Raw genomic sequence first — 98,148 nt, forward strand, 5'->3', positions numbered from 1 at the left:
GTTTCTCCGTTGCAGCCAATCTGGCGGTTAATTGGTCTCATTGGTGTGAGTGCCAACCGACAAAGCCAAATCACTTGCTGGTTAATTAGGTAACCGCAAATTATAGGGTTGTGAGCTTGTAAGGTCAAGTGAGAATTTGACTCACGGTTGAATAAACCGGGCTAACCACCTGTTGGGGTTCGTCGCCAATTCAGGGGGCGATTGTACTTGCCGATAGGCACATGCTGGTGGCTGTCAAAACCACATCAACAACACCATGAAACGTCAATTTACCCTGACCCAAAAAGCTTTGGGCATTTGTGCAGTTATCGCCTTGATTGTTGCCGCATCGATGGTTTGGGTCACTATTCAAATGAATCGCCTGACCGAACTGGAAACAGTGGGTGCCGCAAAAATCGTTCAAGAGAACGAGGTAAGCCGCTTGATTGCCCAGGCCAATCACCACACTACGAAAATGGCCTCTTCATTTAAAAATGTGCTGTTGCGGGGCGAGGGCGAAGGTGCCGCAGACAAGTACAAAAAAGAATTCTCCAAGTATGTTCAACAATTTGAGCAAACCACGGCCGATCTGTTAAAAAACCAGGCGGTTGCCTCCGATTCCGCCCGTATCAAAGCAATTCAGGCGTGGCAGGACGATTTCAAAGCAGCATCCGCTGCCTATGCTGCGGCCTTGGGTAAATATGATCCGGCGTTGCCGTTTCAATACCGTGAGTTGGATAAATCGGTGAATGGCATGGACCGCCCGGTGGTCAAGGCAGGTTCGTCGATTGAAGAGTTGGGCTTGCAAACTCAAACCGCTGCCATCAACAAACTGACACAGGAAATTCATGCCGAAACAGGGCGCCTGCTTTGGACTTTGTACGCAAGCATGGCCTTGACCCTGACTTTTTTATGCACAAGTCTCATGGTGTATGCACGTTCAGTTCGGCAGAGTTTGGGCGCTGAGCCTGGCTTTTTGGCCACGCAAGCCAGCAAAATTGCTTCAGGTGACTTGCAGTGCGCCGAGATGTCGAATCTTCAGTCAAAGCCCGGCAGCGTGACTGCCGTGTTCGAGACCATGCGATTGGCATTGCTTGATTTGGTGCGCGATATTCGGGAGAGAACAAGCGCTGCCGAGCGAAGCTTGGACAGTATTCGGCAACAGTTGAGCGTGGTTGACCAGTCCGCTGTCTCTCAATCCAATTCCAGTTCTGAAATGGCTGCGGGTATTGAAGAAATGTCTGCGAATATTTCGCAACTGTTTGACGTGGCAGAGCAAACCAAATTGGCGGCGGAAGACTCAAGTACTGAATCCGAGTCAGGTTTGATTTTGGTGGAGAGCACCTCCGAAGAGGTCGAAAAAACAGCGCATGGTGCCACTCAGCTAAGTCAAACCGTTCATGAATTGGGTAGCCAGTCCGACCAAATCAGTCAAATCATTTCAGTGATCGAGGAAATTGCAGGTCAAACCAATTTGCTCGCCTTGAATGCCGCCATTGAAGCTGCGCGTGCAGGTGAGCAGGGGCGGGGGTTTGCGGTGGTTGCAGATGAAGTGAGGCGCTTGGCCGAGCGAACTACCCAATCAACCTCTGAAATTGAGCAAATGGTGGGGGCCATTCAAAAAGGCACTCAAAACGTGGTGACTGAGATGACCGGTTGGGCCAGCAAAGTGACCTCAAGTTTGGGTCGCATGAATCAGACCAGGGATTTGATGGGCACGATAAGGAGTCGCGCAGGAGATGTGAAAGTGATGGCTTCCGAAGTGACCAGTTCCTTGTCTGAGCAACGTTCGGCTGCGACTTTGTTGTCGACCCAGATTGAGAAGTATGCGGCGATGTCGGAGGAAAACGCGAATTGCGTGGGTGAAATTAGAAAGTCTTTGGTGGAATTGACCGAGGCGTTTTCTCAGCTGAATGCGCAGTGCGGGAAGTTCAAGATAAGCTGATAAAAAAACCGCTGGCCCGGTTCACACCCAGCCAGCGGTTCTGTTTTCAAGCAAGCAATGCCTGGTAACAGGTAACAAAGGCAATTACATGCCCATGCCGCCCATACCACCCATTCCGCCCATACCACCCATGTCAGGTGCTGAAGGCTTGTCATCAGCCGCATCAGCAACCATGCAATCGGTGGTCAACATCAGCGATGCGATAGATGCAGCGTTTTGCAACGCCGTGCGAGTTACTTTGGTTGGATCCAAAACACCCATGTCTACCATATCGCCGTATTCGCCTGTGGCTGCGTTGTAACCGTAGTTGCCTTCACCGCCCATCACGTTGTTGGCCACCACTGATGATTCTTCACCTGCGTTGGTCACGATCATGCGCAGTGGCTCTTCCATGGCGCGCAGAACAATCTTGATACCTGCGTCCTGGTCTGGGTTCGCACCCTTCAAGCCTGCAATCTTGGCACGTGCACGCAGCAAGGCTACGCCGCCGCCTGGCACAATGCCTTCTTCCACTGCAGCGCGTGTCGCGTGCAGGGCGTCTTCTACGCGGGCTTTCTTTTCTTTCATTTCAACTTCAGTGGCAGCGCCAACCTTGATCACTGCAACACCGCCAGCCAACTTGGCCACGCGTTCTTGCAGCTTTTCACGGTCGTAGTCGGAAGAGGACTCTTCGATCTGGCCACGAATCTGCTTTACACGGGCTTCGATGTTTGCACCGTCGCCAGCACCGTCGATGATGGTGGTGTTTTCTTTGCCCACTTCAATGCGCTTGGCCTGACCCAGGTGTTCCAGGGTTACAGTTTCCAGACTCATGCCGGTTTCTTCAGCGATTACAACACCACCAGTCAAAATGGCGATGTCTTCCAGCATGGCTTTGCGGCGGTCGCCGAAGCCAGGGGCCTTCACTGCGCAAGTTTTCAAAATGCCGCGAATGTTGTTTACAACCAAAGTTGCCAGAGCTTCACCTTCGATGTCTTCAGCAATAATCAACAATGGGCGGCCAGCCTTGGCCACTTGTTCCAGTGTGGGCAGCAGGTCACGAATATTGCTGATTTTCTTGTCGTGCAACAGCACGAAGGGGTTGTCCAGAGCAACAACCTGCTTTTCCTGGTTGTTGATGAAGTAGGGGCTCAGGTAACCGCGGTCAAACTGCATGCCTTCAACAACATCCAGTTCGTTGTCCAGGCTCTTGCCGTCTTCAACAGTAATTACGCCTTCCTTGCCCACTTTTTCCATGGCTTCAGCAATGATGTTGCCGATGGATTCATCGCTGTTCGCGGAAATGGAGCCAACCTGAGCAATCGCCTTGGTAGTTGCGCAGGGCTTGCTCAATGCGCGCAGTTCAACGATTGCGGCGCTTACGGCCTTGTCAATGCCACGCTTCAGGTCCATTGGGTTCATGCCCGCGGTCACAAACTTCATGCCTTCTTTCACAATGGCTTGGGCCAGAACTGTGGCGGTTGTTGTGCCATCGCCTGCGTTGTCAGAAGTGCGAGAAGCAACTTCTTTCACCATTTGTGCGCCCATGTTTTCGAACTTGTCCTTCAGTTCGATTTCTTTGGCCACGGAAACGCCGTCCTTGGTGATGGTGGGGGAGCCGAATGAACGCTCCAGAACCACGTTGCGGCCACGTGGGCCCAAGGTCACTTTCACTGCGTTGGCTAGAATGTTCACGCCACGCACCATGCGGCTGCGTGCGTCGTCGCCGAAAAATACTTCTTTAGCTGCCATGATTAATCTTCCTCTTGAATTCTGTGTAATTAGGCTTAGTCATTACGCTTGGTAATTAAGCTTCAATAACGCCCATGATGTCTTCTTCGCGCATTACCAGCACTTCCTTGCCATCCACCTTGATGGCTTGGCCGGCGTACTTGCCGAACAACACGCGCTGGCCAACCTTCACATCCATGGCGATCAGCTTGCCGCTGTCATCGCGCTTGCCTGGGCCAACTGCAATCACTTCACCTTGATCGGGCTTCTCGGCGGCGGCTTCTGGAATCACGATGCCAGAGGCTGTTGTGCGCTCGCTGTCGAGACGCTTCACGATCACGCGATCATGCAACGGACGAATGTTCATGGATACCACTCCTAAATTTGTCTTTTAAAAAGAATTGCTTAGAGAAACTGACGGATGCATTGTTAGCACTCGCCGTCATCGAGTGCTAATAATAGGGGTGGGGGGGAGGTATTTCAAGGGGCGGGATGAAAAAAAGTTGCCCGCAAGCAGGGTGTCAGTCACTTTTGTTTACACTAGGGGTCGATTTGATACGGCACCCCACAGAATGAATAAAGCAAAGTCGGTTTTCATTGTCCTGTTTTTACTCTTGATTAACCTGAGTCTGTTGCACGTGGCTACCCTGAGTTGGCACAGCCCGCTTGGCCCAGGCTGGATAGGGGTGTTTGTGTTGGCCTTGCCCAATTTTTACCTGTTTGTGTGGATGTTCATGCGCAGGCGCGCCCGAACATCGCGCAATCTTCACTTGCTGATGGCTGCCAACCTTACCGGCATTGCCCTGGTGTTGACCGATCCGGGCATGGAGGCGAACCCTTGGCCTCTAATTTTTGGCAATCTGATCTTTTTTGGAAGCATTGCTTACATTTTCTGGTATTCCAATCTGGGTGAACGCAACAACGCGATGCTCAATGAGGGTGAAAAACTGCCCGTATTCGAACTCAATACCCTGGATGGTGAATCTTTTTCGAGCGAGCAGTTCAAAGGGGCTGCATGGTTGCTGATGTTTTACAGGGGCAATTGGTGCCCGTTGTGCATGACACAAATTGGCGAAGTGGCGGCACGTTACATTGACCTTGACCGCCTGGGTGTGAAAGTGGCGCTAATCAGCCCGCAGCCGGAGACCAAAACCAAAGAACTCGCTGAGCGATTCAAGGTGCCGATGAGGTTTTTTGTAGACACTGATTTCAAGGCCAGCAAGAAGTTAAAGCTGCTGCATGAAGACGGCGTGCCATTTGGCCTAAAGTGGATGGGGCATGGGGAAGACACTGTGTTACCCACGGTTTTGATCATCAACAAACATGGGCGAATTGTGTACTCAGACCAAACTTCAAATTACCGTGTTCGACCCGAACCTGAGCAGTTTCTGGAAGTGGCACGCCAAAAGCTGGGCGGGGCCGAGTCCTGATTATTTGGCCGCGGCAGCCTGATCAGCCGCCGCTTTGCGTATGCTGTTGATCAGTTCCTTGCTGATGCGGCTTTCCATGCGACGGTGTACCGGTTCAAGTGCTTTGCGCCACAGGTCAATTTCGGCGCTGCTTAATGTGGTTACTTTGGTGTTTTTCGATTCCTTGACCTTGTTTAAGGCTTGCGCGTTCAGTTTTTCGGCTTCGTCGTCGTTTTTGCGGGTTGCGTCGACAATGCTTTTTTCAAGCGTTACGCGAATGTCTGCTGGCAAGCTGTTCCAGAACTTGCGGTTAACGATTACCGCATAGCCCAGATAACCGTGATTGGTTACCGCCACATACTTCTGAACTTCGTGCATTTTTTTGGAGTACAGATTGGAGGGTGGATTTTCAGTGCCATCCACCAAACCGGTCTCCAGTGCGGTGTGTACATCGGAGAAAGCCAGCGGAATTGGCGTGGCTCCCAGCGCTTCCATTTGGGCCTCGAGCACCCGTGAAGGCTGAATTCGCATGCGTTTGCCTTTCAGGTCTTCGGGTAGTCGAAGCGGTGTGTTGGCGCTCATCACCTTGAAGCCATTGTCCCAGTAGGCCAGGCCCAATATTCCGCGGTCTTCAAGTTGGGCCAGCAGCTGCTTGCCGATTTCACCTTGAGTGACGGTTTTTAGCACCTGGCGATTCGGGAAAATGTAGGGAAGGTCGAACACCTCGAAATCGCGCATGCCCAGTTGGCCGAACTTGGCCAGCGAGGGAGCCAGCATTTGAACGGCTCCCAATTGCAGGGCTTCAAGTTCTTCCCGGTCTTTGTACAGCGATGAGTTCGGATAAACCTCTACTTTCACCCGCCCGCGGGTGCGTTCTTCCACCAGCTTTTTGAATTCCAGCGCAGCGATCCCCTTTGGGGTGTTTTCATCAACAACATGGCTGAACTTGATCAGGATGGGCGGTGCCGCACTGGCGGGTGCCAATGCAACGCCGTGAAGCCCAAGCAAAATTCCTAGTGCTGACAGATATTTCATATTGCGGCTAGTTGGTAAGTATTCATTGAAAATTCCAGAGTAGGACCTTCCTCACCATTGTGGGTTTCCACATGCTCTGAAATCTTTTCGTCATTTCGTGGCACTATCCAGCCATGCAAGTGTTCGCCCCTTATGAGCCCAATTTAAAGAAGATCAAGCGCCGCCAAGCCATGAGGTTTGGCATGCCTGTGCTTGTTTTTTCACTTTTGATGGCTTTGCTGGTGGCCGCAGTTTACTACGCCCAGCAAGATGAACGTGACCAAAACCAGGCAAAACTGATTGCGGATGCGTTGTGGGCTCGTCAGAACATTCAGTTTCAAGTGGGTGGCTTGATCAATTCCTTGCAAGCGTTAACAAACGATTCGCTCATCTATCCGTCGGCACGGCTGGCTGCAAGCCTGAATCAGTTGAGCCGTAGCTCTGGCGAATTGGTCGCGGTGTTTCGTGGTCCAGAGCTGGTTCCGATTGTTAACCTGGAAAATAATTTTGACGAATACGATTTAGAGGCGGTTCGCAATTTGATTTCAGCGCCAGTCAATCAACGCTACGAGTCTCGCCTCGACGGCCTGGTTGGGCCTTTTTTGTTTCAAGGGCGGCACTATGTGGCCAACGTCAGTGTGGCCCAGCGTGGAGATGCTGTGACTGCGGGTCTGATCGATCTTGACCTGATGCTTGAAAAAGAGTTGCCCTGGTGGTTTGCACAAGACAACCAGGTTGAACTGCTGGATGCAAGTGGTGCCATTTTGTCGCGCCTGGTCAAAGCCAGCCCGGGCGCTGGCGTGTACATGCACACCACCTCACTGGAACTCGGCGGGCTGCAATTTCAACTCAGGGTCAACAGCATTCAAGAAGGTCCTCGATTGTTCAACTATGGCATTACCGGCGCATTGGCATTTTTGCTCTTGTTGCTGTTGCTGAGTTTCATCATGTTGTGGCGAGACTCCCGCCGCCGTCTGGAAATTGAAGCTCGCCTGGAAGAGGAAAAGTTGTTTCGTCAGTCCATGCAAGACTCCATGGCCGTGGGTTTGCGTGTGTGGGACTTGCAGGGTTTTATTCGTTATGTGAACCCGGCATTTTGCAATATGGTGGGTTACAAACCCGAAGAACTCATCGGTATTCCACAACCCTTGCCTTATTGGCCCAGCAAAAGCACAGAGGAATACAAAAGGTTGGTGGCCGATGTCATTTCAGGCAATGCCCCACCGGAAGGGTTTGAAACCATTTATCAGCACAAGAATGGCAAGTTGATTGATGTGCTGATTGTGGAAGCGCCGCTGAAAGACGGCCGGGGCGTGCACACCGGGTGGATGAGCTCGGTCATCGACATCACCGATCGCAAACGTTCGGAATCCTTGATTGCCGAGCAGCGCGAAAAATTGCAAGCGGCCTCTCGATTTGCCTTGGTGGGTGAAGTGGCCTCCAATATTGCGCATGAATTGAATCAGCCACTCGCCACGATGGTCTCTTATGCGCAGGCCGGCATGAATTTAAGCCAGCGTGGTGCCAGTCTTGAAATGTATGGCCAGTTATTTGAAAAGTTGCGCGATCAGGCGCAGCGTGCTGGCCGTGTGGTGGGGTCTGTTCAAAACCTGGTGCGCAAACGCAAGCCCACGCGTGAAAATGTTCGTGTGGCCGATTTGATCGATTCCATTCAGTTCATGGTCAATTCCACTGCCATGCTTCACCAGGTCCGTTTGCATTTTGACATCGGTGTACCCGATTTCGTGTTGTACATCGACCGAATCATGGTGGAGCAGGCCTTGGTGAATCTGGTTAAAAATGCATCTGAGGCGTTCACTGCCTCGCAACGAATTCGCAATGTGTGGATACGCGCGCGTCAGCTGGAGAACTCCTTTGAATTTTCAGTACGCGATGATGGCCCCGGCTTGAGCTTGAACAACACTGAGAAAATGTTTGAGGCTCTCGTGTCGACCAAACCCGATGGGTTGGGGCTGGGGTTAAGCCTATGCCGCTCTGTGGCTGAATCTCATGGTGGTCGCTTGAAAGCCGAGGCTGTGCCTACTGGTGGCACCTGTTTTACAATGGACTTGCCGATGGCAGTCAAAGAATCCATGGAAGGAGAGCAGTCAGTTGGAGCCAACTAAAAAAGTACAGGTGTTGCTGCTCGATGATGATGACGATTTGCGCGAGGGCATGAAGTGGATGTTCGAGACCGTGGATCTTCCCATGCAGGGCTTTGCAAATTTCGAAAGCTTCAAGTCCAGGCTAGATGAATATGTCGGCAGTGATGCTGAACTTTGCCTGTTGCTCGACTTGCGCATGCCCGATATGTCGGGTCTTGAGGTGTTTGAGTGGTTGAAACGCAGTGGCTACAGCCTTGATCGTTTGCCCGTCATTTTTCTCACCGGGCATGGCGATATTTCCACTGCTGTTGAGGCTGTTAAAAATGGTGCATTCGATTTTTATGAGAAGCCCACCACTGATCAGCGTTTGATTGAACGGGTGAAACAGGCACTTCAAAAATCAGGCGAGTATCTGGTTAACCTGGAAGTACTGAAACAATGGTCCGAGCGAATTGACCGCCTGTCGCCTCGCGAAAGAGAGGTGATGTTTCTGGTGGCCAAGGGTAAGCTAAACAAGGTAATCGCCTCTGAATTGGACATTTCCATGCGCACAGTTGAAGTGCACCGTGCCAATGTGTTTGACAAACTCAAGGTGCGCTCAGCTGCGGAGTTGGCCACTCTGCTGAGCCGCCTCAGCGACCGCCTTGGCTTTGATCAGTTGGCGGGGCTGGAATAAATTTCCACCATATTGGGTAGGCGAACTGCATCACCAAACAGCGGGCTCGACGTGTCAGGGTGCAGTTCCAGCACCAAGGCTTTGCGGGCCAGGCGGTTGTCCCTGAAATAGTGTTGAACTGCATCCAGCCTTTGGCTGGCCACAGCGAGATCAAGTTCAGCACTGCCCCCGGTTTGTGTACTGGATCGAATCAGGATCGGGCCAGATCTTCCTGCCTTGGTGGCGTTATTCAAGGCCTCGAGCTTGGGCAGACAGTTCGGCGGAATTTCAGTTTGTCCCGGCTTGAAATGGATCAGCAATTCAAGTCGCCGGTCTTCTCTGCGAAGAGTCAGCGCAGCTGCGGTACTTTGAGACTCTGAAAGTGCGCTGACCACACCGTTGAACAGGTCAAGCGTGGGTTGGTAGCCACAGTGCATTTCTGGATTACTTAACCGTTGAATCACGCTGTCAATTGCATTTGCTGGTTTGATCGAACACAGCACGGCAAGCGCCGACAATCCAACAATTTTTCCCGCACCGCACTTGGTGGTTGAGCGTTTGCTCATTTCTTGTCGTCGAGGCCAGAGGTTTCAGCAGGCTTTGCTTCCGATGCTGATTCCGGTGTTGGCGCTGGTTCTGTCTGAGCAAAGCTCACTTTGATTTGATTGGCAAGCAGGTGATAAATGGACGCAGGCAAAATGCGTTTGCTAACCTGCGTGGAGATGGCCGATACGAAAATCAGCGGCATGACCAAATCATGGTTGTCGACCATTTCCAGCACAATCACAAAAGCGGTAATCGGGCAGTGCGTGACTGCGGACAAAACACCGACCATGGCCAGCAGCATCAGTGGGGCGGTCTCGCTGTTGGTTAGCCCCGCAAAAAAGTGACCGAAACCCGCGCCAATGGACAAGGTGGGTGAAAATACACCGCCCGGTATGCCGCTGGCAAACGACACCACCGTTGCCACCATTTTCGTAAGCCAGAACATGGGTGAAAGTTCTTCACTGTCCTGAAGTGCAGCTTTTGTTTCTTCATACCCCGCGCCGAATACCTCGGCACCAAACACCAGAGCCATCAAGGACAGCACGACCCCACATCCGGCTGCAAACCGGTAAGGAAAACGGCTGCGCAAACCACCCAGAAAGCTGGTGCTGGACACCAGAATCAACATGCTCCGCCCGTAAAGACCGCCTACTATTCCGGTGAGAATTGCCAGAGTAAAGATAATCAGCCATTCTTGCCCCCAATCAATGGTGGCGTTGGAATAGCCAAAATATGAGTAGTTACCTTGAAGAATCAGTGCGACCAAGCCGGCCAGCACAATCGCCATCAGCAGGGCCGATGTATGCCGCATTGTTTTGCGGCGCCCCAATTCCTCAAAAGCAAACATCAAGCCGCCCAAGGGGGTGTTGAAGGCTGCAGCAACCCCGGCCGCACCGCCTGCGATGATCAAGGAGCGCGTATCAAATAACTTGGCGATGTTGGGAAAACGACCGGCATAGGCCATGAGTGCTGCGCCAATTTGAACCGTAGGGCCCTCGCGCCCGGCGGCTGCGCCCGCTGCAATCACGAATGGGGTAATCAACAGTTTGCCCAGAAAAGCACGTGGGCCCAGAAGCCTCTCCATCAAACGTGGTTTGGGGTGTTTGGTTACCTTGATGGCCTGCGGAATGCCACTGCCGCCAGCGCCCCAGAAAATGGTGTTGACCAGCCACAGAGCAATTGGAAACACAATGGGAGGCAAGAGCAGCGCGACCCACATGTGCTCGGCAAACAGTTCTTTGTTCCACTCGCCTGCAAAGTCAGACATCCATGCGAAACCCACCGCAAGAAAACCCACCAGCAGGGAAAAGGCGTAGATGACGGAGACAATCATGCCTCGGTCTGCCATGAAACGTGAAAGTCGAGCGCTTTGCGCCAGCCACTTGCTTTTGGAATTTGGCCGCACGGTAGGAGGTTTCCTGCTTGGTTGGTCAACAAGCTTTAAATTGTCGCATAAAAACAAAAAACCCTCAGGCTTTCGGCTGAGGGTTTTTCTCGGGGTTTCCCCCGTGCTGCTTTTACGCTGCTTTTTTAGCCAGCGCGGCGGCGGCTGAAACCACCACGGTCACCCATATTGCGTGCCGCGTTTTCCTTGCGGGCACCAGAAGCATGTTCGCGCTTGGGGCCTGAGGGAGCAGTTGTACCTTCGGCGCGGAAGGCTGGGCGAGCACGCTCTTCAGAGCGTGGGAAGCTTGGGCGCTCTGCGTCACGGTTCCACTTTTTAGGCGCATCGGAGTTGCCTGAAAAGCCGGAAGGCTTGCGGTCACCAAAGGAGGGCTTGTCGCCAAACGACTTGCGCTCACCAAAGGGTTTGCGATCGCCGAATGAAGGCTTGTCACCAAACGATTTGCGTTCACCAAAAGGCTTGCGATCGCCGAAGCTGCGCTCTTCACCTTGAACAAACGGCTTGCGGTCGCCAAAGCTGCGCTCTTCGCGGGCTTCGTAAGGTTTGCGATCACCGAACGACTTGCGCTCACCAAATGCGGGCTTGTCGCCGAACGATTTACGCTCGCCGAATGCTGGCCTGTCGCCATACGATTTGCGCTCGCCGAAAGCAGGCTTGTCGCCATACGACTTACGTTCGCCGAAGCTGCGCTCTTCGCGCGCTTCGAAGGGCTTGCGATCACCGAAAGAAGGCTTGTCGCCGTATGTTTTGCGTTCGCCACCGCCAAAGCTGCGGCCTTCGGAACGACCACCGCCGTTGCCTGCATAACCGCCGCCACTGGAACGACCACGGCCACCGCCAGGCTTGCCGCCACCACGGGGCGCTTGTGTGAAGTTGCCGCGTGGCTCCAAGCCTTCCACTTGTTCTTCGGGAATACGTGAATTGATGAAACGCTCGATGCCGCGAACGCTGATGATGTCGCAGGCTTCAGCCAATGTAACCGCAACACCACTGCGGCCAGCACGGCCGGTACGGCCGATGCGGTGCACATAGTCTTCCGACTTCATGGGCATGCCGTAGTTGATTACATGAGAAATTGCAGGCACATCCAGGCCACGGGCAGCAACATCCGTTGCAACCAATACCTTGATGTCGCCTTTGCGAACGCTGGCCAAACGGCGGTTACGCACCACTTGTGGCATACCACCGTGCAGTGCGCAGGCGCGTACGCCTTCGTCGGCCAAATCGCGGGCCAGGTTTTCAGCATCAATTTGTGTGCTGGTAAATACAACAGCCTGAACCATGTCAGGGTGCTCCAGCCAGTGGTTCAGCAGCTTGCGCTTGTGGCCACGGTTGTCAGCCCACATCAGTTTTTGAGCGATGTCGGTGTTGGCTTCGTTCTGAGCCGCCATTTCAATGCGCTTGGGGTTGTTCATGATATTTTCGGCCAAACCAATAATGCGCTTGGCAAAGGTGGCGGAGAACATCAGGGTTTGAATGCGGTTGCCGCACAGCTGGTCGATCGCTTCCAGGTCTTCAGAGAAGCCCAAGTCAAGCATACGGTCTGCTTCGTCAACAATCAGGGTGGTGACCGTGCTCAGGTTCAATTTGCCCTGTTGGGCCAAATCGAGCAAGCGGCCGGGTGTACCCACAACAATGCGCGCACCCCGCAGGCTGGCCATTTGCTTGCCGTAAGGCATGCCACCAACCACGGTTGCTACACGAACACCCTTGGTGAATTTCACCAGGTTGATCGCGTCTTGGCTAACCTGTTGGGCCAATTCACGGGTGGGGCACAACACCAAGCATTCTGGGCCGGCCAGCATTTCCATGGGGCTTTGTTCGCCGGTCATCATGCGATGCATGACGGGCAGCAGGAAGCCGAAGGTTTTTCCGCTACCGGTTTGGCTGGAAACCATCAGGTCGCCGCCGTCTTTGCCCAGGGGCACGACTTCTTGTTGTACGAGTGTAGGGGCAGTAATGTTTAAAGCATTCAGGGCTTGCAGCAAAGGCGCGGCAAGACCCATGTCATCAAATGACATAGACATAATAAAAGTTCCAATTCGATGTGGACTTAAAAATTCATCGACGAACAGAAATAAGACGACGCGGCTAGGAACTAGATTGTTCCGGATGGTCGCAAGAGAACTGGCGGCGATGGGCAAAGCACAGCTTCAAGAGCTTGTGCCAACAAAGGCAACCCAACGCGGTCCAATGGTGAGAATCGTAAAACGACCCGTTGATTTGCAATCTGGAGCGAAGTCTACTGGTTTTGGGTGCAATGCACAAGAAAAGATTGTGGGTAAAACCACAATTAGAAGAAAAACACCAACATCCCCGCACTTGCCTATCAATTTTTCCGGGATCCGGACGTTATCACCTGTAGAGGTAGTCAATCAGGACTGGATTATGAGAAAACTGAAGATATTGATGGTGGCAGGTGCTGCAACCATGCTGAGTTCATGCGATCTGTCGCAGATCCCGGGCCTGACAGGCAAATTGTCGATGGAAGACAGCAAGGCGGTGGGTGCGGCGTGCAGACATTCTGGCCGCGCACTGGAAGATTGTTTTACCTTGAACCCAAATACACACCAGTCCGGTGTGTTTGAGGGGTGGCGCGATATGAACGATTACATGTTGGCCAACGAAATCGAGGTAGTGAAACCCGAGATTCGGAATTCGGCTTTCAAGCAGGAAAGGACTTCACTTGGTTCGCCTGATCTGCAGGCCACACCGGCTGATCCTGGTTCTGCGCCGGTGGGTAGGCCTGAAGAGGCAGTTCCGCTGGCGCAGGGACGGCAACGCTGGTTGCCCAAGGGTGTTGAAGATCCGGCTGCAACAGACTCTGCTGTGGCTCCGTCCGCCCCTGTGGGCAAGGCCGATGCCACCGTGGCTGCTCCTGCGGTAAGTGCGGAAGAGGCTCCCACTCAAGAGGCGCCTGCGGCAGATTCGCCGTCGAGGCCATGGGAGCGTAAAAAGGACCCGAAGAAACACACCTGAGGACAGTGGCTGCCCGCAACAAGGTGGCACGAGTGATATCCTGAAAGTTCACAATTGCACTTCAGGATTTCACGCGTGTCAGTTCGCAAACTAGGTGGTGTACTCGTCCTTTTTAGCTTGGCTTGGCCACAAGCCGCATGGTCTAACGCAGTTGATCCTCAGGTTCGGGCTTTTCCTTCCAGCGTGACTCAGGCCTTTGTCAAAAAAGGCATTGCATCAGACGATTTCACAGCATACGCATTGCCCATTTCACCTTTCGTCCACCGAAAGCCGCAAGCTTACGCGCATGGTTCCAGTCAACTGGTCAACCCGGCTTCAGTGGCCAAGGTATTTACCACTGCGCTGGCTTTGCAAAAGCTGGAATCCACTTATCGTTTCAAAACAGGGTTTCATGCGGATGCTGAACCGGTAGACGGTGTTTTAAATGGCCCTTTGTATATCAAAGGCAGCGGCGATCCTGCGTTTTTGAGTGCAGACCTGTGGGCTTCACTTCGGCAACTTCGGACCAAAGGTGTGGATGTAATCAACGGCCCGGTTGTCTTGGATGACTCAGCGTTTACTGAACAAATGCCCAGCCTTGGCCTTGCTGAGGAAGATGCGTTTGATGACGCGCCTCACCGTGCCTACCATGCCCAACCCGATGCCTTGTTGCTGAATTTTGGCGCCATGTCGATTGACCTGAAAATCAATGAAAACACGGTTGTGGTTGTGCCCGAGGAAGCACCCAAAGACTGGGCTTTCGTATCAGAAATCAATTTGATTGCTGGCGTTTGTGGTGCTTGGAAGAACGGCATGTCAGTAGACTTTTCAAAGGCCGGGCGCAATGTAGTGGTGACAGTGAAGGGGAATTACCCGCGTCGTTGCGGTCAGTCGCGCTTGCCCATTCGTGTGCCCGCGCAGGATTGGTTGTGGGAATCCTGGGTGAAGGAAATCTGGTTGCAGTCGGGTGGCAAGTTTGCCGGGCCACAAGGCGGTCAAGTGATCAAAGGGGTAACACCAGCCAGCACTATTGCTCTTTACACGCATTATGGAAAACCACTGAGCGACCTGATCAAGCAGATCAACAAATGGTCCAGCAATGTGATGGCTCGTCACCTTGAGTTGGCGGTGGCAGGCACGCCCGAGGCCTTCAATGCTCAACTCAAGGATTGGTTGAAGTTGCAGGGCATTTCATCAAATGACTGGTTTTTTGAGAATGGCTCGGGTTTGTCCCGCAACACACGGATTGATGCCAAAGGATTGGCCGAGTTCTTGAGAAATATGGCGGCTCGATCCGATTTTCCCGATTTTCTGGCCAGTTTTCCGCGCGCCGGTGCGGACGGCACACTGCATCGACGCGTGAACAATCTAAATGGATTCGCCTACCTGAAAACAGGAAGCCTCAACGGCGTACGTTCTTTGGGGGGGTACCTGCGAGACCGGGAAGGGCAGTTGTGGGCGGTTGGTATTTTGGTGAAAAGCCCGAGGGCTTATGACAGTTGGGGGCCCATGGAAAGCTTGCTTGAGTTTTTATACAGAGCAGAATAATTCAAGCCAAAATGATGCGCTTGCCTGCAAGCCTTTCCCAATCTGGGTTTTCCTTTGTTAGACTGGGTTATTACTTTCATTCACCAGCACGAGGCCAATATATGGACAACAGCAAAGACAAACTCTTTAGTGATATGAAAATTGTGTTGAGCGACGCCGAAGACCTGTTGAAAGCCGCAGCGTCATCCTCAGGCGAGCGCGCAGTCGAATTGCGTGAAAAAGCGCTGGTCAGTTTGCGTCGCGCAAAAGAGGTGATGCAAGACGCCCAATCGGCTGTAGTCGAAAAAGGCAAGGCCGCGGCCCGTGCCACGGATGACTATGTGCATGATCACCCCTGGAAAGCAGTGGGTATTGCGGCAGCGGTGGGGTTCGTATTGGGTTTGATTGTTAACCGTCGTTAAAGGCTGGCTGTGCTAAATCCAAATGCAAGGGCAGCACTGAAACGGGTTGTGGCCAGTTTACTGGGTATGACCCAAACACGCCTCGAGTTAGCCGGTGTCGAGTTGGCTCAGGTTCGTCAGACCACCGTCCGTACCGTGGTTTGGTCGTTGCTTACGGCTTTGGCAGCTGCATTTGCGTCTTTGTTTGTTTGCATTCTGGTGATTGCCCTGGCGTGGGACACACACCGCTTTCTCGCAATCGCCGGTTGCGCAGCTTTCTATGTCGTTCTGGGTGTGTATTTTTATGTCCAGTTAAAAGACACCCTGGCCTCACAGCCCCCATTGTTTGAGGCAACATTGGCTGAGCTGGGGCGCGACAAGCAAGCGGTGCTTGACAGTTTGGGCGGTGAGCCCCGGGAGCAGTCATGAGCAAAAAATTTGATGCCCTGGAAGCACGCAAAGAATTGTTGATGATGAAAGCCCAACTGGAACGCATGGAGTTTGGCGGGCAGGTAGATGCCTTGAAAAAGGAATTTGCCTGGGTCAATGTATTCAGGCAGTTTGGTGGCTGGCTGGGGCAGCGCAACATGCGTGCACTGGGGCCGGTGGCTAGCTTGGGTGGTCAATTTTGGCAAGAGGGCTTGAAAAAGTATCCCCTGCTCGGCATGCTGGCCTCAACGGCACTGCTGCGTTTTCGACAGCCCATTTCCAAAGTGGCTTTGCGCGCCGGTTTGGGCGCTGTAGCCCTTGCAGCAGGCATGTTCTGGTTTCAAACGAGAGGCCCTTGGGCTTCCCGTTCGTCTACGCAGCCTTCTACAGACCCAAGCGACTCATAAGTTCTCGCACACGTTCGTCCAGGTTGGGGTCTGGCTGAATGCTTCGGCCCCATTCACGCGTGGTTTCTCCGGGCCATTTGTTGGTGGCGTCCAGTCCCATTTTGCCACCCAGCCCACTCACTGGGCTTGCAAAGTCGAGGTAGTCAATCGGGGTGTTTTGTATCAACACGGTGTCCCGCACGGGGTCCATTCGGGTGGTGATCGCCCAAATAACCTCCTTCCAGTCGCGCGCGTTCACGTCGTCGTCCACGACCACAATAAACTTGGTGTACATGAATTGGCGCAAAAAGCTCCAGGCGCCCATCATCACTCGTTTGGCATGTCCGGCATACGCTTTTTTCATGGAAATTACCGCCATGCGGTAGCTGCAGCCCTCGGGAGGCAGGTAAAAGTCCACAATTTCCGGGAACTGCTTTTGCAGTATCGGCACGAACACCTCGTTTAGTGCCACACCCAATACGGCAGGCTCATCGGGTGGTTTGCCAGTATAAGTGCTGTGGTAAATGGCATCGTTGCGCAGTGTAATGCGGTCCACCGTGAATACGGGGAACCAGTCCTGTTCGTTGTAGTAACCGGTGTGGTCGCCATATGGGCCTTCCAGTGCGCAGTCCCAACCCTTCAGGTATTCGGGCACAGGTGGGGGTTCTCGAAGCACGGTGACACCGTCACGTATCTTGGGCACTTCGCCGTCGGTTCTGCCTTTGCGGGCGGCCACGGCAATTGGGTGCTCATAGGGGTAAATGTGACCTTCCAGCACCATTTCAGCCTCAGCCGGCACCTGTAGTTCATTGCCTTTGCAGGCTACAAGCTCGGTGCGGCTGCCGCGCAGTAAACCAGCAAACTGGTATTCCGAAAGGGTGTCGGGTACAGGCGTGACCGCACCCAGAATAGTGGCTGGGTCTGCGCCCAGGGCCACTGAAATTGGAAAAGGTTGGCCGGGATACTTCAGTGCATGGTCGCGAAAATCGAGCGCACCGCCCCGGTGGGCGAGCCAGCGCATAATCAGCCGGTTTTTGCCAATTTGTTGTTGACGGTAAATACCCAGGTTTTGGCGTTTACGATTTGGGCCTTTGGTGACAACCAAACCCCATGTGAGTAAGGGGGCTGCATCATCGGGCCAGCAAGTCCAAATGGGTATCCGGTTCAGGTCAACGTCGGGGCCCTCTACTACGTTTTCTTGGCACGGTGCTTTACTGACCACTTTAGGGGCCATTGACAGCACCTGTTTCACCAAAGGCAACTTGTCCAGTGCGTCTCGCATTCCCTTGGGTGGTTCAGGTTCTTTCAAATAGGCCAAAGTGCGGCCAATGTCCCGCAGCGCCTCGGTGTTGCTGGCGCCCATGCCCATGGCCACACGTTTTGGTGTGCCAAACAGGTTGCCCAATACGCGGTGTTTGTAGCCTTCGGGCGCGTCAAACAACAAAGCCGGGCCTTCGGCGCGCAGCACTTTGTCGCAAAGGTGGGTCATTTCCAGAATTGGACTGACCGATTCGGGTACTCGCTGAAGTTCACCTTCTTTGTAGAGTAAATCGATGAAGTCTCGAAGGTTCTTGTATCGCATTGTGAAAAAAACTGCCTGTTTGTGGTCCGAAAGGAACAGTTAACAAGAAATTACAACCCACACCTAGAGGGCTTTTTCAAGCCCCCCAAAAGCGCATAAGGCCTAGCGATGGGGGTAAGTTCTTGTTTTGAGTAGAAAGACTCTACCAGATTTTGGATTGACCCCTGCCCGGGTTGACCCTAGAATCCGGTCAGCTTTGTGACAGGTATCACCTAAGTCACACAAACGCAGTTGGAGGGCAAAATTTGGGGGAACTCAAGTCTGCCTAACTTCATCTTAAGAGTGCTTTAACCATGCAGTACTTGTTGTAGTTGGTTAAAGCAGAACGTTCTGCCTCACGGACAAAATGGAGGCAGATGCACCGCTGAGTCAAACAATGCAGGGTTAAGCCTGCGTTTGCGTAGCAGAGGAGGTTGCATGAAGCAGTACGAAACCGTTCTGAGCGTGAATGGCCGGCAGGTCCAGTCTCAGAATTTACTTCAATCTTTGAAACATGCCTTCACCGGTCTCGGTGTGGCAACGTCAGTTCTGGTGGCAGGTGCAGTGGCAATTCTTCTGTCCAACGCTGAACTTCGCAGTCAGGTGTTTTTCTCTGCCCCCGTGCAGGCAATTTTCGCCACTGAAATCGATTTGCTCAGCACTGGCCTTGCAGCCGGTGGTGCTGAGGTGGTCAACAACACAAGCAAGGCTTCGGCGACCCCGTCGGGTGCCAAAAACCTGATGCCTGTGAAGTTCAATTCGGTTGATTCGAGCAAACCGCTGACGGCAGGCCAACGTCAAATTACCTCGTATTTGGCCAAGCGCTACAGCGTATCGCCCGAGGCAGTGGAGTCTATTGTTCGTTTGGCCTATAAGGTTGGCAAGGAAGAAAAAGTAGAGCCCACCCTGATCCTCGCGATTGTGGGTATCGAGTCCTCTTACAATCCATTTGCGGCAAGTCCGGTGGGTGCGCGTGGTTTGATGCAGGTCATGCCCAAAATTCACAAAGACAAGTTTGAGGCTTTGTCGCCGGGCGACTGGTCACCCCTGAATCCTGAAATGAACATGCGTGTTGGTGCGAAAATCATTCGCGAATACACCCGCCGTACGGGGTCCGTGAGTGCTGGTTTGCGCTGGTATGTCGGCGCAGCCATTCACGGCAACGATGGTGGTTATCCTGGCAAAGTGTTGGCGCTGAAATCGCGAATTGATTCAGCCCATCAACAGGGCAGTTTGGTTGCCTCGCGTGAAAACAACCAAAAAGTATCGGCCGTGTCTGTGGCTGGTTCGGAAGGCTAAACGTTAGGGCAATTGGCCTTTGTTGAAAAGTCGTATCCGTTCGATTGCGGTTTCCAGATTGTCCATCGAATTGGCATACGAGAACCGCATCATTTCGCTTCCCCGGAATTCGGAAAAGTCCTTGCCGGGGACAGCACACACCAAAGCCTGTTCCAGCAATTCCCTGCAATAGCGCTCGCTGTCATAGGGCGACTTGGCGTACACATAAAATGCGGAGTCAGGTGTCGAGTGTAACTCGATGCCTGCTTTGGGAAGTGCGGTCACCACAAAGTCTCTTCTAGCCTTGAATACCCGTCGCCGATCTTCGCAAATGGCCAGCGTTTCCGGCGTAAAGCAGGCCAACGCCGCCCATTGCGCGGGCGTGTTGGGGCATATGCTCAGGTTCTGGGCAAACCGTTCAATGGCTGGTAGCAGGGTGTCGGGTACCACCATCCACCCAAGGCGTAAGCCTGTCATGCCAAAGTATTTTGAGAAGCTGTTGATGACCACGACAGGTATTTGTTCGCTGGGTGCCCCGGTTACTTGGAGCACACTTTGCGCGGGGTGGTCATAGCACAGCGACTGGTAAATTTCGTCGACGATTACAAAACCACCCTGAGTGTTTACGCCTTGAACAATTTCTTGCATGGCTTGAGAACCGAGTTGGGTGCCGGTCGGGTTGTTGGGCGAGGCCAAAAGTACACCTGCTGTGTGCGGCGTCCATTGTTTGCACAAATCAGCCCAACTGGGCTGAAAGTTATGTGCCTCTTGGGTTTGTACAAAATCAGGTATACCACCCGCCATTTGCACAAAAGTTTTGTTGCAGGGGTAACCGGGGTCGGTTAGCAGCACCTGGTCGGTGGGGTTGATCAGGGCCAAACAGGCATACATCAGTGCGGCAGATGCACCTGAGGTGATCACGATTTGGTGGGCTGGCACCTGAACCTGAAAATTCGTTTGATAATACAGGCTGATGGCTTCACGTAATTCTGGCAAGCCCAGAGCCGCCGTGTATCGGGTTTTGTGTTCTGAAATGGCCTGGGCCAGTGCCTGTTCAACTGGCTCGGGCATGGGAAAGTCGGGTTCACCAATTGAAAGATGAATCACCGGTTTTCCCTGATTTTGCAAGGTGTCTGCTGCTTTCACCAGTTCCATGACATGGAAGGGTTGAACGAGATTGCCAAGGCTGGACTGCTTCAATTCTTCACCATTGTTAGTGAGTGGCGCCAACAAGTTGCGCGATTTGTGGAAACCCCTAGGGACAGCTTCACTGGCTGAGCCTATAATTTTCGGTTCTGTTGTTCACCTCAAAGAGAAGATTATATGGCTCAACCAATGGATCAGCGCTTCAGGCAGGCCGCCCTTGAATATCATGAATTTCCAAAGCCTGGGAAATTGCAGATTTCGGCGACAAAAAGCCTGGTCAACCAGCGTGACTTGGCATTGGCCTATTCTCCCGGTGTTGCAGCAGCCTGCGAAGAAATCGAGGCAGACCCCCTCAATGCGGTGCGTTACACCGCCAAGGCAAACCTGGTGGGTGTGGTTACCAACGGTACAGCAGTGCTTGGTTTGGGCAACATCGGCCCCTTGGCCGCCAAACCTGTGATGGAAGGCAAGGCTGTGCTGTTCAAGAAGTTTGCCGGTATTGATGTGTTCGATATTGAAATCAACGAGAACGACCCCGACAAGCTGATCGAGATCATTGCATCGCTAGAACCCACATTCGGCGGCATCAACCTGGAAGACATCAAGGCACCTGACTGTTTCAAGGTTGAGCGTGCCTTGCGCGGGCGCATGAATATTCCTGTATTTCATGATGACCAGCACGGCACTGCGATTGTAGTGGGCGCAGCAATATTGAATGGCCTTGAGGTGATCGGTAAAAAACTGGATGAAGTGAAGTTTGTGGTGTCTGGCGCAGGTGCTGCGGCCCTGGCCTGCCTCGAGTTGCTCGTCGAGTTGGGCCTTCCGCGCAAGAATGTGTGGGTCACCGACATTGATGGTGTGGTTTACAAAGGCCGCACCACCAATATGGACCCTGACAAAGATTTGTTTGCACAGCAAACGGATGCGCGTGTGTTGGCTGACGTGATCAAAGACGCAGATGTGTTTTTGGGTTTGTCTGCGGGCGGCGTCTTGAAGCAAGACATGGTGCGTGCAATGGCGGCAAAACCCCTGATTTTGGCCTTGGCCAACCCCACACCGGAAATTTTGCCTGAGCAGGTGAAGGAAGTTCGTGACGATGCCATCATGTGTACGGGTCGCACCGACTACCCGAACCAAGTGAACAACGTGCTGTGCTTCCCCTTTATTTTCAGGGGGGCGCTCGATGTAGGCGCAACCACCATCACCAAAGAAATGGAAATCGCTGCAGTTCGAGCGGTCGCCGAACTGGCTCGCAAAGAACAATCGGATGTAGTTGCCTCCGCCTATCGCACCCAAAACCTGAGTTTTGGTCCTGAATACCTCATTCCGAAGCCTTTCGATCCCCGCTTGATTGTGCACATTGCACCCGCTGTGGCCAAAGCAGCTATGGAAAGCGGCGTGGCCACACGCCCAATCGCTGATCTGGAAGCTTACAAGGACCAGTTACAGCAGTTTGTGTATCACTCTGGCACGTTCATGAAGCCAATTTTTGCGGTGGCCAAGCGTTGTGTGGCCGAAACACCGCAAACCTCCCGCATTGTATTTGCTGAGGGCGAAGATGAGCGTGTGATGCGTGCAGTGCAGGTGGTGGTCGATGAAGCAATTGCCAAGCCCATCATGATTGGTCGCCCTGCGGTGATTGAGCGCCGCTTAGAACGTTTTGGCCTGCGAATTAAGCCTGGTGTTGATTTTGAGTTGATCAATCCTGAGTACGATGAGCGATACAAAGACTACTGGCGTATGTACCACGATTTGACCAAGCGCAAGGGTGTTACTGAGGCTTATGCGAAAATTGAAATGCGTCGCCGCCACACCCTGATTGGCTCCATGATGATTCACAAAGGCAATGCGGATGGCATGATCTGCGGAACCTTTGGTACCCACTCCTTGCATTTGCACTATGTGGACCAGGTATTGGGTCGCCGCGCAGGCTGCAACACATACGGTGCCATGAACGGCCTGATGTTGACCAACCGCCAGGTGTTTTTGGTAGACACCCATGTGAATTACGATCCCACAGCCGAGCAAATTGCTGAAATCACCTTGATGGCTGCCGAGGAAATGCTGCGCTTGGGTGTGCAGCCCAAAGCTGCATTGTTGTCGCACTCCAACTTCGGTTCCAGCAACCAGCCTTCCGCCGTGAAGATGCGTGAGGCGCTTCAAATTCTTCGCAACATTGCACCCTGGCTGGAAGTTGATGGCGAAATGCACGGTGATTGCGCCATTGATGAGCAGGTGCGTAATACCATTTTCTCGGGTTCCACCTTGACTGGTGAAGCCAATTTGCTCGTGTGTCCAAATATTGACGCAGCCAATATTTCATACAACCTGCTAAAGTCGGCGGCTGGCAACGGCATTGCCGTGGGGCCAATTTTGTTGGGCTCCGACAAACCGGTTCACATCTTGACTGCTTCCGCCACAGTGCGTCGTATTGTCAACATGACTGCGCTGGCTGTTCTTGATGCAAATTCAGAGCGGGTTAGTTCGCTTTAAAGTAGCGCTTTAAAACAACAAATGGGCGTGCAAGACACGCCTGTTTTTGTTTTAACTTATTCGAAATGTGTCGCACAATGGTTTCATGAGCGATCAAGACACATTTCACACTGAAGAGCACGACGACATCACCGGACTGGTGTTGTCAGGCGGTGGCGCACGGGCCGCTTATCAAGTGGGTGTGCTGCATCAGCTAGCCAAGTGGTTTGAGCAAGAAAACAAGCGCGAATTCGATTTTCCGTTCAAAATTTTGTGCGGCACTTCAGCCGGTGCAATCAATGCAGCGGCCCTGGCCTGCGCGGGGCGCAATTTTTATCAGTCCACCGATCGAATGCTCAAGGTTTGGGAGAACTTCAGTTCCGATCAAGTATTCCGCTCTGATTCTCTGGGTATTATTCGCACCGGTGCGCGTTGGTTGTCTGCGCTTTCAATTGGCTGGATGCTGCGCAGGCGCCCCAAATGCTTGCTCGACAATTCTCCACTTTCACACCTACTTCATCAGTTGCTGCATTTCCGAAGACTGGACGAGGCGCTTGAGAACGGCACAATTCACGCTTTGGCGGTGACTGCTTCCAGCTACAGTTCAGGCCGTAGCGTGACCTTCTTTCAAACCCAGAAAGTGATCGAGAGCTGGGCCAGAACGCAAAGGGTGGCATTGCCCGATCGTATTACTGTCGAGCACTTGTTGGCCTCTGCGGCAATTCCTTTTGTGTTTCCGGCGGTGAGATTGAACATTGAAGGGCAAATGGAGCACTTTGGCGATGGTTCTATTCGCCAACTGGCCCCAATTAGCCCAGCAATTCATTTGGGTGCAAACCGAGTGATGGTGATTGGTTCCAGTCAATCGGACAAAGACCACACCCAGCGTGTTGAAATTCAAAATGCATATCCCAGTTTGGCTCAAATTGCGGGCCATGCCATGGCTTCCATTTTTCTGGACAGTTTATCGATCGACATTGAGCGTTTGAGCCGGGTGAACAAAACCCTGGGCTTGTTGCCACCCGAGATGGCCACGAAAACCACATTGAAACCGATTGAGCTGTTGGTGATTTCACCCTCGGAACGGATTGACGAAATCGCGGCACGTCACACGCAAGATCTGCCCCGACCCGTGCGTACCTTGTTGTCCGCATTGGGGGCCACGGAGGCCAGTGGTTCGTCTTTGGCCAGTTATTTGCTGTTTGAGGCCAATTACACCCGCGAGTTGATTCGAATGGGTATCGCCGACACCATTGCCAAGAAAGATGCAGTGTACGAGTTCTTCCATCTGGGTCAGTCAGGCCGCTGAGTTCCGCGCCAAGCCGCGTTACAATTAGCGCTTCGAAGCAGTTCAGGCGTTTTCTCCCCATGCATTCACCTTTGGTTTCTGCTGCTTGGCATGCCAGGATGACCCAGGCCGAGGGTGATGACGGTCTTTGTGTCGCGTACGGCAAACCTGTTCAGGTGCTCAGTACCTTCGATGCAAACCAAGTGCGCGGCATGATTGAGCAGGCCCACGAGTGGTCCAAACAGGGTTTGTATGTGGTGGGTGGCCTAAGTTATGAGGCTGCTCCAGTTTTCGATGCGGCTTTGCCGGTTTGCACATCACACAATTTTCCATTGCTGGAGTTTCATGCTTTTGAACCGAACCAGGTGAGTGTGCTGGGCAAATCGCATTTGCAGCAATTGCCCTTGGCGTCCAAATTCATGCCCTGGCTGGATCAGCAAACGGATCTGCGTTATCAAGAAACCTACAATCAGGTGAGGCAGGCCATTGAGGCGGGCGAGTTCTATCAAATCAATTTGACCACACGGCTTAAGGCAGCCAATCCGCGACTGGATGCGTGGGCTGTTTTTCAGCATCTTTACGCCAGCCAACCTGCACCCCAGAGTGTGTTCCTGCGCGGCAGTGCGTTCAATGCGATCAGTTTGTCGCCCGAGTTGTTTTTTAAATGGGACGGCAACGAATTACAAACCGCACCCATGAAGGGGACCCGAAGGCCCGTGTTGGGTGGTCTGGATGTACTGAGTGACAGCGAAAAAGATCGTGCCGAGAATGTCATGATCGTTGACTTGTTGCGAAACGACATGGCCAAGGTTTGCCAGCCAAAGTCAGTGCAAGTACGTTCCCTGTTCGATGTCATGCATCTTCCCACCGTGGACCAAATGACCTCCAGTATTTCCGGGCGAACTTTGCCAGGTACTACTTTGGTGGATTTGTTTGAGGCTCTTTTTCCTTGTGGCAGTGTGACGGGTGCGCCCAAATCACAGGCCATGTTGCGTATCGCGCAATGGGAACAAGCTCCCCGAAAATTGTATTGTGGGGCGCTTGGTGTGCTGAGCCCGGGTGGTGGTGTTCAGTTCAATGTACCGATTCGTACTGTCATAGAGCAGGCAGACGAATTGGAGTATGGTGTGGGCAGCGGTATTACCTGGTATTCCACCGCAAGCGAAGAGAAAAAAGAGTGGTGGCAAAAAACTGCCTTTCTACGTGAGGCCACTTGCGACTTTCAGGTGCTTGAAACTTTGCGCCTGGAGAATGGCAAGTGGATTCATCTGGATGATCATCTGGAGAGAATGGGAGATGCCGCCAAGCAGTTTTCGTTTTTATTCGATGAACAACGGGTTCGATTGAACCTGGATGCAGCGGCGCAAAAACATACTCATGGCGTTTTCCGTGCACGTTGTTTGCTGGATGCTTGCGGAGAAACCCGAATTGAACTGCATGAACTGGAACAGGATTTGACTCCCGTGCTGCTTCGTTTGGCTGATTCAGCCATGCAAGGCAAGCCCGAGTTTGTACTTCACAAAACCACATACCGACCTGAGTATGAGTATTTTCAGAATCAGGCGAATGGTGCTTTTGATGTTCTTCTTTTTAATGCGCAAGGTTTGTTGACTGAAACCTGCCGCTGCAATGTGGTGTTGAAAATTGATGGCGAGTGGTTAACACCACAAATTTGCGAAAGCGCCGGTACTTATTTGTTGCCCGGGGTGTTGCGTGCCCGCCTTTTAAGGGAAAATACGATTCGGCAAACCAAGCTGAATGTGCAAGACTTGCAACGCGCTGAAGAAGTGTGGCTGATCAATAGTTTGCGAGGCTGGGTGCCTGTGGCGAAAGTGGTTGATGCACACGACAAGGTGTTTTTTTCTGCCAACTAAAAACAAACAATAAACAAAAAGGGAAGTGAGATGAACCCGACCACCATTGAACTGATTGGCGCGATTCTTTTTGCAATTGCTGTCATTCACACCTTTTCAACCAAATACTTTGAGCGCTTGGCGCACTCGCAACCCCAGCACTCGGGCTTGTGGCATTTGCTGGGGGAAGTGGAGGCCGTGTTCGGCTTTTGGGCCATGGTGCTGGTTGTGTTCATGTTTTTCATCATCGGTCAAACCAGCGCAATTGAATATGTAGACACGCGCAATTACACCGAACCTTTGTTCGTATTTGCGATTATGGTGATTGCTGCCAGCAAGCCAATCTTGGTGCTGGCTGGTCGCATTGTGCGCGTGGTGGCCTCTGTAATTCCCATTGACAGGCAAGTGGCTTACTTTTTCACCACGTTGTCCATCGTGCCTTTGCTGGGCTCGTTTATCACCGAGCCGGCAGCCATGACACTGGCGGCCTTTTTACTGCGCGACCGGTTTTACACGCAAGGTATCAGCAACAAATTGATGTACGGCACGCTCGGTGTGCTGTTTGTCAATATTTCAATCGGTGGCACCTTAACGCCCTTTGCTGCACCGCCTGTGTTGATGGTGGCCGCCAAGTGGGGTTTTGACATGCAATTCATGTTGAGTACCTTTGGCTGGAAAGCTGCAGTTGCCGTGTTTGTGAACGCGACGGTACTCACCTTCTTGTTCGCCAAAGAACTGACCGCCATGAAAAAGCCTGCTGAAAACGGTCCCAAAGAAGACATGCCTGTGTGGGTTATTGCTACTCACCTGTTGTTTCTGGTGGGTGTAGTGGTATTTGCACACCATGCGGCCATGTTCATGGGTTTGTTTCTCTTTTTTCTGGGCTATACCTCGGCTTACAGCCGTTATCAGGACAAGCTGATTTTGAAAGAAGGGTTGATGGTTGCCTTCTTCCTGGCAGGTTTGGTGGTATTGGGTGGTATGCAGGCCTGGTGGTTACAAGACACTCTAAAGGGTATGAGCCCCACAGCGTTGTATTACGGAGCCACCGCGTTGACGGCAATTACAGACAACGCAGCCTTGACTTACCTTGGCTCGCTGGTTGAAGGTGTGGATGATCAGTTCAAATATGCTTTGGTGGCTGGTGCTGTAACTGGGGGTGGTTTAACCGTCATTGCCAATGCGCCCAACCCAGCTGGTTTTGCCATTTTGCAAAAGTATTTCAACGACGGCTCAATCAATGCGGGCAAGCTGTTTTTGGCCGCACTCGGGCCTACGCTGGTGGCTGTGGTGGCTTTCCAGTTTTTGTAATTGATTTTCAGGGCGATTGGTTTGAGCGAACAAAACATCGATTACCACGATCAAGAGCCAGCCATTGAGCTGCCTCACGATCTCGATGATGCGCAACGGGCGTTGGCCGAAGTGCAGGCCTTGTTGCGCAAACAAAAAGTGATCGAGAGTGTTGTTCACAACCAGCAAACCACGGTCAATCCCGAGCGGCAAAGTTTGGTTGAGGAGCTGGTGCACCGCCAGCATCTGACCGAGCTGGGTAACAAGCTTTATTTGCTTCACCCGGCCGACGTGGCCTATGTGCTTGAAAGTCTGCCCCAAGAAGAGCGGATGCTGGTTTGGGGTTTGGTGCGTTCCGATCGCGACGGTGACATTCTTCTTGAGCTGAGCGACGCGGTTCGAGAAAGCCTGATTAAATCGATGGACAGCGAAGAATTGTTCGCTGCCACGGAATCGCTGGATGCCGATGAAATTGCGGAATTGGCTCCTGACTTGCCACGCGATGTGGTGGAAAAGCTGGCCAGCAGTTTGAGCCTAGAGGAGCGCGAGCAACTGCGCGCCGCCATGAGTTACCCCGAAGACACCGTGGGTGCGCGCATGGACTTCGACATGGTGACCATTCGAGACGATGTGACACTGGAAGTGGTGTTGCGTTACCTGCGCCGGTTCGACGAGCTGCCAGATCAAACTGATCAAGTGTTTGTGGTGGATCGTGTGGATCATTTCAAGGGCAGTTTGCCTTTGGACCGTTTGTTGGTCAATGAACCAGAAACCCTTGTGAGTGAGGTCATGAGCCGCGAAGTGCTGATGTTGTCGGCACTGGATGATGCCTATGAGGCTGCGCAGGCTTTTGAGCGTTATGATCTGGTGTCCGCTCCCGTGCTCGACCCATCTGGCAAGTTGATTGGTCGCCTCACCGTGAACGAAGTGGTGGATGTGATTCGCGAAGAAAGCGAAGCAGATTTGCTGTCCAGTGCGGGTTTGCGTGAAGAAGAAGACTTGTTCGCCTCGGTGTGGGAGTCTGCGAAAAACCGTTGGCTGTGGTTGGGTTTAAACCTGTGTACCGCTTTCTTTGCAAGCCGTGTCATCGACACTTTCGAGGGCACAATTGCCAAAGTGGTCGCCTTGGCCACACTCATGCCAATTGTGGCGGGCATTGCCGGTAATTCCGGCAATCAAACCATGACCTTGATGATCCGTTCCCTGGCCTTGGGCCAAGTCACTGCAGCCAACTTCAAACTGTTGTTGAAAAAAGAACTGGCGATTGCTGGGTTAAATGGTTTGGTGTGGGGCAGCGTGGCTGGCCTGGCAGCGTGGGGTTTGTATTTCGGATCGCCGAATGCGGTTATGCTAGGGTTATTGATGACCCTGGCGGTGATGCTTAATTTGCTTGTTGCTGCGTTAATTGGCGTGCTCGTGCCTTTAGGCCTTGAGAAAATGGGTCGGGATCCCGCCATGGGGTCTTCGGTGCTACTCACATTCACCACCGACAGCATGGGCTTTTTCATTTTCCTGGGGCTGGCCTCCCTGTTCTTTTAGAGCGGCGTCTGTTCATGCCCTCCATTTCTATTGTCATGCCGGTGTACAACGAGGTTCCGGCGCCTGGCGATGATTCCTTTTTGTTTCGAATTCAAGCGCTGCTTCAATTGCTTCGGCATGGTGACGAGTTGTTGATGGTAGACGGCGGCTCTACTGACCTGAGTTGGCCAGTTTTACAAACTTTGGCCGAACATCCGCAAGTGCTTGCCATTCAAGGCAACAAGGGGCGGGCGCAACAAATGAACGCGGGTGCAGAAAAAGCCCGTGGGGATGTACTGCTTTTTTTGCATGCAGACACAGTGTTGACCAAGGCGGCTTGGCAGGCATTGTTGTTCAAGTTGGATGCAAGCGTTTGGGGCCGTTTCAATGTGTGTATTGATGGCAAAAGTGCATGGTTGCCTGTGGTGGCCTGGTTCATGAATCATCGATCAAGGCTGACTAAAATTGGTACAGGCGATCAGGCTTTGTTTGTTGGTCGCAAGTTATTCGATCAGGTTGGAGGTTTTCCAGAACAGCCCCTGATGGAAGACGTTGAGCTGTGCAAGCGCTTAAAGCGAGTGGCACCACAAAAATTTGTGGCAGTTGCTTCCCCGGTATTTACGTCGGGGCGTCGATGGGACGTGAACGGCGCTTGGGCAACGATTGTGTTGATGTGGCGCTTCCGGTTTTTATATTGGCGCGGAGTGTCCGCAGATACGTTGGCAAGCCTTTATGCGGACACCCGGCAAAAGTTGCCTGTCACTGTGGCCGTGTTTGCCAAGTACCCACATGCTGGGCGGGTGAAAACAAGGTTGATCCCCATGTTGGGTGCTGAGCAATGCGCGGTGTTTGCCCGATATTTGTTGTTGACTACCTTGGACAAGTTACAGGGCGTGAATGTGGCGCTGTGGACCGATGGCGGTACTCCTGAAGAGTGGGCCACCTTGCTGAAGGGCAGGGCCATTCAATGTTACGTTCAACCAGAAGGGCACTTGGGCGTACGAATGCAAACTGCGGTTGAAACCCACCTGAACAGCAGTGAACTTGTGGTGCTTCTTGGGCCCGACGCAGTTGAATTTACGGTGCGGCATTTGCGTGAACTGATCGATACTGCCCGGCAACAGGGACTGGCTTTCGTGCCTGCACACGATGGTGGCTACGTGGCCTTGGCTTGCAACCGCGTTGTACCTGAAATTTTTTCTGAATTGATAGAGTGGGGCACTGCCCGTGTGGCGGAGCAAACCCGTGCCGCATTGAGGAGTAAAGGTTTGCAGGCTGTGTGGTTGTCTCCGCAACTGGACATTGATGAGCCCGCTGACTTGGGGCAGGCGATTGAATCGGGTTGTGTACCTGTTGATTGGCCTGTACGTTACTCAAGTATCGATTAAAAAGGTGTTGAAGGGTTTCGTATGCGCAGTTTTGTGTTGATGACGGGTGTTTTTAAAGCAGCTTTGTTATTCGGTGTAGCAGGTATATCAAGTGGTGCTCTGGCCCAGGGCGCCGGCGTGCTAAAGCCCTGGCCTGCAGACCCTGCTGCCGGAATTCCTGCGCCATGGAAAGCGCAGTACCACCCTGACATTGCGGCGCAAACCCAATTCAAGCTGTTGAAGCAGGGCAATCAAACTGTGTTGCAGGCCGAGGCTGACATGGCTTACGGCACGCTGGTGTATGCCTTTGCCAAACCCACGGTTTTGAACACTTTGACCTGGCAGTGGCAAATATTGACTCAACCCACCAAGGCGAATTTGCAAACCAAGGCTGGCGACGACGCGGGTGCGAAGGTGTGTGCCTTTATTCAAATTGATGAAGGAAAACTGGGTTTGGGCACCCGCCTTGCCTTGGCTGCGGCGCGCACTGTCTCGGGCGAGCGTTTGCCCGCGGCCACCCTTTGTTATGTGTGGGGCTCGCCAGGTGAAAAAGTGGGCCAAGTGTTTGACAACCCCTACACCGACCGTGTGAGAAATATTGTTGTGCGTGATGCGGCTAGCGCCGTGGAGTTGATTTCGGAACGAAGGGATTTGCAGGCCGATGCCCGCAAAGCCTTCGGCAAAGAACTGCCGGAAGGCCCTGTGATGTTCACGGGTATTGCGCTTGGGGCTGATTCTGACAATACCAAATCCAAGGCCGGGGCATTGTTTGGCAGTGTGCAGGCTCAGCCCTGATTCAAATTCATTGTTTTTACAATTCGCTCGCAGTACCTGGCGATCTGGTCAATCTCCAGATTGACCGGGTTGCCTGCTTTCAAATGTTTCAATGTGGTCATCTGCACCGTGTGTGGAATGAGGTTGATGTGAATGTCGCATTCGCCTGAATCATGATCATCTACCTTATTGACTGTCAGGCTGACTCCATTCACAGTAACCGAGCCCTTGTAGGCAAAGAAAGGCGACAGGGTTTTCGGTGCCCGAATTTGCAGGTGCCAGCTTTCACCCACTGGTTCGAATTCCGTAACGCTGCCCAAGCCGTCCACGTGGCCGCTCACCAAGTGGCCGCCAACTCGATCCGACAAGCGCATGGCCTTTTCAAGGTTTACTTCACCGGGCTGGCTTAGCCCCACGGTTTTTGACAGACTTTCCTGCGACACATCCACATGAAATGTGTGGTCAGCCATGGCCACAACTGTCATGCAGGCACCTTGGATGGCGATGCTGTCGCCAAGTTTTATATCTGAAAAATCCAGCGTTGGGGCATGCACCGCGAGGCGTACGCCAGCATAGGCAGAATTCTGAAGGGGGTCTACAGATTTGATTTGACCGATCGACTCAATGATTCCGGTGAACATGGGTGCAACTACTCCTGGTTATTTTGAACCCACGTAATTCGCAGGTCTTGTCCAATTTGCTCAAATGAATGAATAGCCCAGCTTGCATAGGCGGGCAGGATTTCTAGTTCGGGCAGGCGGAACAGGCCCTGGCCTGGTCCCAAAAAACGTGGGGCAATGTACTGCACAATTTCATCCACCACACCGGCTTGCAGAAACGAACCATTGAGCCCAAAACCAGCCTCAAGGTGCAATTCATTGATACCGCGCTGTGCCAGTTCTTGTAACAGGCGCAGCAAATCCGTTTTTACTTTGCCTGCATGCAAACCTGCCGCCACTGGGGCCACGTTCAACGCCTCAATATTTGCGGCGTTTGGGTGGGTAAGAAGCCAAGCTGGCGTTTGTGGTTCAGTGTGCGCAATCAGCACGCGCCCGGTATGTAACAAGCGGGCTTCCGGTGAAATTTCCAGCTTGCTGTCCACGATCACTTTCAGCGGTTGGCGTTCGGTGTCAATACCACGCACATTCAGTTGTGGGTTATCGGCTTTCACCGTGCCAATGCCGCTGAGCACAGCGCAGGCCTGCGCGCGCAAGTGGTGCCCGTGCAGCCGTGCTTCTTCGCCAGTAATCCACTGGCTAACGCCATTATTCAAGGCGCTAACGCCGTCCGCACTGCTGGCTACTTTCAAGCGCACCCAAGGGCGTTTGCGTTCCATACGGCTGAAAAACCCACGGTTAATCCAGCGCGCTTGTTCAACCAGCACACCGTGTGAAGTTTCAATGCCGGCCAATTGTAAAATGGCCATGCCTTTGCCTGCCACCAGCGGGTTGGGGTCAAGAACCGCAGCCACCACCCGTTGAACACCTGTGGCCACTAGCGCTTGTGCACAGGGGCCTGTGCGGCCGTGATGGGCGCAGGGTTCCAGTGTGACATAGGCTGTGCTGCCTTTTAAACAAACGCCACGCGCCTTGGCTTGCGCAATCGCCTGCACTTCAGCATGGCCTTCGCCTGCTTTGGCGTGAAAGCCCTCCGCAATTGCAACCCCATCGCGCACAAATACACAACCTACGCGCGGATTGGGCGTGGTGCTGTACTGGCCCTTCCAGGCCAGGTTCAGCGCATGCTGCATCCAGTGTTCGTCGGTGGGTGAAAGGGTGGCCATGGCCTCAGTTACTTCTCAGTTACTTTTAAGCGCCTTTTTTGGCGGTTGTGCGTGATTTTGGCTTGATGCTGCCCGTGATGTTTTCGGCGGGGGCCGTCAGGTGAGCAATCTCTTCAGAGAAACTTTGCAGGTCCTCAAAGCTTTTGTACACTGAGGCAAAGCGAATGTAGGCCACAGTATCGAGCTGCTTGAGTTGTTGCATCACCAACTCGCCCAAGAACTTGGTGTCCACCTCTCGGGCAGCACTCACCAACAGTTTTTCTTCAATACTTGAAATGGCTTCGTCAATGGCTTCCGCCCGGACAGGGCGTTTGCGCAAGGCGAGCATCAAGCTGCCGCGCAGTTTATCCCTGGAAAATTCGACGCGTGATCCGTCTTTCTTGACAATGGCAGGCAGAAACAGTTCTGCCCGTTCATAGGTGGTGAAGCGTTTGCCGCAACTGCTACATTGTCGGCGGCGCCGAATCGCGTCGCCTTCTTCAGACGTGCGCGAATCGACTACCTGGGTGTCGGCGTTGCCACAAAAGGGGCATTTCATAACGCCGTGGCCCCTTGCTTACTTGTAAACAGGGAACTGGCTGGTCAATTCCTTGACCTTGGCGCGAACGGTGGCCAATGTGGCCTCGTCTTCCGGGTTTTCAAGTACGTCGGCGATCAGGTGACCTACCGCGCGGGCCTGCTCTTCCTTGAAACCACGCGTGGTCATGGCTGGGCTGCCCAAGCGAATGCCGCTGGTGACAAACGGCTTTTCAGGGTCGTTTGGAATGGCATTCTTGTTCACGGTGATGTGCGCATTGCCCAAAGCAGCTTCAGCGGCCTTGCCTGTAATGCCCTTGGCACGCAGGTCAACCAGCATCACGTGGCTTTCTGTGCGGCCAGACACAATACGCAGGCCACGCTCAACCAGGGTTTCAGCCAAAGCCTTGGCATTCAACACCACTTGTTGCTGGTATTCCTTGAATGCGGGTTGCAGGGCTTCGTGGAAAGCCACGGCTTTGCCTGCAATGACGTGCATTAGAGGGCCACCCTGAATGCCAGGGAAAATTGCGCTGTTGATTTTCTTGGCCAACTCTTCTTTCATCAAAATGATGCCGCCACGTGGGCCGCGCAAGCTTTTGTGTGTGGTCGATGTACATACATCAGCGTGCGGCACAGGGTTGGGGTACACGCCAGCAGCAATCAGACCCGCGTAGTGGGCCATGTCCACCATGAAGTAGGCACCCACTTCCTTGGCAATTTTCGCAAAGCGCTCAAAGTCGATGCGCAGGGCGTAAGCCGATGCACCGGCGATGATGATTTTTGGCTTATGTTCACGGGCCAGGGCTTCGACCTGGTCGTAATCAATGGCTTCTTCCTTGTTCAGGCCGTAAGAAACCACGTTGAACCACTTGCCCGACATATTTAGTGGCATGCCATGGGTAAGGTGGCCGCCTTCAGCCAGCGACAAACCCATGATGGTATCGCCAGGTTGCAGCAAGGCAAAGAACACGGCTTGGTTGGCCTGTGAACCGGAATTGGGTTGTACGTTGGCGGCTTCAGCGCCAAACAGCTTTTTCAGGCGTTCGATGGCCAGGTCTTCAACCACGTCTACATGTTCGCAGCCACCGTAGTAGCGCTTGCCTGGATAGCCTTCCGCGTATTTGTTGGTCAGTTGTGAACCCTGGGCTTCCATCACGGCTGGGCTGGCGTAGTTTTCGGACGCGATCAACTCGATGTGGTCTTCCTGGCGAGTGGTTTCCTGCTGCATGGCAGTCCACAATTCTGGGTCGGTTTGGGCGATGCCCTTTTGGCGGTCAAACATAACGATTTCCGGAAAGGATTGGGTTCAAGACAAGCCCAACATTCTAAATGATTTCAAGCGATTCGACCATCGACTTCGTCCATGTTTTGGCCGGGTTTGTCGTTGTTCAGGTGCCCAAGCCAGGCCCACAAAACAACATGTTTGTTTCCCTGCGGGTCAATGTCGATCACATTGAGCGCGCAATTGTGCAGTTGCCACTCCCGCTGCTTTTGTAGTGGCTCGCCAGTGCAGTGCCTGTAAATACAATCGAGTACACCGCCATGGGCCACCAGCAAGATTGTTTTGCCCGCATGGGCGCTGCCAATGTGCTCGAACGTTCCCACCACGCGGCTGTAAAACTGAAAGAGGCTTTCCCCGCCTTGCAAGGGGGCATCAGGCACCCGGTTTCTAAGGCCCGCAAATTCTTCTGGGCTTTTGGCTTGCATTTCATCGCCTGTCAGGCCAGACAGGTGACCGTAATCGCGTTCCCGAAGACCCGCGTTCACCTGCATGGCTGGCGTTTTAGAGCCGTGAATGGTACTTGCTGTGGTGTGTGCCCGAATCAAGTCGCTGCTGAAGCACTCGTCGTAAAGCGGGGCTCCCTGCGTTTCCAGGGAGTCGAAGTATTTGCGAAGCAATTGAGCCTGCAAGAGGCCATGCGCATTCAGGGCAATGTCGGTATGACCCTGAAACCGCTTCTCCTTGTTCCAGTCAGTTTCTCCATGACGCACCAGTATGAAGCGCGACCCTGCCGGTTTTTTGCTGACAATTGCACCAAAATCAAGAGCTTGGCTGTTCAATTCAGGTGCACCTTGGCAAAGCGGCGTTTGCCCACCTGAATCACATAACTGCCTTTGCCCAGGCGGGTGGCCTTATCGGATACTTTTTCACCATCAATTTTTACGCCGCCTTGCTGAATGTTGCGGTTGGCGTCGCTGCTGCTTTCGCACAAGCTGGCGGCCTTCAGTACCCAAGCCAAACCAGCGTCTGAATCGCCTTCTGGCAAATTCAGGCTCACTTCAGGCATATCCTCGGGCAATGCGCCCTGCTTGAAACGTGCTTCGAATTCAGCCAGTGCGTCGACGGCGGCCTGAGTGCTGTGGAAGCGCGCAACCAACTCTTGGGCCAGTGCAACTTTGGCGTTGCGTGGGTTCTCGCCGTTGGCGCAGGCCTGTTTCAGGTTTTCAATATCAGCCAGGGATTTGAAGCTGAGCAGGGTATACCAGTTCCACATCAGTTCATCCGAAATTGACATCACCTTGCCGAACATATTGGAAGGTGTCTCGGTCACGCCGATGTAGTTGTTCTTGGACTTTGACATTTTGTCCACGCCATCAGTCCCTACCAACAGCGGCATGGTCAAGATGCACTGCGCGCTTTGGCCATTTTGCTTTTGCAGCTCCCGACCCATCAGCAAGTTGAATTTCTGGTCAGTGCCACCCAGCTCCAAATCGCTTTCCAGTGCAACTGAGTCGTAGCCTTGCAATAGCGGGTACAAAAACTCATGTACGGCGATCGGCGTGCCAGATTGATATCGTTTGGTGAAATCGTCGCGCTCGAGCATGCGGGCTACTGTATAGCTGCTGGCCAGGCGGATCATGCCGTCTGCACCCAAGGGCATTAGCCATTTACTGTTGAATTCAATTGCTGTGCGTTGGGGATCCAGAATTTTAACAGCCTGCTCATGATAGGTTTTTGCGTTTTCCTGAACCTGTTCCTTGGTTAACGGAGGGCGGGTGCTGTTGCGGCCGGACGGGTCGCCAATCATGGACGTGAAATCGCCAATCAAAAAGATGACTTGATGGCCCAGATCTTGCAACTGACGAAGCTTGTTGAGTACCACAGTGTGGCCCAAGTGAATGTCGGGTGCAGTGGGGTCCAATCCCAATTTGATGCGCAGGGGTTTGTTTGTTTTTTCGCTTTGAGCCAGTTTTTGAATCCATTCCGATTCAATTAACAGTTCTTCGCAGCCACGCTTGGTCACTTCAAGGGCGTGCCGGACGGAATCAGATAAATTCTCAGTAATTTCCGTATTTTTGGGGGACCTTCTATCAGGTGACTGGTTCATTTGGCAATCCTTTGTTACACTCTGGCAAACTTCAGTGTTGTATTTTTGAAAATAAAGCTGATTGTGGGCGATCGGCACGTGAATTTTCACACCTTTAAAACTAAAACATGATGCTTCAGAATTTATTAGAGCGAGCAATCGCCGCGTGGGGACAGGGCTTTTCTCTTACCAAGCGCTTTATTCAGTCGGGGTGGCAATATGCCGACTCCGCGCTTCCCCAATCTCACAATCACAGAAAGTGGGTCATTGTAGGGTTTTTTTCATTCCCTGTTCTTGGTGCAGTGGTGGCAATCGCAGGCTCTGTTCAAAATTCCCCGGTTGATTCCGCCCTCAGCAACCCTGATGTGGTTGTAGAGGCTGTCGAACTTAATCTGGCCGATCAGGGTGTCTATACCTTTGATCCATTGGTTGCCGAAGAACGAATTCGTCGCGGTGATACCCTTGTGGGTTTACTCGAGCGAATGGGCGTGAATACCGCAGGTTTGGCCACTTTCCTCGGGCAAGACAAGACAGCACGTAGTTTGGTGAATTTGCGCGCTGGTCGCGTGCTCACTGTTCAGCAAACTGCCGATGGCGACCTTCAATGGCTGCGCTACAAAAGCGGCATCGATGAGGACAGTCAAGAGTCCATCCTGATTCAAAAGCATAACGGTCAATTTGTCGCAAAGTTGGAATCTGTCAACTTTGAAAAGCAGATTGTGTTTCGCTCAGGGCGAATTGAGTCGTCTTTGTTTGCAGCTGCTGACAAGGCCGGATTGCCAGATTCAGTGGCCATTCAACTGACAGAAATTTTTGGCTCAGACATTGATTTTCACCGCGAACTGCAAAAAGGTGACGAGTTCAAGGTAGTTTATGAAGACCTGACACTGGAGGGGCGCTCTGCGCGCTCTGGCCGGGTGTTGGCAGTAGAGTTTGTGAATAACAACAAGCCTTACAAAGCGTATTGGTTCGCACCCAGTGGTAATCGCAACGCCGGTTATTACAACGAGGAAGGCCGCAGTCTGAAAAAGTCCTTCCTGCGTTCGCCGCTCGCGTTCTCCCGCATTTCCTCCGGTTTCACTCCGCGTCGTTTCCACCCCATTCAGCAACGCTGGAAAGCTCACAACGGAGTTGATTATGCGGCGCCCACCGGTACTCCTATCATGGCCACAGCCAGTGGCACCGTGAAGTTTTCGGGCTGGCAAAATGGATACGGCAATTTTGTAGAAATTCAGCATCACAGTGGTTACAGCACGGCATACGCTCACCTTTCACGTTTTGGCAAAGGCGTTAAGGTTGGTCAAAAAGTAGAGCAGGGCGATGTAATCGGGTATGTGGGTGCTACTGGCTGGGCAACCGGACCACACCTGCATTATGAATTCCGCGTCAACCGGGTTCCAAAAAACCCTTTGAGCATCACCGTGGCTCAGGCTGAACCACTGGATCGCAATGCATTCAGTGAATTCAAGCGGGTGCAGCTGGCGCTTGACCGCCGCATGGAGCTGGCCACTGCCCAACGTTTGGCCCGTGCCCAGTAAGCCATGATCGCATTGGGCGCCATGTCTGGCACCAGCACGGATGGTGTCGATGTAGCTGCGGTTCAAATTGATTCCAAAACTCAGGACATGCGGTTCCTCGGCGTGCTTAGCGCCGAGTTTCCGCCTACTTTGAGGGAAACACTCCTGCTGCTGCAAGAAATCCCGCCTCGTTTTCCTTCCAGTTCCGATCCAATCGAGATTTTTTTGCAAGCCCGTAAAGATCTCACCGAGCTGTATGCCGGCACGGTCAATGAACTGTTGTCCTTTCTGGGACTAGAGCCTGGTGACGTGCGCGTGTTGGGTGCACATGGTCAAACCCTTCGGCACAGGCCCGATCTTGGGTACACCTATCAAATGCTGGATGGGGCCTTGCTGGCCAGTAGAACCGGGATTGATGTGGTGAATGACTTGCGTTCCAAAGATGTTGCCCTAGGTGGCCAGGGAGCCCCGCTGGTTCCGGCTTTTCACCTTGCGTGGTTAAACGGCAAGGGCATTTATGACCAAACCGCCGTGTTAAACCTGGGTGGCTTTTCAAACCTGACTGTATTGAATGGCCAGGGGCAGGTGTTGACCGGTGGGGACTGCGGACCAGCCAACTGTTTAATGGATCTTTGGGCTCAGCGCGCCTTCAGTTCGCCGATGGACAGTGATGGTGAAATTGCCGCCATGGGCAGCCCGGACTACACCTTGCTGGAGCGTTTTTGGACGCATCCTTTCTTTCACCAACCTTGGCCCAAGAGCACCGGCCGCGATGATTTCAGCGCGCAATGGTTTGAGACCTGCCTTGCTGACTCGAGCGATCTTTCTTCTGAAGACATCATGGCAACCTTGCTGGCTTTGGCAGTAAGGGCAGTGAAGTCGTGTTTGCCTGTGTTGGTTGAGCAGGTGTACGTGTGCGGCGGCGGTGCAAAAAACAGCACCTTCATTCACCAGTTGCGCTTCGAATGCGCACCAGCTGATTTCTTGCCAATGGAAAACCTGGGTTTGCCCGCGCAGGCAGTTGAGGCCGCTGCCTTTGCCTGGCTTGGTGCGCAGTATGTACAGGCCACGCCAGGTAATTGCCCATCGGTGACTGGTGCAAGTCGGCCTACCATTCTGGGGGCCTTGCACTGCGCTCGGTAGCCCCACTCGTTTTCTCGGTTTAGTGGGTCAGCAACGATTTGTTGCCCAAGATTTTACCTTCGTTTTGAGAACCTTCGGTCGGCACATTGAATACGGTCGAGGCCTTTTCCCTGGCCGGAAATAATTCAGAAATCACACCGAGGCCGATCTCGGCTTGACCAGGAATTAAGGGAATTCGAATCATTTCACGACCAAATTCGACTTGCGGGTTGTTTTCCAGGCTTGCGTTGTAGATCAAAATGCAGCAGGGTTCAAAATCAAGCAGAGAACCCAAAAGTTTCAATTGCTCAATTGCATGCGTTTTTTGGGCTGGGTCGCCAGCATAGAGAATGTAAACAGGTGACATGCCTTTGCGTAAAGCGGTGAGGTAGGCGCGATATGCGCCATTCAGGCTGAATTCGACTTTGTCAAATCCCTGAATTGGAAGTCGACGTTGAATTTCCAGCAGATGGTCGTGGTTCATGGCCATCACTTGCGCTTCAAATGCAGTTTGAGGGTTATACGCTGGTCGCTTGTTGCGGTGACTGATTTCGGCTTCTTCCGGCAATATGACTTCGAAGACGGAGCCTGCCAATTTGCCGTTGTAGTATCGATTTCGGCATTCGGTTTTGGCGAGTATTTGTTCGCTCAAATCCCGGACTATGTTGGAACCGTGACCCCAACCTTTGTTGTGCGCAGCAACTTTATTGTTCTCAACACCCGAGCCAGTATCTACGATTTGGATACACACCCGCCCTTTTCGCCTGCGTAGACCCACCACTACGCCGCCTTTGTTGGTGTACTTGATGGCATTGTCCAGTCCGTTGCGAATGATCTTGGCCAGGGCGTCCTTGTTGCTCATTACATTAATTTCGCTGGGCACATAACGAATCTGAAGTTCCTTCACGTCGGCCAGCATTCTGTATTCTTCAATCAATGGGCCAAGTATGTCGTGAATTGCAATCGGAGTCATAGGGACAGCGTTGTCGTCCTGCGGGTATTTGATCGCATTGCCTAATTGATCAAAGAAGTCTTCCAGCATGTTTTTTAATGCTTTTTGAGCCGTTTGAATGTGTTGGTATCTGGCTGTGACTTCCGGGTCTTTTGAAATGGCTTTGCCCACACTGGCCAAAATACCTAAAGTACTCAGGGGCTGACGTAGATCATGTCGAAAGTCTTTTAATACCCTACGCCCCCGAAAAGCGAACTTCATGATGTCTTGGTCAATTTTTGTTTGCCTGTCCAAGCCTTTTTTCGTGCGGGTTCGTGAAAAGTCCTGAAATACCATGTGAAAAACGCAGGTACCGAGCAAGACATAGAACAGAATCTTCACAATGCTGAAATCGATCAGCAATGCGAGTTCAGTCGATGTGGAGGCATGAAACAGGCCGTTAATGATGCAGTACAAAAGACTGAAATACACAGCTTTGATCAGGGTGACCTTGGGCAAGTTGCTGTAGGTTTTGGTGATTGCCAACAGGCAAACGGCCTGAACGCCAATAAACGCGGGATACACCAAACCAGACGTTGTAAACATGTCGGCGATTGCTGTAATGCAACCAATCGAAAACGGGACCAACGCGGAACGTTCAGCGGCCACAACACCTCTTCTTCGCCCCAGAAAAGCGCTTCCAAAAAACAGAAATGATGCCGCCTGCAGAGCAGCATGAACTGGAGTGCCGTGTTGAAGTGCTTGGTGTGTGTCGTGCCCCAGTATCACGAACCCAAGCAGTACCACGCCAATGACAGCGGCGGCATTTTGCCGCTGATTGGGAAGGTGGTTTGCAAAGAACGGGTATAAGGCAATACCCAGCAATACGGCGAGCCCTGATAGTGAACTGTCTGTCATTTTATAGTTATAGCAATGGCCGGCTTTTGTCGGCTTTTTGGTTTCTACACCAAGGCTGAGGCATTGAGTCGCGGAATTTTGCGATAAAGACTGACGGCCTGGGTTCTATTTTTCACATTCATGCGTGTGAAAATTTCGCGCAGATGTGTTTTTATCGTTTCGGGTGACAAATCAAGCTTACGGGCGATTTCCTTATTGGAAAGGCCCGAGGCCAAGAAGTGCATCACTTGTTGTTGCTTGTGGGTTAACTGAATGCCGTTGTTTTGGCCCAGTCGCCCAGTGATGTGCTCGCCGTTGGTTTGGCGGTTTGACAGGGCATTGGGACGCCACTGAACCTGAACACCTGCGCGGGTGAGCGCTTCCAGCAATACTGCCGAAGTTTGCTCAAACCCTTCGGACTTTGACAAAGTCCAGGAAGGGGCATACTGGTTGGGCACTACAGAATGAAGAAGCGTGTCATCGCCACTCATGATCAAGGTGGGCAGGTTGGCACTCATTAAGGCCAACGTGTCGATCACATCTTGACCCTGGCAATCTGGCAAACGCAGGTCGGTGATGACCAGCGCGGGTGAGTTTTTACTGAATAGTTCTTTGGCGTGCGCAATGCTGGCTGCACACAGAATATCAGCGTTGGTCGCCACAAATTCAACCAGGTCTTTGATGCCTGTTGCGAAAAGTGGGTGATCCTCAATAACCAGGATTTGGTTTGATGGCATGAATGTCTCCTCCCGAGGAAAAGCTAGTTTAAAAGGTGTCACCAGATGTGAGCATATGAACATCTTTATTGGATTAACACCTTTTTCCAACCCTCTTTAGGGGGAGTTAATCGTCTCGGGTCCGTGCAGTCAATACGCAAAACCCGTAATTACAGTAATAATTTTGCAAGTTACTTGGTTCTGTCAGTTCTTTTCATCGTGTTCGGGTCCTATTTCACTGGCTTGCAGACTGTTAAGCTGTGAACAGGCTGCTTTTCATTACAATAACGGGGTAGGTCAGGGAGTTGACTAATCCAGACTAGGCTCGAGCAAAAACATGAGATCAAGATCAAGCGCTGCGACCAAGCCGGTAGACGAAACACAGGCCAGGGTGCGACGCAAAGAACAGACACGCCAGAATTTGATGCAGGCTGCGCTTAACCTGGTTGGTAATGGGAGCAGTTTCACCGCTTTGGGTATTCGGGAAATTACCCGAGAAGCCGGTGTGGTGCCAACCGCGTTTTATCGGCACTTCAAAACCACCGATGAACTTGGGCTGGCGCTTGTCGAGGATGGTGGCATTACTTTGCGGCGATTGTTGCGAGAGGCTCGCCAAGCCAGCCTGCCAGGCGAGGACATGATTCGGCACTCGGTGAGTGTGTTTGTCACTTACCTGAAGCAACATCACCTGGAGTGGCGTTTTATCAGCTCGGAAAGGTCTGGCGGCTCGCAGTCCCTGCGCAATGCCATACGCAATGAAATTGCACACTTCACCAATGAAATGGCCAGCGACCTGCGCCTGTTGAATATTTTCCCCGGCTTGTCCACACACACCCTGACTTTGATTTGCAGTCTGGTGGTTACGTTGATGATGAATTCGGCCACTGATTTTCTGGACGTCAGGCCAGATCAACCGCAAATTGAAAAAGAAATGCTCGACAATTTTGTGAAGCAAATTGTGATGGTGTTTCTTGGTGCGGCGCATTGGGAGGAAGAGCCCACGCAGTCACTGCTCAGTGGTTTGTCCAAACCAAAATGACCAAACCGATTGTTTACGTTGATTTGGACGGCACCTTGAGCCCATCGGATGTGCTGCTCGAAAGTTGCCTGTTGCTGCTAAAGCAAAACATTTTCTACGTCTTTCCCATGTTGTGGTGGGCCATTCGGGGGGCCTGGGTTTTTAAAACCGAGGTGGCCAGACGAATAGACCCTGTACTGGATCACCTGCCGATTGATCCTTTGGTACTCGAGCGACTTAATCAATTGAAAGCGGCTGGCCATGAATTGGTGTTGGCCAGTGCTTCGACGCGTCGTGATGTGCTCAAAATAGCCGCACGCCTGGGCCTTTTTGCCCGTGTAATCGCCAGCGAGCACAGTAATTTGAAGGGCCAGCAAAAACTGGCAGCCATTGAGGCAGACAGCCATGGGCAACCCTTTGTGTATTTTGGTGATGCCCTGGTCGATATTCCAATCTGGAAAAAGGCCGCACTGGCATTTGGCGTGAATACTTCTTCAGGCACCCGCCGCAAGGCGATGGCGGCTGGTATTGAACTGAACCGGCTTGATACGTGCAGCACCGGCATCAAGGTGTGGCTTAAAGCCATGCGCCTGCAGCAGTGGGCCAAAAACGGTTTGCTGTTTCTACCATTGATTGCCGCGCATGAAACCGATTTCGCCCTTTGGGGCAAGATGATGTGGGGTTTCCTGGCGTTTGGCTTTTTGGCGTCCTCTACTTATATCTGGAACGACCTGATGGACCTGAATGCGGATCGCCAACATCCGCGCAAGCGCCATCGCCCCATGGCCAGCGGTGCGCTCAGCATTGGCAAGGCTTTCTTGTTCATGAAGTGTTTGGGCATAGCGGGCTTTGCGGTGGCCTGGCTGGCCGTGGGCTGGCAATTTACGCTGGTGCTGTTGGTGTACACCGTGGTTACACTGCTGTACACCTTTGTATTTAAGCGCACGGCCTTCGTTGATGTGTTGCTGTTGGCTATGCTTTACACGGTTCGCGTGATTGCAGGCGGCGTGGGCACCGGCATTGAGCTTTCCAGCTGGCTATTGGCCATTTCACTCTTTGTGTTTCTAAGTTTGGCTTTGGTCAAACGTTGTGCCGAACTGGAGTTCTTGCAACTTGAGGGCGCTCAGCCGCAGGGACGTGGTTACCGAATGAGCGATTTGAGTTACCTGGTGTCGATGGGTATTTCCAGCGGATTTGTTGCCGTGTTGGTATTGGCCTTGTATGTAGACAGTCAGAATGGTTCGATGCTGTACGCAACACCCGAATTTTTGTGGGGCATTTGTCCCCTGTTTTTGTACTGGTTGATGAGAATCTGGATCATGACTTCTCGCAAGGAAATGATCGATGATCCGGTGCATTTCGCCATTCACGATCGCATCAGTTGGGGCTTTTTGGCCTCAGTGGGTGTACTTGTGTACCTGGCTTCCTGAGATATCCAACACCCATGTCGAGTCATTTCTCTTTGTCCCGGCCCCAAGGGCCCGAGTTGACGTTAAAAACTGCCAAAAGCGTGTTTGGCTGGATAGTATTGCTGACCGCCGTAATCAAACTTTGGCTGGCGTGGTTTTTCCCCATGACTGGCGACGAGGCTTTTTTCCATTTGTGGTCGACTGACCTGAATTGGGGCTACTACGATCACCCGCCCATGGTGGGTTGGTGGTTGTGGGCGCTGAGCCATGTGGGCAATCAACCTGTTGTGATTCGCAGCCTGACCTTGTTGTTAACCACTGTGATCGCCTGGGGTGTGGTGCTGCTGGCCCGTGAGCTGTTGCCGCGCGAGCAGGAGCCCCGAGCCTGGTTGGCTGGTGCCGTTTACTTGTCCATGCCGGTGTCCTGGTTTGCCGTATTTGTAACCACCGATACGCCTTTGATCTTTTTTATGGGCCTGGCCATTTTCACCTATGTGAAAGCAATACGCGCTGAATCTGGCAGTGCGATGTTTCTTGCTGGTTGCTTTTTGGGACTGGCATTTTTATCCAAATATTTTGCTGTGTTACTGGGTTTTGCATTTGGATTTCATTTGCTGTTTCAGCGCCAGCGTTTCAAGTATCTGTTTTTGTTGTTGGCGGGTGTATTGCCGTTTGCCGGTGTAAATATCGCCTACAACCTGCACAATTGCTGGAATAACATCATGTTTAATCTGGTGAATCGGCATGAGGATGCACAATTGGGTTGGGGAACAGTGCTGACCTACCTGGGCATGATGATTTATCTGCTAACACCTTGGGCACTATGGAGTTTGCTCAAGGGTAGCCGGGTTTGGTTGCGCCAAAGTGCGCTGGCCTTTGCTTTGCTAGTGCCACTGGCTCTATTTCTGCTCATCTCCCTTGAAAAAACAGTGGGCTTGCATTGGGTGTTGGGTTTTTTGCCGATTGCTTTTGTGCTTTTGGCACTGTGCACACAAGGTGTTTGGATGAGGCGTTACATTGGCTTTAATGCTGTGTTGTCGATTCCACACCTGGTGTTGTTTGGCCTCTTGATGCATGCCGATGTGTCGGTTTGGCCGAAAAAAGACTTTCAGGAAGATGTGTTGTTTCACCGGAATATGCCAGCCATTCTTGCTGAACTTGGCCACGGTATGCCAACCAATGGTGTATTGACCACCATTGCCTATTCGCCTGCAGCCTTGATGACTTATCACTACGGCAAAGTGGTGCCCGTTTTTGGCCCTGGCAAATACCACGCGCGCAATGATGACACCTTTGTGGACTGGCGGGAAATGGATGGCAAACCCATTCGGATTGTGGCCAAAGCCAAGCCAATCGACCCAGCGCTTTACCAGGATTACCTGAGCGACGTTTCAGTAACAACGCAAACGATCGAGGGTGTGCCTTTCACAATTGTGGATGGTAGCAACTTCAATTACCAACGGTTCAGGGACGTGGTTCTGCGCGAAGCTGTAGAGAAGTATTATCAAATCCCATCGATATTGCCTGTGCTTGATTGCCCGTTTGCACGCAAGTATGGATTTGAGGAAGAATGCCGCCTGGAGCCCCAGGCGGCCAAAAACTAGTTGACTTGTTCAACAATGGTTTGCCACTTCAGTTCGCCTTTCAGCAAATTTTGTTGCTTGCCTTCCTTCTGCTTCACCGGAATTACCCAACTGCCGGTTTCTGATGTTTTTACGGGTTTTTTGTTCAGTCGCGGGTCTGCGTATGTCACAGTTCCGGTTTCTGACACCTTCACCCAGGGCGCTTGTTCAGTACCAGGGCTATAAAACAGCTCTAACGAACTGGCCCAGGCATGCATGCTGTTTAGCCAGACTCCGTCTTCTCGAAGCTCGAGGAATGGTGCACCTTGATCATCCAGCACCTGAAATTCACTTTTCGCTGTACCCATGCGGCTGAGCATGAAATTGTTGCCACTCAGGCCCGGCACCATGGCATTCAGGCCAGTGAATTCGGGTTCATTGACCAACAACGGGCGCCAGTAACCTGTCATAGGCTCGGCCTCAATGCGTTCAATTCGAACGTTGATGGGTTTGCCGTTGGCCACCATGGCCAGATTAAAGTGGGCAAGGTCTTCCTTGATCAAGCGGGGATCGTACCAACCATAGCCAGGCTGCTTGTCGAGCAGAACCCAATTCGGTTTTAACTTTGGGTTGTCTTTAAGGCGTTCGGGTATTGGGCCACCACCGGGTTGTCGGGAACGGTGCCAGCCAGTTGCGTTTAAATCTGCATACAGTTTGTCACGGTCAAATCGCAAGAACGCGCGTTTGTCCTCGCCCAGTATTTCAACACGCTGTTGACCATCGGTGGCCAATGCGAATTGATAGGCATTTGTTTTAACCACTTGCAGTGAAAGGCCTTTGGGCAATTTGGCTTTCGCACTTACAGTGGGAATTCCACCCTCCGAACCGTGTTCGGCATGTGCGAAAACTGGGGTGCTGACAAAGGGGCTTGAAATTAGCAGGGTAGAAAAAGAAAACGCCAGGCATGCGCCCAGCGTTTTCTTCACCCAGTTCGTTTTAACGACGGGCATTGGCAGTCATTACTCCTTGTCCATTGCCATGCTTCAACATGAAGCTGACAGCTTTGGACGGCAACAGTGAACCATTCGCTTGCTTGGTGCGCACAAAGGTCATGTAAGCGCCTTGTGGAACCACTGCGGCTTGATCTGGAATGGTAAAGCGGATGCTTTGACCAGTCTTGGTCAACTGTGTGGCAGGAATGACCACGGTGCGTTGGTCAGCATCGGTCAAGTGGGTTGTCACGGTATGGCGTACCAAGGTGACTGAGTCAATTTTGCTCATGTCCGTACCGGGTGCCATTTCCAGTGTCACTTGTTGACCCTTGCGGAATTCACGCATCATTGTTTTGCCGTTACCGGCTGGAGTGGCATTGCCACCTGCAAAACCAATCAGGTTGGGGCGATTTGGGTTGTTCACGTAGGGTGGTGAGTAAATCTCGAATGAGGGATCACGACCATCGTTGGGTGAAAAGCCAAATGCGGCCAAATTGATGTTCTTCAGGTACAAGGTGGAAATGGGCGCATGGCCGCCGATCAACACGCGACCGTCTTGCATCAGCAATGCAGTGTTGTGATAAGTGCGGGGGTTGTTGGCCACAGCCATTTGAGTCCACTTCTTGGTAACCGGATCAAAGCGTTCTGCGGTTTTACGTGGGAACTCCACGCCGGGTGCCGCAACGCCATCGCGGTCACCACCGCTAAACACCATTACAGAGTCATCGGGCATCAGCACGCCGGAACCATACCAGCGGGTTTCATTCAATGACCCAGTCACTTCACTTTGGTAATCAACAATGCTGTCACCCTCAGTTTTCACGGTATCGATACGTGAAGCAGCCACTGCCACGTATCCCCCAGGAGAAGTGGCACCCACCAATGGCAGAACACCACCTGCTGTCAGGAAGCTGGCTTCCTTGTATTGGCCTTGATTATTGGGCCGCAGCGGCATCATTATTGAGAATGTGGAACCGCGCATGCCTGAACCAACGATTTTCTGAACCATTTGTTCAGGATTGCCTGCCGGATTTGCAGTGCTTAAAAGCTTCTGTAGAGCTTGAGGGCTCTTCATGGGCGCACTCATCAAGGTTTTTGTGAGTGCGCTCACTGCGGCGTTGGGAGCAGTTTGAGGATTAAGGATTTGAGTCAAAGACTCAAGCCCGGCATCGCTGAACTTCAGCGGAAAACCCGCATAGGCCAAGTCAGACCAGGTTTGGTTGGCGGGATTGTACGTGGCCGCAATATTCCACAATGGCTGATCATAAGACTGGCCATTTGGGTTAAATGCCTGGCCACCTGCGTTGTAATACACATGGCCATTGGGTAAAAGGTGCAGGCGTGGGTACAAAGGCAAAGAGCGCTGTGCTGTTTGCGCGTTGACAGTCCACTTGTTGGTCACTGGATCATAGGTTTCAGTTTGAACCACGTTCCTGCCACTTTGCTCAGGCGCGTTCGGGTAGATCGGCTTGATCAGCTTGGTTACGCCACTGGCCACAAACATTTTGCTGTCGGGCAGTGTGATCAGCGCTGGGTACCAGCGGCCGAAGTTCATGTCTGCCAATTGGCTCCAGGTATTGGTGTTGGCGTTGTAGGCACGGCTGTTTTTCAGGCCTTCCAGTTCGGTTAAACCGTAACCCAAGGCGTTGCTGCCCGGCTCGCTGTAATAAGCAGTTCCGCCCACAGCCATGATACGGCCATCGGCCAGCATAGCCACGTCGGCGCAGAACAGGGCACCATCCGCGCTATTGGTTTCTTTGTTGCTTAAGCCTGGGATCAATTCGGTGATTTCATAGCCATCCGGATTGGCACCGGAATCCACGTCAGTCGGGCGTGTCCACAGGCTGGCCGCATTCGCGCCTTCCGGGATTCGCATCATGCGGGTTTGGTCGTTGATCGCTTTTTGGCCGAAGTCCACCAAAATGCTGAACTCAAAATCTTCTGTGCCTTCAAGGGCGTTGAAATACAGGAAGTCGCCGTTGGGTAGCATTGAGATGGTGCCCGCCGCGGGTTTGCATCGTAGCTTGCCATTGGCGCCAATGCCTTCGCACTTGTTGTCAGTACGAACACCTTTCAATTCCGGGTTGTTGTCATCCGCTACCGAGCGCTCGTAAACAAATGGTTCAGCGAAAGGTTTGCTAAACGAACCCTTTTGACCTTCGGGTGCTTTGCCTTTGTCGGTGCTGACAGGGTTGAATTTGGCACCGATCAGATCGTCGAGCAGACCGGCTTGTACAGGTAACGCAGTTCCCAATCCAATGGCGATTACTGCAGATAGTTTATTCAGCTTGAACACGTGTCATCTCCTCCTAGCAAGCTGTTTTTGTAGAAGAAAGGACGGTCGCAGCTGTTTAGGTACTGCGACTGTTCTCTCCTGCCTTTGTTAACAGTTGTTACTGTTGAAGTGCATTTTTAGATGCATCTTTCTAAAAATAATAACCGTGATTATGGTTTTGAACAATCGTTGTTATACTAATTAAAGTTAGTAATGCAACGTATAACGAGGCGATGTTTGGATGCTGTTTGAGAAGGACTTGTGAGCAAAGTCAACAGTTGGGCAAAAAAGAAAAACCCCTCAGCTTTCACTGAGGGGTTTCTTATTTGGTGGCGAATCAGGGATTCGAACCCCGGACCTGCGGATTATGATTCCGTCGCTCTAACCGGCTGAGCTAATTCGCCGAAGACCGAGAGTATAACTGAGCTTTCTTAAAAAAAGAAGAGCTTCCTCACTTCTTTGTCATGAAAGTTAAACCATGCGCTCCACGCGCCACATTTGATATTTCAAGGCTCCCGCGGCGCCCACAACGATACTGCCTAAGGCAACGAACGAGGCCAATGACAGGGTGCTTACGCCACTCAGCCCTTGGCCCACGGTGCAGCCCAAAGCGAGTACACCTCCCACACCCATCATCACGGCACCTACAGTGTGGTTGGCGGTGTCTTCGACACCCTGAAATGTTTCCCAGCGAAATGATTTCTCCATCAAGGCGTTGGCGGTGGCTCCCAAAATGACGCCAAAGCAGGCCACAACGCCCACTGTGAGCACCCGTGTAACGTCCGAGAAAAACATCAACCATTCAAGTGTATAGGCGTAAGGTGCAACGAAGCTGAAGCCTTCAGCTCGGTTGGCATAAGTGCCCAAATAGGTTGCTTCCAACGTGTCCGGGTGTTCTGGAATGTAAGCCACCTGAAATACAACCCACCAGGCAGCCACAATAGTGAGACCTACGCCAGCACCGCCAACAATGACTTCTTTGTTCCAGGCTGATTTGCTGCCCAATGCCATGATCAGCAGGATCACAGGCAGCGCGATGGCCAGAATGGGTATCAAGCCTGCTGGCTCCTTGCTGAGCAGATTGGCCAATAGCTCGGGCAAGTAGGGGCTGCTGCTAAACTCAAAGCGAACCGGATCAAGGTAGTTGGCGCGAAACACGCCGAATACGCCTTTGAGGGTCATGTACGCAGCGATTCCCATGATTGCGAAAACCATCAATGCTTTCAAGTTGCCGGCGCCAAGGCGAATGAGTGTTTTACTGCCACAACCCGATGCCAACACCATGCCCGCGCCAAACAGCAAGCCACCGACAATACCGGACAGCCAAGACCATTGGCTGTTCAAAAAAATCGTGTCGTTGAGATTGGCGTGACCGGTAATACTTAATCCCTGAAGGCCAAGTGTTGCAACGGCGATCGCCAGCAGCCACATCCGCATGCGATTCCAGTCACCAAAGTTCACCACGTCGGCAATTGCACCCATGGTGCAAAAGTGGGTGCGATGGGAAATTGCACCGAAGGCAAGGCCCACGGCAAAAGTGGCCCAAAGCACGGTGCTTTGAATGCTGCTTAGGTTGATTTCTTCCATGAACCGGCACCTTTGTGTTGAAGTGCCAATATTTTAACTGTGTATGCGCAAGAGCGCGCATAGTTGCTGCGATAACTTCCCGGGGATTATTTCAGCGCTTCGAGTCGGGCTTTCGCGCTAGCGGCGGCGGGGCTGCTGGGGTATTTGGCAATCAGCTCACCCAAAGTTTTCTTTGCGCCAGGAATGCTTTTTAACTCCAATTGCGAACTGGCCATGCTGAGCAACGCATCGGGCGCACGCGGGCTGTCCGGAAAGTCTTTGGCCAGATCGCGTTGTGTTACCAGCGCAGTTTTGTACTCGCCTTGTGCAAACTGGGTGCTGCCCAAAAAGTAGCGAACCTGTGGTTCAAGCTTGCTTTGTTTGTATTTGTTCAGGAAATCCTGAAATTGCAGGGCTGCGTCTTTGTAGTTGCCCGCCTTGAAATGATCAAGACCGGCTTGATAATCATTGAATTGTTCGGGGGGAACCGTGAGTTCCTCACCATCAAGCTGAACAGCTTTGGGCTCAAGTTTCTTGATGCGTTCGTCAAGGTTGGTGTACAGGATGCGATTGTCTTCCTGTAGCTTGCGAATGTTGTTGTTGGCGACTTCGAGATCGCCACGCAAGCGGGCGATCTCTCTGTCTTTGTCACTCAGGGACTGGGCCAATGACAGCTGCCCCTGGTTTGCTGCTTCCATTCGAGCAAGCCGGTCTTCAAGCACTTTGACCTGCTGGCGCAAGTCCAGAATCGCCTTGCGTGCTTCCGTGTCATCAAATATCGCAAACGCGGAATTGGATGCAAAGGCGCAGAACAGGGCAACTACCCAGGCTTGTTGCTTGAAGTTAAAAGTCATCTCGAATGGTTTCCTTGATTACTGGTAAGCAATGTCAGAGCGACGGTTTTCAGCGTAAGCGGCTTCGTTGCTGCCTGTTGCTTTTGGCTTTTCTTTGCCGAAGCTGACTGTTTCAATTTGACCTTCTTTCACGCCCAAAGCCAACATCAGCGTTTTCACTGCGTCGGCGCGGCGCTGGCCCAAAGCCAGGTTGTACTCAGCGCCACCGCGTTCGTCGGTATTGCCTTGAATAACAACTTTGCGGTTGGGGTTGGCTACCAAGTATTTGGCGTGGTTTTGAACCAGCTCACGGTACTCTGACTTAACAGTGTAGCTGTCGTAGTCGAAATACACGCTACGCTTGGCCAGCACGCCTTGAGGATCGTTCAGGGGATCGGCATCACCTGGGGTTACTGTGGGTACGGCGCGGCCGTCACCAGAACCAGGCGCTGTGCCGGTTTTTGATTCAACTGTAGGCTTGTCGTTCAAAGGAACGGCAGAGCTACAAGCGGCCAACACGGCCACCATTGCGGAAATTGCCAAATACTTGACCATTGAGTTTTTCATTTTTTTCTCCAAACCTAAAAAACGTTGAGTGTAAAACCATTTAAAACAAATTCAAAATCAATCATTTATGAAGGGGCCCCAGGTGGGTTCCGAAATGTCAGCACCAGAACTGCTCAAGGTGTACTTGATTCGTCCGTCTTTTGACACCACGGCCAGGGTCCCTTTGCCGCCCGACTTGGTCGCATACAAAATGTAGCGGCCATTCGGTGCGAAGCTTGGGCTTTCGTCGCGCCCAGTATTTGTCAGAAGCATTTCTGTGCCACCTGCCAAATCCAGTGCGGCGATTCGAAATTGCCCGTCTCGACGAGTCACATAGGTCAATGTTTTGTCATCGGGACTAATTCGAGGCGAGATATTGTATCCACCTTCGAACGTTACGCGTGCCGCATCACCACCATTTGTGCTCATTCGATAAATTTGTGGACCACCTCCTCGGTCAGAAGTGAAATAGATGCTTCGACCGTCGTGACTGTACGCGGGTTCGGTGTTGATTCCACCGGTATTGGTCAGTCGGTTCAGGCCTGATCCATCGGCATTCATCGAGAAAATTTGCGATCCACCATCTTTGGTCAGTACCACTGCAAGTTGTTGGCCATTGGCTGACCAGGCAGGCGCACTGTTGCTGCCTTTGAAATTCGCCATTGCCTTGCGGCGACCTGTTGCAAGTGTGTGAACAAACACAACAGGTTTGCGCGTTTCGAAGGAAACATACGCAAGTTGCGTGCCGTCTGGCGACCAAGCTGGCGAAATAATGGGTTCTTTGGAGGCCAGCGCAACTTGTGGGTTGGCACCATCGGCATCCGCGATAATCAGGCGGTAGCGACCTGGGGCTTTTTCAACATAGGCCAGGCGCGTGGAAAACACACCTTTCTCGCCCAGCATTTTTTCGTACACAAAATCAGCAATTTTGTGGGCATGCAGGCGCAAGGCTGAGGGTGCAATCACATAGCTGAATTTGCCGAGTGACTTTTGCTGGGCTGTGTCGTGCAGGTTAAAGCGCAAGTCCAACCGCCCGTCAGGCAGCTTTTTCACCGAACCCACGATCAGGGCATCCACTCCAATTGATTTCCAGGCAGAGGGGTCGATCAGCGTGGATTCATTCAATTCAACATTGCTGGTGGTGTTGATGGCCCGAAAAAAACCACTTCGCACCAAGTCGTCTTCAATCACCTTTTTGATGTCTTCAGGCAAACCTTGGTTGCCCTGGAAAGGTACTGCCGAGAATGCAATTTGATTGGTGCCCACCCCGGTGATGTCAATTTTCAGTTGTGCTTGCGCAGATATTGGTACTGCAGCAAACACAGCGACAGCCAGCAGGGCGCGCGCGGCTCGCTGCAGGCGAAGCCACAGCGTAGTTGTTGTTGGTAAATACATGGCTTGGTTGGCGTAGTTCATTGTTTCACTATGAATTAAACGTCTTTTGGACGGAATGAGAGGACAAGCACTGGTTCAACTGAACCGTCTTCGGCCCTGGGTAGCGGGCTGGAGCGCTGCAAGGCGCGCTCCACAGCGCTGTCCCACGCTGGCAACCCACTGCTTTTTTTCTGTGTGATAGAGACAATCTCCCCATTGGGAAGTTGCTTGACCTCGAACACTGCTTCCGGGTTTCCGTCGACGGTGTCGGCCCCGGGAAACACCAGTTTACTGCGTACATATTGCCGAATTCGGTCACTGTACAGCGCTTTGTTTCGACTGGTGCCGGCAGAGGTGCTACCGGTATTGGGTGCTCCACCCATAATGCGCGCAAGCTCTTCCTGGCGAAGTTTCTTGGCCACTTCAGGATCAATTTTGGGCTCTGGCTTCTTCGGCTCAGGCTTGGGTTCAGGTTTTTTCGGCTCTGGCTTTGGCTCTGGCTTTTTTGGTTCCGGCTTGGGCTCGGGTTTTTGCGGCTCAGGCTTAGGCTCGGGCTTCTTCTTGGGCTCGGGTTTGGGCAATTCGATATCGGCTTTGGGTGGCTCCACTGGCCTGGGTGGCGGCGGTGTTTCCACCACAGGCTTCGGTGGCTCGGGTTCTGGCACTGGTTCAGGTTTGGGCTGCTGCACGGCAATTGGCTCATTGGCCGGCATTTCAGACCACAACACTGCTTCAAATGCAGCCGGTTCCTCGGTGTTCCAGTTCAAGCCCACCACAAAAAACGCCACCAAAGTTAAATGCGCAATCACCGAAACAGTCAGCCCAGCCTTCTCGCCAGTGTGGTCCACCGGGGGGTCAAGGCGTGCCTCAAGCCCGCTTTCCTTGCTCATTTTGGAAAGCAATGCTTGGTGGGCTGGTGTGAATTCCCAGCCGTTGCGTGGTCGGGTTAAGTCTGCGCTCATTTGCTTTTCGGTTTCACCAGCAGGCCGACTTTCTGGATTTGTGCGTTCTGCAAAGCATCCATTGCATCAACCACGGCCTGATACTGAATGGCTTTCTCGGCTGAAATGACCACAGGGCGATCGGGCTCGTCGGCCTGCAATTTTTTCACTTCAGCAGCCAGGTTTTCCAAAGTCACTTCGGTGGTTTTATTGGTTTTCATGTCCTTGACCAGCAAATTGCCCACCTGGCGTACAGTCACTTCGATGGGGCGCATTTGCTTGGGGGGATTGGTGTTGGCCATGGATGGCAAATCAATCACAGACGGAGTAATCATTGGGGCCGTGACCATGAAAATGATCAGCAACACCAACATCACGTCAATGTAGGGCACTACATTGATCTCGTTCATGGCGCGTCTGGATTTTCGTCCAAGTTCGGCTTTCATCGATTAAATTTCCTGTTGCTCATTGCTGGTGTCGTTGCTGCCATTCGTGCTGCGATTAGTGTTGGCGTTGCAGAATGTTCAAAAATTCTTCAACGAAAGATTCAAACTGGGTAGACAAGCGATCAATGTCATTGGCGTAGCGGTTGTAAGCCACCACGGCTGGAATGGCGGCGAAAAGACCAATTGCGGTAGCAATCAGCGCTTCGGCAATGCCCGGTGCTACTGAGGCCAGGGTGGCTTGTTGCACATTGGCCAAGCCCACGAAGGCATGCATGATGCCCCACACCGTGCCGAACAGGCCAATGTAGGGGCTGACGGAACCGGCCGACGCGAGGAAGGGCAAGTTGCGTTCCAGAATTTCATTCTCGCGCTGGAATGCGGCTTTCATGGCGCGGCGGGCACCGTCGATGATCAGGGAATAATCTGTTAAACCCTTTTTGTCGCGGGCGCGAAGAAACTCGCTCATGCCAGCCTCGAAAATACGTTCAAGCGGGCCTGCATCGTTGCGGCGCATGCCGGCGCGTTGAAACAGGGTATTCAGGTCTCCGCCCGACCAGAATTCTTCTTCAAATTTGTCGGCCTGTTGCTTGGTGCGCTTCAATACGGCCCATTTTTTGAAAATGGTGGCCCATGAAATGAGGGAAATCATGACCAGAATCAGCATGACCAACTGGACAACCAGGCTGGCCTCTGCGATCAGGGAAATGAACGACATGTCGGTAGAGATATCCATTAACAATCCGCGGTAAGGAAAATGATTTGTTTCTTGTAACGCACTACGGCATCAATTGGTTGAGTTGTTGATACACAGCGGGGGGTATTGCGCTGGGTTTCAAGGTTTCCGTGTTGACACAGCCCACCTTGGTTTTACCCTCGCACAGCACCTCGCCGTTGCGCGTTACGATTTGCTTGAAGACTGCGGAAACTCGCTTAAGTTCAGTGAGTTCCACTGATATTTCAAGTACATCCTCAAGTTTAGCAGAGCGAAGGTAGTTCAATTCTGTTCGGCTGACAACGAACACCAAATGATGGTCGTTCATCAGCGATTTCATGCCGATACTTTGCTGCAGGAACCATTCACTTCGTGCCCGCTCCATGAATTTGAGGTAATTGCCGTAATAAACAATGCCCCCGGCATCGGTGTCTTCAAAATAAACGCGCAGAGAGTACTTGAATGTCATGAAATGGCCCGTCTCTAGTATGCTTACAATATTGTAAGCAGGAGTAGGGCTCTCCTTCGGGGATGTGGGATCCTGCCACTATTAAATTAATTAAATATTCACATTCAAATAACAATGAGAAGCGGAGACCACTGACATGGCGAGAAATATCCCGTTGCTGGATGCATCCTGGCTGTACGTCGAATCAAAAGAAGCGCCCATGCACGTAGGCAGCATGGCAATTTTCACTGTGCCAGAGGGCGAAACCCCCCAACAAGCCGTTGGTCGGATCGTTCAGTTGCTGCGAAACTCCGTGGAGTTTGCACCGCCTTTCAATTACCGTTTGTCCAGCCCCCGCTTGTTGACCTTGATGCCCAAATGGATTGAGGCTGACAAAATTGATCTGGATTATCACTTCCGTCACAGCGCTTTGCCGGCACCTGGCGGTGAACGCGAATTGGGTACACTGATTTCCCGTCTGCATTCTCACCCTCTGGATTTTCGAAAGCCGCTGTGGGAAATGCACCTGATTGAAGGCCTTTACGGCAATCGTTTTGCCTTGTACACCAAAATGCACCATTCGCTGATGGACGGTGTGGGTGGTATGCGTTTGATGGAGCGCATTTTTGGCAAGTCTGCAAAAGAAAGTATGTCGCTGCCTGCCCCTTGGTCTGTTGGCACCATTAGCCGAAAGAAAAAGAACACCGAACCCCAGCACTTCGCGGACCAGGCTCGGGAAGCCTGGGAGGCTGCCAAGCTCAGTGGACAGTCTTTGCCTGCCGCGGGCCGTGCACTCATGGATTTAATGCGAGAAGCGGTCAAGCCAACCGACCCGGCTTTGGCCACACCATTTTCAGGCCCGAAATCAATTGTGAACAAGCGCGTGGGTGGAGCCCGCCGACTGGCCACTCAAACATATCCGCTAGAGCGTATTCGTGCCGTGGCCGAGGCGGCCAAGGTGAGTGTGAACGATATTTTTCTGGCGATTTGCTCGAGTTCCATTCGTCGTTATTTGCTGGAACGCGATGCATTGCCGTCCGAGTCGTTGACAGCCGGTTTGCCTGTGTCCGTGCGCCCGGCCGACGACCTGGATGGCGGCAATGCGATCAGTTTTATTATCGCAAACCTGTACACCACGGAAAGTGATCCTCTGACTCGTTTGAAGGAAATTCGTCGTTCGACGCAATTGGCCAAGGCCAATTTGCAGGCCATGCCCAAAGAAGCGATCAACAACTACACCATCATGTTGATGGCGCCGATGATGTTGCAGCTGGTGTCAGGCCTGGGTGGCTTGACACGTCCGATTTTCAACACGGTAATTTCAAATGTACCGGGCCCCTCACGCGACCTGTATTTCTCGGGTTGTCGTTTGGAGCAGTTCTACCCAATCTCCTTGATTCCGCACGGGCAAGCCTTAAACATCACTGTGGTGAGTTATTCAGGCCAGTTCAATGTGGCGTTTACCGGCGATCACGATGCCTTGCCTTCCATGCAGCGTTTGTCGGTGTACACCGGCGAGGCACTGGAAGAGCTTGAAGCCGCGTTGGGCGTGACGTGGGAAAGCAAGAAGGTTGAGCCGATTGTTTCTAGCAAGGAAAGCACTGAAAAGCGACCCGTAGCGGCGAAGAAACCGGCGGTGCGAAAGCAAGCCACGGCGAGGGTGGGTGCAAGTAAGCCGGTGAAACCGGCTGAGGACTGATTGGAACTTCGCTGCTGAGTTGGCGAAGGAAACCTGCAGCCCAAGGCCTACAACAAATCGCCTTGCTGTGGGTTTGCTGCATGCGTGCCCGCCAAACTGGCCGGTGCGCTCAAACCAAAGTGTGCGTAAGTATTCAAGGTTGCAATGCGGCCACGAGGCGTGCGTTGAATGTAGCCTTGCTGAATCAGATAGGGTTCAATCACGTCCTCGATCGTGTCTTTTTCCTCACCAATTGCAGCGGCTACACTTTCAAGCCCTACCGGCCCGCCACCAAATTTGTGGATGATGGTTTCCAGTAATCGGCGATCCATCGGATCCAGGCCCACTTTGTCCACGTCGAGCATGCTTAGGGCAGCATCGGCCACAGCAGAAGTAATCACGCCATCGGCTTTCACCTGCGCATAATCGCGAACGCGGCGCAGTAGGCGGTTGGCGATGCGTGGCGTGCCGCGTGAGCGGCGTGCAATTTCCAGGCAACCGGAGGCCTCTGCCGGAGTGTCCAGCAAATTGGCTGAACGAGCCACAATGCGCGAAAGCTCTTCGGGGGTGTAAAACTCAAGCCGGGACACAATGCCAAACCGGTCGCGCAGCGGGTTGGTCAACATGCCGGCACGGGTGGTGGCACCCACCAGCGTGAAAGGCTGCAAATCGAGTTTCACGCTTCGAGCCGCTGGCCCTTCGCCAATCATAATGTCGATTTGATAGTCTTCCAGTGCGGGATACAAAATTTCTTCTACCACAGGCGACAATCTGTGAATTTCATCGATGAACAACACATCGTTGGCTTCAAGGTTGGTCAGCAATGCCGCCAAGTCGCCTGGGCGTTCAAGCACCGGGCCTGAAGTTTGGCGCAGGTTTACACCCATTTCGCGGGCCAAAATATGGGCCAGTGTGGTTTTGCCCAAGCCGGGCGGGCCGAACAGCAACACGTGATCGAGTGCTTCTTTGCGCGCGCGCGCCGCTGCGATAAAGATATCGAGTTGATCGCGAATTTTCTGTTGCCCCACATATTCGTCCAAATGCTTGGGGCGCAATGCGCGCTCAAAGGCTTCTTCGGCGGGAGTGGTTTTGCTTGGGCTGATGAGGCGATCGGGTTCAATCATTGTGGATTATCTCGGTTAGCCTTTTGACAAATTGCGTAGTGCCAGCTTCAAGCCATCAGTAACACTGGTGCCCTCGGGCAGACCCTTGCAGGCCAGCGTGGCCTCTTTGTCAGAATAACCCAGTGCGCACAGGGCTTGAACAATTTCGCTTTGATTTCCAATTGGCAGTGGCATGCCTTCTGCAATGTTGGCGGTGCCGCCCAGTGCCACAATTTGTCCTTTCAGTTCCAATAACAAACGTTCAGCTGTTTTCTTGCCAATGCCGGGAATTTTCACCAACCGCGCTGTTTCCTGGCTTTGTACGGCCAGCAGAAAGTCGTGGGTGGAAATAGACGACAAAATGGCCAAGGCAGTTCGCGGGCCAATGCCTGACACCTTGATCAAGGTTTTGAACAGGTTTTTTTCCGCAATGTTTTGAAAGCCGTACAGGGTGTGTGCGTCTTCGCGAACAACCAGATGAGTAAGTAAGGTGCAAATGCCATTAATTTCCGGCAAGTTGAACAACGTGCTCATGGGTACCTGCAGTTCATAGCCAACACCTTGAACATCGACCAGAACCCAGGGTGCATTTTTTTCGAGCAAAGTGCCTTTCAGGCGACCAATCATTGCAGTTTCTCCACACTGTTCATAATCACAGTAAACTGAATTTGATTATACGCCAAGCGAATTCATTTCCAGCTGGTGCGACCCTTTCGGGTGCGGGTTTTGAAAATACTGGTCGGCAGGTCTTTGGCTGCCAATGCACCCAACAGTTTGCTGCTTTGTGCGTGGGTTAAGGCCGCGGCCAAGGCATCGGCTGCATCGGCGGAAGGGTGGGCTGGCAGCTTAAGCAAACGTTTCACCATTTCCTGCACCTGTTCTTTATTGGCTTTGCCATGCCCAACAATTGCTTGCTTGATTTGCAAGGCCGTGTATTCAGTTACTGCGAGCCCACTGTGGGTGAGTGCGGTGAGCACCGCACCACGTGCTTGCCCAAGCAGCAACGTTGATTGCGGGTTCACGTTCACAAACACTTTTTCAACTACGGCCACTTGGGGTTTGTACAGATCGGCCAGTTCGCAAAGCCCAGTGAACAGGGTGTGTAAACGGTCGGGCAGGGAAGCGTCAGAGTTAGAGCGGATCACGCCACTGGCCACGTAAATCTGTTGGCTTTCAATGATATCGACCACGCCGTAACCGGTGATGCGCAGGCCTGGGTCTATGCCAAGTATGCGCATCACTGCTGAGGGTGTGTGGTGTTGAAATTAATGGCGGAAGTGGCGCACACCGGTCAGCACCATCACAATGTTGCGTTCATCGGCCGCTGCAATCACTTCCTCGTCGCGCATGGAACCACCGGGCTGAATTACGCTGCTTGCGCCTGCATCGACCACCACATCCAGACCATCACGGAAGGGGAAAAATGCATCGGATGCAACAGCGCTATCAGCCAAAGTAAGGCCTGCATTTTGTGCCTTGATGGAGGCAATGCGTGCCGAATCCACACGGCTCATTTGGCCAGCACCCACACCCATGGTCATGCCGTCCTTGCAGAACACAATCGCATTGCTTTTCACAAATTTCGCACAGCGCCAGGCGAACATCAAATCAGCCCATTGCTGCTCGGTAGGCTGGCGTTTGCTGACCACTTTGATTTCACTTTGCTGCACATTGCGTTCATCGGGGCTTTGCACCAGCAAGCCACCACCTACGCGTTTGTAATCAAACTTGTGCATGCCAGCCTCGACTGGAATTTCAAGCAATCGAACGTTTTGTTTGGCGAAAAATACTGCGCGTGCGGCTTCATCAAACGAAGGTGCAATGACCACTTCGACAAACTGTTTCGCAACGGCCTGCGCAGTGGCTTCATCGACTGGGCGGTTAAAGGCAATAATGCCGCCAAATGCAGAAGTGGGATCTGTTTTGAAAGCCTTGTGATAGGCATTCAATGTGCCTTCTGCGACAGCCACGCCACATGGGTTGGCGTGTTTGATGATGACACAGGCTGGTGCATCAAATGTTTTTACGCATTCCCAGGCGGCATCTGAATCGGCGATGTTATTGAAGCTTAATTCTTTGCCTTGCAATTGGCGGTAGTTGGCCAGCAGACCCACGGGCGCCTTGGCCTCGCGATAGAAAGCAGCACTTTGATGTGGGTTTTCGCCGTAGCGCATGTCCTGCACTTTGTGAAATTGCATGGAAAGCACTTCCGGGTATTCAATGCGAGCGGGTGTGTCTTCCAGTGCGCCTTCGGTGCCTTGAAGGCTGGTGAGGAATGCGGCAATGGCCCCATCGTAGCGCGCAGTGTGGGCGTAAGCTTTGGCAGCCAATCCACTGCGGGTTTTCAGTGTGGTTGCGCCCTCGTTGCTTTTGATTTCATCGATGACTTTGCCGTAATCGGCGGGGTCAACAATGATCGTGACACCCGTGTAGTTTTTTGCAGAAGCGCGCACCATGGCGGGGCCGCCAATGTCGATATTCTCAATTGCATCTTCCAACTTTACATTGTCGCCAGCAGTCGCCTTGTCGAAGGGATACAGATTCACCGCCACCAAATCGATTGCGCCGATACCATGTTCTTCCATGGCATCCAGGTGGCTTTGCAAATCGCGACGCGCAAGAATGCCACCGTGAATTTTTGGGTGCAGTGTTTTTACTCGACCATCCATAATTTCAGGAAAGCCGGTGTGGCTGCTTACTTCTTTCACGACCAGGCCTTTTTCAGCCAGCAGTTTGGCAGTTCCGCCAGTGGACAATATTTCCACACCGCGATCGGCCAATGCTTTGGCCAACTCAAGAATGCCGGTTTTGTCGGACACGCTCAGCAGCGCGCGTTTGATGGTTGGATTTGATGTCATGGTTTCAGAGGCCGGTTTTGAGGCGGTCGGTAAAAAATTAATAATCAGATGAGGCCGTGTTGCTGCAATTTTTTTCGCAGTGTGTTGCGGTTGATGCCCAGCATTTGGCTTGCAATGGTTTGGTTCATGTTGGCTTTCTCCATGACCACTTCGAGCATCGGTCGCTCCACGGCAGACAGCACCATGTCGTAAACCGACTTGGCGCATTCACCTTCAAGATCGTCAAAGAACTTGTCCAGGTTATTGCGTATGCACTCTGAAATGGTGATGGGACTTAGATCACTGTCATTGGGTTTCATGCTGCCAATCTTCTTCTTGGTGTTGGTTGGAGTGAATCGTTTGCAGCGGCGAAGTACAGCTGTCCGCTTTCTTTCCAAGCAAGAAAAAACTCATCAACAATGCGCAATTGTTCGCAGGTGGTTTGCGCCAACATCAGTTGGTCGATCACCTTGTTGTTTTTTCCGGCTGGGCCGCAAAGATACCATTGCAAATGCTTGCGGGCCGTGAGCAGACCCGTTTTTTCTCCATAAAATTCATGGTGATCACGCAAGTGATGCAACATGATTTCATGTGCTTCATCCAGTGTCGGTGCGGTGAGGCACGAACCGGTTTTCAGGTAATGCAGTACTTCTCTAAAAATCCAGGGGTTGCCTTGGGCGGCCCGGCCTATCATCAGACCGTCGGCACCGGTGTAATCCAGTACATATTTTGCCTTCTCAGGGCTGGTGATGTCGCCATTGGCTATGACCGGAATACTGACCGCCTGTTTCACTGCCTTGATGGTGTCGTACTCGGCTTCACCCGCGTATCCACAGGCACGCGTGCGGCCATGAAGCGTGAGAAGTGAAACGCCGATAGACTCGGCCATTTGCGCAATGTGAATTGCATTTTTGTGTTCTGGTGACCAGCCTGTGCGGTACTTCAGGGTAAGTGGTACGCCGCGTTGTTCGCATTCAGCATGTACTGCTTTCAAGATTTGCTCGACCAGACTTTCGTTTTGCAACAATGCAGAACCTGCCGCAACCGCACACACTTTTTTTGCGGGGCAACCCATGTTGATGTCGATGATTTGTGCGCCGCGTTCAATGTTGTAGGCAGCAGCATGCGCCATCATTTCCGGGTCGGCTCCCGCGATTTGTACTGCGATGGGTTTGGTTTCGCTGTAGTGGTTCAATCTGCGCGTGCTTTTGTCAGTTTTCCACAAAGCAGGGTTGCTTGCCGCCATTTCCGACACAGCATGTCCTGCGCCCAGTTTTTTGCACAACTGGCGGAAGGGGCGATCTGTCACACCGGCCATTGGGGCCAAGAACAGATTATTTGGAAGTGTTAAATGAGCAATGCGCACGTTGCACAAAATTTAAGCAAATTTCGAGCAGCCCATTGTAACGGGCAGGGCGATTTTATTCGACCCTAAACCTGGAAAAAAACGGAAATTTTTTACTTGACTTCTGTTTGTCAAAGTGGGCTGCAAGGCTTTGCCTGCCATGCGGGCAAAGCAAGAATTTTGGGTGTTTTGGTTAATCAGACTTGGACACTTGAATCAACTCGATTTTGTAGCCGTCGGGGTCTGTTACAAAGGCAATTACCGTATTCCCTCCCTTCACCGGACCTGCAGCCCGAGTCACTTTTCCACCTGCCTGGGTGATGCGCTCGCACTGTGCATATGCGTCGTCCACCGCAATTGCAATATGTCCGTACGCGGTGCCCAATTCATAGTTGCTGACACCATGGTTGTAGGTTAATTCAAGCACAGCGTTGTCTTGTTCGCTCCCGTAGCCTACGAAGGCCAGAGAATATCCCTGGTCTGCCCGTTCGGTGGTGCGGATTACCTTCATTCCCATCACTTGGGTGTAAAAATCAATAGAACGTTGAAGGTCGCCAACGCGTAACATGGTGTGAAGAATTCTCATAAAACTGGTACCTCGGCTGGGTTCATTTTCGACAGGGTTTTGTGCGGTTCTCTGTAATCGGGCATGAGGCTTTCAAGCACGGCCCAAAAACGTGCGCTGTGATTCATTTCCACCAGGTGCGCAAGTTCGTGGGCAATCACGTACTCAATAAGTTTTGGCGGATAATGCACCAAGCGCCAGTTCAAACGGACTTCTCGTTTGCTGTTGCAACTGCCCCAGCGTGAACTTGGGCTGCTTAAGTGAATGGAAAAGTTGGGCAGCCGGTGTTCAAGTGCTTGTTGCTGCACTAGCTGCGTGGCCATGTGTGTGAACACTTCTTTGGCATGGGCTTTCAATACTTTCTCAATCGCTTTGTCGCGCTGAGTGAAGTTTTGGTAGGCAGGCAGTACGATGCTTTTCGTCCACGGGTTGAGCAGGGCTTTGCTCCGCGTTTGCAGAATTTCAAGTTGGTAAGCTTCGCCACGAACGGGAATAGGCTTGCCGTTATCAAGCAGGTTTGAAAGAGGAACGGTTTGCCTGCTGCGAGTTTCCCACTGCTTCAAGCGTTGCTCAATCCAAGTCGATTTGCTTGCAATAACGTTGTTTAGTTCGCTGATTGACAAGCGAAGTGGTGCGGAAATTTGCAGACCTTGATCTCCGATCAAAAACCCCACCGACTTGCGTTTGCTGCGCTTCAGAATATAGCTGCACACTCCCCACGGCAGTTCAATGCTGCGAACTTCGGTGGGGTTGGGTGCTGCTGTTAGTTGCATTGTTCAGTTGTCGCCTTTGCCCACCAAAGGGGTTTCAGCGCTGGTATAGCGTTGGGGGCTGATTTTGTGCATTTCACTTTCAATCCAGTCTTCAACCACTTTCATCAGGCTGTCGGCGGTATGCCCTTCGGGTGAAATGGGCGGGCCAAAACGCAAGGTGACTGTGCCTGCTTTCTTGAAGAATCCCTTGCGTTTCCAGTATTCTCCAGCATCATGTGCCACGGGCACTACAGGGGTACCTGTGGCCACAGCCAAGCGAGTGCCGCCGGTTTTGTAGCGGCGTTTGTAGCCCACGGGCACTCGGGTGCCTTCCGGGAAAAACATCATCCAGGCACCTTCTTTCATGCGTTTGCCGGCCATGGTTTTTACTTGCTCAAAAGCTTCAACACCATTTTTTCGATCAATCGGCACCATGCGCAACACCCACAACGCCCAGCCGAAGAACGGTACATACTGCAATTCTTTTTTGTACACCAGGCAGAGTTGGCGCGGTAACAGGTTTGCCGGGATGCCGAAGGTTTCCCAGGCAGACTGATGCTTGGCCAGGATGATGGCGCCTGTGTTGGGCAGGTGCTCCATGCCTTCAACGTTGTACTGAATGTTGCACAGCAGGCGGAGCATTTTAATATTCAGTGCATTCCACCAACAGGCAAACACATACCTGTTGCGGATGGAAATGAAGGGGGAGACCAAAAGTAACAGCGTTGCGTGAATGGGTGTATACACCACCACGTAAACAAAAAACAGGATAGAACCAATGAAGGATCTCACCACGGGCCTCCGAACTAGTTTTAGTTGTTATCGATTGTTTGCGAATGGGTCATCGGGCACCAAATGCTCGGCGACTGCAGTCAGATTGTCGAACACCAAGGTGCCTTTGGGCAATTCGTCTTTGCTTTTTTCAAGAGTTTTTTTGCCCTTGCCGGTTTTGACCAGAAGTGTGCTACAGCCCATGCTGGCACCGGCTTGCAAGTCGCGCAGTGAATCACCCACGCAAGGCACGCCTTCCAGGTTAAAGCCCGTACGTGCCTGAATTTCCTGAAACAGGCCTGGTTTGGGCTTGCGGCAATTGCATTTGTCATCGGGGCCATGTGGGCAGAAGAAGATGCCCTCAATGTGCCCGCCAGCAACGCCAGCCAATTCATGCATTTTTTTGTGCATGGCCGAAAGCGTTTCAAGATCGAACATGCCGCGCGAAATGCCACTTTGATTGGTGGCCACTACCACTCGGAAACCCCCGCGATTCAATCGCGCTATGGCCTCCATGCTGCCAGGAATCGGAATCCATTCATCCACCGACTTGATGTACTCGTCCGAGTCTTCATTGATGACGCCATCCCGATCCAGCACGATGAGTTTCATGACTGTCCTTACTGTTTGTTTTGGCTTTAAACGGCCAACTGTGAAATATCAGCCACTCGGTTCATCAAACCATGCATATGTTTCAACAAAGCAAGGCGATTGTTTTTCAGCGCCTCGTTGTTGTCCATGACCATGACGTTTTCAAAAAAGGCGTCTACATTGGCTTTCAATGGAGCCAGAACCAGCAAGGCTTGCTGGTAATCACCCCGTTCGAATGCCCGTGTGGCATGTGGCTCCACTTCTTTCACCTGCGTGGCCAGTGCTTTTTCAGCGTCTAGCTGCAATAGGTTTGTATCCACTTCAGCGGAACCCACCTCGGTTTTCTTCAAGATATTGGTAATGCGTTTGTTGGCCGCAGCAAGGGCTTGCGATTCAGGCAACTGCGAGAAGGCACGCACTGCTTCAAGGCGCTTGGGCAGGTCGGCGAACTGACTTGGGTTTTGGCTGAGAACCGATTCAACTTCAGCGGTGGAATAGCCTTGGTCTTTCAGGTAACCGCGCAGGCGGTCTTGAATAAACTTTTCCAAACCATCCAGATCAATTTTGAAATCGGGGTAGTCGACGAACAACACACTCGCTGCGGCCAGCATGCGTTTCAAATCCAGGTTCAGGTTTTTCTCGATCACCATGCGAATCACGCCCAAAGCGTGGCGGCGCAAGGCGAAGGGGTCTTTGTCGCCAGTCGGGATCAGGCCGATACCGTAAATACCCACCAGGGTTTCCAGTTTGTCAGCCAGTGCGGCTGCAACACCCACGGGGTTGCGTGGCAACCGGTCGCCCGCAAAACGGGGGCTGTAGTGGTCGGCAATGGCTTGCGCTACATCAGCATGCTCGCCATCGTGGTGGGCGTAGTGTTCGCCCATATTGCCTTGCAGTTCGGGAAATTCTCCCACCATGTCGGTCAGCAAATCGGCCTTGCAAAGCAGGGCTGCACGTTTGGCCTGTTCAACATCGGCACCACACACTGGCGCCAAGGCCGCAGCCAGTTCAACCAAACGGCCATTGCGGTCTTTCTGGGTGCCCAGTTTGTTGTGGTACACCACATTGGCCAGGCCAGGCAGGCGGCTTTCCAATGTTTTTTTGCGGTCTTGATCGAAGAAGAATTTGGCATCTGCAAGGCGCGCGCGCAATACTCGCTCATTGCCGGTGGTGATGAGTTCGGGTGTGTGGGTCAACAAGTTCGAAACCAGCAGAAAGCGGTTTTTCATCTTGCCATTTTGGTCTGTGATCGCGAAGTATTTCTGGTTGGCCTGCATGGTCAAAATCAGGCACTCTTGTGGCACTTCTAGAAAATCTTTTTCGAAACCAGCTTCATACACAACAGGCCATTCAACAAGCGCGCACACTTCATCAATCAAGTCGTCGGGTTGAACTACTTTGTCGCCAGCAGCTTGCGCTGCCAAGGCTTTTACAATGGCTGCTTTGCGTTTATCGAAACTGGCAATCACCTTGCCTTCGGTTTCAAGTTGGGCTTCGTAACTGTCTGCACTGGCAATGTTCAGCACGCCCTGGCTCAAGAAGCGGTGCCCCAAGGTAATTCGGTCACTTTCGAGTCCCAGTACTTGCGCTGGCACTACTTTGTCGCCATGCAGGCAAACAAGGCGGTGGGCCGGGCGTACGAAATGCACGGTGCTTCCGTCAGGCCGCTGGTAGCTCATTACTTTCGGAATGGGCAGTTTGGTGGTGGCGATGTCAAGCGCTTTACTTAGTGATTCTTCAAGCGCTTTGCCAGGCTGCGTACGTGAAATGTGTAACACGTCCTGTTTGCCATCGCTGATCGTTTCCAGTTGATCCACAGAGATTGCACCCAAGCCTAATGAATCCAGTTTTTTCTGGAGGGGAGGGGTGGGTTGACCATTGGCATCCAAACCAATTTTAACGGGCAGCAGGCGTTCCTGAATTTTCTTTTCAGGGCTTACTTCAGCCACGTTGGTGATGCGGCATGCCAAACGGCGGGGGCTTGCAAAGCCTTCCACCTCGCTGTTGTCGGTCAAATGACCTTCATCGCGCAGCGTTTTGCTTAGAAGTTCTGCAAATGCAGTACCCAGTGTTTGCAATGCTTTGGGTGGGAGCTCTTCAGTAAATAGCTCAACCAGTAATGTTGGATTCATGGATATCAGGCCGCTTGTGTATTGGGGGTGTTGCACATGGGGAAGCCCAGCTTTTCGCGGGAGTCGAAATAGGCTTGCGCCACTGCGCGTGACAAATTGCGGATTCGGCCGATGTAGGCCGCGCGTTCGGTCACAGAAATAGCACCGCGCGCATCCAGCAGGTTGAATGTGTGTGCAGCTTTCAAAATCATTTCATAGGCGGGCAAGGCCAAGCCCACTTCGATCAGGTGTTTGGCTTCCGCCTCATATTCACCAAAGTGGCGAAACAACATGTCGGCATTGCTGTGCTCAAAGTTGTAAGTGGACTGCTCCACTTCGTTTTGATGGAATACGTCGCCATAGGTCAGCACTTTCTTCACGCCTTTTTCTTCGCGCTCGGTCCACACTAGGTCGTACACGTTTTCCTTGCCTTGCAAATACATGGTCAGGCGTTCAATGCCGTAAGTGATTTCGCCCAGAATTGGCGAACAATCCAGACCGCCCACTTGTTGGAAATAAGTGAACTGGGTTACTTCCATGCCGTTGAGCCACACTTCCCAGCCCAGGCCCCAGGCACCCAATGTTGGGTTTTCCCAGTTGTCTTCCACAAAACGAATGTCGTTTTGCTGGGTGTCAATACCCAAGGCCTCAAGGCTGCCCAAGTACAGGTCAATGATGTTTTCTGGAGATGGCTTCAGCACCACCTGAAATTGATAGTAGTGCTGCATGCGGTTGGGGTTTTCACCATAGCGGCCGTCTTTGGGGCGACGCGAAGGCTGTACATACGCAGCATTCCAGGGCTCAGGCCCCAAGGCGCGTAAAAAGGTAGCTGTGTGGCTGGTGCCCGCGCCCACTTCCATGTCGAAGGGTTGCAAGAGGGCGCAACCTTGTTGGTCCCAATAATTTTGCAGGGTCAAGATGGCCTGTTGAAACGTCAGCGGTTTCTTTTCCATGTGCGCCAGTGTCCTTCGTAATTCTGTGTTTGTATTCCGATTGCACCGTATTGTAATGGTTGGCTGGGGCTTTCGAACTTAGAGCGTGCCAATGCACAGGTACTTCATTTCCAGAAACTCTTCGATGCCCCAAACCGAGCCTTCCCGGCCCAGCCCAGACTGCTTCACCCCACCAAAAGGTCCCACTTCGTTGGAGAAAACTCCCACATTGATGCCCACCATGCCGTATTCCAAGGCACGACTAACGCGGAAGGTGCGCGCCGAGTTCTCGGTGTAAAAGTAGGCAGCCAGGCCAAAAGGCGTGTTGTTGGCATAGTTGATGGCCTGTTCTTCAGTGTCGAACGGGAAAATGGCCGCCAGCGGGCCAAAGGTTTCCTCTTTCGCCACCAGCATTCGGTGGTCGGCATTGTCGATCAGTGTGGGTTGGAAAAAACGGCCACCCAGGGTGTGGGGTTTGCCGCCATACAGCAGTTTCGCGCCCTTCTCAAGTGCGTCGTCCACATGTTTTTGAACTTTGGCAACAGCGTTGTCATCAATCATTGGGCCAATACTGGCTTTGGTTTTCAGGCCGTCGCCCACTTCCAGTTTGGCAATTCGGGCTTGCAGCTTGTCGGCAAAAGCCTGTTGTACACCGCGTTGTACGTAAATGCGGTTGGTGCAGACGCAGGTTTGGCCCGCATTTCGAAATTTTGAGGCAATCAAGCCATCGGCAGCTTTGTCGAGGTCGGCGTCTTCAAACACGATAAACGGCGCATGGCCACCCAATTCCAGGCTCAGTTTCTTGATGGTCGGGGCGCATTGTTGCATCAGGATGCGACCTACTTCCGTGCTGCCTGTGAAGGTGAGTTTGCGTACGATCTCGCTTTCGCACAACACTTTGCCAATCTCGATGGAACGGTCAGCGTCGCCGGTGATCACGTTCAGCACACCAGCCGGAATGCCTGCCTGGCGTGACAATTCAGCCAATGCCAATGCACTAAGCGGGGTTTGTTCGGCGGGTTTGATGACCACTGTACAGCCAGCAGCCAATGCGGGTGCCACCTTGCGGGTAATCATGGCGATCGGAAAATTCCATGGCGTAATGGCTGCGCAAACGCCGATGCCTTGTTTCAACACCAGCAGTTCGCGACCCAATTGGGGTGATTCCAGCACGCTGCCTTCGATGCGTTTGGCCTGCTCGGCAAACCATTCCACAAAGCTTGCGCCATAAATGACTTCGCCTTTGGCTTCGGCCAGGGGTTTGCCCTGTTCCAGGGTCATCAAAAATGCGAGGTCGTCGGCGTTGTCGATGATGAGGTCAAACCACTTGCGCAGCATTTGCGCCCGGCTCTTGGCGGTGGTGTTGCGCCAGCTGGCCAGTGCTTTTTCAGCACACAGAATGGCGTCGTGGGCCAATGCGATTGAGGTATTACCAACTTGCGCAATGGTCTCGCCTGTGGAGGGGTTGTCTACTGGAAAATCAACTTCACATTCATGAAAACTGCCGTATACAAATGGGTTTGTTTGCAACAGGTTGGGGTTCTTGAATTCAAATGTGTTGTTCATTGTTTGGCTTTGGGTACTGCTCATGTCTGTCTCTCTTGTTGTTCAATGTGCTTCAAGGTTTAGCAAGGCTGTCAGCTGCGCTGTGCAGGCCACTGCAAATGTTTCGGTTCGCAAAACACGTTGCGAAAAATTCAGGGGCAGGGCACCCAGTTGCGTGGCGGTGTCAGTTTCTTCGGGTGACCAACCACCTTCCGGACCCACGCAAATGACCAAAGGTTCCTCCGCGTTTGCCTGGGGAGTCCAATTTCGCAATCCCCGTTCGGCTTGAGGTGTAAACCAAAGTACATGCGCGCTGGGCCAGGTTTGTGCCACATATTCAAGTGCATCAAAAAGAGACCTGACTGGTTCAACTATGGCCAGTTGTTCCCGTTCGCTTTGCAAGCTCGCCGCCAAAACCACGCGTTCCCAATGGGCTTGCCGCTTGGCAGCCCGTTCACCTTCCAGTTTAACCACGCTGCGCTGGGCCTGAACCGGGTGAAAGCCGGCTACGCCCAATTCTGTGCATTTTTCAAGCACCCAATCCATTTTGTCGCCCTCTGGCAGGGCCTGTAGCACGTGCAAGGGTCTATTCAGCTCGGTGTTTCGCATGGCCAGTTGGTCGCTGATGTAAATTTGCGCCAGTTTCTTCGATGCATAGTGGATTGTGGCGTGGTACTCACAGCCTTTGCCATTCCAGACGCGCACTGCCTCGCCTTCACGCAGGCGCAAAACCCTTGAGGCGTAATGCATCAAGTCGTCCGACAGATCAAGCACTTGGCTCGCGCTGTTGCAGTGTTCTAGCAGGAAGCGTGGTAAGCGCTTGCCTTTGTCGTGTTTCATGTTTCCCTGTCTTTATTGAATGGTTTGTCCGCGGGGGGGCGCTTTATTGGGATAGCTTTGATAAAATTCATTTTTTTCCAACTTTGCCACAGGCATAACCCTCAATCCCCATACCTATGTCCTCTTCGTCAAAGAACATGGCCAACGCGATTCGCGCGCTCGCCATGGATGCAGTTCAAGCCGCCAAATCCGGGCATCCCGGCATGCCAATGGGCATGGCCGAAATCGCAGTGGCCTTGTGGGCCCGCCACCTGAAGCACAATCCGCAAAACCCCCTGTGGGCTGATCGCGACCGCTTTGTGTTGTCCAACGGCCACGGCTCCATGTTGATTTACGCGCTGCTGCACCTGACCGGCTACGACTTGCCGATTGAGGAACTGAAAAATTTCCGCCAGCTGCATTCTAAAACACCAGGCCATCCCGAGGTGGACATTACCCCCGGAGTTGAGACCACCACCGGTCCCTTGGGGCAGGGCATTGCGAATGCAGTGGGCTTGGCTTTGGCTGAGAAACTGTTGGCAGCCGAGTTCAATGAGGCGGGTTTCCCAATCGTTGATCACAACACCTATGTGTTTCTGGGCGACGGTTGCCTGATGGAAGGTATTTCTCATGAGGCCTGTTCGCTGGCGGGTACGCTGGGCTTGTCCAAGCTCATCGTGATGTACGACGACAACGGCATTTCAATCGACGGTGAGGTAGAGCACTGGTTTGCCGACAACACGCCCAAGCGTTTTGAGGCCTACGGCTGGAATGTAATTCCCAACGTGAATGGTCACGATGTAGACGCCGTGGATGCCGCAATTGCGCAGGCCAAGCAAAATGCTGCGCTGGACAAGGGGCCAACCCTGATTTGTTGCAAAACGAATATTGGCGAAGGCTCGCCCAACCTGGCCGGTACCGACAAAGTACACGGCGCACCGCTGGGCGATGCTGAAATTGCCGCAACCCGCGCCGCGATTGGTTGGGAACATGCGCCCTTCGAGATTCCTGCTGAGGTTTACAATGCCTGGGATGCGCAGGTTGAGGGCGCTGCTCGCCAGTCGGCCTGGGACAAGCTGTTTGACGCCTACACTGCCAAATTCCCGGCCAAGGCTGCGGAGTTCAAGCGCCGCATGGCGGGTGATTTGCCTGCCCAATTTGAACAGACTGCTGCCCGTTTGCTGGCCGAAGTGGCTGCCAAAGGCGAAACCATTGCTACCCGCAAAGCGAGCCAAAACGCGATTACCCTATTGGCAGCTGAATTGCCTGAATTGCTGGGCGGTTCTGCTGACCTGACGGGTTCGAATTTGACCAACTGGCCCAATTGCGTGGCCGTGCGTCGCAACAAAGACGGCTTTACTGCGGGTAATCACATTAACTGGGGTGTGCGCGAGTTCGGCATGAGTGCTGCGCTCAACGGTGTGGCCCTGCATGGCGGTTACATTCCATTTGGCGCTACTTTCCTGACCTTCTCTGATTACAGCCGCAATGCCCTGCGCATGGCCGCGCTCATGAAGAAGCGCAATATTTTTGTGTTCACCCACGACTCAATCGGCCTGGGTGAAGACGGCCCCACCCACCAGCCTGTTGAGCATGCCGCCACCCTGCGCTTGCTGCCCAATATGGATGTGTGGCGCCCTGCTGATTCAGTGGAATCCATGGCAGCCTGGAACAGCGCAGTGATGCGCAAGGACGGCCCGAGCAGCTTGTTGTTCAGCCGCCAAAACCTGCCATTCCTGGCCCGTTCGGAATCGGTATTGAATTCGATCGCCAAAGGTGGTTATGTGTTAGCCGATGCAGCCGATGCCAAGGTCACCTTGATCGCCACGGGCTCCGAGATTGAAATCGCCATGAACACGCAGAAGGCTTTGGCTGAGAAAGGTATCGCGGCGCGTGTGGTGTCCATGCCTTCAACCAATGTATTTGATCGCCAAAGCGCTACCTACAAGGCCGAAGTGCTGGGCACAGCGCCGATCGCTGTAATTGAGGCGGGTATGACCGATGGCTGGTACAAATATATTGCACAGGCTGGTGTGAAAGGCACCGTGTTGGGCATGAGCACCTTTGGTGAATCTGCACCTGCTGGCGCTCTGTTCAAGCATTTTGGGCTAACCACCGAGAAGTTTACCGAGGCCGCCTTGGCTTTGGCTCAATAACAGGCATTGGCTTAAGAAACCGAATATTTGATTTACTTTCAAGGAGATTTGTCATGACCATTCGCGTAGCGATCAACGGCTATGGCCGCATCGGCCGAAACGTATTGCGTGCCCACTATGAAGGTGGCAAAAAACACGACATTCAAATCGTGGCGATCAATGATTTGGGCGATCCCAAAACCAACGCTCACCTGACCCAGTACGACACTGCGCACGGCCGTTTCCCCGGCACAGTGACTGTCGATGGCGATTACATGGTGGTCAATGGCGACAAGATCAAGGTACTGGCCAATCGCAACCCTGCCGAATTGCCATGGGGCGAGTTGGGTGTGGACGTGGTAATGGAGTGCACAGGCTTTTTTACCTCCAAGGAGAAGGCATCTGCCCACCTGAAAGGTGGTGCCAAGAAAGTGATTATTTCCGCCCCTGGCGGTAAAGACGTCGATGCCACGGTTGTATTTGGTGTGAACCACGGCGTGCTGAAAAGCACCGATACAGTGATCTCTAACGCGTCTTGTACCACCAACTGCTTGGCCCCGCTAGTCAAGCCTTTGAATGATGCAATTGGCCTTGAAACCGGCCTGATGACCACCATTCACGCCTACACCAATGATCAGGTGTTGACCGATGTGTACCACGAAGACCTGCGCCGTGCCCGTTCTGCCACCATGAGCATGATCCCCACCAAAACAGGTGCGGCTGCTGCGGTTGGATTGGTGTTGCCAGAACTGAACGGCAAACTGGATGGCTACGCTGTGCGCGTGCCCACCATCAACGTGTCCATGGTTGACCTGTCGTTCATTGCCAAGCGCGACACGACAGTTGAAGAAGTGAACAGCATTCTGAAGGCTGCCGCCGAAGGCCCATTGAAGGGTGTGTTGGAATACAACGAGGCGCCTTTGGTGTCGATCGACTTCAATCACAACCCGGCTTCAAGCGCGTTTGATGCCACTTTGACCAAAGTCAGCGGCAAGCTGGTGAAAGTGTCCAGCTGGTACGACAACGAGTGGGGTTTCTCCAATCGCATGTTGGACACCACCGTTGCACTGATGAACGCGAAGTAATTTCCCAAGTCCGTGCCATCAAAAACCGGGCCTTGAGCCCGGTTTTTTTACGTCATCGTATTCCTCAAAAAACCTCCCCCTTTTGTGGGTCTCCCTACCCCTATTGGTCATGTGCAAAGCCTTGTTTCATGCCGTTAAAGCGGTATTCGTCAGGCTTTGGCGAGGTGGCTGAGAAGTAGGCTCCGTTCTGCTTTCTATTCAACAAATTGATTGCGCACCTCGCTGGGTAACCTGAACCCATTGTGATAAGCGAGTATTGCCATGTTGACCTTCCGTCCCAAAAAGCAAAAACTGACACCCCTGCGTGTGCTGGTCACCAGCGTTTTGCTGATGCTGTGGATTCTCTTGGTTGCGCCGGCCCATGCGCAAAGTGGCGGTGCTCAATTCATTATCAAATTGAAGAACTCGGTTGAGCTGAGCAGCGCGCCGTCCCTTCGCCGCCTGGAAAAAGAAGGTGAATTTCTTGCCGATGTGATGGCGAGAAACAATGTGGATGCCACTTGGTTGCGCGCAGGTTCGGTGGGTACACATGTGATGCGTTGGGGTAGCAGCGTGCGTACGGGTGATCAGCAATCCATGCTGAACCGCCTGGCCAGTGACCCCGAGGTGGAGTTTGCAATTGAAGACCGGCCTGTGCGTGCATTTGCAACACCCAACGACCCAACCTTTGCCAACCAGTGGGCCTTGCGTTCTACATTGAACACTGCAGGCGCAAAATTTGATCAGGCTTGGGATGTGGTTCGCGGGAGCGCCGATGTGGTCGTGGCTGTGTTGGACACAGGTGTGGTTTTTGAAACTCCCGATTTGATGGGTCGATTGCTCAGCGGTTATGACTTTGTCTCGGACGTACCTACAGCCAATGATGGAAACGGCCGCGATGCCAATGCAGCAGACCCTGGCAACTGGATCAGCACGGAAGATTCCCAGACTTCTACTTTCTCGGGTTGCAGCGTCAAGAATTCAAGCTGGCACGGCACTTTTGTGGCTGGGCAGGTGGCTGCAAACACCCACAGCGACTCCGATGTGGCGGGCGCCGACTGGAACGTGAAAGTGCTGCCTGTGCGGGTGCTCGGCAAATGCGGCGGCCTGCTGTCGGATGTATTGGATGCGATGCTGTGGTCAGCTGGCCTTGATGTTCCGGGCATTCCTCGCAACCCCAACCCGGCCGATGTGATTAATCTGAGTTTGGGTAGCCCGACTACCTGTAGCTCATTTGAGCAAACAGTGGTGGATCGAGTGAATGCAGCGGGTTCTTTGGTGGTGGCCGCAGCTGGAAACAGCGGTGGCTCAGCCGATTCACCAGCGAACTGTAACAACGTACTGTCGGTGGGCGCTTTGGATCGAGATGGCAGCCGCGCCAGTTACAGTGCAATTGGCAGCGCGATCAGCTTGATGGCACCTGGCGGTTTCAGCAATGGTTTGGTGGGCTTGGGCAACTCGGGCACTACCACGCCTGCATCGGCCAGTTTGGTCAGTAAAACCGGTACGTCTTTCGCTGCACCTTTGGTGGCAGCGACGGCTGGGTTGATGCGCGCCATTAATCCTGCACTGACGCCAGCCCAATTGCGTAGCCAAATTTTGGGCAATACGTCAGGTTTTTTAAGTCCCAGAAGCAGCACCTGCACGGCCAATCAGGGTTCAGGCAGTTGCAATTGCACCACCGCTGTGTGTGGCGCTGGCATGCTGAATGCCTTTGCAGCGGTGTCCGCTGTGAAAGGAATCCGCCCTGTGGCGAATGCCTCTGCATCAGCCAATGGCTTGGGCACGAGCGGATATCAGGAGAGTGCCACCGGCTTGCATCCTGTCCGTTTGCGTGGTTCTGCCAGCAGCGTTGCGGCGGGGCGCAGCATCGCTTCTTATGCCTGGACGCAGGTGTCGGGTGAGCAGCTGATGACTGGCACGCAAACCACTGCCGATGTTGACTTGCCAGCCCCGACTTCAAGCTCTGACTTGGTGTTTCAACTCACCGTGACCGACTCGGTTGGCGAAGCGCACAGCAGCTTCACAGCCCTGCGTGTGGTGGCCAGCGGGGATGATGGTAGTTCACCCTCATCGGTGGCCAGTGCCAGTTCAGGTGGCACTACCACACCCACAACTGACAACGGTTCGGGCTCCAGCTCGGCAGTCTCCGCAGGTGGCGGCGGTGGCGGTGGTGGCGGTGCCACCACATTGCCTGGTTTGCTGATGCTCACCCTGCTGATTGGGTTGTTCAGGAAGGTGTGTTCTGCTCAAGCCACCATGACCGGAAAATTATAGCCAGTCCGAATAAAAGACCACCCAAGGCACCCCCTCTATGGGCCTCAAATGCAATCGGGCCGCCCACCAAAGCATCGGTGGTGTGGCCAGAATTCCATTCAAGTATCAGCTTTGCAATCAGCCCAGCGGCAAGAACCCACAAAGGCCAGCCCAGAGCAGGTTTGCTTGGGGTTCTGTGCAGCGCAAGCAGCAGGCAGGCAGTGAACTGAAAATGCAGGGCGCCGCTCAATCCGCAATACCATTGAACAGGCTCAATCTGGCTCAAGTAAAACGCAAGCCATACCAGTGAAAGCAACTGTACCCACAGCCATTCGCGTTGGCTTCGCTGGTTCGAAAATCCCCAGGCCACAATCGCCAAGCCGGCCAGGTTCAGACTCAGGTGAACCCAGCCCAGGTGGGTAAACTGCGCTATCAGGATGTAAATGAAGAATGAGTCAATTAAATCAAGCCCTTGCCGGGCGAAGTCGGGCGCAAAAACTTGCCCTGCAATTGCCAATATTCCAATCACAAAGGAGTAGGCAACCCCGAGGAAAAGCGGGCTGGGGGCGTTATAATTCCGGATTGTTTCCAATAACCTTCCTTGAGAGTTGAAAAGCAATGTTGCGTTTCCTGCGCCTGACCGACCAAAACGTATCCAACAAACGCGTGTTGATCCGCGTCGATTTTAACGTGCCAGTGGATGCAAATGGCAACATCACGGAAGACACCCGCATTCGTGCCTCTTTGCCCGGCATTGAATATTGCTTGAATAACAACGCAGCCTTGCTGCTGACCAGCCACTTTGGCCGACCCACCGAGGGTGAGTACGATGAGAAGTTGAGTTTGGCCCCAGTGGCCGCGCGACTGGGTGAATTGTTGGGTCGCCCTGTGCGCCTGGTCAAAGACTGGGTAAATGGCGTGGACGTGAAAGCAGGTGAAGTATTGCTGCTGGAAAATTGCCGATTCAACAAAGGCGAGAAAAAGAACAACCCTGAACTTGCACAAAAAATTGCTGCGCTCTGCGACATCTATGTCAATGACGCCTTTGGCACGGCCCATCGTGCAGAGGCCACTACTCACGGCGTGGCACAATATGCGCCAGTGGCTTGTGCGGGCCCTTTGCTGGCTGCTGAACTTGATGCCTTGGGTGCAGCGCTTTCCGCTCCCAAACGCCCCATGGTCGCAATTGTCGCGGGTTCTAAGGTGTCGACCAAACTAACAATTCTGAATAGTCTGGCCGACAAAGTGGACCAGTTGATTGTGGGTGGCGGTATCGCCAATACATTCATGGCTGCGCTGGGCTTGCCAATCGGCAAGTCGCTTGCCGAGCACGACCTGGTGGGCGAGGCCAAAACCATCATCGACAACATGAAAGCCCGAGGTGCTGCTGTGCCAATTCCGAGCGATGTGGTGGTGGGCAAAGAATTTTCCCCTACAGCTTATGCCACCAGCAAGAAAGTGGCTGATGTCGCCGCCGATGACATGATTTTCGACATTGGCCCCAATACAGCCGAGGAATTGGCTGCCATTCTGGACAAAGCCGGCACCATTGTGTGGAACGGCCCCGTGGGGGTGTTTGAGTTCGATCAGTTTGGCAAAGGCACCGAGCGCCTGGCTATGGCGATTGCAAATTCCAAGGCCTTTTCGATTGCGGGTGGAGGAGATACTTTGGCGGCCATTTCAAAGTACAACATTGGTGATCAGGTCAGCTATATTTCCACCGGTGGCGGCGCATTTCTTGAGTTTCTGGAGGGTAAAACCCTGCCGGCCGTAGAGATTCTTCAACAGAGAGCGGCTTAATGTCTAATTCAGGGAGCAAATTGGTGCCCAACGTGTATGTACCCCGTCAAACCAAAATAGTGGCTACTTTGGGGCCGGCATCCACTGATCCCGCCGTTCTTGAGCGAATGATCGCCGCGGGCATGAATGTGGTGCGGGTCAACTTCTCGCACGGCACTGCCCAGGAGCACATAGATCGGGTCAAAACCGTGCGTGAAATTGCCGCCCGTTTGAAGCGCGACATTGCTGTGATGGCCGATTTACAAGGGCCCAAAATTCGAATTGGTGTGTTTGCCAACGGATTCACCAACCTCGTTAATGGTCAGCCCTTTGTGCTGGAAGCCAAGTGCGACTCAGGTGACGACGAGCATGTTGGGTTGGATTATCCCGAGCTGGTGAATGATGTCAAAACAGGCGATACCCTGTTGCTGGATGACGGCAAGATTGTACTGAAAGTCAAAAAAGTAACCCCCAGTCAAATTCACTGTGAAACTGAAGTGGGTGGTGTGCTCAAGAATCGCAAGGGCATTAACAAATTGGGCGGTGGTTTGTCCGCACCTGCCCTCACGTCGAAAGACATGGAAGACATCCGCACCGCTGTGGCTTTCGAGGCTGACTACATTGCGGTCAGCTTTCCCAAAAGCGGTGCGGATATGTACATGGCTCGCGAACTGACTCGCGCTGCCGGCGGCCACGCCATGATGATCGCCAAGATCGAACGTTGTGAGGCGCTTGAGAATCTGGATGATTTAATACGCTCTTGCGATGGTTTGATGGTGGCTCGTGGTGATTTGGCCGTTGAAATTGGTGATGCTGCGGTGCCTGCGGCTCAAAAGCGCCTTATTCGCGCCGCTCGGGAAGCCAACAAGCTGACCATTACTGCTACCCAGATGATGGAAAGCATGATTGAAAGCCCCGTGCCCACCCGCGCTGAAGTGTCCGATGTGGCCAATGCAGTGCTCGATGGCACAGACGCTGTGATGTTGTCAGCTGAAACCGCTGCGGGCAAGTTCCCAGTAGAAACAATTGTGGCCATGGCCCGAGTGTGCGTTGAAGCAGAAAAGTCAGCCACCATCAGCCTGGATGCCGATTTCCTGAATCGCAAGTTCAAGCGAGTGGATCAGTCCATTGCAATGGCGGCTTTGTTCACCGCACACCACCTTGAAGTGAAGGCGATTGCTGCACTGACTCAGTCTGGTTCAACCGCATTGTGGATGTCGCGTTTGAACAGTGGCGTGCCGATTTTTGCGCTGACGCCCGAGGAGAAAACCCGCCGTCGCCTGTCGATGTACCGCGATGTGCGCACTGTCATGATGCAGTACGAAACTGAGGACCGTGAGGTGTTGCTGGCGAAATCAGAGCAGGCTTTGCTGGATGCCAAAGTGGTTGAGTTGGGTGATCTGATTGTGATCACCATTGGTGAGCCAATTGGTAAATCGGGCGGAACCAACACCATGAAAATTGTTCGCGTGGGCGAACACATTGGCTTGCTGAATTAACCAGTTATTTGACTAATTTTATTTTTCGGAGACTTTGAAATGCCTCTCGTATCCATGCGCCAACTGCTGGACCATGCCGCCGAAAACGGCTATGGCATCCCCGCCTTCAATGTGAACAACCTGGAACAGGTTCAGGCTGTTATGGCCGCTGCCGACGAGGTGGGTGCGCCTGTTATTCTTCAAGCCAGCGCGGGTGCCCGCAAGTACGCCGGTGAGCCATTCATCAAGCACCTGATTCAGGCGGCTGTGGAAGCATTTCCGCACATTCCGCTGGTTATGCATCAAGACCATGGCACAAGCCCCAAGGTTTGCCAGGGCGCCATCGATCTGGGCTTTGGCTCGGTCATGATGGACGGCTCTTTGATGGAAGACGGCAAAACACCTGCTTCATTCGACTACAACCTTGAAGTGACCCGCAAAGTGGTGGAAATGGCACACAAGGTGGGTGTAACAGTGGAAGGTGAACTGGGTTGCCTGGGTAACCTGGAAACCGGTGAAGCGGGCGAAGAAGACGGCATTGGCGCTGAGGGTAAACTGGATCACAGCCAAATGCTGACCGATCCCGAAGAGGCCGCCGTGTTTGTCAAGGGCACGCAACTGGACGCTTTGGCCATCGCCATTGGTACCAGCCATGGTGCCTACAAGTTCAGCCGCAAGCCCACTGGCGACATTCTTGCCATTTCACGCGTGAAGGAAATTCATGCCCGAATTCCAAATACACACTTGGTGATGCACGGTTCATCGTCGGTACCCGCAGAACTGCTGGCCATCATCAACCAGTACGGCGGCAAAATGAAAGAAACCTATGGTGTGCCTGTGGAGGAAATTCAGGAAGCCATCAAGTACGGCGTGCGCAAAATCAATATTGACACCGACATTCGCCTGGCCATGACTGGTGCGGTGCGTAAGTTCTTGTTCGAGAACCCTGACAAATTCGACGCTCGTGAGTGGCTAAAGCCCGCGCGTGAAGCGGCCAAGCAAATTTGCAAACAGCGTTACATGGAATTTGGTTGTGAAGGGCAGGGTGCGAAAATCAAGCCGATTCCCATGAGCGAAATTGCACAGAAATACGCCAAAGGCGAACTCGCGCAAATCGTTCAATAAACGGTCAGCAAAAGCCTGTAGAAGCTCACGCGGGCTGTGCCCCGCGTGTTTTATTTTTAAAGCCTGAATCCCAAGAGGCCATTTGAATGAGTACTGTGTTTGAAACCAAGCTGACTTCCCTGCCTTTGCTGCACCGAGGCAAGGTTCGGGAAAATTTCTCTGTTGGCGACGACAAAATGTTGATTGTGGCCAGCGACCGCCTGTCTGCATTCGATGTCATTCTGGATCAACCCATTCCCGAAAAAGGCATGGTGCTTACCCAGATGGCTCAGTTCTGGTTCGACATTCTGGCTGACGTAGTGCCCAATCACCTCACCGGGATTGCTCCCGAAACAGTGGTGTCGGCTGAGGAAGCACCGCAGATCAAGGGCCGCTCCATGGTGGTCAAAAAGCTGAAAGCTCTGCCAATCGAGGCCGTGGTGCGCGGTTATCTGATCGGTTCTGGCTGGAAAGACTACCAGGCCACAGGTGCGGTGTGCGGCATCAAATTGCCCCCAGGCATGCAAATGGCTGCCAAGCTGGACGAACCCATTTTTACGCCAGCCACCAAGGCAGCCATGGGCGAACACGACGAAAATATTGATTTCGACACCATGAGCGATGTTGTTGGTCGTGACCTTGCCCAACAAATTCGTGATGTATCGATTGCCTTGTACACCAAGGCCAGCGATTACGCAGCCCGCCAGGGCATCATTATTGCGGACACCAAATTTGAATTTGGTCTCGACGAAAACGGTGCCCTCACCTTGATGGATGAGGTGTTGACCGCAGATTCCTCTCGATTTTGGCCAGCAGACCAGTACCAGGTGGGCATTTCCCCACCTTCGTATGACAAACAATTCGTACGCGATTACCTGGAAAGCGTACCGGGCTGGAACAAAAAGGCACCAGCGCCTACACTGCCACAAGACATCATCGACAAAACAGCGGGCAAATACCGCCAGGCTTATGAAATTTTGACCGGCCGCCTTTGGATTGGATAAGAACATGACCGAAGCCACACACATGCACACCTCCGACCATCCCAAAGTGGGTGTGGTCATGGGGTCGTCTTCCGACTGGGAAGTGATGAAAAACGCCGTGCAGGTGCTGCGCGATTTTGGTGTGGACTATGAAGCCCGTGTGGTTTCAGCCCACCGCATGCCCAATGAAATGTTCGCCTACGCTGAAACAGCAGCCACCCGCGGCATCCAGGTGATCATTGCCGGTGCAGGCGGGGCAGCACACCTGCCTGGCATGTTGGCAGCCAAAACCATTGTGCCGGTCATGGGGGTGCCAGTGCCCTCCAAGTACCTGCGCGGCGAAGATTCTCTGTTGTCGATTGTGCAAATGCCCAAAGGCATTCCGGTGCACACCTTCGCCATTGGAGAGGCGGGTGCGGCCAATGCCGCTTTGGGTGCTGTCGCTATTTTGGCCTTGACCGACACTGAACTAAACCAGAAATTGCAGGATTTTCGCGTAAGCCAGTCCAATGTGGCCCGAGAAATGGAACTGCCCCCTTTGCGTTGATTTTTAAGCCAAACACATGAGTAAGATTGAATTCAAAACAGCCAAACCTGGCCAGTGGCTGGGCCTGTTGGGTGGCGGTCAGTTGGGCCGTATGTTCTGCATGGCCGCGCAAAGTATGGGTTATCGCGTGTTGGTGCTAGACCCCGTTGCCAATGGCCCGGCCGGGTCTGTGGCTGACGACCAGGTGTTGGCTGGTTACCTGGACGATCAAGGCCTGGCAAAACTGGCCCAGCGCTGCGTGGGTGTTACCACTGAATTTGAAAATGTGCCCGCTTTGGCACTCGATACCCTGTCCAAAAGCATTCCTGTCAGCCCGTCTGCTTTCTCGGTCGGTGTGGCGCAAAACCGCATTGAAGAAAAAGCCTACATTAGTGGTTGTGGCGTGCCTGTTGCACCCCATGCGGCCATTCGCAGCATGGCCGACATTACCGATGATCTTGAGCACCTTCTGCCGGGTATCGTGAAAACGGCCCGTTTGGGTTACGACGGCAAGGGTCAGGTTCGTGTCAAAACGCTCGATGAAGTACGCAAGGCATTCGCTGATTTGAATGAAGTGGAATGCGTGCTTGAAAAGCGCCTCACTTTGCAAAAAGAAATGTCGGTGATTGTGGCTCGAGACCACAAAGGTGAGTGTGCCACATTTCCGGTGGCTGAAAATCATCACCGCAAGGGCATATTGGCCACCACCATTGTGCCTGCCCGTATCGATGACGCCATGGCAGCACAGGCCCGCGCCAATGCCATTTCAATTGCTGGTGCCCTTGATTACGTCGGTGTACTCTGCGTCGAGTTTTTCGTAGTGGATGAATTGGGCCTGGTGGTCAATGAAATTGCACCGCGTCCCCACAACAGCGGGCACTACTCGATTGATGCCTGCGTTACCTGCCAGTTTGAACAACAGGCTCGCGTGCTTGCAGGGCTGCCATTGGGCGACACTCGCCAGCACAGTCCTGCCGTCATGGTGAACCTGTTGGGCGATCTTTGGTATGGCGAAGATGGCAGTGTGCGTGAACCTGCCTGGGAAAAAGTATTGGCCATTCCCGAGGTGAAGCTGCACTTGTATGGCAAAGAACAAGCCAGGGTAGGGCGCAAGATGGGCCATATCACGGTGATTGCAGAAACCCTTGACCGTGCCCTGGCGGTTGCTCAAGAAGTTAGAGACATTCTGGGCATTGGCGATGACGACGACTGATTCCGGTCAACCTCACATGCATGCCGAGTTGTTGGATCCAAGCGATTTACACATTCAGCGTTGCGCCCAAGCGCTTAAGAGCGGCGGGTTGGTCGCTTTTCCAACCGAAACAGTGTTTGGTCTGGGTGCTGCTGTTTCTCAGCTTGGCGCCATTGAAGGGATCTTCAAAGCCAAGGGGCGACCCTCAGAACACCCGCTGATTGCCCACGTGGCCCCCGGTGCAGACTTAACCGGCTGGGTGGCTGAGCTAACCCCCACCATGCAAAAGTTGATGGATGCTTTCTGGCCCGGTCCGCTCACCTTGGTGGTCCCCAAAGGCGAACGCATGCCTTTTGAAGTCACTGGCGGGCAAAATTCCGTGGGTATTCGCTGCCCCTCGCACCCTGTCGCCATTGAACTACTGAAAGCAACCGGTGTGCCGGTGGCTGCGCCCTCGGCCAACCGCTTTGGCAAAGTCAGCCCCACGCGCGCAAGCCACGTACTGGCTGAACTGGGCGATCGAATTCCGTTCATTCTGGATGGCGAAGTGCCCGAAGTGGGCATTGAATCAACAATCGTGTCGCTGCTTGAAAGCCAACCTGCCATATTGCGCCCCGGTGCCATTACTGCCGTGCAAATAGAAGCGGTGCTGGGCGTGGCTGTGAAAAGTCACGGTGAGGTATCCAAAACTCCAAACGCCAACCCGCGCGTTTCCGGTGCACTGGAAAAACACTACAGCCCTGATGCAAAAGTGTGGGTGTTGCAGGGCAGCGAATTGGCTGCCTTGCAGTTGCAGAATAAAACCTTGTGTGTGGGCTGGACCGATGAATTCCTGGCGCAGGCTGACGCGCTGCGAGAAAAGTTCGGGGAAGTGCTGGTTGAAGCCTTGAGTGACAAACCTGGCGAGGTCGCCAAGGCGCTGTATGCCACATTGCGTCAGGCTGACGAATTGGCTTGCAGGCAAGTATTATTTGAAAAACCTGGGCAAACCCCGGATTGGGAAGCGGTCAATGATCGCTTGAAACGCGCTTCCGCCTGAGTTGCCACACTGCTTGGTTTAATTACATTTGCTGGGTTGGAATGTGCCCGCGCTGCTCGGCAATCACATTGTTGTCATCCACAAACACCAGCTTGGGCTGGAATGTTTTGCACTCCTGATCATCCAACGTGCCATAGGCCGCAATAATTACCAAGTCACCCTTTTGAGCACGGCGTGCAGCCGCACCATTCAGGGAAATCATGCCGCTTCCGCGCTCGCCCTTGATGGCATAAGTTGAAAAACGCTCGCCATTGTCGATCACGTAGATGTCGATGCGCTGAAATTCAATAATGCCCGACGCTTCGAGAAGATTTTCATCAATCGCGCAAGAACCTTCATAGTGCAGTTCGCAGTGGGTTACTTTGGCTCGGTGAATTTTTCCGAGCAACATCTCACGATGCATTAGTCAATCTCCAGATTGTCGATCAGGCGGGTTTGACCCAGCTTGGCCGCGGCCAGTATAACCAGCGGCGTTTGATCGGACAGGTTTTCATCGGTGGGGCGTTGCAGGTCTGCTTGCCTGCGTACCTCAAAATAATCGGGCTTCCAGCCACGGTTCGCCAGTGTGTCTGCGCAAATGCGCTCCAATTGTACCAACTGGTCCAAATTCGGGCGACCCGATTTTACCTGATTCGAGAGATCATTCAAAAGTTGATACAAAAACGGCGCTTCGGCACGGTCTTGCTCATTCAGATAGCGGTTACGCGAAGAGAGGGCCAAGCCATCCTCTGCCCGCACGGTGGGCGCTGCGATAATTTCAATGGGCATGGCCAGTTGGGCCACCAAGCGCCGAATAATCATCAGCTGCTGGTAGTCTTTTTTGCCAAAAACTGCCACTTTGGGCTGCACGCAATTAAACAGCTTGGTGACAACCGTACTCACGCCTTCAAAAAAACCGGGGCGAAATTCACCTTCCAATGTGCCACCCAGGTCATCGGGCGGCTTTACACGGTAATCCTGTGGCTCGGGGTACAGGTCGCGCTCGGTGGGCGCAAACATCACATACACCTGTTCTTTTTCCAGTTTTTCCGCATCTTCCTGCATGGTGCGCGGGTACTTGTCGAAATCCTCATTGGGGCCAAACTGCAATCGGTTCACAAACACGCTCGCCACCACGGGGTCACCGTGTTTGGCAGCAATTCGCATCAGGGACATGTGACCCTCGTGCAAATTGCCCATGGTGGGCACAAAAGCCACCCGGTTTTGGCCACGCAGTTGATCGCGCAGCTCGGAAATTGAAGAAATCTGTCTCATCAAATACTCAGAATGTGTGTTCTGCTGTGGGAAAGGTTTTGTCTTTCACCGCAGACACATAGGCCTGCACGGCAGCTTGAATCGAGGGCTGATTATCCATGAAATTGCGCACAAACTTCGGTTTTTTGCCCGGAAAAACATTCAACATGTCGTGTAGCACCAAAACTTGTCCGTCACAATCAACCCCGGCGCCAATGCCGATAGTGGGTACCATCAGGCTTTTGGAAATGTCCGCTGCAAGTTTGCCCGGGATCAGTTCAAACAGCACCATTTGGGCGCCAGCCTCCTGCATGGCCTTGGCATTGGTTTTCAGTATTTTCGCGGCTTTGGCATCGCGGCCCTGCACGCGATAACCGCCCAAGGCGCTGACCGATTGCGGCGTCAGGCCCAAATGGGCACACACGGGAATGTCGCGTGTGGTCAGGTATTCAATGGTCGGGGCCAGCCATGCAGTGCCTTCGAGTTTCACCATGTTCGCGCCTGCTGCCATTAGCCTTGCTGCATTGCGGTAGGCCTGTTCTACGCTTTCCTGGTAACTGCCAAACGGCATGTCGGCCACCACAAATGCATTTTTATTGCCTGCGGCCACACAGCGCGTGTGGTATTCCATCATGTCCATGGTCACAGGCAAGGTGCTAGGCATACCTGCCAGTACCATGCCCAAAGAGTCGCCAATCAACAAAATATCCACGCCGCTTGCATCGAGTACGCTGGCAAAGCACGCGTCGTAGCAGGTCAGCATGGCGATTTTTTCCTGATTTTTTTTCATCTCAAGCAACGCGGGCAAGGTAACAGCCTTGCGGGTGCTGTTGGCAGCGGCTTGGGGTTGTGCGCTCATGGTGTGCTCTCGTGAGGGGTAGGTGTTACTCAGACCAGTTGAAGAACTCGCGTCGACCTTTCATCCCGTCGATCTGGTTTAACAACAAATCAAAATCTTCGGAATGATCAACCGGGTTTAAATGCTCGGTGTTCACAATTAACAGTGGTGCGTCGTCGTAGTGGTAAAAAAACCGGCTGTATGCATCGCTTAACTGGGACAAATACGCCTCGGTGATGTTCACCTCATAGGGCGTTGCGCGTTTTTGCACCCGTTCAATCAGCGCTTGCGGCGAGGCTTGTAGGTAAATCACCAAATCCGGCACGCTGGTTTGTGGGCTTTGGTGTTGATAAATTTGCTGGTACAGCTTCAGCTCTTCCTCATCCAGCGTCAGGCTGGCAAACATGCGGTCTTTTTCCAGCAGGAAGTCGCTGACCACCATGTTTTCGAAAAAGTCCCGCTGGGTCAAATCCCGCAGCTGCCCAATGCGCTGAAACAAAAAAAACAACTGGGTGGGCAGGGCGTAGCGGGCGGGTTCTTGGTAAAACTTCTCAAGAAAGGGATTGTCTTCAGGCTTCTCGAGCAACAGCTCTGCCTGAAATCGCTGGGCGATCAGTCGGGCCAGCGAGGTTTTTCCCACGCCAATTGGGCCTTCAATCACGATGTGGCGATACTTTTGTGACAACAAGTTTTACTCTCCGGTGGGTGGCTTGCGCGCGGCCTCAGTGTAGCGCAGGGGTGAGGCTGGTATTGGAAAAAAAGTTCAAATTGCCTTGACGATCTGGTCCAGTGTGCCTGGCAAATGGTTTTTTGCCAGGCCCAGGCCCGGGATTTCAATTTCTGGGTTTAACTGCAACAGCGGCTCCAGTACAAAGCGCCGCAAATGCATGCGGGGGTGTGGCACTGACAGTTGTGGCGTATTAACGGTTTCCTGACCAAACAAGAGCACATCAACGTCGATGGGGCGTGGGGCATTGCGCGTAGTACGAATCCGTCCCAATTGTGACTCAATGGACATGCATTCGTGTAACAATTGTTCTGCATCTCCTTGCCACATCAATTCCAGCACGGAGTTCACATAGTTCGGACCTGTGGCATCCACAGGGGCACTCTCAAACCGCAGCGATTCCCGCACCGCTTGCGCACAGAAATGGGTTTGAAAATGCGCGACCACTTCGTCGAAAAGGGCCATGGGATGCCCCAAGTTGCCACCCAAGCCCAAATAGCAAAGTGTATGGCTCACTTCGTGGTTCACTCGCCCTGCTGTCCCTGGCTAGCACCAATTGCACCTGCGCCTGGTTTGGGTTTTCTGCGCCGACGTTTTTTCTTGGCTGCTCCATCGGTACCTGCGGGTGTTCCGCGCAGGGCGTCCAGCATGTTCTGGCGGTTGTTCACATCGCCATCGCTGAATTCGCGCCACCATTCGGCCAATTCAACATCGGCGTCTACATCGCCCACCATGGCACGCAATTCATAGAAATCGAGCGATGCCCGGAATTTCTGTTGTTCCAGCATGCGGAATGGCGCCTTGCCGGCACGTTTTTCGAAACGTGGTTGAAATGCCCAAATTTCACGCATGTCGCCGGTTAGGCGACGTGGAATGGCCGTGCGTTCGGCCTGTTCGGCCAGTACATCGTCCATCGCGGCAAACAGTGCCGGGAATTTCAGTTCCCCCTGTTCAAGTTTCTTCTCCCAGTTTTCAAGCACCAAATGCCACAACAAGCAGGCAAACAGGAAGCCAGGGCTGAGTGGCTTGCCTTCTTTTACGCGTTTGTCGGTGCGGGCCAAAGCCTCGGTCAGGAAGGGTTCACCGCGTTGGTGCTCCAGAATTGCATCGAGCAAGGGAAATACACCATGATGCAATCCAGCTTCCCGCAAACCTTTCAAGCAGGCCATGGCCGAGCCGCTCATCAGCAGCTTCAGCATTTCATCAAACAGCCGCGAGGCAGGTACATTGCGCAGCAAGTCAGACAACTCCGCGATGGGCGCGTAGGTAGCCGGTTCAATCTCGAAATTAAGTTTGGCTGCGAAACGCACCACACGCAGCATTCGAACCGGGTCTTCGCGGTAGCGCAGGCTTGGCTCTCCAATCATGCGCAGCACTCGCGCACGCAGGTCTTCCATGCCATGGTGGTAGTCCCACACGGTTTCCGTGCTGGGGTCGTAGTACATGGCGTTCACGGTGAAGTCTCGCCTTGAGGCATCTTCGTCTTGCCGCCCGAATTCATTGTCGCGCAGCACCCTGCCATGTTCATCTTTCTCGTTGCTTGCACTGGCCAGGGCTCTGAAAGTTGATGTTTCAATGGTTTCAGGGCCAAACATCACGTGCACAATTTGAAAGCGCCTGCCAATGACCCGTGCGCGGCGAAACAGTCTTTGGGTTTGTTCAGGGCTTGCGTCAGTGGCCACGTCGAAGTCTTTGGGACGCATGCCCAAGAGCAAATCGCGCACGGCACCGCCCACAACAAAGGCTTTGTAACCCTTGCTTTGCAAGGTTTCGCACACGCGGATCGCATTGTGGCTAACCAGGCGGCGATCAATTTTGTGCTCGGCCACACCCCACACCTTGGGTTTGTGCACGCCGTAGCTTGCTTTCACTTTCTTGGGTGTCCCCAGGTTCAAGTGCGCAGCTGGCCCCGGGGTTTCACGCCCCAGCGTGGCCGGCTTGGAAAACATCCGTTTAAACAGTTTCTTGATCATTTGAACAACTCAAGGACAGGCCAGCCGCGTGTTTGTGCAATTTCAGCCAGTTTGTTGTCGGGGTTTGCTGCAACTGGGTGGCTTACGCATTCCAGAAGGGGCAGGTCATTGATGGAGTCGCTGTAAAAGTAACTGCTCTCAAAGCTGCTCAAAGTCCAGTTCTTCGCGGCCAACCAGTCGTTCAGCCTTGTCACTTTGCCCTCCCTGAAACTGGGCACACCAGTGATCTTGCCTGTGTATTCACCATCGACCAATTCGGGTTCGGTAGCGATCAGGGCTTCAATACCGAATGCCTGTGCAATTGGTTGGGTAATAAAGCTGTTGGTGGCCGTAATGATCACGCACACGGCATTGTCCGCCTGGTGCTGTTTTACCAGCTCAATGGCGCTTGGTTTCAAGTTGGGTCGAATGACTTCAGCCATGAACTCATTGTGCCAAGCCGCCAGTTGTGCACGTTTGTTGTCGCGCAGCGGGCGCAATTGAAAGTCCAGAAACTCGTCGATGTTCAGCGTGCCTGCTTTGTAGTCCGCAAAAAACTGATCGTTGCGCGCCTCAAATTCGGCCCGGTCCAGTACACCTTTGTTGATGAGGAATTGCGACCATCCATGGTCGGAGTCGATGGGCAACAGGGTGTTGTCCAGGTCAAACAGTGCGAGTTTCATATTCTCGAATTACCAGACTTTCTCGTCGTTTCATCCAGTGGCGCAGCAAATTCACGCTCACTGGTTTTTGTTGTTCAAGGGAAAAGCGATCCAGCCCGTCCATCACCGCCATCAGCGAGCCCATGTCACGCTGGAAATAGCGAAGTGCGTACTCAATGACCTCTTCACTTAACTGCAGGCCCCGCGATTTCGCCATGGCTTGCAGTGCCGCATGTTTTTCCTGATCGCTCAAGGGGTGCACGCGCAAGCACAAGCCAGCTTCAATGCGTGTGCGCAAGTCATCACGCAGTTTCAGTTCGGTGGTGGGGTGCTCACCCGCCAACACGATTTTACCGGGTTTGTTCTCGGCCATGCTTGAATTGAACGCATTGAACAATTGCACCTGGGAGTACGGGGTCAGGCGGTCAATGTTGTCGATCACCAAGGCCCGTTCGCCGGGCTTGAACACAAAGCGATTGCCGCCGGCAAGTACATTTACTCCCAGTTGGCTGGCCACGCCCCGCAGCAAATGACTTTTTCCGCAACCTGAAGGTCCGTAGATGTACACAAACGGACTGGTTCCCTTCATTTGGATCAGTTCTCGCAGTTCATGCACAAGCTGCCCGTTCTGCCCAACCAGAAAGTTGGACAGTGTCGGCCTGGGGGGCGTGAACACATCGAGAAGCAACTGTTGCATGGGCATTGCCAAAGCGGGGGGAATCGAGCAGCTCCCAATAATACCCTTGAATGACACTTTTTACGCCCTGTCTCGGTTAAAATACACCCACTCGCGCTTGTGGCCACAAACCTGAAGCAAGCAACCCAGCACCACAATTTTTCGGACCGAATTTCAATGAATTCTCCCTTGACCTACAAAGACGCCGGCGTTGACATGCAAGCCGGTGATGATCTGGTTGATGCAATCAAACCCATGGCAAAGCGCACCATGCGCCCAGGTGTGCTGGCTGGTATTGGCGGTTTTGGCGCCATGTTCGAAGTACCCAAAGGGTACAAAGAACCCGTGCTCGTCTCCGGCACCGATGGTGTGGGTACCAAGTTGCGTCTGGCCTTTGAGTGGAACATTCACAACACCGTGGGTATTGATTTGGTGGCCATGAGTGCCAACGATATTTTGGTTCAAGGCGCAGAGCCCCTTTATTTTCTTGATTACTTTGCATGCGGCAAACTGGACGTTAAAACAGCCGCAAGTGTAGTAGGCGGTATTGCCTATGGTTGTGAACAAGCGGGTTGCGCGCTCATTGGTGGCGAAACCGCCGAAATGCCCGGCATGTACCCCGACGGTGAATATGACTTGGCTGGTTTTGCGGTAGGCATTGTTGAAAAATCCGAAATTCTGGATGCCAGCAAAGTGAAGGCTGGCGATATTATTTTGGGCCTCGCGTCCAATGGCATTCACTCCAATGGTTTTTCGTTGGTGCGCAAAATTTTGGAACGTGCCCAACCCGATTTAACCCAGCTTTGCGATGGCATGCCCTTGCGCGAGGCCATCATGGCCCCAACGCGTATGTATGTGAAGCCTGTGCTTGAGTTGATCAAGAAGGTGCCGGTTCATGCGCTGGCCCACATCACTGGTGGTGGTTTGGTCGAAAACATTCCACGTGTGTTGCCCGACAATTTGGTGGCTGAGCTCGACCGTGGTACGTGGCCAGAAACGGATTTGTTCAAGTGGTTGCAGCAAAACGGTCAGGTGCCGTTTGATGAAATGAACCGCGTGTTCAACTGTGGTATTGGCATGGTTGTGGTGCTGCCGGCAGAACAAGCCAAGGCTGCAATGGATTTGTTAAGCGCAGCGGGTGAAAAGGTGTATCAAGTGGGCGTGGTACGCCCGCGTGTTGAGGGCGAAGCACACACCATTGTTCGACCTGCAAAATAAGTGTTCACCGATTAATCAAGCCGGGATAAAGCCCAGTCGATGTGTTCCATCAGGAATGCATCGGCGCTTGAGCGCATTTCGAGCAGCGCCTCACGCATGCCAACAACACCCACACTATTGCCTGCGGCCACTGCCAAATTTCGTCTAAACCGCTTGTAGCCAATCCGGCGAATGGCGCTGCCCTCGGTTATTTTTAAAAATTCCTCCTCGGTCCAGCGCATCATGGCAAACCAGTCGGGTTTTTCAAACTCGGCGCGCGGATTGAAGTCAGCGTATTGCGCAGGCTTGGCGAACTTGTTCCACGGGCATGCCAATTGGCAGTCGTCGCAACCATAAATTCGGGTGCCCACGAGCGGGCGAAGTTCAAGGGGTATTTCGCTGTCGTGCTCAATGGTCAGGTAAGAAATGCACAACCGCGCATCCACCTGGTAGGGTTTCACAATTGCGCGGGTAGGGCAGGCTGTGATGCAGCTGGTACACGTACCACAGTGGTTCTTGCCAAATTCACCATTCAGCGGCAAAGGCATGTTCGTGAACACCTCACCTAAAAAAAACAGCGAACCTTCCTCGGGGTGAATAAGCAACGTGTGTTTGCCTCGCCAGCCCAAGCCAGCCTTGCGTGCAATTTCCACTTCAGCCGTGGGAGCGCTGTCTACAGCGACACGAAACCCGAATCCACCTACCTCGGAATTCACAGCATCGGCGAATCGTTTCAGGCGCTGGCGTATTACCTTGTGGTAATCACGCCCGCGCGCATACAAACTCACATAGGGTTTGTTGCTGGCTTCGATTTCCATCAGGGTTTTCTCGGTGAATGTCGTCGCATCAGGCTGGTTCAGCGTTGTTTCAGGCACGTAAGGCACACGCAGTGATACGATTCGAATCGCACCGGGAAACAGGGTGTCTGCATTCAGGCGATTAAGTCCGTGGCGCTCCATGTAGGCCATTTCGCCATGCATGCCCTGGTTTAGCCAGGCTTGCAAATGTGGCTCACAGGCCTGCAAATGGGTGTCGCTGACACCCATGCAGCCCAAACCCTGTGCGTTGGCCACACGTTGCAACAATGCCCAGTTCTCTTGTTCTTGATGAGCCTGCATGAAAACTTATACCCGTTATTTACCCGACGACGCCGCAACCCACAGTGTAGGGGAAAAGCTCGCCAAACTTGCGCAAGCGCCGCTTCGCATCTACCTTTCAGGTCCATTGGGTGCAGGTAAAACAGCATTGGTGCGTGCCTTTTTGCGGGCTTTGGGAGTGCGGGGTGCGGTTAAAAGTCCTAGCTATGCGTTGGTAGAACCTTACAATTTCTCGAATTATTCTGTGTATCACTTTGATTTTTATCGATTCTTCGATCAGAATGAATGGGAAGAATCCGGTTTTCGTGATTACTTTGAGGAAAATGCCATTTGTTTGGTCGAATGGCCTGAGAAGGCTGGCGGCCTGCTTCCTCAAGCGGATATTGAAATTCACCTGAGTTATCACCAACACGGGAGCCCTGAAACAACAGGGCGACGCATCGAGGTGAGGGCCCTGTCGCCAGATGGGCAGTATTTGGTAAAACAACTGAACGAACAACAATAGCCTATGAATTCGCGTCGCGACTTGTTGAAAACCGTCGGAGCAGGAATGCTTCTGAAACTAATACCTGTGGGTGCTTTTGCTGCTGACCAGGTGAAGTTTGTGGATGTGCGCCTGTGGCCCGCAGATGAATACACACGGGTAACGCTAGAGCACGCGGGCGCGATCAAGTACAAACACTTCCTGATTGAGAATCCCTGGCGCATGGTGATCGATTTGCTTGACATGCGACTCGACAACACCCTGAAAGACCTCACCAGTCGCCTGCATCCCGAAGACCCTTATGTGCAACAAATTCGTGTCGGGCAATACGATGCGAACACCGTGCGACTGGTGTTCGATCTGAAGGCAGAAGTCAAACCAGAAATTTTCACGATTGATCCAATTGCCGAGTATCAAAATCGATTTGTCGTAGATTTTTACCCCAAGAATCCGGCAGATCCTTTGCTGGCTTTGCTGAAAAAGTCGGATGACCCGGCCATGCGGGAAGATGAAATTTCCCGTGCTTTGCGTTTGGCCGAATCAGAAACAAACGGCACTTTAAAGCTGGAAGGTGTAACTCCTGAAAAAAGCGGGAGTAAAACCGAAGTTGCCAAGGCTCAGCCCAATGCACCTGTTGAGAAGAAGCCGTCTCCAGAACTGAGACGAATGATCACGGTTGCCATCGATCCTGGCCATGGCGGTGAAGACCCCGGTGCGGTTGGCAAAGGGGGCACTTACGAAAAAAATGTGGTGTTGGCCATCAGCAAAAAACTGAAGGCAGAAATTGACAAAATGCCGGGCATGCGGGCCATGTTGACTCGCAACGGTGACTTTTTTGTGCCTTTGAATACTCGTGTGCAAAAGGCCCGCAGCGTGAATGCTGACCTGTTTGTGTCTGTGCATGCAGATGCTTTTATTCGTCCCACTGCGGGCGGATCGTCGGTGTATGTTCTATCCGAACGAGGCGCTACCAGCACTGCCGCGAAGTGGATCGCCAACAAGGAGAATGCCTCTGATTTAATCGGTGGGGTCAATATCAAAGGCACTGATTCGCAACTGGCCCGTGTGCTGCTCGATTTGTCGACTACCGCTCAAATCAATGACAGCTTGAAGTTGGGCGATGCCGTTCTCGGCAATTTGGGCAAGGTGAATCGATTGCACAAGCCGCGTGTGGAACAGGCGGGGTTTGCCGTACTGAAGGCGCCTGATATTCCATCCATCCTGATTGAAACGGCCTTCATCAGCAACCCGGATGAAGAGAAAAAACTGGCCAACCCGGGCCATCAACAGGAATTGGCTGAAGCGATCGCCAAGGGTATTGCAAATTACTTCGCCAAGAACCCTCCTGTTGCCCGCACTCCTCTGACCTAAACCGAGCGCGCTGCCACTTATAATGAGGGGATGAGCCACCGTCCGATATCCCTGTTGCCCGATGTATTGATCAGCCAAATTGCCGCAGGCGAAGTGGTTGATCGTCCAGCGTCGGTTGTTAAAGAACTGCTGGAGAATGCTTTGGACGCTGGTGCGTCTGAGATCACTATTCGTATCGACGGCGGTGGTATTCAACGAATCTGCATTCAGGACAACGGCAAAGGCATACCGAAAGACGAACTCGAGTTGGCGGTCACACGCCATGCCACTTCAAAAATTCAATCGCTAAGTGAGCTTGAAAGCGTCATGAGTCTTGGCTTTCGAGGAGAGGCTTTGGCCTCAATTGCTTCAGTAAGTCAGTTTACGCTGAGCAGTTATCCGAAAGGTCAGGAATGCGCATACAGCATCAGTAACCAAAGTGGGCGGTGGCTTGTCGAGCCCTCCTCGGCAAGCTCTGGTACCACGGTCGATGTACAATCGCTTTACTTCAGTACACCCGCACGCCGCAAGTTTCTGAAAACAGAGCAAACTGAGTTTTTTCAGTGTCTGGACGTCGTTAAACGCATGGCTTTGGCCAACCCCTCGGTCACCTGGCTGGTGTATCGGGATGGCAAATTACAAAGCCGTTTTCAGGAAAGCAGCTGGAGTGCTCGGGTCTTCAGCATTCTTGAAACCATGGCCAATGGTGCCTCCAAGCCAATTGACGTCCAAACTGCCGATATGCAAATGCATGGTGCGGTTGGCCTGCCCGACGCAGCCCGTGGAAAAGGCGATATGCAGTTTTTCTACGTCAATGGCCGCTTTGTGAAAGACAAACTGATTGGGCATGCTGTCCGGTCAGCCTATGAAGATGTGCTTCATGGCGACAAATTTCCTGCGTTTGTGCTTTTTTTGAATTTGCCCGCCAATGAGGTGGATGTGAATGTGCACCCCGCAAAAACAGAGGTGCGATTCCGAAACGCGCGGGCAGTGCACCAATGGGTGCGTCAATCCATTCAGGCTTGTCTGGCACCTTCCAGGGCTTTCGCTCCTCTCAGTGATTCGTCCGCAAGCGTTGAGGTCGGGGCGTCTTCTGTCGTAACACCCTCCGTGTCGGGCAACGGCAATGTGTGGAGGGCGTCCAGCGCTTCCTCGCCAGTGGTTCAGGCTCAGGCAAAAAGTGAAGCGCTTCCTTTCCTGCGGGAGGAGCTTGCCGATTATATTCAAGCCTATCGGCCGATTGAATCCGCGCCGCGTCCTGCCGTCATTACGCCGCGACCCTTAGTGCAAGAAAGCCAGCAAAGCCAGGCAGCCGATCATGCAGAATTGTCTGAGTATTTGGGACAGGCGATTGCGCAGGTACACGGTATTTACATTCTCGCTTTGCGTCCCGATGGCATGGTGGTGGTCGATATGCATGCAGCCCACGAGCGTGTGCTCTATGAGCAGTTCAAGAATGCGCTGGACAATCAGCAAACCATCTCTTCCCAAGAGTTACTTGTGCCTCTGTTGGTACAAATTGATCCCCGCCTGGCCAGTGAAGTCGACAATGGTCAGCATCTTTGGGAAAAACTGGGTTTTCGCTTGAGTCTCATTTCAACTCAGGAAATTGCGGTTCGCGCCGTGCCCACCATGTTGGCGGGTCAGGATTTGTCTGCATTGCTGCAACAGTGGCTTGAAGACTTGCACCAGTACGGCGTGGCGCATGTGCTTGAACGCCAGCGCAATGAATGGCTGGCTGGCTTGGCCTGCCACACCGCAGTGCGTGCAAACAGAAAGCTCACCGTACCTGAAATGAATGCGCTGTTGCGTTCCATGGAGCGCACCGAGCGGTCGGATCAATGCAACCATGGCAGGCCCACATGGCGTCATTTCAGTTTGTCTGAAATGGACAAGTGGTTTTTGCGCGGCCAATAGAGCACAGGGGGCTTTGAATCACGTGAGCATTGGCGCTATTCCCGCCCTGGCTGTACTTGGGCCCACGGCATCGGGCAAGTCTGCCTTGGGCTTGTGGATGGCCGATCAGGGGTTCCCGATAGAAATTATCAGTCTCGACTCGGCACTGGTGTTTCGGGACATGAACATCGGCACCGCCAAGCCCACCCCTCAAGAACTGGCTTTGGTGCCGCATCACTTAATCGATATCATCACACCAAGCGACACTTTCAGCGCCGCTGAGTTTGTCGTTCAATGCCATGCGCTGATTGCGGATATCCGTGCGCGAGGCAAAGTGCCTGTTATTTTGGGCGGCACCATGATGTATTACAAAACGCTGATCAGTGGCATGGACGACCTTCCTGCCGCCAATCCTGAAATTCGCCAAGCCATTGAACAACATGCCTTGGAGCAGGGCTGGCCCGCCATGCACGCTCGCCTCGCCGAGGTAGACCCCATTACAGCTCAGCGCTTAAAGCCCAATGACTCCCAGCGGTTGCAGCGCGCCCTGGAGGTTTTTCAAATTACCGGCCTGCCGCTTTCAAGCTTTCACCAGCGTGACCAGCAGGCCGATTTGCAAATTCCCACCCTGGCCATCGAACCCTCTGACCGGTCTGTCTTGCACAAGCGCATTGAGTCTCGTTTTCTGAACATGCTGGAGCAGGGCCTTGTTGAAGAGGTCATCGAGCTTCGTCACAATTACGTGTTGGATGACAGCATGCCTTCAATGCGTTGTGTGGGGTACAGGCAAGTGTGGGAGCATTTGCACGGCCATTGCACTCGGCAGGAAATGATAGACCGGGGTGTCGCTGCCACACGCCAATTGGCCAAGCGGCAAATAACGTGGCTGCGTTCAACGTCCAACAAAGAGGTGGTTGATCCGCTGCAGGCGAATTGGCTTCAAACTGTGAGGCCTTGGATACAAAAGCAGATCGAGGCTTTGTTGCCTTGATGACTCATCGAAGCAGTTTCTTGCCAACCCGGCATGGGTTAGTTGTGTCGGACTGGACTAGTTTGTTGAGAGCTGAGCTTGCAGGGTCACCGCTCCCCGAAAACTTGGCATTTCGGCTTCTCGTCTTGAGCCTGCACTAAGCCAAGCCCTCCAACAGTAACGGTCGGGTCTTGGCTTTCGCGCGAGGGCGCGATCGTTAGTCTCGGCGCGCCAAGCCGGCAAGTTTTCTGACTGGTCATCGTGCGACCCTTTGCAAGTTCAGCTCCCCGGTAACCCGGCCAACGCCTCTCCACCACCGAGTAATTGAAGGCCGCGTTCAAAGCTCTGTCAACATGCATCTCTCGGCTGCCTTCAACGTCTGATCAGCAAAGCCGAATCTGCACCACTTCGCAGCTCACGTACGGATTTGCTGCCCAATCGGCGGCGGTGTTTCGATCGCCTCGCCTTCAAGAAAACCTGCCCTTGTGTGCCGAGCAGGGCCGGTGTTGCCCAGCATGGGCGACAGAGAA

The 98,148-nt window shown here is 53.0% G+C and carries 88 protein-coding genes and 1 tRNA gene; 38 read left to right on the forward strand and 51 right to left on the reverse strand.

The genetic code is table 11. The features are described from left to right. Nucleotides 1-256 precede the first annotated feature (256 nt). A complete protein-coding gene (locus tag PY990_RS09670) occupies nt 257-1,924 on the forward strand; it encodes a methyl-accepting chemotaxis protein (RefSeq protein WP_275271426.1) in 1,668 nt (555 codons plus the stop codon). Between the two features lie 84 nt (nt 1,925-2,008). Here PY990_RS09670 and groL read toward each other — a convergent pair whose 3' ends face one another. Together groL and PY990_RS09680 are read right to left on the reverse strand one after the other, a co-directional pair. Further along, nucleotides 2,009-3,655, reverse strand: a complete 1,647-nt coding sequence (gene groL / locus PY990_RS09675; protein ID WP_275271427.1) for a chaperonin GroEL — start codon at nt 3,653-3,655, stop codon at nt 2,009-2,011. A 55-nt stretch (nt 3,656-3,710) separates the two neighbouring features. Continuing rightward, a complete protein-coding gene (locus PY990_RS09680) occupies nt 3,711-4,001 on the reverse strand; it encodes a co-chaperone GroES (RefSeq protein ID WP_171100326.1) in 291 nt (96 codons plus the stop codon). A 205-nt stretch (nt 4,002-4,206) separates the two neighbouring features. On the opposite strand from PY990_RS09680, the gene PY990_RS09685 reads away from it, so the two are divergent. Continuing rightward, nucleotides 4,207-5,064, forward strand: coding sequence for a peroxiredoxin family protein (locus PY990_RS09685; protein ID WP_275271428.1), 858 nt, complete (start codon nt 4,207-4,209; stop codon nt 5,062-5,064). Here the strand turns inward: PY990_RS09685 and PY990_RS09690 are convergent, their stop codons facing one another. Continuing rightward, nucleotides 5,065-6,078, reverse strand: a complete 1,014-nt coding sequence (locus PY990_RS09690; RefSeq protein WP_275271429.1) for a TRAP transporter substrate-binding protein — start codon at nt 6,076-6,078, stop codon at nt 5,065-5,067. Nucleotides 6,079-6,191: 113 nt separating this feature from the next. Between PY990_RS09690 and PY990_RS09695 the strand changes: the two genes are divergently transcribed. Both PY990_RS09695 and PY990_RS09700 read left to right on the forward strand, forming a co-directional pair. Next, the gene (locus PY990_RS09695; protein WP_275271430.1) at nt 6,192-8,183 is read left to right on the forward strand and encodes a two-component system sensor histidine kinase NtrB; all 1,992 of its coding nucleotides are present in this window, start codon (nt 6,192-6,194) and stop codon (nt 8,181-8,183) included. Next, the gene (locus PY990_RS09700; RefSeq protein ID WP_275271431.1) at nt 8,170-8,838 is read left to right on the forward strand and encodes a response regulator transcription factor; all 669 of its coding nucleotides are present in this window, start codon (nt 8,170-8,172) and stop codon (nt 8,836-8,838) included. Before PY990_RS09695 ends, PY990_RS09700 begins: the two co-directional genes overlap by 14 nt. Here the strand turns inward: PY990_RS09700 and PY990_RS09705 are convergent. The 3 genes from PY990_RS09705 to PY990_RS09715 all read right to left on the reverse strand — a co-directional run bounded on the left by PY990_RS09705 (nt 8,817) and on the right by PY990_RS09715 (nt 12,795). Then, on the reverse strand, nt 8,817-9,383 hold the full coding sequence (locus tag PY990_RS09705) for a hypothetical protein (RefSeq protein WP_275271432.1): 567 nt from the start codon (nt 9,381-9,383) through the stop codon (nt 8,817-8,819). The two genes, PY990_RS09700 and PY990_RS09705, sit on opposite strands and share 22 nt — an antisense overlap. Next, nucleotides 9,380-10,768 carry a chloride channel protein gene (locus PY990_RS09710; RefSeq protein ID WP_275271433.1) on the reverse strand — a complete coding sequence of 463 codons (1,389 nt, stop codon included), beginning with the start codon at nt 10,766-10,768 and terminating at the stop codon, nt 9,380-9,382. Before PY990_RS09710 ends, PY990_RS09705 begins: the two co-directional genes overlap by 4 nt. Nucleotides 10,769-10,893: 125 nt before the next feature. Then, on the reverse strand, nt 10,894-12,795 hold the full coding sequence (locus PY990_RS09715; protein WP_275271434.1) for a DEAD/DEAH box helicase: 1,902 nt from the start codon (nt 12,793-12,795) through the stop codon (nt 10,894-10,896). 361 nt (nt 12,796-13,156) lie between these two features. Here PY990_RS09715 and PY990_RS09720 point away from each other — a divergent pair, with 361 nt between their 5' ends. The 5 genes from PY990_RS09720 (at nt 13,157) to PY990_RS09740 (ending at nt 16,490) form a co-directional block, all read left to right on the forward strand. Next, the gene (locus tag PY990_RS09720) at nt 13,157-13,747 is read left to right on the forward strand and encodes a hypothetical protein (RefSeq protein WP_146106542.1); all 591 of its coding nucleotides are present in this window, start codon (nt 13,157-13,159) and stop codon (nt 13,745-13,747) included. A 75-nt stretch (nt 13,748-13,822) separates the two neighbouring features. Beyond that, on the forward strand, nt 13,823-15,274 hold the full coding sequence (gene dacB, locus PY990_RS09725; protein ID WP_275271435.1) for a D-alanyl-D-alanine carboxypeptidase/D-alanyl-D-alanine endopeptidase: 1,452 nt from the start codon (nt 13,823-13,825) through the stop codon (nt 15,272-15,274). 101 nt (nt 15,275-15,375) lie between these two features. Then, a complete protein-coding gene (locus PY990_RS09730; RefSeq protein ID WP_275271436.1) occupies nt 15,376-15,675 on the forward strand; it encodes an ElaB/YgaM/YqjD family protein in 300 nt (99 codons plus the stop codon). Nucleotides 15,676-15,684: 9 nt separating this feature from the next. Further along, nucleotides 15,685-16,083: a phage holin family protein gene (locus PY990_RS09735; protein ID WP_255411411.1), complete on the forward strand. Its 399-nt coding sequence runs from the start codon at nt 15,685-15,687 to the stop codon at nt 16,081-16,083. Further along, complete coding sequence (locus PY990_RS09740) at nt 16,080-16,490, forward strand: hypothetical protein (protein WP_275271437.1); 411 nt, start codon at nt 16,080-16,082, stop codon at nt 16,488-16,490. Before PY990_RS09735 ends, PY990_RS09740 begins: the two co-directional genes overlap by 4 nt. On the opposite strand, the gene PY990_RS09745 is transcribed toward PY990_RS09740, so the two are convergent. Continuing rightward, the gene (locus tag PY990_RS09745) at nt 16,468-18,051 is read right to left on the reverse strand and encodes a UbiD family decarboxylase (RefSeq protein WP_275271438.1); all 1,584 of its coding nucleotides are present in this window, start codon (nt 18,049-18,051) and stop codon (nt 16,468-16,470) included. The two genes, PY990_RS09740 and PY990_RS09745, sit on opposite strands and share 23 nt — an antisense overlap. A 417-nt stretch (nt 18,052-18,468) precedes the next feature. Here PY990_RS09745 and PY990_RS09750 point away from each other — a divergent pair, with 417 nt between their 5' ends. Next, nucleotides 18,469-19,329: a lytic transglycosylase domain-containing protein gene (locus tag PY990_RS09750; RefSeq protein WP_275271439.1), complete on the forward strand. Its 861-nt coding sequence runs from the start codon at nt 18,469-18,471 to the stop codon at nt 19,327-19,329. Between the two features lie 3 nt (nt 19,330-19,332). Here the strand turns inward: PY990_RS09750 and PY990_RS09755 are convergent, their stop codons facing one another. Continuing rightward, nucleotides 19,333-20,508, reverse strand: a complete 1,176-nt coding sequence (locus PY990_RS09755) for an aminotransferase class I/II-fold pyridoxal phosphate-dependent enzyme (protein ID WP_275271440.1) — start codon at nt 20,506-20,508, stop codon at nt 19,333-19,335. Nucleotides 20,509-20,631: 123 nt separating this feature from the next. On the opposite strand from PY990_RS09755, the gene PY990_RS09760 reads away from it, so the two are divergent. The 7 genes from PY990_RS09760 to PY990_RS09790 all read left to right on the forward strand — a co-directional run bounded on the left by PY990_RS09760 (nt 20,632) and on the right by PY990_RS09790 (nt 31,037). Next, nucleotides 20,632-22,947, forward strand: coding sequence for an NADP-dependent malic enzyme (locus tag PY990_RS09760; protein WP_105027105.1), 2,316 nt, complete (start codon nt 20,632-20,634; stop codon nt 22,945-22,947). An 85-nt stretch (nt 22,948-23,032) separates the two neighbouring features. Further along, on the forward strand, nt 23,033-24,235 hold the full coding sequence (locus PY990_RS09765) for a patatin-like phospholipase family protein (protein WP_275271441.1): 1,203 nt from the start codon (nt 23,033-23,035) through the stop codon (nt 24,233-24,235). 59 nt (nt 24,236-24,294) lie between these two features. Beyond that, complete coding sequence (locus PY990_RS09770) at nt 24,295-26,088, forward strand: bifunctional chorismate-binding protein/class IV aminotransferase (RefSeq protein ID WP_275271442.1); 1,794 nt, start codon at nt 24,295-24,297, stop codon at nt 26,086-26,088. A 30-nt stretch (nt 26,089-26,118) separates the two neighbouring features. Next, on the forward strand, nt 26,119-27,378 hold the full coding sequence (locus PY990_RS09775) for a putative Na+/H+ antiporter (RefSeq protein WP_275271443.1): 1,260 nt from the start codon (nt 26,119-26,121) through the stop codon (nt 27,376-27,378). A 21-nt stretch (nt 27,379-27,399) separates the two neighbouring features. Continuing rightward, entirely contained in the window at nt 27,400-28,896 is a 1,497-nt protein-coding gene (mgtE, locus tag PY990_RS09780; RefSeq protein ID WP_275271444.1) for a magnesium transporter, read from the forward strand. Between the two features lie 14 nt (nt 28,897-28,910). Beyond that, nucleotides 28,911-30,263 (forward strand): TIGR04283 family arsenosugar biosynthesis glycosyltransferase, encoded by a 1,353-nt coding sequence (locus PY990_RS09785; RefSeq protein WP_275271445.1) that lies wholly within the window; start codon nt 28,911-28,913, stop codon nt 30,261-30,263. Between the two features lie 21 nt (nt 30,264-30,284). Continuing rightward, entirely contained in the window at nt 30,285-31,037 is a 753-nt protein-coding gene (locus tag PY990_RS09790; RefSeq protein WP_275271446.1) for a DUF3047 domain-containing protein, read from the forward strand. On the opposite strand, the gene PY990_RS09795 is transcribed toward PY990_RS09790, so the two are convergent. From PY990_RS09795 to tyrS, 6 genes are read right to left on the reverse strand one after another with little or no spacing between them, the layout of a single operon-like run. Next, nucleotides 31,028-31,657 (reverse strand): riboflavin synthase, encoded by a 630-nt coding sequence (locus PY990_RS09795; protein WP_105027098.1) that lies wholly within the window; start codon nt 31,655-31,657, stop codon nt 31,028-31,030. The two genes, PY990_RS09790 and PY990_RS09795, sit on opposite strands and share 10 nt — an antisense overlap. An 8-nt stretch (nt 31,658-31,665) precedes the next feature. Beyond that, nucleotides 31,666-32,799 carry a bifunctional diaminohydroxyphosphoribosylaminopyrimidine deaminase/5-amino-6-(5-phosphoribosylamino)uracil reductase RibD gene (gene ribD / locus PY990_RS09800; protein WP_275271447.1) on the reverse strand — a complete coding sequence of 378 codons (1,134 nt, stop codon included), beginning with the start codon at nt 32,797-32,799 and terminating at the stop codon, nt 31,666-31,668. A 25-nt stretch (nt 32,800-32,824) separates the two neighbouring features. After that, entirely contained in the window at nt 32,825-33,337 is a 513-nt protein-coding gene (gene nrdR, locus PY990_RS09805; RefSeq protein WP_105027096.1) for a transcriptional regulator NrdR, read from the reverse strand. 18 nt (nt 33,338-33,355) lie between these two features. After that, on the reverse strand, nt 33,356-34,600 hold the full coding sequence (glyA, locus tag PY990_RS09810; protein WP_138518727.1) for a serine hydroxymethyltransferase: 1,245 nt from the start codon (nt 34,598-34,600) through the stop codon (nt 33,356-33,358). 53 nt (nt 34,601-34,653) lie between these two features. After that, complete coding sequence (locus PY990_RS09815; RefSeq protein ID WP_275271448.1) at nt 34,654-35,379, reverse strand: histidine phosphatase family protein; 726 nt, start codon at nt 35,377-35,379, stop codon at nt 34,654-34,656. Next, a complete protein-coding gene (gene tyrS / locus PY990_RS09820; protein WP_275271449.1) occupies nt 35,376-36,647 on the reverse strand; it encodes a tyrosine--tRNA ligase in 1,272 nt (423 codons plus the stop codon). Before tyrS ends, PY990_RS09815 begins: the two co-directional genes overlap by 4 nt. A gap of 284 nt (nt 36,648-36,931) precedes the next feature. Between tyrS and PY990_RS09825 the strand changes: the two genes are divergently transcribed. Continuing rightward, nucleotides 36,932-38,164, forward strand: a complete 1,233-nt coding sequence (locus tag PY990_RS09825) for a peptidoglycan DD-metalloendopeptidase family protein (RefSeq protein ID WP_275271450.1) — start codon at nt 36,932-36,934, stop codon at nt 38,162-38,164. Nucleotides 38,165-38,167: 3 nt separating this feature from the next. Then, nucleotides 38,168-39,286, forward strand: a complete 1,119-nt coding sequence (locus tag PY990_RS09830) for an anhydro-N-acetylmuramic acid kinase (RefSeq protein ID WP_275271451.1) — start codon at nt 38,168-38,170, stop codon at nt 39,284-39,286. 19 nt (nt 39,287-39,305) lie between these two features. Here PY990_RS09830 and PY990_RS09835 read toward each other — a convergent pair whose 3' ends face one another. Both PY990_RS09835 and PY990_RS09840 read right to left on the reverse strand, forming a co-directional pair. Beyond that, on the reverse strand, nt 39,306-41,114 hold the full coding sequence (locus PY990_RS09835) for a sensor histidine kinase (protein WP_275271452.1): 1,809 nt from the start codon (nt 41,112-41,114) through the stop codon (nt 39,306-39,308). Nucleotides 41,115-41,158: 44 nt separating this feature from the next. Further along, entirely contained in the window at nt 41,159-41,830 is a 672-nt protein-coding gene (locus PY990_RS09840) for a response regulator transcription factor (RefSeq protein WP_275271453.1), read from the reverse strand. Between the two features lie 316 nt (nt 41,831-42,146). Here PY990_RS09840 and fabR point away from each other — a divergent pair, with 316 nt between their 5' ends. Genes fabR through PY990_RS09855 form a run of 3 tightly spaced genes read left to right on the forward strand, consistent with a single transcriptional unit; the run spans nt 42,147 to nt 45,840 of the window. Beyond that, nucleotides 42,147-42,848: an HTH-type transcriptional repressor FabR gene (gene fabR, locus PY990_RS09845; protein ID WP_275271454.1), complete on the forward strand. Its 702-nt coding sequence runs from the start codon at nt 42,147-42,149 to the stop codon at nt 42,846-42,848. Next, nucleotides 42,845-44,257 (forward strand): UbiA family prenyltransferase, encoded by a 1,413-nt coding sequence (locus PY990_RS09850; RefSeq protein ID WP_275271455.1) that lies wholly within the window; start codon nt 42,845-42,847, stop codon nt 44,255-44,257. The genes fabR and PY990_RS09850 overlap by 4 nt, the downstream gene beginning before the upstream one ends. 56 nt (nt 44,258-44,313) lie before the next feature. Further along, nucleotides 44,314-45,840, forward strand: a complete 1,527-nt coding sequence (locus PY990_RS09855) for an ArnT family glycosyltransferase (RefSeq protein WP_275271456.1) — start codon at nt 44,314-44,316, stop codon at nt 45,838-45,840. On the opposite strand, the gene PY990_RS09860 is transcribed toward PY990_RS09855, so the two are convergent. The 11 genes from PY990_RS09860 to ybgC all read right to left on the reverse strand — a co-directional run bounded on the left by PY990_RS09860 (nt 45,837) and on the right by ybgC (nt 55,952). Further along, the gene (locus PY990_RS09860) at nt 45,837-46,808 is read right to left on the reverse strand and encodes a hypothetical protein (protein ID WP_275271457.1); all 972 of its coding nucleotides are present in this window, start codon (nt 46,806-46,808) and stop codon (nt 45,837-45,839) included. The genes PY990_RS09855 and PY990_RS09860 overlap by 4 nt on opposite strands. After that, nucleotides 46,795-49,086, reverse strand: coding sequence for a galactose oxidase-like domain-containing protein (locus tag PY990_RS09865; RefSeq protein WP_275271458.1), 2,292 nt, complete (start codon nt 49,084-49,086; stop codon nt 46,795-46,797). Before PY990_RS09865 ends, PY990_RS09860 begins: the two co-directional genes overlap by 14 nt. 306 nt (nt 49,087-49,392) lie before the next feature. Next, nucleotides 49,393-49,469, reverse strand: a tRNA-Met gene (locus PY990_RS09870). Between the two features lie 67 nt (nt 49,470-49,536). Then, a complete protein-coding gene (locus PY990_RS09875) occupies nt 49,537-50,652 on the reverse strand; it encodes a YeeE/YedE family protein (protein ID WP_275271459.1) in 1,116 nt (371 codons plus the stop codon). An 86-nt stretch (nt 50,653-50,738) separates the two neighbouring features. After that, nucleotides 50,739-51,485 (reverse strand): tol-pal system protein YbgF, encoded by a 747-nt coding sequence (gene ybgF / locus PY990_RS09880; RefSeq protein WP_275271460.1) that lies wholly within the window; start codon nt 51,483-51,485, stop codon nt 50,739-50,741. Between the two features lie 18 nt (nt 51,486-51,503). After that, complete coding sequence (pal, locus tag PY990_RS09885) at nt 51,504-52,031, reverse strand: peptidoglycan-associated lipoprotein Pal (protein WP_275271461.1); 528 nt, start codon at nt 52,029-52,031, stop codon at nt 51,504-51,506. Nucleotides 52,032-52,088: 57 nt separating this feature from the next. Continuing rightward, nucleotides 52,089-53,426, reverse strand: a complete 1,338-nt coding sequence (gene tolB, locus PY990_RS09890) for a Tol-Pal system beta propeller repeat protein TolB (RefSeq protein ID WP_275271462.1) — start codon at nt 53,424-53,426, stop codon at nt 52,089-52,091. A 14-nt stretch (nt 53,427-53,440) separates the two neighbouring features. After that, complete coding sequence (locus PY990_RS09895) at nt 53,441-54,346, reverse strand: energy transducer TonB (protein ID WP_206018519.1); 906 nt, start codon at nt 54,344-54,346, stop codon at nt 53,441-53,443. Continuing rightward, nucleotides 54,343-54,771, reverse strand: a complete 429-nt coding sequence (gene tolR / locus PY990_RS09900) for a protein TolR (RefSeq protein ID WP_171100262.1) — start codon at nt 54,769-54,771, stop codon at nt 54,343-54,345. Before tolR ends, PY990_RS09895 begins: the two co-directional genes overlap by 4 nt. Nucleotides 54,772-54,826: 55 nt before the next feature. Next, a complete protein-coding gene (gene tolQ / locus PY990_RS09905) occupies nt 54,827-55,504 on the reverse strand; it encodes a protein TolQ (protein WP_040513351.1) in 678 nt (225 codons plus the stop codon). 43 nt (nt 55,505-55,547) lie between these two features. Next, a complete protein-coding gene (ybgC, locus tag PY990_RS09910) occupies nt 55,548-55,952 on the reverse strand; it encodes a tol-pal system-associated acyl-CoA thioesterase (RefSeq protein ID WP_105027074.1) in 405 nt (134 codons plus the stop codon). A gap of 136 nt (nt 55,953-56,088) precedes the next feature. Here ybgC and PY990_RS09915 point away from each other — a divergent pair, with 136 nt between their 5' ends. Next, complete coding sequence (locus tag PY990_RS09915) at nt 56,089-57,630, forward strand: WS/DGAT/MGAT family O-acyltransferase (protein WP_275271463.1); 1,542 nt, start codon at nt 56,089-56,091, stop codon at nt 57,628-57,630. 47 nt (nt 57,631-57,677) lie between these two features. On the opposite strand, the gene ruvB is transcribed toward PY990_RS09915, so the two are convergent. The 14 genes from ruvB to PY990_RS09985 form a co-directional block, all read right to left on the reverse strand. Then, a complete protein-coding gene (ruvB, locus tag PY990_RS09920; protein WP_275271464.1) occupies nt 57,678-58,733 on the reverse strand; it encodes a Holliday junction branch migration DNA helicase RuvB in 1,056 nt (351 codons plus the stop codon). A 15-nt stretch (nt 58,734-58,748) separates the two neighbouring features. Continuing rightward, nucleotides 58,749-59,339 carry a Holliday junction branch migration protein RuvA gene (gene ruvA / locus PY990_RS09925; protein WP_275271465.1) on the reverse strand — a complete coding sequence of 197 codons (591 nt, stop codon included), beginning with the start codon at nt 59,337-59,339 and terminating at the stop codon, nt 58,749-58,751. Between the two features lie 62 nt (nt 59,340-59,401). Continuing rightward, nucleotides 59,402-59,950, reverse strand: coding sequence for a crossover junction endodeoxyribonuclease RuvC (gene ruvC / locus PY990_RS09930; RefSeq protein WP_275271466.1), 549 nt, complete (start codon nt 59,948-59,950; stop codon nt 59,402-59,404). A 27-nt stretch (nt 59,951-59,977) separates the two neighbouring features. Beyond that, nucleotides 59,978-61,570, reverse strand: a complete 1,593-nt coding sequence (gene purH, locus PY990_RS09935) for a bifunctional phosphoribosylaminoimidazolecarboxamide formyltransferase/IMP cyclohydrolase (RefSeq protein WP_275271467.1) — start codon at nt 61,568-61,570, stop codon at nt 59,978-59,980. A gap of 44 nt (nt 61,571-61,614) precedes the next feature. Further along, nucleotides 61,615-61,869 carry a Fis family transcriptional regulator gene (locus PY990_RS09940; protein ID WP_105027068.1) on the reverse strand — a complete coding sequence of 85 codons (255 nt, stop codon included), beginning with the start codon at nt 61,867-61,869 and terminating at the stop codon, nt 61,615-61,617. Next, nucleotides 61,866-62,915, reverse strand: a complete 1,050-nt coding sequence (gene dusB, locus PY990_RS09945) for a tRNA dihydrouridine synthase DusB (RefSeq protein ID WP_275271468.1) — start codon at nt 62,913-62,915, stop codon at nt 61,866-61,868. The genes PY990_RS09940 and dusB overlap by 4 nt, the downstream gene beginning before the upstream one ends. A gap of 172 nt (nt 62,916-63,087) precedes the next feature. After that, nucleotides 63,088-63,480 (reverse strand): lactoylglutathione lyase, encoded by a 393-nt coding sequence (gloA, locus tag PY990_RS09950; protein WP_275271469.1) that lies wholly within the window; start codon nt 63,478-63,480, stop codon nt 63,088-63,090. Beyond that, on the reverse strand, nt 63,477-64,232 hold the full coding sequence (locus PY990_RS09955; RefSeq protein WP_275271470.1) for a M48 family metallopeptidase: 756 nt from the start codon (nt 64,230-64,232) through the stop codon (nt 63,477-63,479). Before PY990_RS09955 ends, gloA begins: the two co-directional genes overlap by 4 nt. A 3-nt stretch (nt 64,233-64,235) precedes the next feature. Continuing rightward, entirely contained in the window at nt 64,236-65,003 is a 768-nt protein-coding gene (locus tag PY990_RS09960; RefSeq protein WP_275271471.1) for a lysophospholipid acyltransferase family protein, read from the reverse strand. 27 nt (nt 65,004-65,030) lie between these two features. After that, complete coding sequence (gene gmhB / locus PY990_RS09965) at nt 65,031-65,594, reverse strand: D-glycero-beta-D-manno-heptose 1,7-bisphosphate 7-phosphatase (RefSeq protein WP_275271472.1); 564 nt, start codon at nt 65,592-65,594, stop codon at nt 65,031-65,033. Between the two features lie 26 nt (nt 65,595-65,620). After that, nucleotides 65,621-67,705, reverse strand: a complete 2,085-nt coding sequence (gene glyS, locus PY990_RS09970) for a glycine--tRNA ligase subunit beta (RefSeq protein WP_275271473.1) — start codon at nt 67,703-67,705, stop codon at nt 65,621-65,623. A gap of 5 nt (nt 67,706-67,710) precedes the next feature. Continuing rightward, a complete protein-coding gene (glyQ, locus tag PY990_RS09975; RefSeq protein ID WP_275271474.1) occupies nt 67,711-68,637 on the reverse strand; it encodes a glycine--tRNA ligase subunit alpha in 927 nt (308 codons plus the stop codon). 78 nt (nt 68,638-68,715) lie between these two features. Further along, nucleotides 68,716-70,206: an NAD-dependent succinate-semialdehyde dehydrogenase gene (locus PY990_RS09980; protein ID WP_275271475.1), complete on the reverse strand. Its 1,491-nt coding sequence runs from the start codon at nt 70,204-70,206 to the stop codon at nt 68,716-68,718. Between the two features lie 18 nt (nt 70,207-70,224). Next, on the reverse strand, nt 70,225-71,001 hold the full coding sequence (locus tag PY990_RS09985) for a 16S rRNA (uracil(1498)-N(3))-methyltransferase (protein ID WP_275271476.1): 777 nt from the start codon (nt 70,999-71,001) through the stop codon (nt 70,225-70,227). Nucleotides 71,002-71,138: 137 nt separating this feature from the next. Here PY990_RS09985 and tkt point away from each other — a divergent pair, with 137 nt between their 5' ends. The 3 genes from tkt to PY990_RS10000 all read left to right on the forward strand — a co-directional run bounded on the left by tkt (nt 71,139) and on the right by PY990_RS10000 (nt 76,456). Then, nucleotides 71,139-73,136: a transketolase gene (gene tkt, locus PY990_RS09990; RefSeq protein ID WP_275271477.1), complete on the forward strand. Its 1,998-nt coding sequence runs from the start codon at nt 71,139-71,141 to the stop codon at nt 73,134-73,136. A gap of 53 nt (nt 73,137-73,189) precedes the next feature. Continuing rightward, nucleotides 73,190-74,200, forward strand: a complete 1,011-nt coding sequence (gap, locus tag PY990_RS09995) for a type I glyceraldehyde-3-phosphate dehydrogenase (RefSeq protein ID WP_275271478.1) — start codon at nt 73,190-73,192, stop codon at nt 74,198-74,200. Between the two features lie 261 nt (nt 74,201-74,461). Continuing rightward, nucleotides 74,462-76,456, forward strand: a complete 1,995-nt coding sequence (locus PY990_RS10000) for a S8 family peptidase (protein WP_275271479.1) — start codon at nt 74,462-74,464, stop codon at nt 76,454-76,456. Here PY990_RS10000 and PY990_RS10005 read toward each other — a convergent pair. After that, a complete protein-coding gene (locus PY990_RS10005) occupies nt 76,410-76,964 on the reverse strand; it encodes a rhomboid family intramembrane serine protease (protein ID WP_275271480.1) in 555 nt (184 codons plus the stop codon). The genes PY990_RS10000 and PY990_RS10005 overlap by 47 nt on opposite strands. Before the next feature lie 89 nt (nt 76,965-77,053). On the opposite strand from PY990_RS10005, the gene PY990_RS10010 reads away from it, so the two are divergent. The 7 genes from PY990_RS10010 to PY990_RS10040 all read left to right on the forward strand — a co-directional run bounded on the left by PY990_RS10010 (nt 77,054) and on the right by PY990_RS10040 (nt 84,536). Further along, a complete protein-coding gene (locus PY990_RS10010; protein WP_275271481.1) occupies nt 77,054-78,235 on the forward strand; it encodes a phosphoglycerate kinase in 1,182 nt (393 codons plus the stop codon). After that, on the forward strand, nt 78,235-79,713 hold the full coding sequence (gene pyk / locus PY990_RS10015) for a pyruvate kinase (RefSeq protein ID WP_275271482.1): 1,479 nt from the start codon (nt 78,235-78,237) through the stop codon (nt 79,711-79,713). The genes PY990_RS10010 and pyk overlap by 1 nt, the downstream gene beginning before the upstream one ends. 39 nt (nt 79,714-79,752) lie before the next feature. Continuing rightward, nucleotides 79,753-80,817, forward strand: a complete 1,065-nt coding sequence (fba, locus tag PY990_RS10020; protein WP_275271483.1) for a class II fructose-bisphosphate aldolase — start codon at nt 79,753-79,755, stop codon at nt 80,815-80,817. A gap of 86 nt (nt 80,818-80,903) precedes the next feature. Further along, nucleotides 80,904-81,800 (forward strand): phosphoribosylaminoimidazolesuccinocarboxamide synthase, encoded by an 897-nt coding sequence (locus PY990_RS10025; RefSeq protein ID WP_105027055.1) that lies wholly within the window; start codon nt 80,904-80,906, stop codon nt 81,798-81,800. Between the two features lie 4 nt (nt 81,801-81,804). Beyond that, nucleotides 81,805-82,326, forward strand: a complete 522-nt coding sequence (gene purE, locus PY990_RS10030) for a 5-(carboxyamino)imidazole ribonucleotide mutase (protein ID WP_275271484.1) — start codon at nt 81,805-81,807, stop codon at nt 82,324-82,326. 16 nt (nt 82,327-82,342) lie between these two features. Further along, nucleotides 82,343-83,518: a 5-(carboxyamino)imidazole ribonucleotide synthase gene (locus tag PY990_RS10035; protein ID WP_275271485.1), complete on the forward strand. Its 1,176-nt coding sequence runs from the start codon at nt 82,343-82,345 to the stop codon at nt 83,516-83,518. Beyond that, nucleotides 83,505-84,536 (forward strand): L-threonylcarbamoyladenylate synthase, encoded by a 1,032-nt coding sequence (locus PY990_RS10040; protein ID WP_275271486.1) that lies wholly within the window; start codon nt 83,505-83,507, stop codon nt 84,534-84,536. Before PY990_RS10035 ends, PY990_RS10040 begins: the two co-directional genes overlap by 14 nt. Before the next feature lie 22 nt (nt 84,537-84,558). Here PY990_RS10040 and panD read toward each other — a convergent pair whose 3' ends face one another. The 8 genes from panD to PY990_RS10080 all read right to left on the reverse strand — a co-directional run bounded on the left by panD (nt 84,559) and on the right by PY990_RS10080 (nt 90,645). Continuing rightward, nucleotides 84,559-84,939 (reverse strand): aspartate 1-decarboxylase, encoded by a 381-nt coding sequence (gene panD, locus PY990_RS10045; protein WP_008251515.1) that lies wholly within the window; start codon nt 84,937-84,939, stop codon nt 84,559-84,561. After that, nucleotides 84,939-85,790 carry a pantoate--beta-alanine ligase gene (gene panC, locus PY990_RS10050; RefSeq protein WP_275271487.1) on the reverse strand — a complete coding sequence of 284 codons (852 nt, stop codon included), beginning with the start codon at nt 85,788-85,790 and terminating at the stop codon, nt 84,939-84,941. Before panC ends, panD begins: the two co-directional genes overlap by 1 nt. 7 nt (nt 85,791-85,797) lie before the next feature. Then, nucleotides 85,798-86,628, reverse strand: a complete 831-nt coding sequence (gene panB / locus PY990_RS10055) for a 3-methyl-2-oxobutanoate hydroxymethyltransferase (protein WP_275271488.1) — start codon at nt 86,626-86,628, stop codon at nt 85,798-85,800. A 25-nt stretch (nt 86,629-86,653) separates the two neighbouring features. Further along, nucleotides 86,654-87,295 carry a deoxynucleoside kinase gene (locus PY990_RS10060; RefSeq protein ID WP_105027050.1) on the reverse strand — a complete coding sequence of 214 codons (642 nt, stop codon included), beginning with the start codon at nt 87,293-87,295 and terminating at the stop codon, nt 86,654-86,656. Between the two features lie 75 nt (nt 87,296-87,370). Further along, nucleotides 87,371-87,862 (reverse strand): 2-amino-4-hydroxy-6-hydroxymethyldihydropteridine diphosphokinase, encoded by a 492-nt coding sequence (folK, locus tag PY990_RS10065; protein ID WP_275271489.1) that lies wholly within the window; start codon nt 87,860-87,862, stop codon nt 87,371-87,373. Further along, nucleotides 87,859-89,307 carry a polynucleotide adenylyltransferase PcnB gene (gene pcnB, locus PY990_RS10070; protein ID WP_275271490.1) on the reverse strand — a complete coding sequence of 483 codons (1,449 nt, stop codon included), beginning with the start codon at nt 89,305-89,307 and terminating at the stop codon, nt 87,859-87,861. The genes folK and pcnB overlap by 4 nt, the downstream gene beginning before the upstream one ends. After that, nucleotides 89,304-89,969: a histidinol-phosphatase gene (locus PY990_RS10075; protein ID WP_275271491.1), complete on the reverse strand. Its 666-nt coding sequence runs from the start codon at nt 89,967-89,969 to the stop codon at nt 89,304-89,306. The genes pcnB and PY990_RS10075 overlap by 4 nt, the downstream gene beginning before the upstream one ends. Further along, nucleotides 89,950-90,645, reverse strand: a complete 696-nt coding sequence (locus tag PY990_RS10080) for an HdaA/DnaA family protein (protein ID WP_275271492.1) — start codon at nt 90,643-90,645, stop codon at nt 89,950-89,952. The genes PY990_RS10075 and PY990_RS10080 overlap by 20 nt, the downstream gene beginning before the upstream one ends. A gap of 156 nt (nt 90,646-90,801) precedes the next feature. Here PY990_RS10080 and purM point away from each other — a divergent pair, with 156 nt between their 5' ends. Next, nucleotides 90,802-91,842 carry a phosphoribosylformylglycinamidine cyclo-ligase gene (gene purM / locus PY990_RS10085; protein ID WP_275271493.1) on the forward strand — a complete coding sequence of 347 codons (1,041 nt, stop codon included), beginning with the start codon at nt 90,802-90,804 and terminating at the stop codon, nt 91,840-91,842. Between the two features lie 11 nt (nt 91,843-91,853). On the opposite strand, the gene queG is transcribed toward purM, so the two are convergent. Continuing rightward, nucleotides 91,854-92,939 (reverse strand): tRNA epoxyqueuosine(34) reductase QueG, encoded by a 1,086-nt coding sequence (gene queG / locus PY990_RS10090; RefSeq protein WP_275271494.1) that lies wholly within the window; start codon nt 92,937-92,939, stop codon nt 91,854-91,856. Here queG and tsaE point away from each other — a divergent pair. From tsaE to miaA, 4 genes are read left to right on the forward strand one after another with little or no spacing between them, the layout of a single operon-like run. Continuing rightward, nucleotides 92,938-93,423 carry a tRNA (adenosine(37)-N6)-threonylcarbamoyltransferase complex ATPase subunit type 1 TsaE gene (tsaE, locus tag PY990_RS10095; protein WP_275271495.1) on the forward strand — a complete coding sequence of 162 codons (486 nt, stop codon included), beginning with the start codon at nt 92,938-92,940 and terminating at the stop codon, nt 93,421-93,423. The two genes, queG and tsaE, sit on opposite strands and share 2 nt — an antisense overlap. A 45-nt stretch (nt 93,424-93,468) precedes the next feature. Then, a complete protein-coding gene (locus PY990_RS10100; protein ID WP_275271496.1) occupies nt 93,469-94,773 on the forward strand; it encodes an N-acetylmuramoyl-L-alanine amidase in 1,305 nt (434 codons plus the stop codon). 30 nt (nt 94,774-94,803) lie between these two features. Then, complete coding sequence (mutL, locus tag PY990_RS10105) at nt 94,804-96,669, forward strand: DNA mismatch repair endonuclease MutL (RefSeq protein ID WP_275271497.1); 1,866 nt, start codon at nt 94,804-94,806, stop codon at nt 96,667-96,669. A gap of 13 nt (nt 96,670-96,682) precedes the next feature. Then, nucleotides 96,683-97,639, forward strand: a complete 957-nt coding sequence (gene miaA / locus PY990_RS10110) for a tRNA (adenosine(37)-N6)-dimethylallyltransferase MiaA (protein WP_275271498.1) — start codon at nt 96,683-96,685, stop codon at nt 97,637-97,639. Nucleotides 97,640-98,148: the final 509 nt, after the last annotated feature.

This window comes from Limnobacter olei, from assembly GCF_029087225.1.
GTDB classification, from domain to species: Bacteria; Pseudomonadota; Gammaproteobacteria; order Burkholderiales; family Burkholderiaceae_B; genus Limnobacter; species Limnobacter olei.

What these genes read in the sequence shown, in the direction of transcription:
- ruvA (WP_275271465.1), bottom strand. Translation starts at nt 59,339, where the DNA reads ATGATTGGTCGCCTGAAAGGCACTTTGCTCGAAAAAAATGCACCCTGG.
- PY990_RS09795 (WP_105027098.1), bottom strand. Translation starts at nt 31,657, where the DNA reads ATGTTCACCGGAATCATTGAGTCGATCGGTCAAATCAAATCTGTAGAC.
- tkt (WP_275271477.1), top strand. Translation starts at nt 71,139, where the DNA reads ATGGCCAACGCGATTCGCGCGCTCGCCATGGATGCAGTTCAAGCCGCC.
- gmhB (WP_275271472.1), bottom strand. Translation starts at nt 65,594, where the DNA reads ATGAAACTCATCGTGCTGGATCGGGATGGCGTCATCAATGAAGACTCG.
- PY990_RS09760 (WP_105027105.1), top strand. Translation starts at nt 20,632, where the DNA reads ATGGCTCAACCAATGGATCAGCGCTTCAGGCAGGCCGCCCTTGAATAT.
- glyQ (WP_275271474.1), bottom strand. Translation starts at nt 68,637, where the DNA reads ATGGAAAAGAAACCGCTGACGTTTCAACAGGCCATCTTGACCCTGCAA.
- PY990_RS09730 (WP_275271436.1), top strand. Translation starts at nt 15,376, where the DNA reads ATGGACAACAGCAAAGACAAACTCTTTAGTGATATGAAAATTGTGTTG.
- ybgF (WP_275271460.1), bottom strand. Translation starts at nt 51,485, where the DNA reads ATGACTTTTAACTTCAAGCAACAAGCCTGGGTAGTTGCCCTGTTCTGC.
- queG (WP_275271494.1), bottom strand. Translation starts at nt 92,939, where the DNA reads ATGCAGGCTCATCAAGAACAAGAGAACTGGGCATTGTTGCAACGTGTG.
- panC (WP_275271487.1), bottom strand. Translation starts at nt 85,790, where the DNA reads ATGAGACAGATTTCTTCAATTTCCGAGCTGCGCGATCAACTGCGTGGC.
- PY990_RS09670 (WP_275271426.1), top strand. Translation starts at nt 257, where the DNA reads ATGAAACGTCAATTTACCCTGACCCAAAAAGCTTTGGGCATTTGTGCA.
- PY990_RS09790 (WP_275271446.1), top strand. Translation starts at nt 30,285, where the DNA reads ATGCGCAGTTTTGTGTTGATGACGGGTGTTTTTAAAGCAGCTTTGTTA.
- PY990_RS09705 (WP_275271432.1), bottom strand. Translation starts at nt 9,383, where the DNA reads ATGAGCAAACGCTCAACCACCAAGTGCGGTGCGGGAAAAATTGTTGGA.
- purE (WP_275271484.1), top strand. Translation starts at nt 81,805, where the DNA reads ATGACCGAAGCCACACACATGCACACCTCCGACCATCCCAAAGTGGGT.
- mutL (WP_275271497.1), top strand. Translation starts at nt 94,804, where the DNA reads ATGAGCCACCGTCCGATATCCCTGTTGCCCGATGTATTGATCAGCCAA.
- PY990_RS09750 (WP_275271439.1), top strand. Translation starts at nt 18,469, where the DNA reads ATGAAGCAGTACGAAACCGTTCTGAGCGTGAATGGCCGGCAGGTCCAG.
- PY990_RS10040 (WP_275271486.1), top strand. Translation starts at nt 83,505, where the DNA reads ATGACGACGACTGATTCCGGTCAACCTCACATGCATGCCGAGTTGTTG.
- PY990_RS09985 (WP_275271476.1), bottom strand. Translation starts at nt 71,001, where the DNA reads ATGAAACACGACAAAGGCAAGCGCTTACCACGCTTCCTGCTAGAACAC.
- PY990_RS09785 (WP_275271445.1), top strand. Translation starts at nt 28,911, where the DNA reads ATGCCCTCCATTTCTATTGTCATGCCGGTGTACAACGAGGTTCCGGCG.
- purM (WP_275271493.1), top strand. Translation starts at nt 90,802, where the DNA reads ATGAATTCTCCCTTGACCTACAAAGACGCCGGCGTTGACATGCAAGCC.
- pyk (WP_275271482.1), top strand. Translation starts at nt 78,235, where the DNA reads ATGTCTAATTCAGGGAGCAAATTGGTGCCCAACGTGTATGTACCCCGT.
- PY990_RS09765 (WP_275271441.1), top strand. Translation starts at nt 23,033, where the DNA reads ATGAGCGATCAAGACACATTTCACACTGAAGAGCACGACGACATCACC.
- PY990_RS10080 (WP_275271492.1), bottom strand. Translation starts at nt 90,645, where the DNA reads ATGCAACAGTTGCTTCTCGATGTGTTCACGCCCCCCAGGCCGACACTG.
- PY990_RS09835 (WP_275271452.1), bottom strand. Translation starts at nt 41,114, where the DNA reads ATGACAGACAGTTCACTATCAGGGCTCGCCGTATTGCTGGGTATTGCC.
- tolQ (WP_040513351.1), bottom strand. Translation starts at nt 55,504, where the DNA reads ATGGATATCTCTACCGACATGTCGTTCATTTCCCTGATCGCAGAGGCC.
- nrdR (WP_105027096.1), bottom strand. Translation starts at nt 33,337, where the DNA reads ATGAAATGCCCCTTTTGTGGCAACGCCGACACCCAGGTAGTCGATTCG.
- pal (WP_275271461.1), bottom strand. Translation starts at nt 52,031, where the DNA reads ATGAAAAACTCAATGGTCAAGTATTTGGCAATTTCCGCAATGGTGGCC.
- PY990_RS09915 (WP_275271463.1), top strand. Translation starts at nt 56,089, where the DNA reads ATGGCGAGAAATATCCCGTTGCTGGATGCATCCTGGCTGTACGTCGAA.
- PY990_RS10075 (WP_275271491.1), bottom strand. Translation starts at nt 89,969, where the DNA reads ATGAAACTCGCACTGTTTGACCTGGACAACACCCTGTTGCCCATCGAC.
- PY990_RS09980 (WP_275271475.1), bottom strand. Translation starts at nt 70,206, where the DNA reads ATGAGCAGTACCCAAAGCCAAACAATGAACAACACATTTGAATTCAAG.
- PY990_RS09840 (WP_275271453.1), bottom strand. Translation starts at nt 41,830, where the DNA reads ATGCCATCAAACCAAATCCTGGTTATTGAGGATCACCCACTTTTCGCA.
- PY990_RS09715 (WP_275271434.1), bottom strand. Translation starts at nt 12,795, where the DNA reads ATGTCTATGTCATTTGATGACATGGGTCTTGCCGCGCCTTTGCTGCAA.
- tolR (WP_171100262.1), bottom strand. Translation starts at nt 54,771, where the DNA reads ATGAAAGCCGAACTTGGACGAAAATCCAGACGCGCCATGAACGAGATC.
- ribD (WP_275271447.1), bottom strand. Translation starts at nt 32,799, where the DNA reads ATGGCCACCCTTTCACCCACCGACGAACACTGGATGCAGCATGCGCTG.
- tyrS (WP_275271449.1), bottom strand. Translation starts at nt 36,647, where the DNA reads ATGAACCAGTCACCTGATAGAAGGTCCCCCAAAAATACGGAAATTACT.
- panB (WP_275271488.1), bottom strand. Translation starts at nt 86,628, where the DNA reads ATGAGCGCACAACCCCAAGCCGCTGCCAACAGCACCCGCAAGGCTGTT.
- PY990_RS10035 (WP_275271485.1), top strand. Translation starts at nt 82,343, where the DNA reads ATGAGTAAGATTGAATTCAAAACAGCCAAACCTGGCCAGTGGCTGGGC.
- groL (WP_275271427.1), bottom strand. Translation starts at nt 3,655, where the DNA reads ATGGCAGCTAAAGAAGTATTTTTCGGCGACGACGCACGCAGCCGCATG.
- ybgC (WP_105027074.1), bottom strand. Translation starts at nt 55,952, where the DNA reads ATGACATTCAAGTACTCTCTGCGCGTTTATTTTGAAGACACCGATGCC.
- PY990_RS09940 (WP_105027068.1), bottom strand. Translation starts at nt 61,869, where the DNA reads ATGAAACCCAATGACAGTGATCTAAGTCCCATCACCATTTCAGAGTGC.
- purH (WP_275271467.1), bottom strand. Translation starts at nt 61,570, where the DNA reads ATGACATCAAATCCAACCATCAAACGCGCGCTGCTGAGCGTGTCCGAC.
- gap (WP_275271478.1), top strand. Translation starts at nt 73,190, where the DNA reads ATGACCATTCGCGTAGCGATCAACGGCTATGGCCGCATCGGCCGAAAC.
- PY990_RS10010 (WP_275271481.1), top strand. Translation starts at nt 77,054, where the DNA reads ATGTTGCGTTTCCTGCGCCTGACCGACCAAAACGTATCCAACAAACGC.
- tolB (WP_275271462.1), bottom strand. Translation starts at nt 53,426, where the DNA reads ATGAACTACGCCAACCAAGCCATGTATTTACCAACAACAACTACGCTG.
- PY990_RS09745 (WP_275271438.1), bottom strand. Translation starts at nt 18,051, where the DNA reads ATGCGATACAAGAACCTTCGAGACTTCATCGATTTACTCTACAAAGAA.
- ruvC (WP_275271466.1), bottom strand. Translation starts at nt 59,950, where the DNA reads ATGCGCATACTTGGCATAGACCCAGGCCTGCGCATCACCGGTTACGGC.
- pcnB (WP_275271490.1), bottom strand. Translation starts at nt 89,307, where the DNA reads ATGATCAAGAAACTGTTTAAACGGATGTTTTCCAAGCCGGCCACGCTG.
- PY990_RS09955 (WP_275271470.1), bottom strand. Translation starts at nt 64,232, where the DNA reads ATGCAACTAACAGCAGCACCCAACCCCACCGAAGTTCGCAGCATTGAA.
- glyA (WP_138518727.1), bottom strand. Translation starts at nt 34,600, where the DNA reads ATGTTTGACCGCCAAAAGGGCATCGCCCAAACCGACCCAGAATTGTGG.
- PY990_RS09720 (WP_146106542.1), top strand. Translation starts at nt 13,157, where the DNA reads ATGAGAAAACTGAAGATATTGATGGTGGCAGGTGCTGCAACCATGCTG.
- PY990_RS09830 (WP_275271451.1), top strand. Translation starts at nt 38,168, where the DNA reads ATGATCGCATTGGGCGCCATGTCTGGCACCAGCACGGATGGTGTCGAT.
- PY990_RS09775 (WP_275271443.1), top strand. Translation starts at nt 26,119, where the DNA reads ATGAACCCGACCACCATTGAACTGATTGGCGCGATTCTTTTTGCAATT.
- PY990_RS09850 (WP_275271455.1), top strand. Translation starts at nt 42,845, where the DNA reads ATGACCAAACCGATTGTTTACGTTGATTTGGACGGCACCTTGAGCCCA.
- PY990_RS09695 (WP_275271430.1), top strand. Translation starts at nt 6,192, where the DNA reads ATGCAAGTGTTCGCCCCTTATGAGCCCAATTTAAAGAAGATCAAGCGC.
- PY990_RS09875 (WP_275271459.1), bottom strand. Translation starts at nt 50,652, where the DNA reads ATGGAAGAAATCAACCTAAGCAGCATTCAAAGCACCGTGCTTTGGGCC.
- glyS (WP_275271473.1), bottom strand. Translation starts at nt 67,705, where the DNA reads ATGAATCCAACATTACTGGTTGAGCTATTTACTGAAGAGCTCCCACCC.
- PY990_RS10100 (WP_275271496.1), top strand. Translation starts at nt 93,469, where the DNA reads ATGCTTCTGAAACTAATACCTGTGGGTGCTTTTGCTGCTGACCAGGTG.
- PY990_RS09680 (WP_171100326.1), bottom strand. Translation starts at nt 4,001, where the DNA reads ATGAACATTCGTCCGTTGCATGATCGCGTGATCGTGAAGCGTCTCGAC.
- ruvB (WP_275271464.1), bottom strand. Translation starts at nt 58,733, where the DNA reads ATGATTGAACCCGATCGCCTCATCAGCCCAAGCAAAACCACTCCCGCC.
- panD (WP_008251515.1), bottom strand. Translation starts at nt 84,939, where the DNA reads ATGCATCGTGAGATGTTGCTCGGAAAAATTCACCGAGCCAAAGTAACC.
- fba (WP_275271483.1), top strand. Translation starts at nt 79,753, where the DNA reads ATGCCTCTCGTATCCATGCGCCAACTGCTGGACCATGCCGCCGAAAAC.
- PY990_RS09770 (WP_275271442.1), top strand. Translation starts at nt 24,295, where the DNA reads ATGCATTCACCTTTGGTTTCTGCTGCTTGGCATGCCAGGATGACCCAG.
- PY990_RS09690 (WP_275271429.1), bottom strand. Translation starts at nt 6,078, where the DNA reads ATGAAATATCTGTCAGCACTAGGAATTTTGCTTGGGCTTCACGGCGTT.
- PY990_RS10000 (WP_275271479.1), top strand. Translation starts at nt 74,462, where the DNA reads ATGTTGACCTTCCGTCCCAAAAAGCAAAAACTGACACCCCTGCGTGTG.
- PY990_RS09685 (WP_275271428.1), top strand. Translation starts at nt 4,207, where the DNA reads ATGAATAAAGCAAAGTCGGTTTTCATTGTCCTGTTTTTACTCTTGATT.
- PY990_RS09860 (WP_275271457.1), bottom strand. Translation starts at nt 46,808, where the DNA reads ATGCCCGTCGTTAAAACGAACTGGGTGAAGAAAACGCTGGGCGCATGC.
- PY990_RS09740 (WP_275271437.1), top strand. Translation starts at nt 16,080, where the DNA reads ATGAGCAAAAAATTTGATGCCCTGGAAGCACGCAAAGAATTGTTGATG.
- tsaE (WP_275271495.1), top strand. Translation starts at nt 92,938, where the DNA reads ATGAAAACTTATACCCGTTATTTACCCGACGACGCCGCAACCCACAGT.
- gloA (WP_275271469.1), bottom strand. Translation starts at nt 63,480, where the DNA reads ATGAGAATTCTTCACACCATGTTACGCGTTGGCGACCTTCAACGTTCT.
- PY990_RS09895 (WP_206018519.1), bottom strand. Translation starts at nt 54,346, where the DNA reads ATGAGCGCAGACTTAACCCGACCACGCAACGGCTGGGAATTCACACCA.
- PY990_RS10025 (WP_105027055.1), top strand. Translation starts at nt 80,904, where the DNA reads ATGAGTACTGTGTTTGAAACCAAGCTGACTTCCCTGCCTTTGCTGCAC.
- fabR (WP_275271454.1), top strand. Translation starts at nt 42,147, where the DNA reads ATGAGATCAAGATCAAGCGCTGCGACCAAGCCGGTAGACGAAACACAG.